A 115,343-nucleotide genomic window follows, 5' to 3' on the forward strand; every position below is an offset into this window, starting at 1 on the left:
AAAGACGCCTTTTTATTTTTGATTACTACTTTTTTCGGAAGTGCCAATATGCTTGTTAATTGTTTATGCTAATAAAAATGATTGTCTATTTCTTTAGTGTAAAGATAGTCGCCAGCCTTTATTTAAGAAATATTTATATAAATTTAAGGATTAAACATCCATAAATGTTCATAAAAGTTTTAATTGTTGTTGCAATCGTATACATAGGAATACTGCTGTTTTTCTATCTGTTCCAACATTATTTCTTTTTCAGGCCTGAGATACTACCTCAGAACTTTCAATATAAATACCCATTTCCTTTCGAAGAAGTTCATTATGAGATGGAAGATGGTGGGGCAATTAATGGAATCCACTTTAAGATTCCGAATGCACTGGGCGTAGTTTTCTTTCTAAAGGGTAATTCGAAAAGTGTGAAAGGATGGGGGAAATTTGCTAAGGATTATGTAGGAAAAGGCTATGACTTTTTTATGGTTGATTACCGTGGATTTGGGAAAAGTCATGGGCGCCGGAATGAGGCTATTCTTTATAGTGATGCTCAATTTTTGTACAAGAAATTATTGGAAGAGTATGAAGAAAAGAATGTGGTCATTCTTGGGAGGTCATTTGGGAGTGGAGTAGCGGCTCGGATTGCATCTTGGAACAATCCGAAGATGTTGATTCTAGATTCGCCATATTATAGTTTTAATTTCAATATGAAGCGGTGGGGATTCTGGATTCCTATTGACTTGTTATCGAGGTATAAGATTCCTACGAACCAATTTTTGAAAAATGTGAATTGTCCCATACATATCATCCATGGAGATAAAGACCGATTGATCAGTTATAAGCAAGGAAAGAAACTTTACGAAGAAAATCAGGATCGGGCAAAATTATATACAATCGAAGGCGGATCTCACAATGATCTTCCCGAGTTTCCAGAATTCCATGAATACTTATATGATATCCTTGTAGAGCAAGTTATGGTAGAGGCATAAGGTGCATACTCTTGATGACAGCACAAATCTTGATAACAGCACATACTCTTGATGACAGCACTCCAAGTGATGTCATCAATGTTTCTAAAGTTGTATTACCTATTTTTTTGGCTCAAGACCCCCTTTAATTTAAAACATCAATAAGATCAAGAATGAATAAAGCTAGAAGAATGGAGCTTATATCTTAAGGATATTGTTTTCGAGCTTAGAGGTCAAAAAATGTGTTCTTGTTGATAGCACAATCTCTTGATGACAGCATTTACTCTTGATGACAGCACTCCAAGTGATGTCATCAATGTTCTTAGAAAGTTAATGTTAAATTTTTTGGCTCAATAGTCCCTTCAGTCTGAAACGGTAATAAAGCCAAGAATGAATGCAACTAAATGTATGAGCTGATATCGCAAGACAAACTCTATTCGGGCTTAGTGGTCCAAAAATTAGTAAGAAAAAGAAGCTCCAGCGGAGCGACACCTAAATCCTATCTTGCCATTCTCATTCTTTCCAGCTGATAATATTCTTTAAAAGAAAGCATTTTCTCTAATTCTTCATCCCAAAGCTTGCTTTTTAAAATCTTAAAAGTATCCTTGATTCTAACCACCGTTACGTATTCACTTAGGATCTTATGTTCCTTTAAAGCCTTAGGCAAGTTGTAATTCGGAATCGAAGCACTTAAGTGATGAATATGATGAATACCAATATTTCCTGTCAACCATTGAAGCGGCTTAGGTAATTTGTAGTAGGTACTTCCTCTTATCGCAGAAACTAAGAAATCCCAATTCTTCTTCCAATGCTTGTAAGAAAATTCATGTTGGTGTTGAATGTAGAAAAACCAGAAAGCGATTACAGCAAAAACAAAGATGAGCATGAATTGGATTAGGAAAAACTCTTTCCATCCGATTAACCAAGCAAGACCGATATAAACTGCAGCAATTAAAAAGTTGTTTTTAAAAAGCATTTTAAGACTGACTCTTTTCACAGCTTTCCACTCCACACCTAGTCTATTAGAGATTGCGAAGTAGTAAATAGGAGAAATAACGAAAAGAACTAAAGGAGTTCTTAATAATCTATATTTAAACTTGCCCCATTTGGACATGCTTCTGAATTCATTTGTGGTTTTAAAAGGCACATCTCCGATGTCTCGTGTTTCCAATTGTCCAGAATGAGCGTGGTGAAAATTATGCACTTTTGCCCAATATTTAAATGGAAGTGAACTGAAAATACTGCACGTCCAACCCACAATTTCGTTCCAACGCTTCGAAGTTAGGAAAGATTGGTGCCCACAATCGTGTTGAATAATAAAAATTCTTACCAGAAAAAAACCATTAATAACGCCAAGGCCGAGCGTGATCCAGATGGACCAACTTAAACTATAGTACATTAAAACCCAAAGCGCAATAAATGGAATAAATGAAGTGATGATTTGCATCACAGCCTTAGTATTATCGGGGATCTTGTAGTTTTCGATAATCTCTTTCCAGTTTTTTAATCTGGATTTTATTTCGTCATCTATTTTGTTTGGGCTAGTTATTTTTTTCATAAAATGTATTCTTTCTAATAAGGTAAAGGTAATTAAAACGAATATGTTCTACGAAGAGATATAAAAAAATTTGAATAAAGGAATACGAAAATTCAAAATAATGTTTTAAATTTGCACTCCGTTAACGGAAAATGACCCATGGTGTAATGGTAACACTACGGTTTTTGGTACCGTCATTCAAGGTTCGAGTCCTTGTGGGTCAACAAATCAAGTCCTATTGAATTTAGTTTCAGTAGGGCTTTTTTGTATTTAATACTATTCAGTTGAAAATCCCACTCGGACTCGAACGCCACCCATCCTGCTGATTTGCAGCAGGTTCTCTCCTTATTCCGCTTACAGCGAAATTGCTATGCAACACTCGTTCTGCTTGTGGGTCAACAAAGCAAGTCCTATTGAATTTAGTTTCAGTAGGGCTTTTTTGTTTTATGTGATAAAGAAATTAAATTCCCACAAGGACTCGAACGCCTCCGCAGCCGCAAGATATACTTGCGGTTCCCTCGTTATTTTAACGCTGTTAAAATTAAAACACTCGTTCTGCTTGTGGGTCAACAATAAAAAACAAAAGCTCTGCATTACACAGAGCTTCTAAAATCTTAAAACCTTTTTAACCAAATAAAACTACAATATAGAGGCTGCCCTTAATAAAAATGACAGCCTCTACGTCATTGCTAAAATTAATGGAAGATCATATACGCTTGTAAAAAAAACTTCCTTAATTTTATTAAAAACTCATTTGTTAAAATGAGCTGGGAATATAAAAAGCCTAATTAAAAGCCTAATCTTAGAAATCAATTATAAAACATAATTACTTGCTATATTTCTAATCATAGCACAAATATACGGGAGCTTATCCGCCTGGAATATCCCCCATATGGGCCATATTTTTAGTTGTAAGATTATTTCTAAATGATTCTAAGTAACTTGGTAGAGAAAGGAGGTTGCCTTGCCTAAGAAACAACCTCCATAAAATATAACCCCAATTTGCAATGTCTAGTTTATCACTAATAACCGTTTGTTTTCTGTTTTGTCACCTTCCTTATTTTGGAATTGTAGATGATATACTCCTGGCGTCAAATTCTTTACATCTATTTGACTACCGTTACTAACATTTGAATTCTGTGAAACCAAAGTTCCATTAGCATTATAGATGCTTAGCTGGTTAGCCGAACCTTTTAACATAGTAGAAACGGTAAATCTATCTGATGTAGGATTCGGATAAATAGAAACATAACTCATTTCAAAATCAACGCTTCTTACTTCAGAATCTCTTCCTTGTCCATCATTTAAAATGCTTTTTACTTTATAGAAAGCTGTTTTTGATAATTCCTCACTTATTTGATCATCAAGGAATGAATATTGACCACCATCAAAAGGATTCTTATTCGCTTCTACCGTTGCAATGGTTTCAAAAGTTATACCATCTAATGATCGTTGAATTTCAAAATATTTTGATTCATCATATGCTTCAACTTCCCATTTAACAGCTACATTTTCATGTTCTTTATTTGCTGTTATGCCGGAATTCTGAGCACTAAATACACCACTTGAAAACCCAAATCGGGAAGTCTCATCTGTTCCTGAATTTCCGCCTTGTATGACCGATCCTGGAACTACATTGACCTGAAAGCCATTTCTAGCATCTCTATATTGATTAGCATTATTTCTTTTTACAGGAATACAAATTTGTGCCCCACCACCATCATTATCAATACTAGGAATATTGTTAATGAGCGTACCTTTTATAACATTATCAGCAAATGGATCTTGTTCCCAATAAAAGAATTCACTATTAAATCCCTCTATTCCTGCAAGGTCAAATTCTACCTTACTTAATGTTACTTCCACAGCCAATGGTTTAATAGTTACGGCTAAACCATCTTCTGCAATTAAAGTGAAACAAGCGCTACCATATGTTTTCATCATTCCTGGTCTTTCCAGTTTTGCATTTGTCAATGCTACATCTTGAGCTGAAATTGAGCCACCTGCAAGTAGTAATGCAGCCGTCATTATTTTTATATATTTTTTCATTTGAATTTTAATTTTATGGTTTGAAAATGAAGTAATTCCGACCACTTTGATGGTTTTCAATTCGGAATTACTTCTAGATCATTTTTCGTTTTGATGATTGTAATTAATCGTTGTTGTTACCTATTGAGTAATTGATCGTTTCAGAATCTCTATCATTTGAAGAATTTGTCTCAAGAGGGCTAACACATGAAGTTTTTGCCGTAATGGAAACATCTCCTTGACCACTTGCATTAAAAGTCCCCGTGAATCCAAACTTAGTAGAACCTAACTCGTCTATCTTAGCAAAACTTGTAAACTCCCAGAATAAAAAGTTTTCGCTATAAGTCCAGCTGCTATTATCAACAGCCACTCCACCGACTACCGTTAAACTTGGATCGAAATCAAATCCTAAATAATCATTTTTACTAATTCTAACTTTGATGGGACCCGAAGTTTCATTTCCTGACATCTCGATTACATCGACTAAAACCCTCATCGGAGTAGAACTTTCATTTACAACTCCAGGAACGATCGATAGCGAAGGCTTCACGTCAAATGGTGCTTTAGTAGATGGCAGAATTAATGTAAAAGTTTCATCAACATATACTCTTCCTCCACTACTGATTGGGTCTGTTGCAGTAACTGCACTTCCCAATACTACTGGGTTTTCAACAATCTTAATATTATCAATCCACCATCCGTCTCCGCCACCTGATCCAACGTCCTCCGAAAAAACAAACCTTACTTTAGTAGTACCTGCTGGTAATAAACCTGCAGATTCAGTATACTCAGCAAAGCTACCAGTAAATGCAGCTCCAGTACTTACTGGATTATAAAGTGAGCTTAATACACCATTGTATCCATTTTCTTGTAGTGCTAGTCTTGTCCACGTGATCCCGTCTGTTGTTGTTTCCAAGAATCCACCATCATAACCTGAATCCGTGTTGAATTTATGCCAGAATCTGATTTGACGCTGATTGTTAGATGAAGGAAGCTCAGGACTTTCTAATGTTGTATTTGCACCAGTTAATCCTGCGTTTGTTGTATAAAAATATGCATTTCCATCTTGGGCATCTCCATCATCTCTTCTTTCAAAGGTGTTTCCACCACCTGTCACTGCTAACCAACCTTCTTCACCAGCTTCAAATGAATACTGAACAACGATATTCGAAGTGTTTTCTGTTAAAACATACCCATTTACGGTTAATTCAACAAAGCCATCAGCAGGGATAGAAGCGATCGTAAAAGTCAACATTCTACCATTTTGGACATAAGTAGCTCCTTCTACAGAAGAGATTGAGAAATTATTTGGAATGGCATCTGTAACTACAATATTTTCACTTTCTATACCTGAAGTATTAGTTACTTTAATAGTATACGATAGGTCAGAATCGTTTTCTAAAAGTGAAGGTGCAGTAATTTCGATGTCATGAAATGCTTGGGCTGGACCACATGGTGTTGCATATCCATCTCTTTCATCTCCAATATTGTTAGTAGGATTGATTGCATCAATTCCTAATCCTCTTTTTGCAAATGCTTTCCAGATTAGACATCCATGAGCACCATCATAATGCAAGCTATCTGCAAGTAAGATCGCGTCTCTCATGTCCAAGAATGTTGGACTTGGCTTTTGCAGTCTGATCCCTTCTTGGATCAATTTAAGAGCAAGGTTATTTCCAGCATTATTAGCTGCTATTGCTGCAATGTCTCCACTCGGAGGATTATAAGTAATTGCATTGTTAAATCCATATTCATCCACAAGATTTTGGGCAACTTCCCAAAGCATCGTACACCAGATGAATCCGATACCATGAGGAATTGTTATTTCAGCTGAATTCCCAACTCCGAACCCACCATTTGTCGTTCCTGCAAAGGTGTATTCGTTGATATTTAAGTCTGTACTGTATTTACGTGGTCGTATTCCAGTTCCGTTCGGATCGGTATAAGTAACATATGTACCTATTCCTTTATTAGGCAATGTACCATTAGGATGGAGACTAGTAACTGCTCCTAAATCATCTGAAGTAGTTGTTAAGTACAATGCATAGAAATCAGACCATCCTTCACCTCCTTGCTCATCTCCAGAAAGTGTTCCGCCAGTTAATCCCTGCGGAGAAGTTCTAGAAGAAATTCCGTGGCCGTATTCATGTGCAATAATTCCATTATCAAAATCACCATCTTTTTTCGGTTGTGGTGGAGTATCTTGCTCTAAAGAACCAATTATTTCGATCCCTTGAGCTAATGTTTCTTTTATAAGTAATCCTGTATTATAACTAACCATAACTGCTGGAATGGTTATCGTATTCAGTGTTGGGTCGGTTCCTCCCATCGCTGCAACCTCATCAGGGCTACTGCTATTATTATTAACAATTATTGCTCCTGCTGCGCCACCTCTTTGTGCTCCATCTACTTTTTCAACAAAAGAACAATCTCCTCTGTCTATGATTACGATCATACCTACAACATTGTTACATGGGGCAGATCCAATTCCACTTCCTAGGCCACAACCTAAAGAACTACCACATCCATCGTTTACTAAAACAAATGGTTTGTTTAACACTGGATTCTCGTGAAGATTGTAAGGTGTTACTGGGCTATAAAGTGCACCTTGAATAGCGATAAATGCATCTCCTTCTTCTACATGTCCATCACCTGAAACTTGATTTATTTTAACCAATTCATCTTGCCCAGCTGAAGTCCATAGATACATTTGCATTTGTGGACTTACTCCATCTTGCAATGTTAGCATATTCGCATTATTAGTTCCTCCTCCATCTTGAGCTTGAGCCAATAATTCATCTCTTCCTTCTCCTCCTTTTCCAAAATTCTCAAATTGAAAATTTCTTCCTTCTTCAGTAAATCCGAAGTTGTAAAATATATCATGTATTAAATTATTCTGATAGAATAAGTTTACGATTGCTGCATTTCTGTTCGGCGTAGGATTATTTGTGCTTGTTTGGATATAATCCGGCTCTTGAGAAAGATCCCATGCGTAGTGAAAAGCTTGTGCACCTAATGGGTTGTTACTTGTAGCCATTGCTGCTGCTGCTGGATTAGGAATTCCTCCTAATGGCGTCGGGCTTGGATCATAAAATGCAAATACATTATTTCCTTTTGTATATACATTCTGTGTTACACCATCGATACTTGTCCATCCATAAGGAGATGCAATTGGATCTCCAGCTGTAGTTACAACTGTTTGGTTATTTTCAGCGGAATCATCATTAGGAGCTTCTGCTGGCAAGTCTAAAACTAAATAACTATTTGCTGGAGCTGCGACTGTACTTGGTAGTGCAGAATAATGATGGTCATGATCGGCATGTCCATATTCTTTTTCCCATTTTTCAGCACCTGCTAAATGAAGTGCTTCCTTTTGCTGGTCTAAGATAGCTTGCTCTGCTGGAGAAGCATCATATACCAATGAAGGGCCGAATGAACAATGAAGTACTTTGTCTTCTGTTTCTAAGACTTCACCTGTCGAAGCATTCACATAGCTTACATAGTAGTGTTGTCTATCTTTTGTATGAATTTGAGTTTCATAAGCGAGTATAAGCGTTTTGCTAGCATCATCTTTAAGATAGATTAATCTAGATTCAGGGTTTGAAGCAAAATTATTTCCTTTAGCATAGACCATATGCTTATCTGTACTAGACTTTCTTTCTAATTCGTTAAAATCTACGTTTCCTTTAACCTTATTAGCTTTCATAGCCTTTTTCAATGCTTCACTTCCAGATATCGAAGGACTGGCATTTTTAGATCGGTAATCAACGAAAGTATTCGTTGTAAATGTTTTTCCTTTCTTATTTAAAGCAATAGATAAAATGGCATCCTTAATATAGATCCCGTTTGATTTTTGAATAGCCTGGATTCTTCTGATTCCATCATTTTTTTCCACTAAATCTGCAGTTATATCGTAATTAATGAAGGCATCTCTTGTGACATCTTTATTTTTTTTAGTCAAATAACTTTTAACGACTTCTTCAGCCTTTTTTTCTACTTGTGCAGAAACAAAAAGCGGCAATGAAGCGAAGAACATTAAGAAGAGTAAATATTTTTTCATTTGCTTAAATTTTATTAATTAAAAAATTTGAAATATGACTTTATTATGTTTAGTAATTTCTTGTGGCTAAATTACAGGTGCATTAAGGTTCTCACAATGGCCCATATGGAGTATATTGGTTTAGATTATCAGGTTTCTTGGAAAATTCTCAAAGGATTATTTTCTCGTCTTGTCTTTATGCCAATAATTGTGTTGTTTTTCTTTGCAAATCAGGGGTTCAGCCAGAACGAGCTTTTCTTCAAACAATTAACAGAATCATTTACCAATACCATTATCAAAGATGCTGATGGCTTTATCTGGGTTGGGACCCAAGATGGGCTACTGCGCTATGATAACAATGAATTCAAAAGCTTTAGACACAAGAAGGATGAGCAGCATTCGCTACCAAATAACTATATTTGGACTATTGTAGAAGATCTTAATGAAAATCTTTGGATAGGAACTTTCGGCGGTGGCTTAGCCATGTGGGATAAGACAAAAGAAAAATTTTTCAACTTTGAAAATAAGATAGATCAGGGCGCCGCGTCTATTCATGCTTTAGAAATATACCAAGATTCTTTATTGCTAGTTGGGACAGAAACTGGATTATTCACATTTAACATTGAGGTAAAAAAATATGTTGATAGTTTAAATTGCCTGAATAGTAATGACTGCTTTATTAATGACATTTATGTTTCAGATCAAGGTGATGCATACATCGCCACAAATGGGGGTGTATTTGTAAAAGAATCGACTAGCAAGACCTATGAGAAGTTAATTCTTGATCATTCTGATTCTCCAGTTCATTGTATCGAAGGAATAGCTCATCGTATATATATAGGTACCGATAATGGGTTATTTACTTATAACCAACGGAAAAAAATCGTTAACCACCAACTGGCAGATAAAGTAGTTGTTAGTATTCTTCCGATTAATACTGAGGAATGGTATGTAGGAACGAATACGGGTTTAGGTCAATTTAGTAACAAAGATGGTTATATATGGCATCGAGAAGAACTTGCTGGTGAGAATACTCTAAAAAGTGATTTCATTCATACGCTTTATGAGATAGAAGATGAAATTGTTTGGGCAGGAACCAGAAAGGGGATACACCAATTTACAATAAAACCTCCTGTTTTTCAGAACCTAAATCGGATCTATAATAATTCAATTTGTTCGCCGACAGCCCTTGGAATGACAGAAGATAAAAATGCGAATGTCTGGATATGTAGTAGAGAGGGTCTTTTATTTTTAGACATGGAAGGGAACAAGGATTACTGGGAAGCAAAGTGCTACAATCCTCAGAATACGCCAGAAATGAGAAATGCGTATACAATTAATATAACTAAAGATAGTAAAGATGATCTTTGGCTAGCATATAGGAAGAATGGTTTTTCTCGGATAAGGCAAGTAGGTAGTGAGTTAATATGGACTGACTTTCCGAAAGTCAATTCAATTTTAAATGGAGATGGTATTAATCAGGTTTTTGAAGATTCAGATGGGACTTATTGGCTAGCAACCAGGGGTAAAGGTTTAATGCAATTTGATCCGCAAACAGAAGAAATTATTACCTATGATGTTAGCAATGGGTTATCTCATCCATATGTTTTTAGAATATTTGAGGATAGTGAGCAAAGACTTTGGTTGTCTACAGCTAATGGTGGCTTATGCCAATTTGATAAAAAGGGAAAATCGTTTAATTGTTACACAGTAGATCGAAATAATCCTTCAAGTATCGCAGCAGATATGGTCCTTTCTACATCCCAATTCAGTGATAATAGGTTATTAGTAAGCACCGTGAATGGTCTTAATATATTAGAAAAAGACGCTACTTTTAGACTGATCAACATGCTTGACGGCCTCACCAATAATATAATATATGGAGCTCTTGAAGATGATAATGGGTATTTATGGGTGAGCACAAATGAGGGAATTAGCAGGTTAGACATAAGTGGTGATGAAGTAAAGACCATTAATTATACCAAAGAAAACGGACTAGGTTCGAAGGAGTTCAATCAACATTCTTTTCTGGAACATTCGTCAGGCTTATTCTTTTTCGGAGGTGTAGAGGGAGTCACTTTTTTCGACCCTATAAAAATTGAATCAGAAAAAATAAAGGCCTCCATCGTATTTACGGATTTTCAATTATTCAACAACTCTGTTCCTGTTGATGGTACTTCAGCTAATGAATTTACACTTCAAAAGTCCATTAATGAGACCTCAGAAATAAAACTTGACTATAATGAAAATTCCATTGCATTTGAGTTTGCTGCACTAGCATATGGTAATGCAGGAACGTTGACTTATCTTCATAAAATGGAAGGATTGGAAGAAGAATGGATTGCTTCTGGAAATAGAAATTATGTTTCTTATCCGAAAGTACCTCCTGGAAACTACCAATTCAAGGTTAGATTAATGGATCAAAACGAGCAAATCCTTGATGTTGAAAAATCGATAAACATTTACATATCAAGACCTCCTTGGAAAACATGGTGGGCATATTTATTTTACTTGGGTGTATTAGTTGCTACTGTGTATGGAATCATCTACGTTCAGACAGAAAGGACGAAAGCTATAGCAGAAGCAAGAGAAAATGAGCGAAGTATCTTTAGAAAAAAAATGTCTAGAGATTTTCATGATGAAGCAGGAAATAAAATCACCATGATTTCTTTATTGACCGACCATGCAACTAGAAACACTTCTGATTCAAAGGTAATTTCAACCATGGAACAGTTACAAGATAATATTCAAGAGTTAAGAAGTGGAATGCAGGATTTTATTTGGGTTCTTGATCCAGCTAAAGATAACTTATTTGATGTGCTAGTCAGATTTAGGGACTTTGCCCATGACTCTTTTGAGTATACTGATATTGAATTTCAATTTGATTCTATAGATCCTAGTTTAGAAAAAGTGGAAATGCAAGGAAATGTTAGGCGTCATTTTTTACTCATCTTTAAAGAAGCAATTACAAATATATTAAAGTATGCTAAGGCTTCGAAGGTGAAGTTCAAGTTTAGCAAAAACGAAGATGAATGGAAGTTTCACCTAAAAGATGATGGGGTTGGCTTTGATATAGATGAATTAAAAAGGATAAATGGTCTAAATAACATGATAGCAAGAGGAGAGAAAATAAATGCGGAAGTGGAAATCGTGTCAAAATCAGGAAAAGGTACTTCAATAATCCTTAAGTGGATAAGTTAAAAATGGCCCATATGGTCCATTGACCAAGGATTTTTGGTTTTATATATTGTGAACTATAATAAAGCATGCTTATGGAAGAATTAATAAAAGTAGCAATGGTAGACGATGACCCGATGATTCGAACCTTGTACAAGACATTAATAAATGATACAGAAGGGATGATATGTGTTGCAGAATTTGAGGGCAGTAAGGAGACGGTCGATGAGTTAGCAAATTCGTCAGTAGATGTCATTTTAATGGATGTGGACATGCCCAAAATGAATGGCATTGATTGCGTCAGAAACATTAGAGAAAAAAATAAAGAAATCCCTATCGTAATGTTAACCGTAAATGAAGATAGTGAGTTGATATTTAATTCTCTCTGTAATGGAGCGAATGGTTATCTAGTGAAAGGTCTAAGGCCAGAAAAGTTAACAAATGGTATTATAGAAGTTTATAAGGGTGGAGCCCCGATGAGTGCTAGCATTGCTAGAAAGGTTGTGGATTCTTTTAAAATTACGAAAAGTGCTGTGTTAACAGGTAGAGAGCAAGAGGTGCTTCAGTTATTATGTGATGGAGATAATTACAAGCAAGCAGCAGCAAAACTATTTATTAGTGCTCATACTGTAAAGAGGCACATTCGAAATATTTATGAAAAACTTCAAGTGAATTCGAGAGCTGAATTAGTACAAAAAGCATACAGAGAAAATTTAGTTAGATGAAATATTTTTGGATTATACTTTTTTCTTCAATTAGCTTGAGTATTACCGCTCAAAGAGAAAGAATATTGTCCGATTTGAAAATAAAGTATGAAGTTAGTGAAGTTCATTTCAATGAGGAATTGAACACACCTTCGACTATCTTTCTAAGTAAAAGATCAAAACTTTTGAGTCTAGCACCGATCAAGGTAGTATCTGAGTTATATAACATTGACCTAAAAGAATTAGAACATAGTAAGACAACAAAATTAGGAGCGGACTTAGAAATTATAAGATTTAAAAGATTTATTCAAGGTATTCCTGTGGCTCATGGTGAGTACACTGTATTAACAAGTCATGGAGAAAATCAATCGATCTTCTCAGAACACTATGAAGTTAGTAGTACAGAATCTTCTGATTTAATGTCTGGAGATGAAGCATTACAGTGCGTCCTGCCGAAATTAAATAGTGGACTCTTTTCATGGGAAGCTACAGAGAGCCTATTAAAAAATAGAGATCTTAACATTAATCAAAAAAAAGCACTGGAGCAAGCTTTAATAGATGATATGCCTCATGGAGAAAAGGTTTGGGTTAAGGATTTTAATAGAAAATCTGGCCAACTTGAATTGGCATATGAATTTACAATTGAATCCGTTTCACCAGCATTTCGAGACAAGGTTTTTGTTAGTGCTAAGGATGGAAGAATTTTACTAAGAGATCCTCAATTAAAACATGGGATTGGGGACACCAGATATTCAGGTAGGAAATCGTTTCCTACGACAACGCTTTCTATAAATTCTTATGAGCTGAAAGGAACTGAATCAGTCAGTGGAATATTTTGCGAAACAAGAAGTTTAGAGGGTTTAGGTGGCTTGCCTGTTTCATCTCCAGCGATTATTGCATTATCAGAAGCGATATTAGACGGAGATGAAGACGACCCATGCCTAACCGATGATATGGGTCAGACTATTGCTGAGTTCGGAGATGATGAATGGGATCTTAATGAACATAAAAAAGTACCTTTTGATGGTACCCTTAGGACATGTTGTCCCACCTATGTTCCTACACAGTGTAGTGAAGTAAGAAATGATGACATTGCTTTAGACGCTCAGTGGGGAGCTTCGATGGTGGCAAGATATTGGAAAGACATACACAATAGAAATGGTTATGATGATGAAGGTTCTGACTTGCTTTCCTTTGTACATCATGGGGAAGCATACGAGAACGCTTCATGGAATGGGCTGTATATGAAATATGGAGATGGAAGCTATCAAAGTGGACAAAATTCAGGTGCGAATCCATTGACTTTATTTGGACCTCTAGTTTCATTAGATGCTGTTGCTCATGAAATAGGTCATGGAATTTGTACTTCTACATCTGATTTGGTGTATGTAGGAGAATCTGGAGCGATGAATGAAGGCTTTTCAGATATTTGGGCAGCAGCAATAGAACAATATACATTGGATTTTGTAGATGGAACATTAGATTTCATTCCTTGGGGAATTGCGGAGCAAGCAGATGAAAGAGACATGGGTAATTATAATAATGCATCTGCTAGAGCACTTCGTTGGATGGACCACCCACCTGCAGAAAACAATCCTGATACCTATGGTGCTGGTACTTGGTGGCAAGATCCAGATTGTGCTTCTCCGAATGTTGCCAATGATTTTTGTGGGGTACATTTTAATAGTGGAGTTCTTAATAAATGGTTCTATCTATTAACAGAAGGTTCAGGCAAAGCAATGAGCCCAGGACTAGGAAAACCAGCCTTTGACGATGAAGTTAATGATAAAGGAGATGTATATTCCGTGGATGGAATAGGTATGAGAAAGTCTGAGAAAATCACCTATGGGGCAGAATTGCTGTTACTTCCAAATGCCAGGTTTGCTGATATGAGAGTTGCTTCCATAGCAGTTGCGAGAGCGTTATATGGCCCATGTAGTAATGAAGAAGAACAAACAACAAGCGCATGGTATGCGGTTGGTGTGGGGAACGATTTCGGTAACTGCGGTCCGACGATAGAATTTAATAAATTTAATATTACTCAAGTAAGTGAATCAAGTTCGGAAGCAGGTTGTGAGGCTGAAAAATTAATTGAATTAGAAATAGCTTCTTTCATGGCAAATGCTACTATTAATTTTCAAACAGGTGGAAATGCGATTCGAGGTGAGGATTTTGATTTAGTAACGACATCACTTTCATTCGCTGGAAGTGAGAATAAAGTCTTGCAAATAAAAATTTATGATGACAAAGTAGAAGAAGGAAATGATACTATTGTTCTTAGTTTTAACGATGGTGTATTTAGTGATTCCGAAACAATTATTATTATAAATGATGATGGAATTCCAGCGGTTGGTGCAAGTGTTGTTTTGCTTTCAGAGACTTTCGATGTTGATGATTTATCATGGACTGCTGAATTAGTTAATCCTACTTCGATGTTTACAAGTTGGTATGTAGATTCTGGAGATAGTAATCAAGCCCATGTTTCAATAGATGGAGCTTCTGGTTCGCCTTCATATAACCAAGCATTTGAATCAAATGTAAGATTAAAATCCCCAGAAATTAATGCTATAGGAAGGAAAAATATAGAGATTACCTTTGATTGGGAGGCAGGAGGTGAAAGAGATTTGGTAGACCCATCAGCAATTTTTGACTATGGAACTTTTCAGATCAGTTATGATGGATTTGATTGGATAGATATTGCAGATTTTGTTGGAACGCCTGAATCTGGAGGTCAGATTAGTGCAAGCGGTACTTATTCAATGATTCATCCAGAACTGGACAATCATAATTTCTTGCTAGGTTTCGAATGGCAGAATGACGCTTTGAATGGAGGAAGTTTTAGTTTTAAAATTGACAACGTTGTTGTTACTGGTGAAGGTTTAGAAATTGAATCAGAGATAGGTGGAACGATGTCTGCTATAGTTCCTGCTAAGGAGAGAATTGGTTTTATTTCCATTGCAGATTCAGAAGTGATCGCTATTATTGAAGAAGCAAAGAATGATTTGGGATGCACTAGTTTTTCAGTTCAGTCTAATGATCTTGAAAATGGAATGGTCGAATCAGACTGTAAGAGTAGAGGAAGTAAAGTGTTTAATATGGAAACTGAAAACGCTGTTGATTCCATTTTAGTTACACTTTTCTACAAGGAGAGCGAAATTGATGGGTGGGAAAATGCTGCGGTATTAAATATTCTATTAGTGGCTAGCAATGATATCTCGAATGAAGGGTTGGGTTCTCTTATCGTGGACAATGCTGATATTCTTGTCGATGATCAACGATCAGGAGGAGAGGGTTATATTACCTATACTTTTTGGACTTCTAGCGAATACAAAACACTAGCGTTAACAGATCGACCTGCGATTCCTAGAAATTTAATGGTCATGAATGTAGATGATATCGGTAATCTATCGCTTAGAAATCAAATAGAAAATGCTTGTGAAGGAGATACCATTAGGTTCGATATTAACTTGTCGGGAGATTCTATCATTTTTACTTCAGGAGAAATACCGCTTGATCAGAGTTTGGTCATTATTGGTAATGGAATGGAGGAGACTATCCTTTCTGGTAATGCTGCGAATAGGATTTTTCAAGTCTTTGACAACATCAATGTAACCTTGAAAGATCTCAAAATTTCTAGAGGTTCTAGCTCATTAAATGGAGGTGGAATTTATAACCAAGGACGTTTGACTCTAGATAATGTTTCCTTAGAAGAAAATTATGAAGGGGTGGTAAAACATGCAATAACAAATGAAGGAGATATTATTATAAAAGGTGTAGTGCGCGTAAAGTAAATTTATAGGCAATTTTTGTAAATTGGATATGATTTTAAATTTACGTCATTAACTACTACTATGAGAATACTGCTATTTGTATTTTTTATGTGCTCTTTTCAAAGCATATCCTCGCAACAAATTTCTACAACCAAAGCGCCTGTCTCAGAACTTTACGATTTCTCAGTTAATATCAATGAAGATATTAGAAGCTTATACCGGTTTTATGTTATTTATAATTCACCGGAACGTAGAGAAAGATTTGAGAACTTTTACAACGAAAAGTTAGTTTTGCTTAATTCGTATAACTTTGATGAACTCTCTATAGGTGGAAAAGTAGATTACCTATTATTAAAAAACAAAATTGAAGATCAACTTTTCAACTTTTCTACTGAGGAAATGGAATGTCGCCAAGTAGAAGAATGGGTCAAGTTCGGAAGTCCGATATACGAAGTGGAAAAGCTTAGAAGACGTGGAATTAAGCAAGATGCACAAGCGCTTGCTAATCAACTTAATACAATAAATAAGCAAGCAAACGAAATATTAGTTAAACTTGATAAAACAGAAAAAAAATTTCCTAGAAATTTAGCTGAAAGAGCTTCAGGAATCGTATATGGTTATACAGAAGCAATTAAAAGTGTTGTTGAATTCTATTCTGGTTACGATGTAGAATTTTCTTGGTGGGTGACTAAACCAGCAGAAACCTTGCTCAAAACACTTGATGAATTACAGAAGAAATTCGAAGCTTCGATAGATGAATCTACCTTTCCTAAGGATGATGGAAGTGGAATTATAGGCAGCCCAATAGGAAGAGAAGAACTTATACGTCAGTTGCAGTTAGAAATGATTCCATATTCACCTGAAGAACTAGTGGAGATCGCGATGAAGGAATTTGCTTGGTGTGACAAGGAATTGCTTAAGGCGAGTAATGAAATGGGATTCGGTGATGACTGGAAGGCGGCACAAGAAAAAGTGAAAATGGCATTCGTTCCAGCTGGTGAGCAACCAGAAGCGATGCTCGAACTCTATAATCAATCAGTTGCTTTTTTAAAAGAGCATGACCTCTTAACCATTCCACCACTTGCAGAAGAGACTTGGAGAATGAAGATGATTTCTCCTGAAAGACAACTGATCAGCCCGTTTTTCCTTGGAGGGGAAGTACTTCAGATTTCTTACCCCACGGATGAGATGGAACATGATGATAAAATGATGAGTATGCGAGGAAATAATCCGCACTTCTCAAGAGCAACGGTGCATCATGAATTAATCGCTGGTCATCACTTACAACAATTTGTAAACAATCGAAACCATGAATACAGAAATTATAGAACACCATTCTGGACGGAAGGATGGGCGCTTTATTGGGAATTAACACTTTGGGATATGGATTTTCCTAGAGGTCCTGAAGATAAGATCGGCATGTTGTTTTGGAGAATGCATCGATGTGCACGAATCATTTTTTCTTTAAACTATCATTTAGGTGAGTGGACGCCACAGCAATGTATCGACTATTTAGTGGATCGAGTAGGCCATGAAAGAGCTAATGCCGAAGGCGAAGTGAGACGATCCTTCACTGGAAATTATGGACCTCTCTATCAGATCGCTTATATGGTCGGTGGACTTCAGTTTCGGGCATTGAAAGAAGAGTTAGTGGATTCAGGCCAAATGACATATAAGGAATTTCATGATGCAGTACTTGAAGAGAATACAATGCCAGTAGAAATGGTTAGGGCAATCCTTACGAACCAAGCATTAACAAAAGACTTTAAATCGAACTGGCGTTTTTATAAAAATTGATATATGTACTTTAGAATTAGTTTACTTGTCGTCTTCTTATGGTCCTTTTCTAACATTGACCTAAATGCACAATTTTCGCATCAAGATACACTAAGAGGAACATGGTCTGCGGAGCGATCTTGGTGGGACTTGAAATATTATCACTTAGATATCAAAGTTGACCCATCTACGAAATCATTAGATGGTTCTGTGGAAATGATGTATGAAGTATTGGAATCTAGACAAGTTTTGCAAATTGACCTTCAGGCGCCTCTGAAAATAAAGGCAGTCAATGATGATAGAGGAAATACGTTGAATGTTCGTCAAGATGGAAATGCCCACTTCGTCACCCTTAAGAACCAGCAAAAGAAAGGTGCGATAAATACCATAATAGTACACTATGCAGGAAAACCAACTGAAGCGAAAAGACCACCGTGGGATGGCGGAATTACGTGGACGAAAGACGAAAATGGAAAGCCATTTATTCATTCTACTTGTCAGGGAATAGGAGCGAGCATCTGGTGGCCCTGCAAGGATCACATGGCAGATGAGCCAGATAGTGTCTTGATGAGTATCAATGTTCCTGAAGATCTATTGGATGTTTCTAATGGGAAATTAAGAAAAGTAGAACCGAAAAATGATGGTACGAAAACATGGCACTGGTTTGTAGGAAATCCGATTAGCAATTACGTGATAAATATTAATATCGGTGATTACGTCCATTTCGCGGAAAAGTACAAAGGCGAAAAAGGTATCTTGGATTTGGATTATTACGTGTTGCCCTATAATCTAGAGAAAGCAAAGAAACAATTCAAAGACGTTCCTAGAATGATGGAAGCTTTCGAACACTGGTTCGGTCCGTATCCATTTTATGAAGATGGATTTAAATTGGTAGATGTTTCTTATCCAGGTATGGAACATCAAAGTTCTGTTACCTACGGAAATGGATACGAAAATGGTTATGGAGGAAGAGATGGTAGTGGAACAGGGCATGGTTATAAATTTGATTTTATCATTATTCATGAATCTGGTCACGAATGGTTTGCGAATAACATTACCTATAAAGATGTCGCTGATATGTGGATTCATGAAAGCTTCACGAACTATTCGGAGAGTCTTTTCTTAGACTATCATTATGGTAAGAAAGTTGGTCAGGAATATGTTCGAGGAACTAGAAAACAGATCGGAAATTACGAACCGATTATCGGTACTTATGGAGTGAATAAAAGCGGAAGTGGAGATATGTATGTGAAGGGTGGGAACATGTTGAACACCATCAGAGCCATTGTCAATGATGATGAAAAGTGGCGATCGATTCTAAGAGGATTAAATGAAGAATTCTACCATCATACGGTGACTACAGAGCAAATAGAAGGATATATCATCGAGAAATCAGGTGAAAAATTGCAATCTGTATTTGATCAATATTTAAGAGATGTAAGGGTGCCAATGTTAGAGTATTTTATCAAAGATGGTGCTTTGTTCTATCGATGGGGTAATGCAATAAGTGATTTTGAAATGCCCGTGGATGTATTTAGTGAGGACGGAATCAAAAGAATCTATCCGCAAGTTAGGAGATGGAACAGTACACCGTATAAAGGAGAATTAAAGGTTGATCCTAACTATTACATCAGTGTTTTGCAAGCCTTCTAAACTAGAATGATGGGATTAAGGTTTTTGGTATTGGTTTTGGTACTGAGTAGTTGTAGAACAACCTCGCCAGTCAGTTCTAATATTATAAGCAATGCATCTGCTACGATTCCTGCACATGCTCATAACGATTACCGAAATGAGCAGCCTTTAGTGGAAGCCCTATCACTTGGATTTAAGTCGATAGAAGTGGATATTCATCTAATCGATGATGAGTTATATGTTTCGCATAATACGCCATTCGCATTGAAGAAGGAGAAAACGCTAGAAGCGATGTACTTAGAACCGTTATCTAAGGCCGATTTCATTCAAGATCCGTTAATTCTGCTTATCGATGTGAAAACGGATGCTTTAGAGACATATGATAAATTGAAAGAGGTTTTAGGTCAATTTAAAAATGAACGAATCGAATATGTAATTTCTGGAAATCGAGCGATTGCGCAAATGTTAGATGATCCTTCTAGATTGATGTCGATCGATGGTCGGCCGGAAGATATTGGAGAGCAATTTCCTTCTGATTATATGCCATTAATCAGTCAGAATTATAATAAGTTTTTCTCGAATCGAGACCCTTCAAAAATTGACCTAAAAGAAAAAGAAGCCTTTCAAAAGCTGGTCAATGAAGTTCATCAGCAAGGGAAAATCATAAGACTGTGGGCAACACCTGATCATCCAGAAATGTGGGAGTATCTGAAAGCGCTAGGCGTGGACTTAATCAATACGGATAAAATTCAAGAGTTTGCTAATTATAATAAGAGTGATTTTTAATTGAACTCAGTCAATTTTCTTGAAGACTATTTTATAATACCTTTTCTATCTTTTATCATTAAGCACCAAAATTATTTCTTGTTTTAGTGAAATAAATTTTGTAAATTATCGGTAAGTTTTATATAACCCGCTCCAATCCAAACCAATGATAACCAACAATTTAGTATGGAGTATAGCTCTATGTGTTCTATCCACATTTAACCTGAATGGTCAACAATCAATATTGTCAAATGGCTCAAATATTATTAGTCAAGGTGGGTCTGTTTCCTCTTCTATCGGACAAATTTCTACTGAAGTAATATCATCAAATACGGACAATCTTTCTCCAGGAGTTCAGCAAGTTTATGAAATAAGTGTTCATACTGGAATCGAAACGGTTTTCAGTGAAGAAATAAAAGTTAAAACTTTTCCCAATCCAAGCAGCCATTTTATTAATTTATCCTCTGAAAGTGAACACACCCTTTCCTTTAAATTGACTGATATTAATGGTCAAAATTTAAAAATTGGCCAATTCAAGAAAATGACTACAATCAATTTAGTGGACATCCCTCCTTCTGCCTACTTTCTCATTATTTCACACCAAAACCAAAGAATAATCAGCTATAAAATTATTAAATCCTCCGAAAAATGAAAAGTTTACTAACCCTAATCAGTGCTTTACTCGTTACGATCACACTTCAAGCGCAAGTTCCTCAAATGATGAGTTATCAAGCAGTTCTAAGAGACGCATCTGAAAATTTAATTGCGAATCAAATGGTCGGTATGAAAATAGAAATCCATCAAAACGAGGAAGATGGTCTGTTAGTTTTTTCGGAAACACATTTAATTACAACTAATGCTAATGGGCTGATAACTCTTAATATAGGAGGAGGCGAATTGATAGAAGGAAATTTTGAATTAATCAATTGGGCAGCAGGTCCATATTTTATAAGAACCCTTACAGATCCAGATGGAGGCACTAATTATACCATTGATGGAGTAAGTCAATTACTAAGTGTTCCATATGCGCTTTTCGCTGCTAGAGCACCCAGTTCTGGAGGTGGTGACTCAGATTGGGTAGAAGATGTGGTTAATAATACGGTGTATACCGATAGAAATATAGCTATGGACCTTGCAGGAGTTCAGCCTTTTCGAGTTAATACTTTAGCTCCTGTAGGGATGGCAAGATTGTTTGCGACGTCCAATGATGGCACAGGAGTATTGGGAACATCGGGAACTGGATATGGGGTTATGGGAGAATCTAGCCAAAATGTGGGTGTATTGGGAGTTGCAAAAAATGTAGGTATAGGTGTCGAAGGTATGGCCGTAGGAGGGGCAGGAGTACACGGGGTTTCTCAAAATGGATCAGGAGTTTTTGGAGAATCAGACACAAATGATGGAATAGTTGGGCTTACAAATGGAACTGATTATGCTGGTGTTTTCGGGAAAGGTATGACTAAAGGCTATGGAATTTATGGAGAAACCAATGCTACGAATAGAGCAGGAGTTTATGGTAATGGATTTGATAAAAGTTATGGGGTGGTTGGTTTTTCTGAAGATCCATTATCAGCAGGAATTGCAGGTTTTGGAGATGATAAATCTACTGGAGTATATGGAACAACAGATGCAACTGACTTATATGGAGTTTTCGGACGTGGATCTGAAAATAGTTACGGAGTATTCGGATTAGCTATAGATCGAGCGGGTGTAATGGGTGAAAGTGAAAGCAAAGAAGGTGTATGGGGATTTTCAAATGGGAACGTTGGTGTAAGAGGACAAAGTGAGGAAAATTGGGGTGTAGAAGGCGAAACTTCTTATACAATGGATGCTGAAGAATTGGACCCTCTTTTAATTGGATCTGGAACTAATTATAAAGCAGGAGTTTATGGGCATAGTACAGATGCTTTTGGGGCTTATGGTTTTAGCTCTGAGTTCAGTGGAATCTTTGGGTTTTCGGGTGAGTCGAATGGCGTCTTTGGTGCTGCGAGTACCAATAATTCAAACTTAGATCGAGCGGGTGTTTATGGCGCAGCTAGAAATACAAATGGTCTTTACGGAAGATCTGTGAATGGATCTGGTATACGGGCAAGGTCTGTGACAGGAAAAGCAGGTGAATTCGAAGGCGAGGTCCATATCGAGAATGGGGGGAAAATGGCTAAACTGCTCATTGAAGTTATGGAAGATGACAATAATGCTCCATGCTTGGTGTGGTCGGGAGATAAGTATGTACGCAAAAGAGAATGTTGGACATTAGAAGAAGGTGATGGAGCTAATTACTTTGTAAGCAATAAAGGCATAAAAGTTAAAAATGGTGACAACACAGTATTTCAAGTAAATCCTGACGGAACTTCTTTGCACAAAGGATTAGAAACATTTGAAGCAGGATTGATTGTACCTTTTGCAGGAACTTCTGCAATTAGATTGCTTCCTAATGATGGAATATCTGTTTATAACAATGCGAATAGTAGTTATATGTTTCATGCAAATTTAACTGGAGATGCTTTCGCTGCAAACTCTTTTTCAACAAATATGCTGAGTGCAACTACGGTTTCTGCAAATATTAAAAATTTTAAAATTGACCACCCTCTTGACCCTGATAATAAAATTTTAGTGCATACCAGTGTGGAATCTGATGATAGATTAACATTGTATTCTGGAAACATTACTACAAATGAAAACGGAATAGCTATCGTGGAGATGCCGGACTGGTTTGAATCCTTAAATACAGATTTTAGATATCAGCTAACGATAATAGGACAGTTTGCTCAAGCAATTATTAAAGAGGAAATAAAAAGTGGGAAATTTATCATTCAAAGTGATAAACCACATGTTAAAGTTTCATGGCAAGTTAGTGGGATTAGACATGACAAATGGGCAAAGGAGCATCCGAATCAAGTCGTGATTGAGAAATCTAATTTGGCCGAAAAGAGTCAATAATCAAGAAGACTTGCATAATGACCTCAAAAAACATTGATAAGCTTCGGCTATTAATCGGACAAGAACTAGATGCGATACGCAGAAGTTTTTCAATGATAAGAAATGGATTATTCAGTCTTAAAACTAACGCTCTGATTAATTTTCAATGTTCCTTCATTTAACAGAAGTTTTACCTGATTCGGATTGTTTTGCTCGAGCAGAATTACATTTTCGAAAGTAATAGTCTTCCCATTTTCTATTTTAATTCCATAAGGCGCATTGGTCAAAAGACTGTTTGTGAAATCTAGTCTAACAACTGGTGGATTTGTTTCATTTCCTTTAATAATGATGTCATCCTGAAGGACTAAAGGCATTATAATATTCAATGTGTCAATGGTTTCTTCGATTCTTATTTCATCTAGAAAAGAGGCACAAGCTAAGCTCATTCTCAGCGAATTAGGAAAGTCATCACCACCTTCGTTAACCACATTATCTTCTATGGTTAAATCAATGGTCAACAAAGAATCACATAGGCTTGCATTGGGAATCGTATCCTTATAAATTCCAGAGGTATTCCATGTGTATTTTCCACTCGGAGAAGTGTAGGATTCGCATTCAGAAATGAAAAGGGTATTAGAAGTATGAGTGCAAAAAGTGATGGTTTGTGTACAGTTATCTCGATTCTCACACAAATCGCTTATTTCGTATGTTCTTGTTATGAATGTAGGATTATTATCATCATCGGTTATTTCTTGTTGCAGATAAAAGGAATTCTCATCTATTGCACAATTGTCATTGGCACTTCCTCCGCCTGCTGTAAATTCAGTATATGTTGTGTAAGGTTGTGAAGCTGGAGCTGGATATATTTCGTTCGGAGGGCAAGTTATTATCGGGGGTGAATAGTCATAAATATTTATATACTGCTGACAATTAAAATTATTTCCGCAATGATCATGGATAAGAAATTCTCGCAAAACAATATTATTACAAGAATACTCGAAATCAACTTCATAGGTGTAAAATGAAGCTTCATTAATTTCACAATTATCATATACTGTACCGCCAGCAGCTAAAAATTCATTAAGAGTGTTAATTTTTGGATAGTCATTTATATCACATTCTATAATATCATCAGGAGGGCAAGTTATAACAGGATCTTCATTATCATTAATTATAATCTCCTGAGAACATTGATAAGTTTCATCATTATCATCAGAAATTTGATAAATTCTTGTAACTGTTTCGGGACAATAACCACCATCTGATATTTCTGCGAGTAATACGAAACTACTAGCATTTATATTGCATGTTCCACTAATCCCACCTCCATCATTTAAAAAATCATTATAGTTACTGTATGCTGGTATTTCGCTTATATCGCAAGTTGCATCTAGACTTTCAGGGCACTCTAATATGCATTCCTGAGCATGTAAAGCATTGAACATCAGTAAAGAAAAGAAAATCAAAAAGCTGGTTTTCATTGGTATCCGTTTAGATATCGGACACGAATATTAGAATTACACCCTTCCAATTGTAGTTGATTTATCTCGACTTAGCCAGAATTTAACATTTTTCAGGACTATGATCTAATGTAATGCTATTAAAATGTTGCAATGAGTAGAGCAGAAAAATATTGTATTTCCTAACACTCCGAAATAGATCGTTGAGCTTGAAACGGAGTGAAATGATCGCCGAGCTAATTGCGCTACTTATCCCCTCAGCTCAATGATCCCCTCGTTCCTCACGGCTCAGTGATCTAAACCAAGGTAGAAATAATAGCTTAAAACATCATTTGCTTAACATCTGGATTTTTCCTTTCTGTTTCTTCGTCATCTCCTTTCAGATCTAATAAATTAGTCCAGAACTCATTTCTAATCACTAATGTTAGTCCAAACTTTTTCAGATCTATATCTGTCGAAGATTTAAAGAAAGGAGTTAGATTGAGATATCCACCCACACCGAGTCCCCAATAGGAAAGGGAAGCCTTTACGCGATGTTGAAATCGATTAATATTATAGTAATCCGCTTTATCTCTGAAACGATCTTTCACCTTAATGACTTCATTCTCTTGAACATATCTTCGTCGGAATGATCCTACTTGAATATATCGTGGCGCATAAAATAAGTCTACCTTGAATTTTCCAATGGACGATTCCAAGCCTAGTCGCGCTTCCCAAGACCATGTTCTTATTTTACTCTGATGCGTAAAAATCGATTTCTTATAAACATGAGCTGGATCACTATCTAATTCAATGGAAGTAGTTGTCCCATCTGAATCAACAACCCACTTGTCACTTAAGAATGTCTGACTGAATGTATATGCTGGCGTGAAGATGATTTTGAAATGATCATTAAACTTTTTAATGGGAATAGGAATACCAAACGGGATGTCATAATTCCATGTACCGTTAATTTCATCACTATCATCACCAACGAAATTTCCTAAGTACAACTGTGCATCTACCTGAAACGATAATGCGATGCAAAACAAAATGGCTAAAGCTTTAGACATGGATTTTTTTATTATTAAGGCAGCAAGTTAAGTAATTTTAAATCATCTCGAACTTGACCTGACACTTTTTAAGCTCGTAATGTGGTAAAACAGGAAACCGCAGGTAGTCGGACATGAGTGTAAAGTCTTTTTATGAAAATATATAACTATATCAATACTACGCATCCTTACTCTTCGCACCGCCCTACTTAAAATGAATCGAATTAAGTATTCTTCTACTTCATGGGTTCTAATTCGAAAATGGTAATCTCAGGCCACATAAATACTCGACCTGGAAACCCTAGAAATCCAAACCCACGATTCACATACAATTGCCTTTCATTTTCTTGATACATTCCCATCCATCTTTTATATCGATATTTTACGGGACTCCATTTCAGCCATTTCGTGTTAATTCCGAATTGCATGGCGTGCGTATGACCGCTTAGTGTTAAGTCGATGATCTGCTTCGTCTTGAGTACATGATGTTCCCAGTGCGACGGATCATGTGACATGAGAATCGATGGCTTTTCAGTATCCATTCCGATCATTGCCTTTGTGAGGTCACCTGTCTTTGGGAAACCGCCTGTTCCCCAATTTTCTACACCTATCAAATTAAAGTGTTGCCCATCTTTAGCGATCCTTCGGTTTTCGTTCCTCAACAGTTCGAACCCTATCAATTCATGTTTTTGATCAAATTCCTTCCAGTAACTTCCTCGTTGGTTTTCAGGGACAGCAGCCATTCCGTAATAATCGTGATTGCCGAGGATGGAAAATTTACCAAACGGCGCTTCTATTTTTGAAAATGTATCAATATATGGGTCAATTTCGTCTTTATTAAAATTGACTAAGTCCCCAGTAAATAAGAAAAGATCTGGGCTCTGAGCATTGATTAAATCGACTCCTTTTTTAACTTGCTGAACACTATCGAATGTTCCCGAATGAATATCAGAGATCTGAGCTACCTTGAAACCACGAAACACTTCTGGAAGATTCTTAATTTTCACCTTGACATTTGCAACGGTATAATTGTATTTTCCACCTGTTATTCCATAAATCATCGATAGGAAAAGCACAACCACTATTGCAAAAATTGCCACATTTGACCAGAATATAGGATGTTCGTAGATGCTTCGATCCCACATGGCCATAGCAACTGCGCCTTTGATAATATTCTGAATTAGAAGACCTATTGAATAAATCAGGACACTAATAAAAAAGGAGAAAGCAAATCCAATTAGGAAGTTTGCGCCTCTAGTCCTTGGCTTTCCTGTAAATTGATTTAGCCCTCGATATATCCCGAAAACAGCTATAATGACTAAGGATCCGAATATGGATTTTGCCAATACATGTTGGTCGAATATAAAGTCTATACTACTAAATGCGAAATAAGATAGCAGTAGAAAAAAGGCAGAAAAAATAATAAATATAGGCAGTCTGTTCATTGGCGTAAATGTATAAAAAAACTAATTTCAGTTTATACTAAAGAAATTTGTAGGTGGTTTGGTTCAAATTTCAATGGTACAATAATCTATAAACATTAAACTATGACTATATTTGCGCTCTAATTTTCGAAAATATGGATTTCAAAAGCTTAATAGGACATTGTAAAGAATATGGATTTATCTTCCAATCTAGTGAAATATATGACGGCCTCAGTGCGGTCTATGATTATGGTCCTTACGGTTCAGAATTAAAGAACAACATCAAGGAATATTGGTGGAAATCAATGGTTCAGATGCATCAGAATATCGTCGGTATCGACGCTGCTATTTTTATGCACCCGAAAACATGGAAAGCCTCAGGACACGTGGATGCTTTTAACGATCCATTAGTAGATAACAAAGATTCTAAAAAAAGATATCGTGCGGATGTTCTTATCGAAGAGTATGCGGAAAAGATAGAAGCTAAGATTACTAAAGATGTAGTTAAAGCGAAGAAGAGGTTCGGTGATGACTTTGATGAAGCACAATTTCGCGCTACGAATCAAAGGATAATCGACCGTCAAGCACAAATAGATGATGCTTTAGGTAGGTTAGCGACGGCAATGTCGGATGGTGATATGGCAGGTCTTAAATCGTTGATTGAAGAATTTGAAATTGCTTGTCCAGCAAGCGGTTCTAGAAATTGGACAGATGTTCGTCAGTTCAATCTGATGTTTAATACGCAACTAGGGAATATCGCTGGTGAAGAAGGAAAACTATATCTAAGGCCAGAAACGGCACAGGGAATATTTGTCAATTTTTTAAATGTTCAGAAGTCGACTCGTCAGAAAATACCATTTGGTATCGCACAGATCGGGAAAGCATTCAGAAATGAGATTGTTGCACGTCAGTTTATCTTTAGAATGCGGGAGTTTGAGCAGATGGAGATGCAATTTTTCATCCAGCCAGGATCGGAAATGAAGTGGTATGATTACTGGAAAGAAACCAGATTGAAATGGCATAAGGCGCTTGGTACATCTGATGATAAGCTTAGATTCCATGATCATGAAAACTTAGCACACTACGCGAATGCGGCAGTAGATATCCAATTCGAATTCCCATTCGGATTTAGAGAATTAGAAGGAATTCATTCTAGAACAGATTTTGACTTGACCCAACACCAAGAGCTTTCTGGTAAGAAGTTGCAGTATTTCGATCCAGAATTAGGCGAGAATTACGTACCTTTTGTACTAGAAACGTCTATCGGATGTGATAGAATGTTCTTATCTCAAGTGAGTAATGCACTACAAGAAGAAACAGTTCCAGATGCAGACGGCAAGGATTCTACGAGAATCGTTATGAAGTTGCACCCAGCTTTAGCACCGGTAAAATGTGCTGTGCTTCCATTGTTGAAAAACAAAGAAGAGTTGACAACTAAGGCAAGTGAAGTTTTTGATATGTTGAAGTATGAATTCAACTGTCAGTATGATGAAAAGGATGCAATCGGAAAAAGATACAGAAGACAAGACGCCATCGGAACGCCATACTGTGTAACGATAGACTTTGACACCTTAGAAGATGATACGGTGACGATAAGAGATAGGGATACACTAGAGCAGATTCGTGTTAATATTTCTGAGTTGAAATCAGTGATCGGAGAGAAGGTGAGTATGAACAGGTTGTTAGAGATGCTGTAAGGGAGTCTCAACCTGACAGTTTTAGGAGAGCCTATTCTGAAGAGCAGAAAATGTAAGGTTTTTTGGGAAGCTTTTCTTAATCTGCTACTTAAAGTGAAGCAAGATGGAAGGAGGAATCCGTTAAAAATCTGACTAGGTGCAGTATTTAATTTCCGGATGACCGGTCTTTCGCAGAGACGGAGAGGTCGCAGAGTCATGATAGCTAGTCAAAGAAAGATGTCTAAGATTAAACTCCCACAATATTCATAGCCTCACGGGAGGTGAGACCATGAATATTGATCGTAAATTCCCTAGCGTTATGATTGATCTAAATCAAACAATAAAAAATAATTTACGTTAGTAATAAAAACAAATCAACATGGCAACGAAAAGAAAAGCAAGCGCACATTGGGCGGGAACTGGAGCAGAAGGTTCTGGGACATTAAACACTTCTAATAAGTTTTTTAATGACACACCCTATAGTTTTAAAACCAGATTCAAAAATGAAGATGGAAAAGAAGGTACAAATCCAGAAGAATTGATTGCAGCAGCACATTCAGGATGCTATGCAATGGCATTAAGTTTCGCGATTGCAGAAGCAGGGCATGAAGCAGAAAGCTTAGATGTTAAAGCAGAAGTGGTATTGGATGAGGTAGAAGGAGGTTTCGGAATCACAGGAATTACATTGGATTTAAAAGGTAAAGTTCCAGGAATGAGTGAAGAAAAATTTATGGAATTAGCTGAAGGAGCAAAAAAAGGTTGTCCTATTTCTAAAGCACTTAGTAGTGTACCTATAAAACTAAATGCTTCATTTTCATAGGCGGCAATTCCAAAGCAACAAAATTTATGTAATGCTGAGCTAAACTAGATTTGGCTCATAATATAATACACGATAATCATAGTCTCTTTTGAAAAAGGACTATGATTTTTTATTTAATTCAAGCAAGTTCCGAGCTTTAATTAATTACCCGGTTCGAAAATCATCTTTCCATTCGTAAGTATTGATTTCTACTATAATCCATTACTAGACAATGATTTAATCATCTTAGATAAAATATTTTCCTGTAGTTTTTTCTTATTTTGTGTTAACAACTTTTAATATGGTTTATTAAAAGTAAAGTTTGACCCCAATCAAATAGCATTAAAATTTATTCTCAGTTAAATTAATTGAGATGAATCCATCATGCAATACGAAGATATATTAAAAACCAACGACAAATACTTACCTCATGAGCCTCAGCCTTAAACCACAACATTTGACCTTGATCATCGCACTCTGTTGTTTAATTTCTTGCGAACCGAACCTAGAAGTAAAACCTCAACCAATCCCCAAGAAAGAATCTAAAAAGAAAAAGGATCAACCAGATAAAGCCATTGAACAAGAATATCTAATGACTCATGATCCTAAACTGAAGCGGACTGCAGAAGAAAGACTGCTACCAATTAGGAAGGATATTCTTAAAGGTAAGTATCAATCAAAACATAGGAATAATAACGAAAACATCTGGGAAGAAAGAGGACCTAACAATGTGGGTGGAAGAACTAGAGCTGCATTAGTCGATATAAATGATCCAAGTGGAAATACCGTCTGGGCAGGTGGCGTAAGCGGTGGACTTTGGAAAAGCGATAACTTTCTTTCAAGTACTGTTACTTGGACACCTATAGATGATTTTTTACCATCCATTGCCATTTCAGCCATAGCTCAAGATCCATCTAATCCTGATGTTTTATATTTTGGGACTGGAGAGGGTTGGTTTAATTCAGATGCAGTAAGAGGATTAGGCATTTGGAAGAGCACTGATGGTGGGGAAAACTGGAACCAACTTAGTTCTACAAATAATTTTAATTTTCATTATATCCAACGAATTAAAATTGACCTACAAGGAAATATTTATGCCAGTTCAAGAGAGGACGGATTACAAAAATCTACGGATGGAGGCAATACTTGGGTGAAATTACTCGGTGGTGGAGTAGGAGGCGGTTTCTCTAATAGAGCTGCTGACCTTGAAATTGCATCGAACGGAGATATTTATGCAACATTTGGATTATTGTCTACGGATGGGATTTATAAATCTACTGATCAGGGAGTAACATGGTTGTCGATGAATGATGGATCTGTTGATAATGGACTTATTAAAGAAAATTTTGATAGAATAGAAATTGCTGTTGCACCTTCGGACCCACTTGTTGTGTATGCACTTTTTGAAGATTCGGATGAATCATTTTGCTCAGGGATATATAGAACGATTGATGGTGGAGCTTCTTGGAAAAGCATGACAGTGCCAGATGCATTTGGTATGGATAATTTTGCACGAAAACAAGCTTGGTATGATTTAACTGTTGCTGTAGATCCTATTAATCCTTATATTGTATACATCGGGGCTGTTGATTTATTAAAATCTACAGATGGAGGGGAAACATGGACTCAGATTTCACAGTGGTATGGCGGTGGTGGTTTCCAATACGTACATGCAGACCAACATGACATCATCTTTCATCCTAACAATAGATATTTAGGCCTTGTGCTTAATGATGGAGGAATTGCAAAATTTAAAATTGATCCAATTTTAGAAACTGAATCCACGAATGCTTATTGTACTCCTGTTCACTTTAATTGTTGTAATGACTTTATTAGCCATGTGAAATTGAACGAAATTGATCATCATTCAGGGGTAGCTCAACATACAACGATCGATGGCTATTCAGATTTTACAAGCATTTCAACAGAGTTGTTGGCTGGAAATAGCTATGATATTGATATTACCTCTAATGTTTCTTGGGAAGATTCAAAAATGGGTGTTTGGATTGATTTTAACAATAATGGTGAGTTTGAAACGTCAGAAAACATCATAAGCACATCTGGCATCAGTCCTTATTCTGCTGAATTCAAAGTGCCGAATTTATCAGCTCATGGAGAAACGAGAATGAGGGTTCGCTTACAATTCTCTCCAGATTATGTTCCAGATCCATGCGATGGAGCGTATACACTAGGTGAAACAGAAGATTACACGATATTTATTCAGAATTGTTTAGAAGGAAATGTCTGCAATGATGGAGATCCATGCACTGGAAATGACATCCTTAATTCTGATTGTGAATGCATGGGAACTTTAATCGATATTAATAGTGATGGAGATTGCGACCTAATTAATACGCCAGTTTTCGAAACACAAGTGAGTAATTATAATGTTACCCAGTTTTATTCTTGCGCACTTCACCCAGATGCGAATTCTAATATTATGCTTGCAGGGACTCAAGATAATGGGACTCAGTTTTTTAATAGCCCAGGTCTTTCAGGTACTATAGAAGTAAGTGGCGGAGATGGTGGTTACTGTTTTATAGATCAAGACGAACCCAAAATTCAGATTTCAAGTTATGTCTATAATTCCCTATACATAACTAATAACTCTTGGATTGGTTCTGAAGATTATCTTGAAATAGGAGATTCTAAAGGAAGGTTCATTAATCCTATGGATTATGATAGTGAAAACAATACCCTGTATGGTGTATATGATGATGGATTTATTTCGAGAGTAAGAAATGTAGGCAGTGAAAACAACTATGACACCATAGCCATTGCTGGAATGGAAGGGATAAAAGCATCTATCATAAAAGTAGATCCTAGTGATCCGACGACGATATGGATTGGGACACCAAAGGATGCTAAATTCTTTGGGATTTATGAGGCTAAATTATTCAAAGTTATCAATGCTAATTCGGAAACGCCGGTTGTTGAAAAAGTAGTGAAAATAGATGATGGTGAGTTTTTCGGTTATGGATATATGAGTTCGTTGGATATATCAGTTGAAAATCCTGGAACGATGAGTTTGACATTTAGCAATTATGGAATTCCGAGTGTTTGGCTCACTAAAGACGAGGGTTCAACTTGGGAAAATATAGAAGGGAACTTGCCAGATATGCCTATCAGGTGGATTATGTTTGATCCATTCGGAGATGATAAAGCCATTGTTGCAACTGAAATGGGTGTTTGGAAGAGTGAACTATTAGCGGGTGAAAATACGGTATGGGAAACGATGAATGAAGGCTTGGCTAATGTGAGATGCACAATGTTGAAGTTTAGAGATTCAGATAATACCTTATTAGTATCCACATATGGTCGGGGATTGTTTACGACATCATATTGTACGAACAGATTCAATTATGCTGATACGATTTGTCAAGGTTCTTCATTCGAATTTTTTGAGGAGGTTTATACAATGCCTGGAATTTATACGATTAATGTAGCCGATGAAAGTTCTTGCAGTGGTACTTCTGTCCATGTACTAGACCTTACTGTGGAGGACACGTTTACGGTAGAATTTAATGTGTCTATATGTTTCGAGGAGATATTTGAACTTGAAGGAGAAGAATATAGTAGTTCAGGAAGGTACGTAATTATACAAGATGCAGCAAATGCATGTGGGTCTACGAAAACTATTTTGAACTTAGAAATATATGATTTTTTTGCTGTGGAGATTGGAGATACTATATTTATAGATATTGATTCGGATTATATTATACAGACAAATGGCAATTATACAAGTTATTTATGGAGTGATGGAAGCACGAATTCGGAGCTAACAGTTTCTGGACAAACATTAGGAGAAGGGGAGCATACTTTTGAGGTAGAAGTCAAGAATGAATTTGGATGTCCTGCTAGCGATGAAGTAGTTGTTGTGGTTCAAGTTCCTTCGTCAATAGAAGATTATGATCAAGTACTATTTGATGTTTTCCCCAATCCAACTACAGCTAATTTGTTTGTAAGCGTAGAAATCGAGGAGGTGGAGAAGCTCGAAATTTATAATTTACATGGACAATTAGTTACTGCGAAAATCAATGCTCGAGGTAGTTTAGTTGAGATCGATATGCAAGATCTTGTTCCTGGAATATATGTTGTGGCCCTGAAGCAAGGTAATAGGGTATATCATAGAAAATTTATGAAGATTTAGGGTGTGGGTAATTAGGAAGGCTTCCCATACACCATTCCCACATGCGGTATACCATCTTCTAAGTATCCTTCACCTACTTGATTAAAACCTAGACCAGTATAGAACTTTAGTAAGTAGGTCTGTGCTGAGATTTTGATCTGGTGTTTTGGATATAAGGCATGGCATTGTTTAATGCTCTCCGTTACCAGCGACCTTCCATAGCCTTCTCGACGAACATCCATACTCGTGAGAATTCTGCCGATGGACGAATAGGTTGTGAAGGTTGTTCCTGGAGGAAGAATTCTCGAATAGGCGTGAATTTCCCCATTGACCATCCCAAGCAAATGATGTCCTAATTTATCTTTTCCATCTAAATCTTGGTAGACACAATCTTGTTCCACTACAAAAACCTCAGCTCTCAATTCTAAGATGCGGTATAACTCGTCTAAATTTAATGAAGCAAATGGCTTCGTTTCAAAAACAATCATCCTAATTCTTTTCTAAATATTAAAGTTGCACCATCTGTAAATGTATTTTGTAAATATATAGTTGAAATAATTGGAATGGTTTGGGTTAACTCATAACCTTGTTGTGCCATTTCATGAATAGTGCTCTGAATATCTCTTGTAAATTGGATACCATCGACAACGTACTCGTTGTTTTTCATGTATTTTTTAGGTTCCTGTCTGGGTGTTGATAAAAAAACAGAGTGATATTCGTATTTCATATGATTAAGATATTGATTTTTTATAAAGTAGAGAGGCTAAGAGTAAATATAGTGCTAACATATAGGATCTCTCTAAGGTCGCTTCTACTAAAAAGGAGACGGTTAGCATGCTCACAAGGGCTAAAATAAATGGATCTCTGAAATTTTGATTCCAGAGAAATGGACCGTAAAAAGATATTGCAAATAACAATAACCCCAATATTCCTGAAGAGGCTAAAATTTTAATGACCTGATTGTGGGGCAAAAATGCTCTACCGCCTTGAGTATATTTCTCTTCATATCGATTTCCCATTTCTCTTTTTAGATCCCCCGTTCCGATTCCAATCATCTTGTAATCTTTCCAGATGTCAATGCCTATTTTAAAGGACCGAATCCGTTCTGAATCTGAATAGTTTGCACCCTTATCCGCTTGCGATAAACTTAGATCATACCGCGTGTATTTAATTTTATTCTGAAAGCTCGGGATTGCATAATAGGCAAACACTGGACTTATAATGATAACAAGCCACAGAAATGCCATGATGTAATATTTCTTAGACTGATAAAGTAGGAGAGAACCCGCCATTAACAACCCAAGATAGCTTAATCCTATGCCACTCCGTACCGCTAAGACATGAACCGCAATAAATAAGTATACCGCAGTACCTAGAAATGCGTACTTCAAATATTTACCTATAAAATCCTTTTTCGTAATGAAAAGGATACAAGAGAAAACAAATGCAATCGAGAGAAAAATGCTATACCTCACATGATCTATAGGAGTCGGAATCGCTTTTCCCATTCCTAAGGATTGATTGATTTCGGCGAAATTCAGAAAGTATTTATAAAAGACCGGAATAGTACTCGCAATAACAATGAGAATAAACATTGTGAAAACGCTGTTTCTCTGCTTAGTGGACAGCGTGGGAAGTAAGACCACGGCTAGAGGCAAGGATAAGTAACTTAAGTTATGCTGAATGGCCCTAAGTGCTCTATCTGTTTCATCTGAATTAAAGAGTCCCATGAGATATGGAGCAAAACCCAAAGCGAGGATGATGACTGGTAACCAATTAACTTTTAAACCCTTCCAGTGAAAAACTAAGTATATAATTGCCAAGACCAACAATGCAATATTCACTATTGTAATAAGAAAAAAAGAGTAAATCAAGGCGATGATTAACAACAAATAAAGACCGATGCTGGCCTTCTGAATATTTCCGATGCTGAAAATATGGTTCAAGAGTAGGTGCTTATATTATAAACGCGAAAGGTAATGATTTAACCTGATATTGCTCTCTAATCATTTAGACAAGAAAAGGAATTTTTTTTGGTCTTGAATTTTAAAGAGCGATAATATTCAGTTCAGCATATATTTAATACCTTTGCCCCCTTATATAAATCCAAGTAAATGGCACAGGAAATTTTCGATAAAGTAAACGCAGTTCTTAGTGAGATTCAAGGTGAAAATCCAGAATCAGCGGACGCATTAGAACAATTTCGGATCACCTATCTAGGTTCTAAGAATAAAATTAAGCCTTTGTTTGGTGAAATTAGAAATGTGACACCAGAGCGGAAAAAGGAATTTGGACAGCTAGTTAATTCAGTAAAAGTAGCTGCAGAAGAAAAATTCCAGGCAGTAAAAGATAAGTTGGAGGAAGATTCACTTTCAGCTGCGGCGGGAAATGTAGATTTGACTCGACCAGGATTTCCGATAGAAAGAGGATCTAGACATCCTGTCTCCATTGTGATGAATGAAATGATCGAAATATTTAGTAGGATCGGGTTTTCAGTAGCTGAAGATAGAGAAATCGAAGATGACTGGCATAATTTCACTGCGATGAATACGCCTGAAGATCATCCGGCGAGAGATATGCAAGATACATTCTACTTGAAGAATTCAGTTACCCGATTGCTTAGAACGCACACTTCTTCGGTACAAGCGAGAACAATGATGGAACAGCAGCCTCCGATTAGGATTATTGCTCCAGGACGTGTTTATAGAAATGAAACGATTTCTGCTAGATCACACTGTCAGTTTCACCAGATCGAAGGTTTGTACATCGATAAGAATGTATCATTTGCAGACATGAAACAAACGCTTCTTTATTTTGCACGTGAGATGTATGGTGTAGAAACGGATATTAGACTAAGACCGAGTTACTTTCCATTTACAGAGCCAAGTGCAGAAATGGATGTATACTTAGGGACAGCAGATGAGCGTTCTCGAAAATTGACAAAAGGAACGGGCTGGTTAGAAGTACTCGGTTGCGGAATGGTCGATCCTCAAGTGTTCGAAAACTGTGGAATCGATAGTAGTGTCTACACTGGTTATGCATTTGGAATAGGAATCGAGAGATCTGCCATGCAACGATTTAATATCAGTGATATTAGATCCATTTTTGAAAATGATATTCGTTTTATCAGACAATTTGTATCCGCATAATGAAACCGTCATTACCTAAAGGCATCAGGGATTTTTTACCCAATGAGGTGCTGAAAAGAAAATATATTTTTGAAACTGTAGAAAAGGTTTTCAAGAAGAATGCTTACGTGGCCATAGAAACGCCAACAATGGAAAACCTAGAAACACTGACTGGAAAGTATGGTGAAGAAGGTGACCAGTTGCTGTTCAAAGTCATGAATAATGGTGACTTTCTAAAGAAGAGTGATGCTCAAGCATTCGAAGAAAGAAACAGTTCGAAGTTCGCACATTCTATTTCTAAGCGTGGACTGAGATATGATCTCACCGTGCCATTTGCAAGATATGTGGTGATGCATCAGAATGATATTTCATTTCCATTCAAGAGATATCAGATTCAGCCCGTATGGAGAGCGGATAGGCCACAGAAAGGGCGATATCAAGAATTTTACCAGTGTGATGTAGATGTAGTGGGCTCGGACTCATTAATGTATGAGGCGGAGTTGGTGAAAATTTACGATGAAGTTTTTACGGCTTTGAATCTGGAAGTAGAAATTAAGGTGAATAACCGTAAGATTCTAGCTGGGATTGCGGAAGTAAGTGGTCTTTCGGATCAATTTATGACCATGACTATTATTTTGGATAAACTGGATAAGATCGGAGAGGCTAAGGTAGTAGAACAATTAGAAGGTTTAGGTTTGTCCAATGAAAAAGCACTCTATATTATAGAACTGATAGGTTCGAGTTGTTTGGAGGATTTCGAAGTAGCCTTTCAGGATTCTGAAATGGGTCAATTAGGAATTCAAGAATTAAAAGACTTTCACCAATATCTAGATGTTGTTACAACAAACAATAAAGTGGTTTTCGATCCTTCATTAGCAAGAGGGCTTAGTTACTATACAGGTTGTATTTTCGAAGTGAAGTCTCTAGAGACCGAAATGGGATCTATCGGTGGAGGAGGAAGGTATGCAGACTTGACGAGTAATTTTGGACTCAAAAATATGCCAGGTGTAGGTGTTTCATTTGGGGCTGAGCGGATCTATGATGTGATGGAGGAGCTTGGTAAGTTTCCTGAAACGCTAAGTGTTGCGCCAGATATTTTGTTTGTAACATTCGGTGCGCAAGAGCATATTAGGGCTTTTAAGTGGTCAGGCCTGTTAAGAGAAAAGGGAATTGTCAGTGATGTGTATCCTGATTTCGGGAAGATGAAGAAGCAGATGAAGTATGCGGATCAGATTAATGTCCAATATGTAGCAATCATCGGAGAAGAGGAAATGAATAAAGATGTAGTGAGTCTGAAGAATATGAAGACTGGTGAGCAGGAAGAGGTCAATTTTGATGCACTATTGACAAAAATTGACCGCTAATAAAAAATTAATTTTCAGCAGCGTTAGTCCTAGTAATAGATAATGGTCTCGCTTCCAAATAAGAAAAACAATGATAGCATTCAATCTAAGTGAAATAAGAGAGAAGATTTCATCTGGTGAATTAACTTTAGCGGTTCTTACCCAATCTTACTTGGATCAGATCGAAAGGACTAAGGACCTTAATATATATGTCAATGTATTCGGGGAAGAAGCGCTCCAGAGAGCTGCTGATTTAGATAAGAAGTATGCTGAAAATCCAGAAAGTGTAGGTAAGTTATTTGGAATGGTTGTATCGATTAAAGATGTGATTTGTTACAAAGACCATGAAGTGACTGCTGCTTCTAAGATGCTGAAGGGTTTCAAGTCTTTATTTAGTTCGACTGCTGTTCAGCGATTAATTGATGAGGATGCAATCATCATCGGTAGTACTAACTGTGATGAATTCGCCATGGGTTCTTCTAATGAGAACAGTGCATATGGTCCTACGAAGAATGCGGATAATCCAGATTACATTCCAGGTGGATCGAGTGGCGGAGCCGCCGTTTCTGTGCAAGCAAAGACTTGTCTAGTTGCATTAGGGAGCGATACCGGTGGGTCTGTTCGTCAGCCAGCTGCTTTCTGTAATGTGATAGGAATGAAGCCAACATATGGTAGAATTTCTAGACATGGCTTAATTGCCTATGCTAGTTCATTCGATCAGATAGGCCTTGTAGGGCATACGGTGGAAGATATGGCTTTGGTGCTAGAAGTGATTTCTGGTGCAGATGATTATGATAGTACGGTAAGCCAAAAGGATGTTCCAGCTTATAGTGCAGCCATTGATTCAGAGAAAAAAATTAAAATTGGGGTAATCGAATCCTTTTTCGATCACCCAAAAATGAATCCTGAAATTAGGGAGAAGAGTAAAGAAATGCTCAAGGCTCTAGAAAATAAGGGATATGAGTTAGTTCCTATTTCATTCGAGAACATAGATTACTTAGTTCCTAGCTACTATGTTCTAACTACCGCGGAAGCGTCGACAAATCTCTCCAGATTTGACGGAGTGAAATTTGGACACCGTTCACAAAACATTTCTGATTTAGAGTCGTTATATAGGTTCTCTAGAACAGAAGGGTTCGGAATAGAAGTCAAACGCAGAATAATGCTCGGAGCTTTTGTTTTAAGTTCTGGTTATTATGACGCCTATTTTGAGAAAGCTCAAAAGATTCGAAAGATTGTAAAAGATGAAATAAACGGCTTATTTTCTAAAGTAGACGTTATTGCATTGCCGACAAGCATGGATTATCCATGGAAGATAGGTGATGCAAATCAGGATCCAGTTAGTATATACCTCAGTGATGTTTTTACTGTGATTGCTAATTTATGTGGGATCCCTGCTTTAAGTTTTCCTTTAGAGAAAGGCGCAGATAATGTGTCGTCGGGAATACAACTTTTAAGTAATTCTTTCGAAGAACAGCATCTTTTCAATTTGTCGGCTTGTTTGCAAAATATGGCATAGTTGTTGGAAATCATCTAACCAAAGATTAGAGATTTTAATAATATGTTGTGAGATTTGCAATTGTAATATAAACCAGTACCTTTGCGGTCCCAAATTCTGAAATAGAGCAAAAATGAGGCGTTATCCCGCGTTTTATTTTGTTTTAATTATTAAATGCAAATTATAATATTGATTTAATCTTTTACTAAACCGATTAAATTAACTTATTTACCTATGAGCAGAATCAAATTGCCTTTAAGGCGTTTAAATTTGGTATTAGGCCTCCTTACGTGTTTTTTTAGCGTTTTCGCTGAAGACGACAGTTTTATAGGAACCTTTACGCTAGATGAGATCGAGCAACGTCTCGAGAGTCTCGATGCGGATGTGGACTTGAAAATGACCCCCGAAGTAAAGAAATATCTTCAACAATATATTGTTTCACAACGACAAAGTAGTGAAACTCTTATTGGGAGGTCAATGGTTTATTTTCCTGACATTGAGCAAAAGCTACTACAGAAAAATCTCCCTATGGAGATTAAGTTTCTCTCGATTATTGAATCATCGCTTAAACCTGAAGCTCGTTCACGAGTAGGTGCTGTAGGATTATGGCAGTTCATGAGGGCAACGGCTAGGATGTATGGATTGAAAATCGATAAGCATGTTGATGAGCGAAAAGATGTGGATAAATCTACAGAAGCAGCATTGACCTATTTGTCGGATCTACACGAAAGGTTTGGTGATTGGACTTTAGCATTAGCAGCTTATAATTGTGGTCCTGGAAATGTAAGAAAAGCCATGAGAAGGTCTGGTGGAAAAGATTATTGGTCCATTAGGAATTACTTGCCACGTGAAACTAGGAACTATGTTCCTAAGTTTATCGCAATGACTTATCTCATGAATTATTACAATGATCATGATTTAATTCCTACTTATCCGGATGAATTATTTGTGAAGACTAGGAAGATGATCGTTGTTGAAGCGACTACATTTTCTTCTGTCAGCCAAATTACTGGATTAGACATAGAGGAAATCAAATATTATAATCCTTCTTACCTAGGAAATCATATTCCTGGAAGTAAAGATGGGAGAATTCTGGAATTGCCTTCTGATGCTATGTACGTGTATCTAGAAGAGATTCAGGGTTTTGATTTTTTGATTCCTGATGCATTGCAAGATTTGCTTGAAGAGACTAAAGTCGCTGCCCAGCTCATTGAGAAAAGGGAATTAGTGACGATCGTGCCACTAGTAGAAAGAAATATCCTTGAAAACTTCGAGCTGATTTATGCGAAAGAAAATATCGTGTTAGACGATGTGCAAGCGAAGTTGAGTAATCCGAAAATGCTTGTGAAAACGAGACAGAGAATTACAGTTGTGGATTGGAAATCAAGCAAAAAAGAGAAGAGAAAGCAGATTTCAACTCGTATCAGAAATAGCCTGAACTTAAACTAGGTTATCAGAAAAAAATAATAATTTAGGTGCATGAAGAATCGTGCACCTATTTTTTTTGCCCTCTTTCTGCTAACCCATATTGTTATGGGGCAAAGCAGTTCTTATCTAACTCAGCTAGGAGTAGAAGATAAATTGTACTCAGATGTATTCAAGAAGGATAAGACTATTTGGGTTCATATGCCTGCCGATTATGAAGAAGGTAATGGGGTGGTTTATCCAGTTGTGTTCTTGCTAGATGGTGGAGTTTTCTTGCCTCAGCTGGCAAGTATCTTACATGCAGAGTCTCCTGGATTTATGCCAGAAATGATCATGGTAGGGATTTCTAATCGAGAAAACCGAACATTGGATCTCACAACTTCTAAAGTGGACTTGCCGTATATTTCCGCTTCAGGAGGTGCTGCTGATTTTTCAGAATTTATTATTACGGAACTTATCCCTTACATTGACAAAAATTATCCGACGACACCTTATAGGACGCTAATCGGGCATTCCTATGGCGGACTTTTCACCTTGAATATGATGTTGCGGCATACTAATCAATTTAGAAATTATCTAGTAATAGATCCGTCGCTCGACTGGGATCAGCAAAAGTTTTTCAAGGAGTTAATGTCAGAGCTGGATCAGTTGCCATTTAAGAATACAAGTTTATACCTCGGAATAGCGAATGAGATTCCGAGATTTAGTGATGAATTAACGCTAGAAACGGTCGTTAATGATCGCTCTGATTTTAGTCTTAACATTAGATCGAATCTTGAGTTTGCGAATTTAGCGGAGAAGATGGAGTCAGAGGAGTTTAGATTTGGGTGGAAGTTTTATGAGGATGAATTGCACGGTACCATTCCTTTAATTTCGATGTTTGATGGTCTGAAGTGGATGTTTGATTGGTATACCATCCAGTCGCCATCTAAGTTTAATCATCCAGAAACACCTATCGATGAATTAATCACGATGATAGAAGATCGCACAAAGATGCTATCTGATCATTTTGGATATCCTGTATATGGATTTCCTGAAGACTTATTAGATATGCTGGGACATATGAATCTGGAGATGGGAATGCCTGAAAAGTCCTATAAGTTTTTCAAGATTAATCAGAAGTATTACCCAGAGCATGAAAATGTCTACAGTTCGATGGCTGATTATTACATTTCTATTAAATCGTATGAACGGGCGATATTAGAAACGGAAAAAGCATATGAAATAAGTGGAAATGAGGAATTTAAAGAAAAAATTAAGCGGATCAAGTCGATGAATAAAAAATGAGGGGCAAGACTGAAAATTCAGCTCGCCCCCATCTATTACCAAAACCCATAAAGATTCTTACTTAATTGCGATCTCTATCGCCTCTTTTTCTTTCGCCTCTTCTTTCTTGTCTAACGAAATGGTTAGGATTCCGTTATTGTATTCCGCTGAAATTTGATCTTTATTTACCGTTTTTGGTAAGAAAAATCTTCGTTTAAACGATTCGTAGTTAAATTCTCTTCTTGTAAACTTTCCGTCTTCAGATTCTACTTCATTTTTTACGTCAGCGCCTACTATTAAGTGGTTTTTATCCACTTTAATGGTAAAATTTTCCTTCTCTAATCCAGGCGTTGCGAATGAAATAATGAACTTCTCATCAAGTTCAACAATATTTGCCGCTGGTTGGTTCACAGTATAATCAGTTCCTATAAAATCTGAAATAGATCTATTGAATATTTCATCGCCGAATGGCTTAACTCTTTTTAAATACATGATATATAGTTTTTTAACTTTTTTCTAAAATGGGAGGTGCACTTGTGGCACCTCATTATTATTGATTAGCCTATGGTTATTTCCTTAGGGCCATTGTCGATATCTTCTTTTCTCTTGCCGATATGGATGGTTAAGACACCATTTTTAAGGGTCGCATCAATGGTAGAAACATCTACCGTTTCTGGTAACTTGAAAGTTCTAGAAAAAGTACCGTACTTGAATTCTGTTAGCTTATAAGTTGAATCTTGCTCCACTTCTTTTTCAGCTGACATGGTGAGTACGTTTTTTTCAACTTTTACTTTAATGTCTTCTTTCTCCATTCCTGGGACAGCTAGATAAATCTCGAATCTATCTTTGAATTCTTTTACGTTCGCTGATGGTTGAGAATATTTGTTCTTTTTCTCATCAACTGCATGATTAATTGTTGTGTTAAAAATCTCGTTTAAAACACGATCAATTTGTGGGAAGATTTCAGCTCCTGACTTGTTATTTTTTGTTGTATACATGATATTAATTTTTTTTGTTTGATTTACTAGTTAATAATCAATCGATGTACCAAAGCAGGAATTAGGTCAAAGTGGCTGAAAACGGCTGTAAAAGCATGACATAAAGGCACTTTATCTTAAATCAATATGCCAAAATGGCGGTCTAAGTTGGTGTTTCTTTGATTGGTCGGAAGGGGAGCTATGATTTTTTGAACATAAAGGAGGGTTAGTTAATGATGATAAATCAAAAATTGACCTAAATAATCACCAAGCAGAACAGCATCTATTTCAAATTTATTCTAGAGAAGGAGTGTCAATTCAGTAAGTCTATAAAAGATAATATGCTACACACCAAAAGGTGTACTTGTAACATCTATAGAAGAACAGTAATTATTTACTAATTTTGTATTTATGAAAGCAAGTAACATCATCATATATATTTCTTTAATTATTCTGGCCTTTTCATGTAGTGAAGAGTTCCAAAATAAACTAAAGTCGAACCCTAATGCTTTAGGAACAGCTAATCAAGTGGTCGTGATTGCAGACCAAGATCTTTGGGATGGCATCGTTGGAGATACTTTTAGGATGCTTTATGAAGCGGCCTATCCGATGCTTCCGAGGCCGGAATCCATATTTGACTTGAAACATTATACACCGAATGACTTAGAAGCTGGTCCATTACGTAAAGAGTTAAGAACTTATTTGTTTTTAGCTGACTTGAGCAACCCGAATTCACCTACAGTCCAGTCTGTTGCTAGGGATTTAGGGGAAGAAAAGATTATGACCATAAAAAAGGAAGGTGTTAAAAACACAACAGTGGGAAGAGATAAGTGGGCTATGGGTCAATTAATGCTTTATGTGGTAGGAGAAGATCAAGAAAAATTGATAGAGAACATTACCAAAAGTTTTCCGTCTATAAGCAAGAAGGTTTATCAGCATGATTATAAACAAATTAAAGGGTACACTTTTGCAGCAGGTTATAACAAAGCTATTTCGAGTGAGATAGAGGAGAAGCTCGGAGTCAAGGTTCAGGTTCCAGCAGATTACATTAAAGCACTTTGGGACGAAGAGGAAAAGTTGATGTGGATCAGAAAAGAGACTTCAGAATCGACCTTTGGTATGGTGTTGAAATCCTTAAGCTATGAAAGTGAAGACCAGCTTTCTAAGGAGTTTCTGAAAGAACAAGTGAATCAGTTTGGGAAAGATTATGTGAAGACTAATACTGAGGGATCTTATATGGTAGTGAATGACGAAGATCTACCTCTTTACACGAATACCATTGAAATAAATGGTCAATACGCTTATGAAATGCGTGGAATTTGGGAAACGACTAAAGATTACATGGGTGGGCCATTCTTCGCTTATGTAATTATCGATAAATCTCAGAAGAAGTTACTGTTTATCTTAGACTTCTTAATGGCACCAGGAAAAGAGAAAAGAGACTTAATGCAGCAAATGGAATTGATGACGAATACGGTCGAGTTTTTATAAGGTATAGTTAAGAAAAAGGCGATTTAATTAATGGCCACACAATAAAAAAAGAGCCTGTCTTGTATGAAGATAGGCTCTTTTATTTTTTATAAGCACGTCGATAAAGCGAGTACTTTTATGTTTAAATCTTAATTCGTCAAATACATACTTCTGTTTCGATCTAATTCTCTAAAGAAAGGATCTTTTAAGTCTTTTATAAAACGAATCGCCTCACCGGTTGATTTCATCTCAGGCCCTAATTGTTTATCTACATTCGGGAACTTATCAAATGAGAATACTGGAACCTTAATAGCGTAGCCTTCTAGTTTTTTGTCAATTTCGAAATCCTTAATTTTCTTAGTGCCCATCATAACATGTGTTGCAATTCTAAGGAAAGGAACTTGATATGCCTTCGCAATAAATGGAGTAGTTCTAGAAGCTCTAGGATTCGCTTCGATCACATATACGTGATCATCTTTTATTGCAAATTGTATATTTATTAGTCCTCTGATATTAAGCGCTTTCGCAAGTTTCTCAGTATAGATCACCATTGTTTCGATGGCCTTGTGAGAAAGACTGTATGTAGGTAGCATTGCTGAGCTATCTCCAGAGTGGATACCTGCTGGTTCGATGTGCTCCATGATTCCCATAACGTGAACTTGCTCTCCATCGTAGATGGCATCAATTTCCGCCTCTTTCGCTCTTTCTAGGAACTGATCTATTAAAACTTTATTATCTGGCATGTGCTTGAAAATAGTAAGCACTTGTTTTTCTAATTCTTCATCATTAATAACGATCTTCATTCTTTGTCCACCTAGAACATAAGAAGGTCTTACCAATACTGGATAAGTTACACGAGCAGCAATTTCTATTGCTTGATCAGCATCATCTGCAACTCCGTATTCTGGATAAGGAATGTTAAGATCTTTAAGTAAATCCGAGAAGCGTCCACGATCTTCTGCAAGATCCATATCATCGAATTGTGTTCCGATTATTTTTATGCCTCTTTCCTTGAACTTCTCTGCTAATTTTAATGCAGTCTGACCTCCCAACTGGACAATTACACCTTCTGGTTGTTCTAGTTCAATGATTTCCTCAATATGTTCCCAGAAGACAGGTTCGAAATAAAGCTTATCTGCGATATCAAAGTCAGTAGAAACTGTTTCAGGATTACAATTAATCATGATCGCTTCGTATCCAGCTTCTTTAATTGCCATTAACCCGTGAACGCAACAGTAGTCAAATTCTATTCCTTGCCCGATTCGATTTGGTCCAGAACCTAGTACGATAATTTTCTTCTTATCTGGTGTAGGAATACTTTCATTTTCCTTATCAAATGTCGAATAGAAATATGGTGTCTGTGCTTCGAATTCTGCCGCACAAGTATCTACCATTTTATAGGTTCTACGGACATTTAGTGACTTCCTGTGATTTGTTACCTGATCTTCTCCCACACGCATTAACCACGCAATTTGGGCATCTGAATAACCTAGTTCTTTGATTTCTCTCAGGAATTCTTCTGAGATATCTTCAGGAACATTTAATCGCTGAATTCTTTCTTCTATTTTAACGAGCCTTTTGATTTGCTTTAAGAACCAAGGATCTATTTTGGTCAATTTTTGGACAGTATTCAAAGGAACGCCAAGTCTTAAAGCATCTTTTACTCTGTATATTCTATCATCTCCTGCTCTTTCTAATCTAGTCAGAATATCTTCTGTTCTGATCCACTCTTTTTTATCTGCTCCTAGACCACTTCTATTGTTTTCTTGAGACTGACATGCTTTTTGCATCGCTTCTAGAAAGTTACGACCGATTGCCATTACTTCACCTACTGATTTCATCTGCAGGCCAAGAACTGGATCTGAGCCGTGAAATTTCTCGAAATTCCATCGTGGCATTTTTACGATAACATAATCTAATGTTGGTTCGAATAAGGCTGAAGTGGTTTTAGTAATTTGATTTTTGAGCTCATCTAAGTTATATCCGATGGCCAATTTTGCAGCAATCTTCGCAATAGGATACCCTGTTGCTTTAGAAGCTAGTGCCGATGATCTGGAAACTCTTGGATTTATTTCTATGCAAATTAACTTCTCCGTAACGGGATCTTGTGCGAATTGCACATTACATCCACCTGCGAAGTTCCCCATAGATCTCATCAGCTGAATTGCATCGTTACGCATTTGCTGGTAAGCCGTATCACTAAGTGTCATCGCCGGAGCAACCGTAATGGAATCTCCTGTATGGATTCCCATAGGGTCTAAGTTCTCGACGGTACAAATAATAACAACATTATCATTCGAATCTCTTAAGAGCTCTAATTCAAATTCTTTCCAACCCAATACCGCTTTTTCAACCAATACTTCGTGCGTCGGAGAAGCGTTCAGACCTCTTCTCAAAGCCTCGTCGAATTCTTCTTTATGCATTACGAATCCTCCACCAGTTCCTCCTAGAGTATAAGAAGGTCTGATTACTAATGGGTAACCAATTTTCTGAGCAGCTTCTTTCCCTTCTAAGAAAGAGTTCGCGATAAAAGAAGGAGCGACATGTTGACCAAGTTTGATCACATGTTGTTTAAAATCTTCTCTATTTTCAGCGAGTTCGATGGCTTCTAGGTCTACACCTATCATACGAACACCATACTTTTCCCAGATTCCTAACTTACCAGTTTCGATGGCCAAGTTTAGTGCAGTTTGTCCACCCATCGTAGGGAGCACGGCATCTATTTGGCGCTCTTCAAGTATCTCTTCGATACTTTCAGGTGTTAGTGGTTTTAGATATATGTGATCTGCAGTAACAGGATCGGTCATTATGGTTGCTGGATTAGAATTGATCAAGCTGACTTCAATTCCTTCTTCTCTTAAGGAGCGAGAAGCTTGGGATCCTGAATAATCAAATTCACAAGCTTGACCAATAATAATTGGTCCACTTCCAATAATTAGTACTGATTTAATCGAATTGTCTCTAGGCATTCCGGATAGGATTTATCAAGTTCGCGCAAATATATGTTGAAAAAGATAAAATGAGGAATTAGGTGGAATTAAATAACTTGAATTATTATTTTAATTTTCGTGGAAAAGGGTGGATAGCCCTGACTGTATTAACTTTGTGACTAATTATTAATCCTGCATAAAATTGATTAATCTTTTATGAAATTCATTAATAAAGGTGTGAAAAATTGAAATTTTAAATATTTGTATCAGATGATCGTACAATAGTATAAAGTTTGCCTAGTAATTTTGTCATTTTATAAATCCCTTTTTTTTAGATTTGCCGAACTATGAAAAAAGTCCTAATTACTGATGGTGTTCATCCTTCTATTATTAAAGCAATAGAGCAATTAGATTTCGAAGTTACTTATATTCCTAAAATGGCCTATGAAAAATTGGGACCGATCATAAGTGAATATGAAGGCATCATTATTAATAGCAAGATCATTATGAATAAAGCAATGATCGATAGAGCTGAAAAACTTCATTTCATAGGAAGATTAGGATCCGGATTGGATATCATTGATTTAGAATATGCAGCGGAGAAAAACATAGAAGTCATTAGTGCTCCAGAAGGGAATTGTAACGCAGTAGGAGAGCATGCGATGGGAATGTTGCTTGCACTTGCTAATAATATGCTAAGAGCTGATGCAGAAGTTAGATCGTTTAAGTGGAATAGAGAGAAGAATCGAGGATTTGAACTAGAGGGCAGAAATGTTGGAATCATTGGATATGGACATACTGGTCCAGCATTCGCAGAAAAATTGCAAGGATTTAGGTGCAATATATTTGCGTACGACAAGTATAGAAAGCATTTTGGTGATGAAAAGCGTTTAATTAAAGAAGCCAGCCTAGAAGAAATAAAGGAAAAGTGTGAAATTATAAGTATCCACTTACCACTAACACCAGAAACCAAGTATTTTGTTGATCTCAAGTTCATAGATGAATGTAAGAACAACCCCATAATTATCAATACCTCCCGTGGGAAGATTTTAAAGATTGATGATTTGATATCTGCTTTAGAAGCAGGAAAAGTAAAGGGGGCTTGCTTAGATGTATTTGAGAATGAGAAAACCCAGACATTTACTGCGGCAGAAAAGGAGATGTATGGAAGATTGTATGAGTTTGAAAATGTGATTTTGTCACCACATATAGCAGGGTGGACGAAAGAATCAAAGAAGAAGATTGCTTTGACTTTAATTCGTAAAATTCAAGCACATATGAATAAGAGGGGAGACAAATAGAGGATTTATTAAGATAAAAGATGATTAATCTCATTACTCTTTGTAGTAGTGAAAATGAAAATGCTATTTTTGTTTTTGCTTTTTTTACTAAGAAGCTATAATTAGGAATTTATGAAAAGATATTTACTTTCTACTTTATTACTTGTTTTCGGAATAATCTCTTCCTACGCACAGACGTCTCTAGAAGGGAAGATAACAGAGGAAGGTTCTTTAGAGCCAGTAATTTTTGGTACAGTAGCCCTTTATAAAGGTGGAGTTTTAATTTCTGGTACGGAATCAGATTTAGACGGAAATTACATTTTCTCTAATATTGATCCAGGAACTTATGATGTAGAAGTTAGTTTTATCGGACTTGCTACCCGTAGAGAGAATGGTGTAGTTGTGAAAAACGGAAAGTCTACAAAACTTGATTTTTCTCTGAAAGAAGAAGGTGTCGTATTAGATGGTATAGAAATCGTTGATTACAAGGTTCCGTTAATAGATTTTGATAATACCACATCACAGAAAACCGTAACATCTGAAGCAATTAGAAATATTCCTACTAGAAGTGTGAATAGAATTGCAGCAACTACAGCTGGACTGACTTCTACTGATGGTGGAGCAATCTCTATAAGAGGGTCAAGGACTAATGGTACAGATTATTATGTAGATGGAATAAGAGTTTCTGGATCTACGCTTCCATCATCTGAAATAGAACAACTTCAAGTAGTTACTGGAGGTTTAGAAGCAAAATATGGAGATGTAACAGGAGGTATAATTTCGATTACTTCTAAAGGGCCATCAAGTAAGTATTCTGGAGGACTAGAATTAGAATCATCTGAATATCTAGACGCATTTGGTTATAATCTGGCTAACTTTAACATGAGTGGTCCAATATTGAAGAACAAAGAAGGAAACTCACTAATTGGTTTTAGAGTGTCCGGTCAGTATACCTATACACAAGATAATAGCCCATCAGCAACAGGTGTATATCGCCTTTCGGAAAGTAAAATCAGAGAACTCGAAGAAAATCCTACTTATGAGTTAGATGGAGCAATGCTGCCAAGTGGTGAATTGTTGACACTTGCTGATGTAGGAAGTCCGCTTGCAACAAGTCCGAACGATGAGAATGAAGCAATAAGTCTAAATGCTAAGATCGACGCACAGTTAAGTAAAGCAATAGACATTTCGTTTTCTGGAAGTTATAATAATGGAGCGAATAGATTTACGCCAAGTAATCAATGGGCGCTTTTGAATTGGACGAATAATCCTTATAGCTATACAGATCAATACAGAGGAAATTTTAGATTTAGACATCGTCTAGGACGTCAAAGTATAGATCAGAATAAAGAAAAAAGTAGTGGAACCGTTATTAGAAATGCCTCTTATACTCTTCAGGTTGGAGTAGAAAATAGTCGAAGAAACCTAGCTGACTTGAAACATGGTGAGAATCTTTTTGACTATGGTTTTTATGGTAATCAAGAGTTTGATTCGCCAGCATTTATAGGAGTTGTAGAAGATACAAGTCAGTGGAATACTGGAACTATGCAAGAACTATTTTCTAATGTGTTTTTTGATCACATCGACTTTAATGATGAAAATGCCATCGGAGAATACATCAGAGATGAAACCATTAATCCAGTTCTTTCTAAATACCAAACCGTTAATGGAAACTTACTTGGAGGAGCTACAGATATCTGGAGTTCTACCTATTATAATAATGTAGGGAGAAATTATAATGTCGTTAATAAGTTTAATAATGATACTTATACGGTCAATGTTAATGCCCAGTTTGATCTATTGCCGAATGGTTCTATCGAAAATAGACATAATATCCAATTCGGTTTCATTTATGAACAGCGAGCGAACAGAAATTATAATATTAACCCAATGGAACTTTGGCAATTAGCAGGGCAACAGGCTAATGCACACTTTACTGGGGTGGATACAACAACATTAAGTGGGGATACAACTTTTCTTACCTTGGGAGGTATCGTTTATCCGTTTGAAACGTATGAAAGAAGATATGAGGATCGTGCAGATAATTTATTTTATAGATCTATCAGAGAGAAACTCGGACTACAATTGACCGATTATGTGAATGTCAATGGTTTAAAACCAAGTGACTTGAGTCTGGATATGTTTTCAGCTTCTGAATTAATAAATTGGGGAGGAATAGGAGTTGATTATTATGGATATGATGTTTACGGTAATCAATTGAATTCACAACCTGCGTTTAATGATTTCTTTACAGCACGTGATGAAAATGACAGACGGACATTTCCTGTTGCAGCGAATGAACCGATCTATGGAGCCGCTTATATTCAAGATAAATTTAGCTATAAAGACTTAATACTGAGAGTTGGTGTAAGGGTGGACTATTATGATGCGAATACCAAAGTCTTAGAAGATCCATATTCTATATATGGAATAGAAAATGCTGAAGAATTCTCATCAAGAACGGGAATAGAGCAACCAGCTTCTATTTCTAATGATTATAAGGTATATGTTTCAGGAGAAGAATCTAATGAAGTCGTTGCATATAGACAAGGTGATCAGTGGTATAATACAAGTGGAACAGCAACAGAGGGAAATTTACTATTCCCTGGTGGATTAGTTTTCCCTTCCTATAAGATCCCAGGTCAAAACATCAAATCACCAGATTTTGATCCAAATTCATCATTCGTAGATTATAAACCACAGGTTAACTTTATGCCAAGGGTGAGTTTTTCTTTTCCTATTTCTTCAGACGCTGGATTCTTTGCTCATTATGATGTAAAAGTTCAGAGACCACCTTCTAACAATGTATTCACACCTTTAGACTACTACTTCTTTACGGAAATAGATAGGTTAAATCCTGGAGGTAGCCCAGCGAATAATGCAAATTTGAAACCTGAAAAGACGGTGGATTTTGAGGTAGGATTTCAGCAAAAAATATCAACTTCTTCAGCGATCAAGGTAAGTGCTTACTACAGAGAGATGAGAGATATGATACAAAGAAGGTATTTTTTATTCGTACCATTTGTAACTCAATATCAATCTTATGGAAATATTGACTTTGGAACAACGAAAGGGTTCACTTTCGGATACGATTTGAGAAGAACGAATAATATTGAATTTTCTGCAAGTTATACTTTACAGTTTGCGGATGGTACTGGATCAAGTGCAAACGGAGTTAGTACGGAAAGAGGAAATATTAGAGTTTTATTACCACTATCATTCGATGAGCGACATAGATTTGTATCGAGTATCGATTATAGATATGGTTCTGGAAAGAAATATAATGGACCTAGTGTGAGAGGTGTACCACTTTTCGAAAACATGGGACTTAATGTACAAGCAGTTGCTGTTTCAGGACAACCTTACACTAGATTGCAAAATGCTTCTCCTTTCAGTGGATCGGGATATACAGGAGATATCAATGGGGCAAGACTTCCTTGGTCTCTAAACTTAGATGCTCGATTAGATAGAACTTTTGTAATTGGAGGTAAAGCGATGAAAAATCGTTTGTTTATCAATACCTATGTTAGGGTAACGAATGTATTAGATAGAAGGAATGTAATCGGTGTTTATCCAGTAACAGGATCTCCTGATGATGATGGATATATTGTTTCAAGATTTGGTCAAGATAGATTACGACAAATTGAGGAATCGGGTAAGAGTGTAGATAGCTTTTTAGCAGCTCACTCCTGGAGAATGAATGATGGAGGTAATTATACCTTGCCTAGGAATATCATTTTAGGTATTGTTTTCAATTTTTAAAATAGCGAATTCAGAATATATGAGAATTTATACATTAAGAATTAGTCTTTTTGCATTATTGGTTTTAGGTTTTGCGAGTGCTGTCCAGGCACACATTAATCCTAAGCTGCATAAGTTAAAAAAAGAACTTACGAATAATAGTCAAGTATCTTTCCGAGAGGATTGTGTGCCTGCAACAGAGCAGGTGGATATGGCGATTAATAACGTAAGAGCCAGACTAACAACCGGTGGTGATGTGTGGTGGAATTTATCAGAAGGTCGTTATGTTGTTCCTAAAGTACCAATAGGTTCAGGTTTGGATGAAGTTTCAGCCATTTTTGCTGGAGCAGTTTGGTTAGGAGGATATGACCCATCAGGGAACTTGAAAATGGCGGCAGCTACTTATAGAAGTAGTTCAGATAATGATTTTTACCCAGGTCCGATAGATCCTATATCTGGGACGACAGAATTACAAACCTGTGAAAACTGGGATAGGTTCTTTACAGTAACAGGTGAAGAAATTGACGAGCACTTAAGAAAGTTTGAGTTGTCTAAAAGAACAGGAATTCCTTATGATATTGATTCTATTCCCGATGGTGTAAAATACTGGCCAGGAAAAGGAAACCCTTATTTTTTAGAGAAGTTCCAATTTGAACTTCCGAATACAGAACAAGCACTAGGTTCATTCTGGGATGAAGACTTTTCTAATGATTATGATCCAGTTAATGGAGATTATCCAATCATTGAAATTAGAGGTTGTCCTCTTCCTCAATATCCTGATGAGATGACTTTCTGGATATATAATGATGCTGGTGGAGCACACACAGCAACTCAGGGACAAAAAATTCAAATGGAAGTTCAAGTTCAAGCATTTGCATATGCTACGAACGATGCTATAAACGATATGACTTTTCAGCGCTACAAACTTATTAATAGAGCGCAAGTGGATATCGGAGATTGTTATTTTGCAATGTGGGTGGATCCTGATTTAGGTTGTTTTACAGATGATTATGTAGGTTGCGATACAACAAGAAGTATGGCTTACGTATATAATGAAGATGAGTTAGATGGTGCGAATGGGTGTACTTGTGAAGGAGGTGTAACCACTTACTGCGATGAAATTCCGATGTTAGGAATAGATTACTTTAGAGGACCTTTATCACCAAAGAAATTCGGTCCTAATGGAACATTAATAGATCTCCCACCAGGAGATCAAAGTAGCCCAGATACACTTGTGGAACTAGGGATGTCTTCTTTTATATATTATAACAATGGAGGTATCGGCCAACCAATCGATGGAACTACGGATCCGGATATCGATGTGGAGTATTATAACTACTTAAGTGGATTCTGGAAAGATGGTCTACCTATTACATTAGGAGGTTCTGGTTACAACATAGGAAGTACAGATACTACTAAATTTGTATTATCAGGTGCACCTAATGATCCGGTAAGATGGTCTATGTGTACAGCAGGCTTGCCTTTCGGAGATAGAAGGACAATTCAAGCTTCTGGTCCTTTTACCTTGAAACCACAAGCGATTAATGAGTTAATCATCGGTGCTGTTTGGGTTCCTAATTTTGATTATCCATGTCCTGATATTACAAGATTACAAGCAGCTGATGATTTAGCGCAGAATCTATTCAACAGTTGTTTTGAAATAAAAGATGGTCCCGATGCTCCAGATATGGACATTGTAGAATTAGATAGACAATTGGTTATCATTTTAACAAATGACACTATTTCATCTAATAATGCTTTTGAGCAGTACAAAGGAGTGGATTTATTAGCAACGGATGATGTTAGTGATAGTTTATTTGTGTTCGAAGGATATAAAATTTATCAATTAGCTAATCCACAAGTAACTCCTCAAGAGTTAGATGATATAGAAAAAGCGAGGTTGATCAGACAGGTCGATTTAAAGAACGAAATTACAGAACTTTACAATTGGACCTCTACTGTTAATCCTTACCAAGGAAATTCACAATTATTATGGTCTTTCGACAGGAAAGTAGAAGGTCAAGATCAAGGAATAGAGCACGCATTTAATATAACGACGGATGAGTTTTCTACTACTGATAAGAATTTAGTAAATCATAAAGAGTATTACTTTATGGTACTAGCCTATGCTTATAATAATTGGGATGACTTCGATCCTGCTACAGGAGTTGGTCAGCAAATGCAGTACTGTGAGGGAAGGAAGAATATCAGGGTTTATACTGGAGTTCCGAGAACTCTTGCTTATGAGAATATCAATAGTTTTTACGGTGATGGTCCTATAGTTACAAGACTAAGAGGAGCTGGAACAGGAACTAACTTTTTGGATCTTGAAGAAGGGATGTATGAAAAAATCCTTAATAATGAGACGGAAGGTAGAATAACTTATAAAAGAGGCCAAGGTCCAATTAGTGTGAAAGTAATTAATCCAATTGAGTTACAAGATGGGAAGTACACATTAGAAATCATTGGCGGATCAAACAACAGTGGTGCATTAGATGATAATGCATATTGGCAGATTACGAGAGAGGAAGATGGAAGGATTATACGCTCTGAATTTCCGATCAACAGAGTAAACGAGCAAGTGGTTAATGATTTTGGTTTTTCTGTAAGTGTTAGCCAGTTAGGTGAGCCAGGAGATCAAGAAGATCCAAGGAATGGAGTGATAGGAGGAGCGATAGAATATCAAGATGCTAACGGGCAAGATTGGTTATTAATGATAAGCGATGACACACCCACATTTGCTGGAATTTATAATTTCGTTAAAAATCGTAATGGAGAAGTTGATTTTGAATTTGACTTAGAGCAGAACCTTAATAATGTAGGAAATACAGGATTTATTCCATTTTGGATAGGTGACTACAGAGCTACAGGACCTTATATAACTCCAGCCTATAAAGATGCCGCTGGACATGCGTTAGTAAGAGGAAGAACAAGTATGAAGGATATCAATAATGTTGATATTGTTTTTACTTCCAATAAAGATTTATGGAGTAGATGTATTGTTGTAGAAACAGCGCATTCAGATTTCAGAGATGCAGGATTTAGCACAATTGGAGACACTAAGCAGTTTGATTTAAGGGACTCTCCATCCGTTGGGAAATCAGATAATGATGGCGATGGACTTGCGGATCCTGATGGGACAGGAACAGGATATGGTTATTTCCCTGGATATGCTGTAGATGTAGAAACTGGTGAGCGATTAAATATATTTTTCGGTGAGAATTCAAGTTACAATGCTGATTTTGCAGCACTTTTACAAGACGAGAAAGCAATCGGAGCAGATATGATGTTCAATCCAAGTTCAGAACTTTTTGCAGAACCGCCAGCAGGAATTCCTGCTACTTTGTGGAATTTTGTAACAGGAGGACAACACACTATTTATGTTACACGTCAAGAATATGATGGATGTGAATACATTGGGACTAGACTAAATGCAGGTGCACCAACTTTGAGAAAGTTAAAAGCACTAGAAACGATTACATGGGCGGGTATACCGATGTTAAGAGAAGGTTCAGAGCTATTGTCTTATGCAGATGGAGTAATTCCGAACGATGTGACAGTGAAGCTGAGAGTTCAGGACAAGTATAGACTAGAGAATGATTATGATTACTCTGCTACTAGTTTCGAGCCAGTAGATGGAAATCCATTGTACGAATTTGAATTTAGAGGGCAAGCGGCTAGTGATCTAGTAGAAGAAGAATACAAAGGTGCGCTAGAGAATATTAATGTTGTTCCTAATCCTTATTATGCTTATTCTGCATACGAAGTTAACCAGTTTAATAATATAGTAAAGATTACAAATCTTCCTCCTAGAGCAATCGTTACGATTTATTCACTAGATGGGAAATTTATACAACAATTTAATCGAGATGAAAAGGGAGTGGCTCAGAATTCAAGGTCTAATCCTGGAATTAACGAGACACAGCCAACACCTGATTTAGAATGGAACTTACGAAATAGTAGTGGTATTCCGATTTCAAGTGGTGTTTACTTAATTCATGTAGCAGCTCCAGATTTAGGTGAAGAAAGAACCGTTAAGTTTTTTGCAATTAATAGAAAATTTGATCCTTCCGGATTATAAAATTATAAGATAAGATGAAGAAAGTTTATTTATCATTATTACTCATTTTCAGTATTAGTTTAGTTTTTGCTGGAAATCCGGATCGACAAGGAGAGGCGGGAGCAAGTGAATTGCTATTGAATCCTTGGGCGAGAAGTGCAGGACTTCATGGTCTATCTACCTCATTCATTAGTGGTGTGGAATCTATGAGATTCAACGTTGCAGGTTTAGGTAGAATAGAAGGGACGGAGTTTCTTCTAGGAAATACAAGATTGTATGAAGGTTCTGGAATCAGTTTGAACGCGATCGGATTTGCTAGCAAAGTAGGAGAACGAGGTGCATTAGGATTAAGTATTACTTCTATGGATTTCGGTGAGATTCCGATTACAACTGTTAACCAGCCAGAAGGAATAGGAGGGAATATTAATCCATCGTTTTTTCATATCGGTGCAGGTTATTCATATACCTACGCGAATAAAATTTCTGTAGGAGCTTTAGTGCGAATTATATCTGAATCTTTAACAGATGTTTCTGCTTTCGGAGCTGCTCTAGATGCAGGTGTTCAGTATGTAACTGGAGAAAAAGATAACTTTAAGTTAGGTGTTTCATTGAGGAATGTCGGTACACCAATGCGATTCGCAGGTGAAGGCCTATCATTCCAATCAGGTAATCCAGATGGTACAGCGAATTACCTTTTAACTGTTGGTCAAAGATCTCAGAAATTTGAATTGCCTTCAGTATTAAATATTGGAGCTTCCTATGATATTTATATAAGTGAGACATCTTTTGTAAGAGCAGCGGGTAATTTCACATCTAATGCTTTTTCACGAGATAATATTGGATTAGGAGCAGAAGTACACTTTAATGACTTTTTAGTCTTAAGAGGAGCATATAAGTATGATATAGGTTCTGTTCCTGGAGAATCAACAAATAATATTTACACAGGAGTTGCTGGTGGTATTTCTTTAAATATTCCTTTTAAGAAAGGTAGTTCAAGAAATATCGGAATAGATTATGCATATCGAACAACAAGTCCATTTCGGGGAACTCATAACATCGGAATAAAGTTAAATATATAATAGATTTAAAATTATTATCTTAGCAAGGTCGTTCATACGATCACTAAATTGAAATTAATTTTGCGTTCCTGCCTATCTGGTTAGGAACGCTTGCATATTAACGAAAATATAAAATACATTAGATATGAGTAATATATCTTACTTTACCCAAGAAGGGTACGATAAATTAGTAGCTGAGTTAGACCGACTCAAGTCAGAAGGAAGACAAGAAGTGGCAGCAGCAATTGCTGAAGCAAGAGAAAAAGGAGATCTTTCGGAAAATGCTGAATACGATGCAGCTAAGGATGCTCAAGGTCTTTTAGAGATGAAGATAAATGAGATGGAGAAGGTGTATGCTAATGCAAGAATTATAGATGCTAGCCAACTAGATTCTTCTCGTGTAACCGTATTATCTAAGGTTGAATTGAAAAATGTTAAAACAGGTAAAGAAATCTTTTATCAGTTAGTAGCAGAGACAGAAGCCGATATTAAACAAAAGAAAATTTCAGTGAAGTCGCCTATAGGACTAGGATTGCTAGGAAAGGCAGTTGGTGATATAGCAGTGATTGTTACGCCTGGTGGTAACTTGGAATTTGAAATTATAAGTATAACGCTGTAACCATGGCAAGCATCTTTTCTAAAATAATAAAAGGCGATATTCCCTGCTATAAAATTGCAGAGACTGAAGACTATTTTGCTTTTTTGGATATTAATCCTTTGGCTAAGGGTCATACACTTGTTATTCCGAAACGAGAGGAAGATTATATTTTCGATCTAGGTGATGAAGAATTAGCAGGATTAATGTCCTTTTCGAAGAAGATAGCCAAGGCAATAGAGCAAGTTGTTCCATGTGAGCGCATTGGGGTAACCGTAATTGGATTAGAGGTTCCACACGCGCATGTTCATTTAATTCCGATTAACACTGTTCGGGATATGGATTTCGGTAAAGAAAGAGTAAAGCTGACTGAGGCAGCATATAGTGAATTAGCTACAAGTATAAGAAGTGCACTAAAAGTAGTATAATTGGCTAGATGGATAATTACACAATACTAAGTATCGCAAGTTTTGTAGTTGTCGTATTCTCCTTGTTTTTTTCGTTCTTCCTCTTCACTGTCAAGTCTGATAACAAGCTTAGCAATAGAATTTTAGGGACGCTACTATTTCTGAATGCTATAGAAATAAGTTCATTCTTCTATCATAGATTTATAGATGTCCCTATGGTTTTAGAGATGTTCCGAATAGATCTGACCATCGCTAACCAACCATTGCTATACTTTTATGTGCTTAGTTTAATCTACGAGGACTTTAAGCTTTCACGAAAGCATTTGCTTCATTTTATTCCCTATATAATAAGCTTCGTTGTGCTCATTCCGAGGTTCTATGGTGTAGATGCCGCTGGAAAAGAAGCATACTTTAACAACTACTTATACAATCCTGAAACACAGTTTGTCATCACGATGAGCTATGTCCAGTCTATAGTATATAAAGTTTTAATTTTTTATGTTTTAGCGAAAGCTAGAAAAATTACATTGGAGAATTTCTCAAGCTTTTATGCTAATAATATCAAATGGCTTTTTCAACTTAATATATTTTCCGCCATAATTCTACTATTGGTACTCTTTAAGACCTTTTCTAAGTTCGTAGTTGAAGACGCAGAATCATTGAATTTTATTAGGATAATGGTCGTCATTCTAGTGCTAATATTCACATGTTGGCTAATCTTAAAAGCACTTTACAAGCCAGAAATTTTCAGAGGAATAAAAACCACTCAGAAACCTGTAAATGCTATCCTAGAAACTGAAAATAATCCGCCAAGAACTGAAAAAGTCGATGAAAAGATTCAAAGCCTTGAAAAATTTATGTTAGAATTGAAGCCATTTCTGAATCCAAACTTAACCATACAGTCACTCGCTAACAAAGTAGATCTTCCAGTTACAGAACTTTCTTTATTAATAAACCACTATATCGGAAAGCACTTTTTTGATTATGTTAATGAGTATAGAATCAAAGAAGCAATGAAAGAGCTCAAGGATCCGAGAAATATGAAGATGACTATTTCGGAAATCCTATATCAAGTAGGTTTTAATTCTAAATCTTCTTTCAATACCGCGTTTAAAAAATTTACCTCTATGACGCCGTCAGAGTTCCGTAAATCCGCTGATTAATAGTTGTTTACGAAATAGTACTACGTCTTTTTAATAAAGTCGAACGAATTTTATAGGTACGAATGAGTTCGACTTTCCTTAGTCGGTCGACTCGTGGTAGATATCATTGCACATTTGTAAAAAAAGAAAGAATTATGAAAAGTGTTTTATCAATCATCTTTATGTTTTCAAGTTTTGGAATTTTTGCACAATTATCTATTTCGGGAAGTGTCTATGAAGGTAGTACACCTTTAGAATTTGCTACAGTTGTATTATATGATAGTACATCATCTATCGTAGACTCAGACATTACAAATGAAAATGGTGGTTTCTATCTAGAAGCAAAGAAGGGCACTTATCATTTAGAAATTACCTATATAGGATTAAGTACTTATGGTAGTCAAATTGAATTAACTGCCGATATGGATATGGATGCAATATATATGATTACTAGTTCACTAGAACTGGATCAAGTTAATATAGTAGCAAAGAAAAGACTCATCGAGCAAAAGCCTGACAGACTGATATTTAATGTTGCTGGAAATATTGCATCGAAAGGCGGAAATGCCATGGATATAATGAAGATCGCTCCAGGTTTAATTGTCAGCACTGATGGCATTTCCATGATAGGAAGATCAAATGCTAGGATACTTCTGAATGGAAGACTTTTACAACTAGATGGTGAAGCACTTGTTGAATTTATATCTGGATTGTCTGCAGAAGATATTGAAAAGCTAGAAATAATCACTAATCCCCCTGCTCAATATGAAGCTGCTGGAAGTGGAGGTCTTATTAATATAGTTTTAAAGAAAGGGAGGAGTAATTCATGGAAGAATGGGATTAATGTATCATACAATCAAAGTTTGTATGACTTCTATACTTTTTCAGATCAGTTCAATTTGAATAGAAATAAAGTACGTCTTTCAGCTTCTGTGAGCACTGACTTAGGTCACAGGTGGGAGAGAGAAGGTATTGCTGTCCAGTTTCCAGGTCAAGAATGGGATATGGAAATGAATTCAAAAAATAGTGTTTCGAGATTTACTGGAAAACTACTTTTCGACTATGATGTAAATGAAAAGTGGACAACAGGGGTTCAATACTTTGGAAGCATAGGGAATCCTGGCTTTAATAGTTTAGCTATTACTTCTGTAGGAGGTGATGATGTAGAGGAGTCTTACCACCTAGTCAATAATAGCACACGAGCAATTAATTTACAAAATCAATCATTTAATTTTCATAACAAATGGGCTTTAGATTCAGCAGGAAGGACTATTGTTTTGGACTTGGATCTATTCGAATATAAAAACTCATTTACTCAGAATACTGATGTAGATTTAGAATCCGATAGTAATCAGTTTATAGAAAAAAACTTATTCGTTGAAAATAATGCTGATCAGATCATTAGAAATCAAAGTCTTAAATTGGATTTTGTTCAGCCATTAAGTCTTCTAGGCCTGAGTTATGGACTAAAGTACAGTCGTATTAAATCAATTAATGGAATTCTAAGTTATAATTTAATGAGTGGTGAGCCTGTTCTCGACCAATTATTGTCTAATGAGTTTGACTATACAGAACATACATCAGCAATATATGTAAGTGGTAGTAAAACTTTCAGTCCTAAGTTTTCTGCAATCATTGGATTAAGACTAGAAAGCACTAATACGACAGGCGTCTCAGAAACGTTAGGGCAAGAGAATACCAATCAATATTATAAATTATTTCCGTCTTTTTTTACTAGTTATGTAGCAACAGAAGCATCTAAGTTTTCTTTCAACTATGGACGGCGAATCAATAGACCTGGATTTAGAGATCTGAATCCATTTAGAATCTATATCAATGATCAGTCTTATTCGGAAGGAAATCCATTCCTTCAGCCATCATTCTCCGATAATTTTGATTTCAATCATACTTATAATGGGGTCTTTAATTCTAATATTTTCTTTAATTATCTTACCGATGGATTTGGGACTGTTTTTTCTGCGGATCCAATAACCCAAGAGCAAGCAACGATCAGAAGAAACTACTTTACGAATTATAATCTGGGAATTGGCGAACGAATAAGTTTAGAGCCAACCAATTGGTGGAGTACACAAAACCAAATTTATCTTATTCAGTCCAGCTCTAAGTTTGATGATACAGTAGATGGAGTAGAGCAAAATGGAATTCAATTCTATTTTTCTACAAGTAATTCTATTTCGATGGGTAAGAACAGTAAGGCTCAAGTAGATTTCTGGTATCGTCCAGCATACAGAAGTAATATCTTCGAAGTAGGTGAGACATACAGTCTAGATTTATCATATAGTCGCTCTTTTCTAGATAGTAAGTGGAACTTATCTATTTCTGCTAATGATATTTTAGACAGTGCAAGTTACGATTACCTTGCTTCAGTTGTTAATGGAGTAAAGACCGTCTATAGTCAGAATTATAGTAGTAGAAATCTTCGTGTAACATTAAGCTATAATTTTGGAAACAAAAAGATTAATGTAGGTCAGCGTGATGGGGGAAATGAGGAAGAAAAAAGACGTAGTAATTAAGATACTACTTCACTCGGTCTTGATTATTATTTACAAAACTAGACCAATCTTTATATTTTTTTCCTCCGCCTAGCGGACCCATGCTTTGATGTGAGTGGGTAACGGCGACAGCTAGAGCATCTGTAGCATCTAGATACTGGTCATGAAATTTCTTCTTAAGGAGTTGTGAAAGCATAGCAGCAACTTGTTCTTTCGAAGCATTTCCGTTACCTGTCACACTTTGCTTTATTTTTTTCGGAGAATATTCCATAATTTCAAGACCCATTGTCATTGCAGCAGCCATAGATACTCCTTGTGCACGGCCTAGCTTAAGCATACTTTGTACATTCTTTCCGAAAAAAGGAGCTTCGATTGCCATCTGATTAGGGAGGTAGGTTTCAATGATTTCCTGAATTTGAAGAAAAATTTCTTTCAATTTCGTCGTGTGGTCTGGAAAAGAAGCCAATTTGATAACGCCCATATCAAGAATCTTGTATTCTTTTTTAATGACATCAATTACAGCAAAACCCAATATATTTGTGCCTGGATCAATCCCTATAATTCTATTCTTTATCAATTCCATATAACGAATATGCGATTAAACTTTTACCTTGCCAGCAAAGATGGTTATAAAATCTAATAAAAATGTCCTATGGTGGAACTTGATCCTTAAATCTGTATTTATAGGAGTTTTGCTGTATTTTCTATATCGTCAGCTTTTTCTCAATAATGACCTTAGTGAATCGTGGTCGCATTTCAAATTGAATTTCCAGAATGGAGAACAGTATTTTGTTTTTCTCTGTATCTTACTTATGCCCCTAAACTGGGCAATCGAAAGTAGAAAGTGGCAAATTCTAGTTAATCCCTTTGAAAAAATTAGCTTTTTTAGATCTTTCAAAGCGATTCTAAGTGGAATAAGTATCGCGCTTTTGACACCGAATAGGATCGGAGAATATGGTGGACGAATGGTTATGGTGGAACCACAAAATAACTGGCGGGCAGTAATATCAACCTTGATTTCTAGCTTTGCCCAAAACATATGGAATATTGGCCTTGGATTGCTGGCTGCCATTGTCTTAATGCATCAGCAAGGCAGAATGGAGAGTTATCTATACTTTTCGGGACTTGCAGTTGGTTTGATCTTATTATCACTTCTTATTTTCCTATACTTTAACATTGACCTCGTCACAACTATTCTGAAAAGATTTAAACGCTTCAAGGTTGTGGAGAAATCATTGTTTCACTTGAAGTTATTAAAAGAGTATAAATCATCACAACTATTGAGTGTGCTGGCACTGGCATTATTGAGATATGCTGTGTACATGGTGCAGTATTTATTCATCCTCTATTTTTTCGGTTTAGAAATCAATTTGTGGAGTGGATTAATCGGAATATCTACGATTTTTTTAGTGCAAACGAGCCTTCCTTTGCCTCCAGTTCTTGGCTTTTTAGCAAGAGGAGAAATTGCACTTCTTGTATGGGAAATGTATCATTTTAATGAATTATCGATACTTGCATCCTCTTACATTTTATGGTTTTTGAACTTGATCATCCCTTCTATAGCGGGCGCTTTGATCATTCTTTCCAGTAATTTAACAAGAACTTTAGGATTAAGCAGAAATTATTTTAAATAAACTTACGTTATACCAGTAATGAAAATAAAATCAATATCCATCTTTATAACGCTAGCGCTAATGCTGGTAATGCCTTCTTTCCTCACAGAAGAGGAAGCATCCTATGAAGATATTACAAATGATGATTGCAACACTGTCAATAACAGTTTCGGGCAGGGTGAAAAGATCGTCTATAAAGTATATTATAACTGGAATTTCGTGTGGTTATCTGCGGGTGAAGTCACCTTCGAAGTAAATGAGACAGATCATGAATATAGAATATCAGCGACTGGAAGAACATACTCTTCTTACGAGTGGTTTTTCAAAGTGCGGGATTATTATTTCACTTATCTAGACAAAGAAACCCTACTTCCACATACGTTTATACGGGATGTGCAGGAAGGAAATTATACACTATATGATAAAGTCAATTTTGATCAAGTAGCGCAACAAGGAACATCTAAAAGAGGGAAAACAAAGGAAGAAGCTAAGTTGCAGACCTTCGAATTTGATAATTGCATGCATGATATGCTTTCTTTAATATACAAAATGCGGAATCTGGATTATGAGCATATTGGGGCAGGGAAGTCGATTCCAGCGAAAATGTTTCTAGATATGGAAACATACGAATTAGACATTAGGATGAAGGGTAAGGTTCCTAAGAAATGGGTGAAAGGATTAGGTTACTACAATACCTTTCAGATATCACCTGAGCTTATTGCGGGAGAAGTGTTCGATGAAGATGCGCAGATGAATATTTGGGTTTCAGATGATGAAAATAAAATACCATTGATCATAGAATCTCCGGTTTCAGTAGGTTCCGTAAAGGTAGTTTTAAAAGAGTATAGCGGCTTAAAGCATCCATTCTCCAGTAAAGTTGAGAAATAGATGACGAAATCACTAAAGTATCTATTTTTCATTTTGCTTCTAGGAGTTGTTGTATTTCTTGTATACCAATTCAGGTTTTACTTTCAGCCACCACAACCTAATATCATAAGTAGCAAAGAAGTTATTCTAGAGCGGTTAGAGAAAGTTAATAAGTTAATCACACTGGAGGCATATTATTCAGAAGTTAAAGATTATAGTGATTACTATTACTATGATATTAGTTTGCTTAGAAAGAAAGCACTCGTTCGAGTAAAGGCCAAAGTAAGCATTGGCTATGACTTCAAAGATATTAACATGGTTGCGGATGAAAGCACAAAGACTGTAACCATAAAAGGTTTCCCAGATCCTGAAATTTTGTCTATAGATCACGATATAGATTATTATGATATTACGGAGGGTACTTTTAATTCGTTCACCACATCAGATTATAACAAACTGAATGCGGATGCGAAGGATTTTATTCGAACCACTGCGGAAGAGAACGAAACAATTTTCAAAGAGGCTTCAGAAAAAAAGGATGAATTAATCGATATGTTTAGCTGGATGTTGCAAGCTGCAGGCTGGGAATTGAAAGTTTCATCTAATAATCAGGATGTTAAAAAGCTAGAAAATTCATATTAATCGAATAAATTTTATACATTGCGGTTGATTTATGTCAATAATATGGCGCAGATGAAATTGAAGCTTTTAAGTCCTCATGGTAAGCCTTAATACCCTTATCACCTGTAGAACATCCTTTTGAACGCTTTTGTATAACCTGCGCCACCTTTTATTCTGACATCGCATCATTTTAACAAACATTTCACTCCACATCCTGCTTTTCATATGTTATTTATTCTATCTTGAAATAGATTTAGGATACACGAATCATTTTTCTATTTTTGCTTAGAGGAGATTTATATCATTCTATTGTTTTTTTTGTAAGATTACGAGTCAATTTTGAATTGACCGTTAGAATTTTTGCAATTAATTATGAAGGTGATATGGCTATCATCCTCTATGAAGTGCACCTTAATTTTCAAACTAAATAAAAAATTTAATGGACTGGAATAAGAATTACCCAGATAGTGGAACAGTGTTAGGACACCCTTCACAATTGTATGTGTTGTTTTTTACCGAGATGTGGGAACGGTTTTCCTATTATGGTATGCGGGCATTATTGGTACTTTTTCTTACAGCTGCAATCCTAGGTGAAGGTGGCGGCGGTTATGGCTGGTCTGAGGAGAATGCGTTAGAACTTTACGCACTATACACAGGATTGGTATATTTCACACCGATGATAGGTGGATACTTAGCGGATAGATTTTTGGGTTATCGGAAAGCAGTAATTATTGGAGCTTTTGTAATGGCAGCTGGTCATGGATTTATGGCGTTAGAGATTCCGGTCTTTTTCTTTTTGGGTTTGACTTGTTTGATCGTAGGAAATGGACTGTTTAAGCCGAATATTTCTTCCATGGTAGGACAGTTGTACAAAGGAGAAGAAGAGAAAAAAGATGGTGCATATACCATATTTTATATGGGGATCAATGCTGGAGCTTTTCTTGGAATTCTGCTTTGTGGATATATTGGAGAAAAAATAAGTTGGTCATATGGTTTCGGACTAGCCATGATCTTTATGGTTGCAGGAGCAATTCAGTTTTGGTTATCTAAGCCAATATTTGGTGAAATAGGCGCGAAAATAACGAAGGCTAAGGAAGATGTAATTGATAAAGTAGTTGAAAAGGCAGGAAGTGATAGAATGAAAAAGTGGATCATTTCTGGGGTTGTTATATCTGCTTTGGTTTTTATACTTCAGAGGTATTTAGTAGCACCAGAGGCAATTAATGATATTGCTTTAAAAATTGTAAATAGTTATGTAATACCACCGCTTCTTTTTGGTAGTGTTATTGGAATAATAGGCTATATCGTGACAGATCCTAGTTTAACAAAAGTTGAAAAGGATAGAGTTTGGGTGATTGTAATCTTAACTTTATTTACGGTCTTCTTCTGGTGGGCTTTCGAGCAATCTGGGGGATCGATGACTATATTTTCTAGAGATTATACAGATAGGAGCTTAACTGGAATAGGTGCTACCGTATTTAACACCATTAATACTGTCTTAACAGCGGGAGCCTTGGCTGTAATTACTTGGGTTTTACTTAAGTTGTTTAAAGTTACATGGAAGAATATTTCAACTGCAAACATAGTGCTCTCGATCAGTTTTATTATTATTTGGATCATTGTAATTCTAATGTTAGGATTTGAGTGGGGGATGTTCAAAGGAGTTGCTGATGCACTCGGTTTAAAAATTGATGAAAATGTAACGGAGGTTCAAGCCTCTTGGTTCAGTATATTAAATTCCTTTTTCATTATTACGCTAGCGCCATTATTTTCTAAGTTTTGGGAAATGAAAATTATAAAATCAGGACCTGTGAAGTTTGGAATTGGATTAATACTAGTAGGCTTAGGTTTTGGAATTTTAGCATTCGGAAGTATGGGCATACCTAAAGGAGCTGAAACGGCATCTGTAAGTATGATTTTCCTAGTTCTTGCTTATTTATTCCATACGATGGGAGAGTTATGTGTTTCTCCTGTAGGACTTTCATATGTTTCTAAGTTGGCTCCAGTACGATTAGTAGGAATTATGTTTGGAGTATGGTTTATCGCTAATTTTATTGCTAACTGGTCTGCTGGTATGACAGGTAGTGCTATTGAAGCAATATCAGCGAATTATGGAATTGCAGGATTCTTCTTATTATTCACAGGTGTCTGTGGAGTCGCAGGACTTGTGCTCTTTGCGCTTAATCCGATAATGAAGAAAATGATGCATGGTGTAGATGATTAGATGATCATCGTATAAAATATATGTTACCTTCTTAAGAGAAGGACATGAATAGTCTTGTAATGTTTCCAGCAGTTTTGGAGAGATTACAGGACTATTTTTAGTTTGAGAATAATGTTGTATTAACAGACTTGAGCTAGAAAAGCATTATGTTCTATAACTTAATATCTGAAAACTAATCCTAACGCTATACCCCACTGAAATGGATAATATGTTTTCTGCCAATTATAAGCTGTCAATGCTGATTTGTAAAATATATCCGTGATAATCTGCGTCCGATCATTCATTTCTACCATTATTCCCGTGGCCAACTTAAGAGCTGCGCCCTGTTTTACACTAAAGTCTTTGATTATGTTTTGATCATATTGAAACTCAAAATCAATATATGGTCGAACATTTGTTTCACTTTTAAATTTATGTCTTATTCCAATTATGTAACTAAGAAAACGATAGTTGAATTCCGTTTTGATAATTGGATAGGAAGGTAGACCAATAACCCACACATCCTCTCTTTCTTGGAAGAACGAATAAGAGGACAGACCAATACCGATTTTAATATCTTGATTTGCTGAAATAGACTTAAGAAGAGCTAATTCATACTGACTTCTGCTTCGCGGATACTGCCTAAAGTAGTTGGTGCCTTCAATATAGGAAACAACAGCAACTGGTGCATTATAATGAAGTGAGTTAGCGTAACTGTATTTTGCTTGAATACCAATTACTTTTTTTGATGTGGTCTGTGCACAAATACTGGACATGGAAATAAGTAGGCAAAATGCAATTAAATTGGTCATTTTCATGGCATGGATGATTTTACATTTTGATCAAATCCTATACTTAGAACAAATGCAAATGCTGTATAATCCTTAAATTAATAATATTTTCAGAATAATATTTACTCTAAGACAGCTTCATCACGGAAAAGATTAACGCATAATCATCTTAAAACCCTTTCCCTCACACCCGTTTCTAATCAAAAACAACCGTCTTATTATTATAAGATAGCACTTGATGATTCAAGTGTGCCCAGCATGCATTTGCAAGAACGATCTTTTCTATATTTCGTCCCTTCCTTTTCATATCATATATGGAATCTCGATGCGAAATATGGATAACGTCTTGGGCGATGATAGGTCCTTCATCTAGATCAGTCGTAACGTAATGGGCAGTTGCACCCATAAACTTAACTCCACGGCGATGAGCTGACTCATATGGACGTGCTCCAGGAAACGCTGGAAGTGAAGAATGATGAATATTGATAATCTGGTTTGGATAATTAGAACAAAAATCGTCAGAAAGAATTTGCATATATCTAGCAAGAATGATCAACTCAACTTTATGCTCTTTGAGCAAAGCTAACTCTTTAGCCTCTAATTCAGTCTTATTAGCTTTCTTCACTGGGAAATAGTGAAAGGGAATTCCAAATTTCTCTGAAATACCTCTGAATTTTTCGTGATTACTAATGATGCATTTAATATTAACTTTCCACTCTTTAGACTCATGCCTAGAAAGTATATCCAGAAGGCAATGGCTATACTGAGAAACGAATAAAGCGATATTTATTTTCTTAGGAAGGAAATGCAGTTCATGAATAGCATTGAACTTGCTAACTATCATGGTCTCAAAGTATTCTGCTATCTTATTCTGAGGAATGATAAAGTGTTCTAGTTCCCATTCAATTCTCATATAGAAACGATTATCATCACTATCTACATGTTGATCTAGATTGATAATATTCCCTTGATTTCCCATGATGAAATCGGTAACTTCTGCTAATATTCCACGCTGATCCTCGCAATGCATTAAAAGTACTGCCGTCTGATTCTTATCCATAGTAAATTGGTATGCAAGTATCTTACCAAAATTATACAATAAGCCTAGTCCGTATGAAATAGTAGCCTAATATAATCTAATCCAAATCATCACCTTGAAGATTAAGTCGATATAAAATCACCCACTAGGGTGATTTTCAAATTCTCGGATTAATCTATTTTTGACCCATAAGTTTTTCATCCCCTGAAAAACGAATTGAACGCAAATTTTAGAGGCTGACTTTTTTCAAGAGTCAGCCTTTTTGTGTAATAATGGGATATCTATAGATTTACAGAAGTTGATTTTATTTCACCATTTCTCAGATAATGTATGATCGAACTTTCTTCAGATGATAGATTTTTTAACCGATCAGTAAGCTGGAGTGTGCTACCAATTGTTTTATCATTTATTTTGAAAATGATATCGCCTTTCTGGAGACCGGCTTTATCTGCTGCAGAATCTTTGATGACTTCCTTGATTTCTACTCCATCTACATGATTCTCTGGAAATACACCTAATCTAGGTTTTTCATTAGAAATTACTTCTACTCTAATATTACCATCAGTCGTTTCTACCACATCAATATCGACGTTGTCTTCTTCTATATATTTTTTCATTTTTTCTGGCATCTGACCGTCTCCATCCCATTCAAGCTCCTGCTCATTACCTTCATCATCTATAATTTTGACTCTAATTTGCTTAGAATTGCTCGAGTCTTCTTCATTCACCTCAACGCTCACTTCTTTTCTTATGGTCTTTGTTTTGCCATCCATTTCTACATCTACACCAAGTTCCTTTTTCTTTTGTTTGATATATTCCTTCGCTTCATCTCCAGTTTTCACAATTTTATGAGTAACTACATTGCCGTTTGCGTCTGTTGTTTTTTCAATAACTTCAATCTTAGTTTCTTCTACTTTCTGGGCATTGGAAGCGAAACAGAAAAAAAATAGGAAGACGAGTATGCTCGCAAAATTTAGTAATTTCATAACCTTATATTTGTTTCTTAAATTTAGTGAATTCTAATGGTAGTTAAACTAAAAGTATTGTTAAATAATTCCAAAACTGTTGACTAACAACATTTTATATTGTGTTTTAAACTGGGGGCTAGGACACGCTAGTCGTTCAGTTCCTATCATTCAAGGGCTTTTAGACCAAGGACATCATCTATCTATTGCTTCGGATGGAGTAGCACTGGACTTATTAAGAAAAGAATTTCCAAGTCTTCGATCATTTGAGCTCACTTCTTATGATATTGTCTATAAGTATGAATCCATTGTGGTTAATATTTTAAGTCAATGTCATAAGTTATTCAATGCTGTAGCTGGTGAGAAGCAAGAAATTGCACGGTTAGTTGAAGAATATGGTTTCGATCAGATTATTTCCGATAATAGATTCGGTTGCTATCATGATCAATGTAAAAGTGTCATTATTACGCATCAGATACGTCTTTTACACATGAATTCCTTCATTCAAGCTTCTGGAACAAGGATGAATATGTATTTACTCAACAAATTTGATGAATGTTGGGTGCCTGATTTCGAAAATGAAAAAGGGTTGTCTGGACGAATGAGTCACGAAATTGACCTAAAAATCCCTATTAAATTTATAGGAACACAATCCAGGTTTTCATCTATTCCTCTGCCGACTCATCCTAAGTTTGAGACGATTAGCATATTGTCAGGTCCAGAGCCGCAAAGAAGCAAATTCGAAGATGCTTTAGTCAAAAATTTGCAAAGACTAAGTGGAAAACATTTGATTGTAACGGGAAAACAAATCGACGACTATAGTGATGGTAACATCTTCTTTGTTGGATTAAGAGAAGTTAAAGAACTAGCATCATTAATTGCAGAAAGTAAAGTGATTATAAGCAGATCTGGTTATTCTTCATTGATGGATTTCGAAGCTATGGGTAGGAAATCAATATTGGTACCGACTCCTGGTCAGACAGAGCAGGAATATTTAGCAAAGTGGATTGCTCCTACCAGTAAACATATTGTTTTAAGTCAAGACAATCTGGACTTACGTCATGTTATTCACTAAACGATTCTAAGTGATTCTCTATGCCCTTATTAACTTGTTCTAATCCATTGCATAGCATTGCAATTCTATTATTCGTATACTTCCAGTCGATGATCAAACCATCAAAGTAGTGCCTCAAAATTTTATCCATTTTATCACAATCATTTTCGGCAAAGTAAGTACACCATTGACCTGAATCTTTTAATTTTCTCATCATTAGGCCATTATTTGCGAATTGTAAAGGACCTGATATATTCTTAAAACTCAAGTTGAAATCTTTGTTCTTAGACCACCGCATAAAGTGGATCATGTAATCATTATAAGCCTGAAACTTATTAATGAGCTCATTCGTGGATAATGAAGTAGTGGACTTAACTCGCCATTGGTTGTTTTCTGGTATAAATGGATAATCAGACGAATATTCGTTTTCGATTTTACGAAGCGTTACTAAATTTTTGCTGTCGGGAAAAATAAAGTGATTTAGGTGTTTTTCTGTTTTCAATACAAGTTTCCATTGTTGGCCATTCGATCGAGTTAAAGAAAGAGTATCGTTTGAATGTGTGTATGTTCCACTTTCGTAGTGATTAAGATACATGGAATAGGAACCATTTTCGAATAGATCGATAAAGGATTCTTGGACAAAGTGGCCTTTAAAATCTGAGTTGCTTTCATTGGCATTTTGAAAATTAGACCTAGAAGAATTAGCGGTATAGTAGTGCCCGCTTAACTTAGCATTTTCATTGTGACAGCTTATGAAAGGCAGAATGAAGAGAAAAGAAATTAGAAACTTGGTCATTCACGATTCTTTATCCAAAGCTAAAAATAAAAAACCATAGAGTTGGTATTACTCTATGGTTTACGTTTTTAATTGGTAGATTAGAATGTATGTAAATGTGTATATTTTCTAATATAGAACCGAAACTAAGGTTAATTTTCTAATAAACAAACCAAATTTATACATTTAACGTTATGCCGACTATATATCGATATTTGCGTATTTCGCATGTGATTCTATGAAAGCTCTTCTTGGCGGTACTTCATCACCCATTAATACAGAGAAAATATGATCTGCATTTATTGCATCATCGATCGTAACTTTCTTTAATATTCTTGTCTCAGGATCCATTGTTGTATCCCATAATTGGATAGCGTTCATTTCCCCAAGACCTTTATAACGCTGTACTTTTACACCTGCATTTTCCTGACCTTTAGAATACTGCTCGATTGCATCTTTTCTTTCTTCCTCAGACCAGCAATATCTAAATTGCTTACCTTTTTTTACTTGATATAACGGAGGAGAAGCGATGAATATATGACCATTTTCAATTAGTGGTCTCATGTATCTAAAGAAGAAAGTTAAGATCAAAGTAACAATGTGAGAACCATCGATGTCGGCGTCACACATGATGACTATCTTATGATATCTTAATTTCTCAATATTCAGTATTCGTTCACCTTCTTTTTCTTCTATAGAAACTCCTAGTGCGGTAAACATGTTTTTGATCTCCTCATTTTCATAGATCTTATATTCCATTGCTTTCTCAACATTAAGAATCTTACCTCTTAATGGAAGGATCGCTTGAAACATTCTATTTCTTCCCATCTTAGCTGTTCCACCTGCCGAATCTCCCTCAACAAGGAAAATTTCAGATTCTCCTGGATCCTTGGAAGTACAATCGGAAAGCTTTCCTGGCAGACCACCACCTGTTAAAATGTTCTTACGCTGAACCATTTCACGTGCCTTTCTGGCAGCGTTTCTTGCTGTAGCAGCAATAATAACTTTTTCAACTACTCTTTTTGCTTGCGAAGGATTTTCTTCAAGGTATGCTTTTAATACATCCCCGACACATCGAGAAACGATACCTGTCACCTCGGAATTTCCAAGTTCACCTTTAGTCTGTCCTTTGAATTGTGGTTCTGGAACTTTTACAGAAACAATTGCAGTTAATCCTTCTCTGAAATCCTCTCCAGAAATAGCAAATTTAAGCTTGGAAAACATATTGTTGTCTTCTCCATATTGCTTGAATACCCTTGCAAGTGCTCTTTTGAAACCAGAAACGTGCGTTCCACCTTCTCTAGTGTTAATATTATTTACAAACGAGAAAATATTCTCTGAATAGCCTGTATTGTATTGTAATGCAACTTCCACTTCTACATTCTCTTCTTTTCCGATAGCATAGATCGGCTCAGAAATAAGTGGAGTTCTACTTTCGTCTAGATATTTTACAAATTCTCTTAGTCCTCCTTCAGAATGAAAAGTTTCACTCTTGAAAGAACCATCGTCTTCTGTTTCACGCTCATCTACGATTGTTAAGGTTAATCCTCTATTCAAGAAGGCCATTTCTCTTAACCTCGTCTGAAGAGTTTCGAATTTATAAACTAAAGATTCGAAAATCGTACCATCCGGCTTAAAGTGAATGGTTGTTCCTGTTCTATCAGTTGTTCCAACTTCTTCTACTTTAGTAACGGGCTTCCCTTCAGAGTATTCTTGAGTGAAAACTTTTCCATCTCTATGAACTTCTGCTTTTAACATGATGGATAATGCATTCACACATGATACACCCACACCGTGAAGACCACCTGATACTTTATAGGTGTTTTTATCAAACTTTCCACCGGCATGTAGTACAGTCATTACAACTTCTAATGCTGATTTCTGTAATTTTTCATGCATTCCAGTAGGAATACCTCGACCATTATCTCTTACGGAAATGGAATTATCTTTATGAATGATGGTTTCTATCAGGTCGCAATGTCCAGCAAGGTGCTCATCTATAGAGTTATCGATTACCTCCCAGACTAAGTGGTGTAGCCCTTTAGAGTCGGTGCTACCAATATACATGCCCGGCCTTTTTCTAACCGCCTCTAATCCCTCTAACGCTTGAATATTATCCGCGCCGTAATTACCGTTTTCAGTACTCATATATTATAAATATTTTTTATAAGTTAACAGGCTGCAAAGATACGTATTTTAAAGGTCTTTTTATAGTTTTGTTTTTCTATAAAAGTTGATACGTTTAAGTTATTTTTAAATAGATAAATGGAGCATAAGTTTAACATTGAAACACTAGCGGATCTGGATGATCTATCCGTTAAAATTATCGCCTTATCGGAAGCTTATAAAGTTTTCATTTTCAATGGCGATTTAGGCTCCGGCAAGACTACTTTGATTAAGAAATTAATAGCGAAATTAGGTTGTGATGACCATGTAAGTAGTCCCACTTTTTCTATTGTCAATGAATATTCAGGGCCGATATATCACTTTGACTTGTATCGGATTAAGGATACAGAAGAGCTAGAAGATATTGGTTTTTTTCAATATTTAGATTCTGGAAATTACTGTTTCATCGAATGGCCAGGTATTGCGGTACCATATTTGGATATGCCTTTTGTAGAAATTAAAATGTCAATATTGGAGAATAACACACGAAATGTGCTAATTTTAGGGTCATGAGCAGTCCAGTGAAACCGGGATCATTTTCTACATTTTTCTCGAAAGGTCATTATGAGACCCAGACAGAGATGTTAGAAGTTGCCGAAAAATCAAGAAAGTTAACCATTGGGATTCCATTGGAGACCACATTACAAGAAAATAGAGTGGCCATCGTTCCACATTCTATCCGAATTTTGAAAGGCTATGGCCATGATGTGTTAGTGGAATCAGGCGCTGGTGCTAGTTCCAGCTTTACAGACAGAGATTATTCTGAAGCAGAAGCGGAAATAACAAAGAATAAGAAAAAAGTATATGAGTCTCACATCATTATCAAGACTCAACCTCCTACTTTAGAAGAAATAGACTTAATGCAAGTCGGACAGATATTGGTTTCGCCTCTACCTCTGCCGATTATTTCTAAAGAATACATCGAAAAATTACAATCTAAGAAAGTACATGCCATCGCGATGGAACACATACAGTCTGAAGATGGTAGTTATCCCATCGTAAGGATGATGAGTGAAATTGCAGGAATGGTTGCGATGCTTACAGGTGCCCAACTACTAACAAAGTCCAGTGGCGGGAGAGGTGTGTTGCTAGGCGGAATTTCCGGAGTGCCGCCTGCTAAAGTTGTTATTTTAGGAGCTGGAGTCGTAGGAGAACATGCTACTCGAACAGCACTAGGACTTGGAGCTTCTGTCAGAATATTCGATAATGATATCTATAAAATAATGCGTCTCCAGAATCAAATTGGGAGGCCATTACATACCTCTGCACTGAATCCAGTATACCTTGCTTATCAATTGCTTAGTGCGGATGTGGTGATCGGAGCCATTCATTCTAAAAACGGAAGATCTCCAGTAATTGTTACGGAAGAAATGGTGAGTAAAATGAAAGACGGTGCTGTAATTATCGATGTGAGTATCGACCAAGGTGGCTGCTTCGAAACTTCCGAAGTTTCTACCCTTAAGAACCCCACGTTTATCAAGCACGGAGTTATACATTACTGTGTGCCGAATATTGCCTCTAATGTGGGTCGAACAGCTTCTATATCTATCAGTAATATCATTACACCGATTATTCTAAAATTGAGCAACTCAAGAGACATCGCAAGGTTGCTTTTTAATGATGTGGGTATCCGAAATGGTGTTTATATCTTCCAAGGAAAATTGACGAATGCTTATTTAGCGAAGCGATATGACCTGAAGTATACAGACCTGAATTTGATATTGACGAGTGGTTTATAGGTCAATGTTGATTCACCTGCTTCTGGATTTATTTTTTGCAGGGTGAAATTTTAATTTTTGCTGGATCTAATGGAAAATAGAGTCAAGTTCCATGATTAAAAGATCAAGACTTTCGATTTCTTCTTCGTATAAATCTGAGAAATAAGTTGCCACTTCATAATGAGGAAGGTCAATATTTTCAGGACCTACAAATAAATTAGATAAAATGGATGGAATTAAATATCCGATAGTTGCTTACGATATATCTGATGAGAAAAATAATCTATTATTGGATAGCAAATCCTATCTTTAAAGTAAAAAATTAGCTCTAGTATAAAAGCCATATTAATATTTGCGGGCATTCTGCTCTTTATCGTTTTCTACTTTAGAGCAAATGTAAGTGAATGTTCTGAAAGGATTTCATACGATGATATTGACCTTAATGCTAACATTGACATAGATTCTGTTTTTACTCCAATATCAAAATTGGATAGCGCGGAGGTTAGAGCTGGCTGGAATAATATCCAATTGGAGGCCGAAAACAGTGTTGTAGAAAAAGGATACTCGCATCTAAATATCGTCTATCATGGAACGCTAGGTCAAGGACATTATACAGCTTACTTTTTACCGATGAATTATGATGAGCAAAAGAAATATCCCACTTTAGTCTGGTTAAATGGTCTGAATCAGGTTGATCCTTCTGTTTTTTTAGAGCATGATTATTTTGAAAGGATGCGGATAGAACTGAGTGATTATATTATCATTGTTCCATCATTTAGAGGACAGGCTTTGGTGTATCGAAATAAGAAATATTGTTCAGATGGATTCTTTGGAGATGCCTATGATGGTGCAGCCACAGATGGTCTAAGAGCATTGAATCTAGGAAAAAAATTGTATCCCATAGATGAGTCAAGAATTGCTGTTGCAGGTCAGTCTAGAGGGGGAACTGTTGCATTGTTAATGGCTGCTAGAGACTCCATGATTCGAACGGTTGTGGATATAACAGGGCCAGTCGACTTTTATGATAAGCGAAGTTATTATAGGTATGGCAAGCAATTTAAGTATCAATTTTTAAGTCAATCAAAAAACCTTAAAACCATCAGGCATAAAATGATTGCTTCTTCTCCTATTTATTTTTTGGAAGATTATAAGCACCCTATTTTAATTGTTTATGGAAAGTCAGATCGTGTTGTTCCTATAGAAAATGCTGAAAAGCTAATTTTAAAATTGAAAGGAAGAGATTATTTTGAAGCTAAATTATTAAATCGCGGACATGATATTAGGGCCACAAAAATTATTTTCGATTGGCTTAAAATTCATAATAATTAATGAAAATAACAGATAATGAGTAAGAAGTTAGTAATTATAGGTGGCGGTGGAAAAGGAGGACCCATAGCATCTTGTATAGAATACAATAAGATTAATTATGATGATAATGAATATGTGGTTTATGGTTTCTTGAATGATGTAGAAAGCCAAGAAATTAATGGCTATCCAGTATTGGGGAAAATTAATGAATACGAGAAACTCTTGAACGATCCAGATGTCTACTTTGTATTTGCCATTCATTTAGTTAAGAATAACATAAAGGCAGATGAGCTATTTAAGACTTTCAAGATTCCGAAGGATCGATATGCAACAATAGTTCATAGAAGTGCTGTGATTGCTCAAGGTGCAATATTAGAACCTGGTGTAGTGGTATTAGCTCAAGCTTATGTCTCGAATGCACACTTGAAATTAGGGACTTTGGTAATGGCGGGAGTAATAGTAGGTCATGATGCGGTGGTAGGCCCGCTTGCATTTCTTTCAGTAGGGTGTATAGTTGGATCACGCACTAGAATAGGAAGAAGTGCATTCATCAGCTTGGGGGCGAAGATTGTAGAGCTCAATGAAGTGGAAGATTTTGCAATAGTGGCAGCTGGAGCGGTGGTTATTTCTAATGTTCCTACGAAAACCGTTTATGGTGGTGTACCTGCAAAGTTTATGAGAGAGATATAGCAAACGCACTGGAATCTTAAATCCTATTTACTGGATCACTAATCTATATGCTTTCTGGTAGGAGCAAAAGGTGTCGTAGGAATTAGATATTGAAGGACTGACTTTTTCGATGGATCCAATAAAATAATGAGTCATGGTTTTGTACACTAGGGCTTTAATGAAAAAACAGATAATAAGTACAATTTCTAAAAATTACTGCCTTCTCGCTTACTAGCCCATATTAGTAAGAGGACAAATTTTAAATTTACAGAATAGAGATGCATTGGATAAAACTGAAAAACCTGAATATCAAATAATTCTGTATTTTTAAGAATATAAAACACTACAAATGAATAAAATACTGACCATCTTATTGTGTTTTTTGCTTTTGCCTTTCTTTGCTTTTAATCAAGGGAATCCAAAAGTTGAAAAATTAGCGAATCAAATTGAAGAAGAAGTTATTGAATTGCGAAGGCATTTTCACCAGTTTCCAGAATTGTCTAATAGAGAATTCAAAACTTCAGAAAGAATTGCAGAAGAATTGCGAAAACTAGGGCTTAAAGTAGACACTGGTATTGCCATTACAGGAGTAGTTGCAGTGCTGGAGGGTGGTAAGCCAGGACCTACCATCGGCCTACGAGCTGATATTGATGGACTGCCGGTCACTGAAAGGACGGACATTCCTTTTGTGTCTAAAGAAAAATCAGAATACCAAGGACTCGAAGTAGGTGTGATGCATGCCTGTGGTCATGATACCCATATTGCCATGCTATTAGGAACTGCAAAAATACTTACACAGATGAAAGACGAAATTGCGGGTACCATTGTTTTTGTTTTCCAACCCGCCGAAGAAGGGGCGCCTCCAGGAGAAGAAGGTGGAGCAAAGTTGATGATAAAAGAAGGTTTGATCGATAATTATGGCATCGAAGTCATGTTTGGTCAACATATAAGTTCTGATGCTCCTGTAGGAAGTATTACTTATAAACCAGCAGGTATGATGGCTGCAGCTGATCGTTTTGTTATTAAAGTCAAAGGAAAGCAAACGCATGGTTCAAGACCTTGGTCAGGTGTGGATCCAATAGTTACAGCTGCACACATAATTATTGGATTACAAACTATTGTAAGTAGACAAGTAGACCTTACTAACGAAGCTGCAGTAATAAGTGTAGGTAAAATATCTGGTGGTGTAAGAAACAATATTATTCCTGAAGAGGTTGAATTGGTCGGTACGATACGAACTTTGGATGAGGATATGCAAAAGAAAATTCATGAAAAAATAAAGCTTACTGCTGAACTGGTTGCTGAGTCACAAGGAGCGAAAGCAGAAGTAGAAATAACTATTGGTGTCCCAGTTACTTTTAATAATCTAGAACTTACTCGACAATTAGTTCCGACATTGTTCGCGGTTGCAGGTGAGGATCATGTTAGAATAATCCCGGCAATTACTGGTGCTGAGGATTTTTCATTTTATGCAAAAGAGATTCCAAGTTTTTTTTACTTTTTAGGAGGAAAATCGCTTGATACGCCTAAAGATGAGGCTTTTCCTCATCATACTCCTGACTTTTTCATTGATGAAAGTGGTCTATTGTTAGGTGTGAAAACACTTGCGAATCTAGCTTTGGATTATGGAAATAGTTTGAAATAAGGAACGTTATAATGCTGTGCGGAGTGTTCAACTTCGCTTGAGAAATCCACTTGATGGTCTCACCTCCAGCTGAGGCTATCAAAAGTGGCGGTCGGGCGGAAATTGATCAAATATAGGAAGACTGTAAGTCATGCGATCAGATCATTATATCATCCTTTATAGCTCCATATCTCACTATACCAACATGCCCAATAAATCAGGTTTGTCATTCACCGTTTCATACTGAATTCCTGCGGCATCCATTCGCTGTATTAAAGCAGGATAGTCTTCTTTTCTTTTCAGTTCTATTCCTACGATAGCTGGACCTGAAGTTCTACTCGTTTTCTTGGTATACTCGAAATAGGCAATATCGTCATTCGGTCCGAGCACTTCTAAGAATTCTCGTAATGCACCAGCACGTTGTGGAAAACGAACTATGAAGTAGTGCTTTAATCCTTCGAAAAGCAAAGACCGCTCTCTGATTTCTTCTGTTCTGGTGATGTCATTATTACCACCGCTGACAATACAAACTATATTTTTACCTTTGATTTCTGTCTTGAATTGATCCAAAACTGAAATGGAAAGCGCACCCGCTGGTTCGACGACGATGGCTTCTTCGTTATACATCTGTAGAATCGTAGAGCAAACTTTTCCTTCATTGACCAAGACCATATCATCGAGGACTTCCTGGCAAATTTTAAAATTGAGATCTCCCACTTTTTTCACTGCCGCTCCATCTACGAATGGATCTATTTTATCAAGAATAACGACCTCACCTTTTTTTAGTGATTCGTACATTGCTGGTGCGCCGATAGGTTCAACACCGATAATTTTAGTCTGAGGACTTAGTTGTTTGAAATAACTTCCGATTCCTGCTGCTAGTCCTCCGCCACCTACAGCTAGGAAGAGATAGTCTATCGGTTCTTTGAAATCATCGAGTATTTCTACACCGACGGTACCTTGTCCTTCTATCGTTCTGAGGTCATCAAATGGATGAATAAAAGACTTTTCATTTTCCTTTGAAAACTTGCTAGCTTCATGAAAAGCATCATCGAAAGTATCACCAGTTAATCGGATGGTAATGAATTCCTTCCCAAATTGCTTAACCTTTTTTATTTTTTGTTGTGGAGTGGTGTTCGGCATATACACAACACCGTGAATTCCTAAGATTCGACATGCAAGTGCTACACCTTGAGAATGATTTCCTGCACTTGCGCAAACGACACCTTTCTGAGCTTGCTCTGGTGGAATGCTAATCATTTTATGATAAGCCCCACGAATTTTATAGGATCTGACGGACTGAAGATCTTCTCTTTTTAGAAAAATATTCGATTGATATTCATCAGAAAGGGTCATATTCCTCATAAGCGGTGTATGAAGAACGACTTCTTTTAGCTTAGAAGCTGCAGTATCAAATGCTGCAAAAGGAATAATATGTGAGACTTTATTCAAATTTTGTTGATTTCAAGTAAATTAGAATTCAAGAAAACTCTAACATTGACCTAAAAAAAAGAGACCTTCGAAATAACCGAAGGCCTCTTTAGATTTATTAATCATTAGATGGTCTAAGTGATCTAACGGTTCGTCCCGTTGTCCACATTTCAGACTCTCTTAATTCTTTCAATTCTTCCTCTAATTTTACTCTATAATCTTCTTTACTATTAGAGTCGATAGATAATTGAGCTTCGTTTCCAGAAGCTACGCTATCATAAAGGTCTTCGAATACTGGTTTAGTAGCATCTCTGAATTTTTTCCACCAGTCTAGAGCACCACGTTGTGCAGTCGTAGAACAGTTCGCGTACATCCAGTCCATACCATTTTCAGCAACAAGAGGGTAAAGCGATTCCGTTGCTTCTTCCACTGTTTCATTAAATGCTTCAGAAGGAGAGTGGCCTCTTGATCTCAATAGGTCATACTGAGCTGCAAAGATTCCTTGGATTGCTCCCATAAGCGTTCCTCTTTCACCAGTAAGATCACTAAATACTTCTTTTTTGAAGTCCGTTTCGAAAAGGTAACCAGATCCAATTCCGATACCCATTGCGATCACTCTATCTCTTGCTTTTCCAGTTGCATCTTGGTGGATAGCGAAACTAGAATTAAGCCCTTTTCCAGCTAGGAATAATCTTCTTAATGAAGTACCTGAACCTTTAGGAGCAGCTAAGATTACATCGATATCATCTGGAGGAATAATGTTAGTTCTTTCTTTATAGGTTACTGCAAAACCATGTGAAAAGTATAATGCTTTTCCAGGCGTAAGATATTTCTTAAGCGTTGGCCACATTTCTATTTGCGCTGCATCAGAAAGAAGGTATTGAATGATTGTGCCTTTTTCAGCAGCTTCTTCAATAGAAAACAAAGTTTCACCTGGAACGAATCCATCTTCGATAGCTTTGTCGTATGATTTAGAAGGTGATCTTTGGCCAATAATTACATTGAAACCATTATCTCTAAGGTTTAATGCTTGCCCAGGACCTTGAACTCCATATCCAATAATTGCAATAGTCTCATCTTTAAGGACATCTCTTGCGTGTTCTAACGGGAATTCTTCCCTAGTAACGACGTTTTCTTCGACGCCACCAAAATTCATTTTTGCCATTGTATTAAGCGGTTTTTTTATGTTTCTAAAAATTGTATAATCTAATTTTGACTCATGCTTATTTCCATCTCCTCCATATATCTGTTCAGCTGTTCCATTGGTTTAGAAATAGCGACTCTTCCACTTCGGACAAATTCATAAATACCATGAGTTTTCAAATCTTTAAATAATGCCTCGGTTTCGTGTTCGTGACCTGTTTTCTCAATAACCGTATATTCCGGCTCTATTCTTAAAATTCGAGCATTGTGTCTTCTGACGATTCTTTCTATCACATCACCTCCTGAGAAAGCTTCGGTGGGAACTTTATAAAGTGCGATTTCTTGAAAAACGATTTCTTCGTTATCATAGTAAAAGGACTTTAAGACCTCGATTTGCTTATCGAGCTGGCCGATTAGTTTTATAACTTGTTCATTCGTTGTCTGAATGACAATGGTGAATCTATGGATTCCTTCCATTGATGATTGAGAAGTTGTTAAACTATCGATATTGATGTGTCTTCGCGTAAAAATAGAAACGACTCTAGAGATTAGTCCAGTTCGGTTTTCCGTAAATACGGAGATCGTAAATTCTTTCTTTTCACTCATTCTAAAATAATTTCTGATACACCAGCTCCTGTTGGAACCATTGGGAATATATTTTCTTCTTTAACAACCATACAGTGAAGAAGGAATGGACCATCATAGTCTAACATTTCTTGAAGTCCAGCTTCTAGTTCTTCGTATTTCGTTATTTTCTTTCCTTTTACGCCGAAACCATCTGCGATTTTTATGAAATCAGGATTGACTAAGGCTACAGAAGAATATCTTTTTTCGAAGAACAGCTGTTGCCATTGTCTAACCATTCCTAAGTATTCATTGTCTAGGAGGATGATTTTCACAGGGACATTCCACTGACTACACATTCCTAATTCTTGTAGCGTCATCTGAAAACCACCGTCACCGATTACTGCGATACAGACTTTGTTCTTATCGCCCAATTGTGCTCCGAAAGCAGCTGGAAGACCGAAGCCCATTGTACCTGCACCACCAGAAGAAACCCACTGATTAGTGCTATTATATTCATAGTATCTTGCTGCGACCATTTGGTGCTGGCCTACATCTGTAGCAACTGTTGCTTGACCTTCGGTCATGTCTGAAATCATTTTAATGGCTTGTGCCATTTTAATTTTTCCATCGGAATCTGGCGCTAGATCTTTAGAGATAACTTTATCATACTCTACCGCTTCACATTCGTCAAATCTTTTATTCCACTCCGGGTAGGATTTCTTCTCTACTTTTTCGATCAGTGCAGCAAGCGCTTGCTTCGCATCTGCATGAACAGGTGCATCAACAGGCACGTTCTTTCCTATTTCACACTTGTCTATTTCTATGTGGATTACTTTAGCTTGCTTCGCATACTTATCAAGATTCCCCGTTACTCGATCATCGAACCTCATCCCTATTGCGATTAATACATCGCATTCATTCGTCAGAATGTTCGGACCATAGTTACCGTGCATTCCTAGCATTCCCTTATTCAAAGGATGTTTCTTAGGGATCGATCCCCAGCCGTGAATAGTACATCCTACTGGAATCCCTGATTTCTCAACAAAAGCTTTAAATTCTTCTTGCGCGTGTGCAATTTGAATTCCATGTCCTGCTAGAATATAAGGTCTCTTCGCATTGTTGATCAATTCTGCTGCTGCATTAATTTCTTCCTCATTCAGTTTTGGAAAAGGGAAGTAACTTCTGATAACAGGTTTCTTGTTATAAGTATAGTCCAAAAATGCGTTTTGTGCATCTTTCGTGATATCGATCACAACGGGACCAGGTCTACCTGAATTAGCTATATAAAACGCCTTAGCAATAACGTCAGGAATTTCTTCCGCTTTAGTTACTTGATAATTCCACTTAGAAACAGGTGTCGTACATCCGATTACATCAGTCTCCTGGAATGCATCTGTTCCGATAACTGCACTATTAACTTGACCTGTAATACAGACTAATGGTGTTGAATCCAGCATCGCATCACCGATTCCAGTGATTAAGTTAGTCGCTCCTGGACCTGATGTTGCAATACAGACACCAGTCTGCCTAGTAACTCTTGCATAACCTTGAGCTGCATGTATAGCACCTTGCTCATGTCTTGCAAGAATATGTGTTAATCGATCTTCATAATCATAAAGGGCATTATAGAATGGCATAATCGCACCACCTGGATACCCAAATATAGTATGTACATCTTCGGCTAGAAGGCATTTTATAATGGCTTCCGCTCCTGTGATTTTGATCGCTTGACCATTCTCACTCGGAGACGTTTTTGATTGAATTGCTTTTTCACTCATAGTACAATATTTATTAATCAGTAACACATCCTTCAGAAGCAGTGGAAACGGAATTGTAATATTTCTTAAGTATTCCCTTTGTTGCTTTTGAAACTGGTTTAACCCAATTTTTTCTTCTTAATTCTAACTCTTCGTCAGAAATCTCTAATGTCAATTTATTGTTAACCGCATCGATCGTAATTACATCATCATTTTGGATAAGTGCGATGTTTCCACCTACTTCTGCTTCTGGTGTAATATGGCCTACTACAAATCCATGTGTACCACCTGAAAAACGTCCATCAGTTATCAAGGCAACCGTATTTCCAAGTCCAGCACCCATAATTGCAGAGGTTGGCTTAAGCATTTCCGGCATTCCTGGTCCTCCTTTCGGCCCAGAATATCTAATTACGATAACTTGACCTGGTTCAATTTTTCCAGCAACGATAGCATCATTAGCATCTTGTTCTGCATCGAAAACTCTAGCAATTCCTGAGAAAAGTTCTCCTTCTTTACCAGTAATTTTAGCTACAGATCCTTCTAACGCAAGGTTCCCGTATAAAATTTGCAGGTGTCCTGTTTTCTTTACAGGTGTATCTATAGATTTTATTACTTTTTGATCATCAGCAAGTCCTGGAACTTCCGCTAAGTTTTCAGCAATAGTCTTTCCAGTAACGGTCAAGCAGTCTCCATGCAGAAAGCCAAGTTCCAACATTCTTTTCATCACAGCAGGCACACCACCTACATTAAATAAGTCTTCCATTACATATTGCCCACTAGGTTTCAAGTCAGCTAAAAATGGAGTGATGTCGCTTAATCTTTGGAAGTCATCTATTGTTATTTCGATGTCTGCAGCTTTAGCCATTGCGATCATATGCATTACTGCATTGGTAGATCCTCCGAGTACAATGATGGTTCTAATAGCATTCTCGAATGCCTTTTTCGTCATGATATCGGAAGGCTTAATATCCTTATCTATAAGGTTTTGGATTGCGTTTGCAATTTTTGCAGATTCACTACTTTTTTGATCAGATGTTGCTGGAATAGAAGAATTGAAAGGAAGACTCATTCCCATTGCTTCTATTGCTGAAGACATCGTGTTCGCCGTATACATTCCACCGCAAGCTCCTGGACCAGGACATGCTTTTTCTATAACTGCTTGAAAATCCTCATCTGATATTGTTCCTGCAGTTTTTTCTCCTAGTGCCTCGAATGCTGAAACGATGTCTAATTTTTTATCTAAGTGGCATCCAGGACTAATGGTCCCTCCATAAACTAGGATAGCAGGTCGATTAAGACGAGAAATACCCATCATCGCTCCTGGCATATTTTTATCACAACCGACTACTGCAATAATGGCATCATACCACTGTGCAGAAGCAACTGTTTCTATCGAATCTGCAATAATATCTCTAGAAGGTAGAGAAAAATTCATCCCTGCTGTACCCATTGAGATACCATCACTCACACCTATCGTGTGAAAGATCAGTCCGATTAACTCATCACTATTAATATTGTTCTTAATATCCTTTGCCAGCCCATTAAGGTGGACATTACATGGATTTCCTTCCCATCCCGTACTTACGATACCTACTTGAGGTTTTTTTAAGTCTTCCGTCGTTAAACCCAAAGCGTGAAGCATTGCCTGCGCAGCAGGTTGCGTCGGGTCTTGAGTAACGTGTTTGCTATATTTATTTTTTTCCATATCTCTAAATTATACTTGAAGATCCTACACTTAATTGTTTCTTGTTTATCTGTTCTAAATCTTCAGCAATAATACTGTAAATCAAATCTCCTAACTGTGAGCAGCTATAATGAACTTCTACTTCTAAGTCCTTCGTCATGATTCCTTCTTTCATGCATAAATCAACTGCTCTTTCTACCTCTAACGCTTCTTGTTCCATTTCGAAGTGTCTAAACATCATCGCTACAGAAAGAATCGCTCCCATCGGATTCGCAATGTCCTTTCCCGCTGCTTGTGGAAAAGAACCATGCACTGGCTCGAACAAGCAGGAATTTCTCCCAATACTTGCTGATGGTAGCAGCCCTAGTGAACCTGGAATGATACTCGCTTCATCACTTAAAATATCACCGAACAAATTCGTTGTTAGGATGATATCAAACTGAGCAGGAGAATTCATCATTTGCATTGCTGCATTGTCAATATATAAAAAGCTCGTTTCCACATCTGGATACTTTTTCGCTACTTCTTTTACTACAGATCGCCATAATCTGGATGTTTCCAGTACATTAGCTTTATCGACAAGGCAAAGTTTTTTTCGCCTGTCCATCGCAGCTTCGAATGCTAAAATGGCAATTCTCTTAATCTCTGATTCAGAATATACACAGTGGTCGTAGGCGATTTTTCCATTTTCATATCGTCCTTTTTTGCCGTAGTATATTCCACCAGTTAATTCTCTATAAATGACGAAATTCACATTTTTAATCCGCTTTTCTTTAAGAGGGGATAAGTGTGTTAGATTGTCATAAACTTTTATCGGACGAATGTTCGCGTAGAGTTGTAATTGCTTACGTAAAGCCAGTAAACCTTGTTCAGGCCTCAGGTCACTCTCGAATTTTTCATCATATTTAGGATCGCCTATCGCACCCAACAAAATAGCATCCGCTTTTCTACATTTTCTCAATGTTTCTTCTGGAAATGGACTTCCTGTTTCTTCTATAGCATGAGCACCTATAAAGGCATAATCTAATGAAAAGTCATGATTGTAGCGGTAAGCTATCGCTTGAATACTTTTCTCTGCTTGAGCTATAACTTCAGGTCCGATTCCATCCCCTGGCAGAATAGTGATATTTTTAAGTTGTTTAACTGGCAATCTTATAAATCTTACTTTTCAATAATTGCTCCAAATCTTTATCCTCTACTTGCTTTAATTTGTCAGCTAAGTCTAAGAAGTGATCATAAGCAATATCGAGTTCCTCCTTTGTTAAATCATATCCTATTTGCTTTGCTCTATATGCAATAGCTGCTCTACCACTTCTGGCAGTTAAGACAATGGATGAATGATCAACTCCCACATCTAATGGGTCCATGATTTCATAAGTGGAACGCTCTTTAATAACACCATCTTGGTGAATTCCCGATGAATGTGCAAATGCATTAGCTCCGACGATTGCTTTGTTAGGCTGCACTATCATTCCCATTCTTTCAGAAACAAGACCGCTCATATAACTCAACATTTTAGTATTGATACCAGTCGTATATTGTCCTTTAAATCTTTGATTTATTATCATAACCACTTCTTCTAAAGAAGTATTTCCAGCTCTTTCTCCCACACCGTTAATCGTACATTCGATCTGTCTCGCTCCGAATTGCACACCTGCGATAGAATTTGCAGTAGCCATTCCTAAGTCGTTATGGCAGTGTGTAGATAAAATCGCCTTATGGATTCCATTAACATTATCTCTTAAGTATCCGATTTTTGCTGCATATTCTTCAGGTAAGCAATATCCTGTAGTATCAGGAATATTTAATACCGTAGCACCTGCTTTGACAACCGCCTCACAGATTCTTGCTAAAAATTCATCGCCTGTTCTTCCAGCATCTTCTGCATAGAACTCAACATCCTCTACAAAGGTCTTAGCATATTTTACTGCTGCAACTGCTCTTTCTAGCACTTTATCCTGTGTCGACTTGAATTTATGAAGGATGTGCGAATCAGAAGTACCGATTCCCGTATGAATTCTAGGTCTTACCGCATGAATAAGCGCTTCTCCAGCAACTTTAATATCATTTTCTACAGCTCGCGTTAATCCACAAACTGTTGCATTCTTTATAATTTTAGAAAGCTCGGAAACTGACTCAAAGTCACCAGGACTTGAAACAGGAAAACCGGCTTCTATGATATCTACACCCAGCTCCTCTAGTTTTAGAGCGACCTCTATTTTTTCGTTCTTATTTAATTTGCATCCGGGGACTTGTTCGCCATCCCTTAGCGTCGTATCGAATATGTGGACTTTTTCAGCAGACATCTTTTATTAATTTATTTGAATCATTGAACTGACAAATATATCTGTGTGTTTTGCTTTCACCAATTCAAAATTCTGTTATCTTACGATTTCTAATTTGTATTTGTATTTCGTAATACATTGACAATTAATAGAGTAACAAATATTTAACTACAATGCCTAGTCATCAAAACACAAGTTTGCAGCAGCTGATTAATTGCTTAACTCAGGCTGAAAAGCGACATTTTAAAATAATGTCCAGAAGAAACTCAGGTGGGGAGGACTCGCTGTTTTTGAAGTTGTTTGACTATTTAGACAAGCATTCAGACCATAATGACAAGGAAATTCTAAAAAAAATACCAAAAATTAAGAAAGCACAGATTTCTAATATCCGTGCTAATTTATACAAGCAACTCCTCGCATCCTTAAGATTATTTCATCGAAGTAATAATATTGACATTTACCTAAATGAGCAACTAGATTATGCTCATGTGCTATATGATAAAGGACTCTATAAATCAAGTCTCGACATTCTGGATAAAGCGAAAACGAAGGCCCTAGAGCAAAAGCAATATATGATGGCGCAGAATATGGTGGAATTCGAAAAACACATCGAATCACAGCATATCACAGGTAGTATGTCTGCTAAGGCAATCGAACTAGATGAATTATCGCATTTTTTAATTCATAGGAATCAGAAGTCCGCAAGCTTGTCCTCTGCTTCGCTGCAATTATATGGCTTATACCTGAGACATGGTTACGTTAGGAATCAGAAAGATTATAAGTATGTAACAGAATTCTTCGAAGAAAAACTACCCGTTTATGACTTGGAAGATCTTGACTTCTATGAAAAGTTGTATTACTTCCAATCCTATGTTTGGTATTCTAACATGTGCCATGATTTCTTGAATTATTACAGGTATGCGCAGCGCTGGGTTAATTTGTTCCATGATAATCCAGCGATGAAAGATAAGGAGCTGGCGTCCTATATTAAGGGACTACACAACTTACTCAATGCCTTATTCCTAGCTGGAAAATACAAGAAATTTAAAAAAGCCTATTTAGAACTAGAGCAATTTAATAGTGATGGAGTGCTGAGCATCAATCGGAATGAAGAATCCTTATTGGTATTGTTTAAGAATGTGCACATGATTAATTTGCATTATATGCAAGGTAGCTTTACCGAGTGCCTTGAAATGATGCCAGAGCTAGAGAAAATAATAGTATCTAATAAGTATAACTGGGATCAGCACCGTATCATGGTATTTTACTACAAGATTGCTTGCCTGTATTTCGGAGCAGTACAAAACGAGAATTGTATACACTACTTGAACCTAATAATCAATAATTTCTTTCCAAAAGTTAGAGAAGATATCCAAAGTTTTGCTCGAATTTTAAATTTGATCGCACACTTTGAGTTAGGTAATGAATTACTAATTTCTTATCAAATTAAATCTGTGTATCGATTCCTTTCCAAGATGAATGACTTGCATGAAGTTCAAAAAGAGATTTTCAAATTCCTCAGGAAAACACCGAGAATAGAACCGAAAAACTTAAACCATGAGTTTGGATTATTAAGAGATAAATTAGTAATAATTCGAGAAATGCCATTTGAAAAAAGACCATTTCTCTATCTTGATATCATTGCTTGGCTTGAAAGTAGAATAGAAGGAGTGGCTGTGGAAAAAGTTATCGAAAGAAACTTTAACCTTTTACAAAATGAGAATGCCACCCTCGGTTAATAAAAACATTTTTAAATTGCGAGAAATAATTAAGAGTAAGATGGATGATGAATTAATAAAAATCCAACAAAGGGTTAAAAAGTACCATGAAATTTTAGAAAATACGATTCAGTATAGGAAAGACTGGGATGAAGGGCTGAAAAAAATGATTATGGAAACGCTTGAAAATGTTTCGAAACATACTGGGCTGAAAGCAGAAGTCGAAGTGCAGGATCAGGTAGAAAACATGGAGATTATCGTGTACAATCTGGGACGATCTACCAGTGGAATTTCTGAGAAGTTGGACGAAAAACTGAAGCGACCTATGATTAAGAGCAATGGGGCGCTGATCTATCAGCAGTTGTTTAACGGGAAGGTTCTTGTCCTTGTATCGCTGCCACATATAGAAGGATATGGTGAACCAAGACCACCTAAGACGGTCGAGATTCTCAGACCTGATGAGCTTAAGAAGCCTTTTATTTATAGACATCTAGAAATTTTCTTGAAGGATGTAACGGACTGGGAAGATTACGATGATGACGCACCACAGGAGAGGAGCTCTTTTAATCCTATTGGATTTAATACACAGATTGTACAGGAGGATTAATAATACATTATAGGGCGTGACCCTGAGGGTCGGGCTATCCGGCACTCTTCCCGATTATTATTGAAAAGACGTGAAACATTAATTGTTATTGCTATTTGTAATGGCATCTCAGATTAGATAGAAATTGTAATCGGGATTCAGACAACACCTCCTATCCCTCACGCGAACATTCACATTCAAGAGTTTCCTTATGGTATCGGGAAGTATCTGCTGGAAGAAAGTAGGGCGAAATGGATAAAAGATCAGGCGTTTTTGATAAGAAAACAAGGTGCTAACTTTCTTACTTTTGCATCACAAATAGATTATAATGAGAACGAATACAGCAATCAACTATCAACAATATTTCGAAAAGGGAATTTCATTTGAAGAATACCTTAAAAGATTTGCAGCGGAAATTGCGCTAGGAGAAGGAAGTCCTTTTGCACAGTATCTTCCACAGAACTGGCAACGTCAGAATCGCTTGATCAGAAAAATTAAGCTTAATGAAGATCTGCAGAAAGCGATTGATGATTTGAAACAACCTGTTAATTGGTTGTTGATTACAGAACATTGGTGTGGTGACGCATCGCAGATTAATCCCGTGATCTTAAAGGCGGCTGAAGAAAGTAATGGAAAGATAGATCTTCGAATCAGTTATAGAGATGAGAATGAGGAATTAATCGATGCGCACTTAACAGATGGAAGAAGTAGGTCCATTCCGATCTTGGTACAATTAGATGAAAACTATAATTTGCTAAACACTTATGGCCCAAGACCTGCTGAGGCGCAATTATTAGTCATGGATTTGCTTTCGAAAGGGGAGGATTATAATATTCCACTTCATACTTGGTATGCGAAAGATAGACAGAAGGCTATTCAGGAGGATCTAGTGAAATTGATTGAATCTGCTGTCTAAAAGCTGGCTATGGCTTATGCTTGATAAATAGGAATTTTTAAATAGAAAAGGTCAGAAAAAGCAACTCGCTTTTTCTGACCTTTTTTTCTGATTTTATTTTTCTCTAATGCTACTCCACAACCTCTACCTCCGCTTCTGCTGGCATCTCGAATGTAGCTTGGTCGAAAGTTTCTTCGCTGAACTTAATATCCTTGAATAAATTATCATATCGCTTCGTTGTCACAACCCCATCTTCAGATAAATACCCTGACATGGTTTCGGGCACGAGTAACCCATTTACCTCTTTCCATCCATTGTAATTTAGTGCATTGTATTTCGTGCTTTTTTCTCCTGAGAAAAAGGTAACCGTATAGAATAACCACTCCATTTTATTGGTCTCAGGATCAGAATATATGATATACTCATCCTCTGGTGTGTCTCCTATGTTCTCTCCGTAAGTAATGCTAATTCTATTATAGGTTTTTCCTTTGACTTCTGCTTGATCCAGAACTTTATAATTGATACCAGGATCTGAAACGACAAATGGCATCGCATAGAAATAGAACAAAAGATTGTGATAAAATCTAGCTGATTTTCCACTATATGCTTCTAAATTTGGGCTTACCCAGATGTTCTCACCGTCATTTCCGATTACATATCCGTCTCCTTCTATTCTAACTTTTCTGGTTTTAAGATCGATCTTTTGAATTTCCGTTTTCTCTCCTCTATTGAATTCATAACTTAATGAATTCATTTTATTCCATTGGTCTAATCCACCATGTGCATCCAAGACTAATTTCAGTTCAGCGGGAATGTTGCTCGCTCGAGTTTCTGTTGTTTCGATCGTTTCAGCATCGACTTGCTTTTCATCACAAGAGAAGAGGAGTAATAAAGTAGATAATAGTAAAATACTGTAAAGTTTCATTTATAGGTTTTAAAATTGAATAATAATTTCCGTAAAACTATTCTTAACGATGAGTTCTACTTTATTATCATGAACCCTTCGATATTCTTTACTTTCTACTCCATCTATGTGAATGTTTTGTATTTCAGAGGACAAACCTATAAACTGAATTCGATAATTATGGAAACTAGGTTCATAACCTTTATTAAAAGATTGACCTAAAACAAAAGTACTTCCACTTCCTTTCGTGATAAATCGGGAATAACGATAAGCGCCTTCTTGGTATTGATAACCGTCTAGATCATCCATATAAAATCCACTCGTCGTTTCGCCTTCAGCAAAATAGGTTTTTAACGTAACGGTTTTGATCACTTTTTCACCGACATACTGCATCTTCGGAAAGGTAGGAATGACTGCTCCAGCTCTAATAAAGAATGGGATTTTAGTCAATGGAGCTCTGACAATAAACATTTTGCCGCCTTCGAAAACTTCTGTTGATTCATAGTCATACCATTTACCTTTAGGCAGATAAATCTTCTTAGATCGGATGTTTTTTTGAAAAACAGGGCTGAAAAGCAGGTGCTCCCCTAGAAATCCTTCTTCATTTATATTGACATCAGCGTCATCTGTAGAATTAAAGATGACGGGTCTAAGCATAGGTCGGCCTGTAATGGTATGCTCATAGAAACAGGTATATAAATAAGGAAGCAGCTTGTATCTTAACTCTATAGCTTTCCTGACTATCGCCGTATTTTTAGATCCGAAAGACCAAGGCTCCTGACTACCATGATCTCCTGATGAATGTGTTCTGAAAAATGGATGAAAAACTCCCAGCTGAATCCATCTGACATATAACTCGCCTTCAGGCTGATCAATAAAGCCACCGATATCAGAGCCACAGAAGGAAACGCCCGAAATACTTAATCTTAGGGTCTGGAGATGTGCAAGGTATAAGTGCTCCCATGACGCTAGATTGTCTCCTGTCCATGTACTTGAAAATCGTTGCATCCCACTGAAACCAGATCGTGTAATTATTAATGGTCTTTTATTTCCTGCAAATTTTTTAACTCCTTCTGAAGTGGCTCTAGCCATCTGCATTCCGTATACATTATGGGCTTTTCTGTGGGAACTAGGATGGCCCTCATAATGATGTCGTACATCCAAGGGGAATGTTTTCGAAGGCACATCGAATAGTGCTGGTTCATTCATATCATTCCATATTCCAGCCAAACCAATGTCTTCTATTAGCTCCTGGAAAAGGCCAGCCCACCATTCTCGTGCTTCTGGATTAGTGAAATCAGGAAAGTAGCATTCGCCTGGCCATACCTTGCCTTGCATGTAGGGACCATCCATTCTTCTGCAGAAATATCCCTTAGCTAATCCCTCTTTGAAAACGGAATAATCAAAGTCGATTTTTATCCCAGGGTCGATAATGGCTACAGTTTTAAAGCCATTCGTTTTCAAGTTAGATACCATCTGCTTAGGATCTGGAAAACGCTCTTTGTTCCATGTAAAACATCTGAAACCATCCATATAATCAATATCTAGATATATGGCATCACAGGGTATTTTTTCAGCTCTCATCCTTTCCGTAATTTCCATTACGTTAGATTCTGGGAAATAAGACCACTTGCATTGTTGGTATCCAAGGGCCCATAGTGGAGGCATTTCCGGGACACCTGTAAGCTGTGTATATTGAGCAGAAACATCAAGTAAATCATCACCATAAAAAAAGTAATAATCCATTTCTCCGCCGTTAGCCCAAAAGCTTAAAATATCCTTTCTCTCTTGACCGATATCATAAAAAGTCCTGAAACTATTATCGAAATAGAGACCGAAAGTCTTTCCTTTATAATAGCTGTATAGGAAGTTTATATTTTTATAGAGTGGATCTGTCCCTGCTTTGAATCCAAATTCGTCAGATCCCCAATTGGTAAATCGATTTCCTTTGATATTCTGAAGCGTTGTTTTATCTCCTAATCCATAAAATGCTTGCTCTGGAAAGATCGACTTACTCATTTTTACGTTTTCTCCACCATATTCATGATTTTCTTCCCAGTGAAATCCCTTTTCATCTGATGAAATAAGATTTCCTTCAGCATCATATATGTGGACAAACATTTTATGCTTTAGAATATGTATTTCTAGGTAGTCTGTTTTGATGATAACTCTTTGTTCATCAACATTGCATTCATAGTTGACATGTTCTTTTTTGAACTTAGGATCTATGGCGTAGGAAAAGTCATGTGGAAAATACGGCTTAACGGTATATCTGAATCGAACGATTTTAGAAGTCAGGAGCTCAATTCGTAAATGGCATTCATTGTCCGCTGAACAAGTAATTACCTGGTCCGTTTCGTTAAAAGAGACCATTTCACCTGGGTGCTTTTCTTGAGGACCGTAGACAACATTCATTAGTCCTTCCTCACTGATATCTATCATGTTTTAAGAATTTTAGCGCCGCAAAAATAGCATTCTCTTAGCTTGGAAGTGCTTACAAAGGTTATTTTTTCGGAGGACCGACCCATTTAAAACCTTTGATTTCGGTGAAAAAATAGAAATTGATCAAAATTAGGGCTAGAATGAATTAAAAAATATCGTAAAGTGTAAATAATAGGTTGTCAGTAGAATGTGTCGCGATGAATACATGAATTTTACTTTTTAGGCACGATTTGTGCTTCCATTTATGGTATTAACTAAAAATAAATTTTGAAATGAAAACTACGCTTTTAACAACCTTATTAATCCTAGGTTTAGGATTTTCCAACAGCATTTTTGCGCAGGACGATTGTCCTCAGAAAAATAAAATGAAAGATGGATCTTGTTTGACAATTGTTTATCCTACTGCTGAAGCTGCAGCTAAGGCAGTAAGCGCACCTGCAGAAGTTCTTGTTCTTACAGAAAGTACCGACGGAGCATCGAATGGTACTTATATAGCTCAGTTTGCATGTAGTGAAACAGAAGTCATCTTCACAAAAGGTGGACCTTGTAATTGTTCAGGATATGATGGAACAATCTTAGGAACCTTTAGATTTACCCAAGCAGATATGACTTGTAAATACGACGAAAGAGGAGTGCTTCCTGTAGAATTCTCTTTCTTTAAAGTTGCTTCAGACAGAGATATGGCAATACTTTCTTGGGCTACAGCATCTGAAACTGAAAATGATGGTTTTTATGTAGAGAAAAGTAACGATGGTAAGTTTTTCCAAGAATTCGCTTTTATCGTTGGTGAAGGAAATTCAACGGAAGAAGTGAATTATGAGACTACAGATAGAGATCCATTTTCAGGTGTTAATTACTACCGATTAAAGCAAGTAGACTATAATGGAAGTGAAAGATATTCTAAAATCGTGAAATTAGATTTGAGAGATAAGAATGGCGCACTTGTTAATTTTAATGCGAACAACAATGAACTAGTGATTCGTTCAGAGAAGAAACTAGTATCTATAGAAATCTATGATATGGGTGGAGTAAGAGTGCATAAGTCTACCTTTGACAAGAATGCGAATGAACATACAATTAGCTTGAGTAACCAGAATACGGGTCACTTTGTCGCTGTTATTACGGACGAAAATGGATCAGTAGAAACAAGCAAGTTCGTGAAAATGTAAAAATTCCATAAACTAAAGTTCTGAAAGCTGCTGGGGCGTAAGTCTCCGCAGCTTTCCATTTTCAGTATAACTGAATTCTTCTACCAGATGGATGTGCTTAGGTTTTTCATACTTACTTAGGTTCTTAAAAAGGGGGGGTGTTGCTTTGGTAATCATTACGAGTTTTTCACCCAGAATGTCATCACTAACTTTTGTTAAATAAAACTCTCCATCGAATTCTAATTTAATTTTCTCCTCGATTTCTTCTATTAATAATTTTAACCCACCAGAATTAACCACATTGTCCTTTCGTCCTTTCCAGATCATTTTTTTGGGTCCTTTTAAGTCCACGATGTCATTCGTTAGCAATGGCTGATCCAGAATTTCGGGCGCATGAATAATAAGCTGGCTTTCGACATTGACCTCAAAATCTACATTATCCAAAGCATGGAATGCTATTTCTGATTTGCTCAGATTCTTCACTGCAATATGACTAATCGTTTCCGTCATACCATAACTATGGTAGAACTGTCCGGTTTCTTCATGAATTTTTTCTAAAAGTGATGTAGGAACAGCCGAACCACCGAGTAGTATCTTATCTATTTTTCTGAGTTGATTTAGGCTGCTTGGATTTTGATAAATAGAGGCGAGCTGAGAAGGGGTAAGAGAACAGAACTGAATATTTTTTTCTAGGTCAATGTTATAAAAAGGATCTAACTTAGGTTCTATATATTCGAGTTTGAGATTTCCTATGATAGATCGAATGATCAACATGGTTCCTCCGATCTTGTCAGCAGGAATAGCTAGCAGAACACGATCATTTTCCTTGAGCCCGAAGTAGGAAAGTGAGATTCTAGCAGAAGCAGCCATTTTGCTTTTTTCAAGTAGAATTACTTTTGGTTTTCCAGTGCTCCCTGAGGTAGTAATCTCAAAGAATTCTGAGGTATCATTCCATTTGTCATAGACTGCTTCTATTTTCTCAAAGTAGCTCATCTAATTGCCATTGTCGATTTGGATTATAATGAATATGCTCTCCTTGGATTTCTAGGGGGGAATCTATGTTATTAGTGTATAAACTACCTGTTCCTAAGCCTTGATGACCATTCGGATTTTTGATATAGGTCCACTGACTAATTGCATTAAGTCCGATATTACTTTCTAATGCAGAAGTCGCCCACCAATCTATTCCTAATTTTTCTGCTTCAGATATCCATTCATCAGAAGACTCGAAACCACCTACAAGGCTTGGTTTTAGAATAATGTAAGGTGGTTTGATGGTTTCTAAAAGTTTCTTCTTATCAACTAAATTAAGCACTGGGATAAGCTCTTCGTCCAGAGCAATATCGAGTGGGCTTACTTCGCACAACCTAGCCATCTCTGCTTCTTGTCCCGCTTTAATGGGTTGTTCAATAGAATGAAGTGATAATTCACTTAATCTTTTGAGTTTTTCAAGTGCTTCAGCAGGTGAAAATGCACCATTAGCATCAACCCTAAGAATTAAGTCAGATGCTGGATACTCCTTTCTAATTCTGGCTAATATTTCTAATTCGTCTTGAAAATTGATGGCGCCGATTTTCATTTTCAGGCAGGTAAAGCCTCTTTTTAATAGATCGTTTATCTGGGATTTCATAAAATCTGGTGCGCCCATCCATATCAGCCCATTTATTGGAATTCCATCCCTTCCTTGGGAGAAAGCGGATTCATATATCATACGTTGTCCTCCATTAGCATGATCTAGCTTAGCCATTTCTAATCCAAAGCGAATGGATGGAAATGCCATCAGATCGATCTCAGGATTGTTAACTACCGTGTCTAGCTGATCTTCATAATCTGGTCGATCATCAATGCTTAATCCTGAAAGCGGACTGCATTCGCCTATTCCGATCTTTCCTTCTTCTTCCAGGATCAGATAGTAGGTAGGTTTTTGTTTCAAAACACCACGTGATGTTCCGCTCGGACGCTTAAAATTTAAGATTCTTTTCTTCCAGCGTATTCTCACACTTTCGTCCTTTTGTAGATGAAAGAAAAATAGTCCTTAAGCACTTTGTCATTTATCACTGGCGGAGTGAAAACTTCTAGAATCTTAGCTTTTTCTGAAGTGTTGTAGAAGGATTTTAAGACCTCGCTTAATTCGTTTTCATTCTCAGCGGTTAAGTATTCTAAGTCAAATTTCTCAGCATTTTTTTCACCAGTCATATCATGACTTGCTTCAAAATAGCTGGAAAGTTGAGGAGTGTCTGAAGGTCCTTTTATAATTCTGAAGATACCGCCTCCTTTGTTATTAATGATGATGATTCTTAAGTTGGGATTGATATACTTGTGCCATAATCCATTACTATCGTAAAGAAAACTTAAGTCACCCGTAACTAAAGTAGTAATGCCTAGATAATGATGTGCCGCTCCGCATGCGGTGGACGTGCAGCCTTCGATACCTGAAACACCTCGATTAGCAAAATAAGAAATGTCTTTTCGCTGATTAAAGAGTTGGACATACCGAACTGACGCGCTATTGCCCATCTGAAGCATTGAATTAAATGGTAGCTCAGGTAGTATTAAGCTAAAAGCCTTTAGATCACTGAACGCCGCATCGCGTATAAATAAGTCATGCGCTTCACAACATGCTACTTCTCGTTCATTATATGTTTTTTGAAAATCAAATGGAATATGATGCTCTATAGGAATAAAGGTGGTCAGAAAGTCAACTGGCGCCATCTTGATATGATGTGTCAAATGCTGAAAAGTATCATTCGGATCATTGATGCTGTCGACATGCCAGTGTGATTTTATGGACATTCGATGGAGCAACGCCTTCACCTTTTTAGAGATAATAGAGTGACCAAATGAAAGTAGCAAATCCGGTGTGAAATCATCTAATTTTCCTTCATCAAAACTTTCGATCAGGCGGTCTATACATTGAAAAATAATATCTCCATTAACATTGCTATGCGATTCCGAAAGCACGACGACTGAAGGATCTTCGGCAAGTTGGTTGATCTTTTTATTTATCACATCATTGTTAGGTAGCATTCCACAGATGATCATTTTCTTATCATGTGATGCCCAGATTGCCTGTAATTCCTTTAAACTAGAGTTGGTTAAGGTTCTCCTTGTTTCTACTGGTGTAATGATTTTAGGAAGGTGATCATTTGCTTCCCTATCATACAATGGTTCTTCCAGCGGAATATTGATATGAACAGGACCAGGAACTGCACTATGAGCCAGATTAATCGCTTCATTTATGATTCGATCATTATACCATTGGTCCTCTTTAGTATGGATGCTTTGAGGAAGCTGAAAACTTTTCAAAACGTAGTTGTCATAGATGTTTTGCTGACGTAAACTTTGTCCAGCACCTTGGTCTATCCATTGTACAGGGCGATCGGCAGTCAGAATAATCATCGGAATTCTTTGATAATAAGCTTCCGCAATGGCTGGGGCGTAATTCAAGGTTGCTGTTCCAGAAGTACAGCAGATTACACTGGCTATCCTGGATTGTTGAGCAAGACCTAACGCAAAAAAGCCAGCAACCCTTTCATCTGTAATTTGGAAGTGATGAAAGTTTTTATTGTTGTCAAATTCAATAGCCAGAGGAGCATTACGAGATCCTGGAGAAAGTACAATATTCTTTATATCCTTTAGTTCACAGATCTTAACAAGAGACTGTACTGATTTTTTTGTTGTCGACATGTTTTGGTAAAATATCGGTCAAGGTAGACATTTTTACATTTGTTTCTTCCCATTCCTTATCAATATCTGATTCAGGTGTAATTCCACCACCTCCGAAAAATGAAACTTGATGATTAGCAATTTTCATGCAACGTAGATTGATGAAAAGGTTAAATTGGTTGATATCATCTACATATCCTAAGAAACCACAATAATAGGATCTCTCATGCTGCTCCACTTCATAGATTAAGTCTAAAGATTGTTCTTGGGGCAGCCCAGAAATAGCTGGAGTAGGGTGGAGTTTATTTAAAAAAGGGACAATGCTTTGCGGAGGGATTTCTATCTCAAAGTCTGATTTTAAATGATATACCTTGCCCGTATTATTTGTTCTTACACTAGACTTTTCGAAAGGCAAATCCATAGATTCGCAAAGGGATATAATGTGCTTTTCTACCAATCGGTGTTCATCTATCTCTTTTCGAGTCCATTCTGGAGCGGCCTTCTTTGGATCTATTTTTAAAGTACCAGCAAGAGCAACTGTTTTTGCTTTTTGCTGATGATAGGAGAGTAATAATTCTGGACTTGCTCCCATCCATATTCCATCCCCAGGAATGTGAACTACATACACAAAAGCCTTAGGGTAATGGTCGATTAAGTTTTCAAAAAAGGATTCGATATTTAATTCGCCAGATAATTCTTCCGTTTTGATTCTGGAGTAAATAGCTTTCTTAATACCTTGACTCTTAAATGTTTCTAAATACTTGTTGAGGTCTTTGATGTACTCTTCTTGTCCTACTTCATACAGCAATTGAGGTCTGATTTCAGGTGCGTTTAATGTAGGCAAATCTAAATCTTGCTTTTCCTTTGAATGATAGTCGAAAATATAATCAGGAGAGAAAAATAAGGGAGAGGATTCCTCTCTTTTTGAAAATGGAAAGATGTAAAATCCTTTTTGAGATATTGTAAGATCATCAACCAAAGAAAGCGGTGATTTCTGGATAATAAAAGTTGTTTCTTGTCCAGGTTCTCTGAAAATTACAAAAGGAATATTTTTAGATATTAAGTCTTTGACCATAACCGCTCTTTCTTGTCGTAAAATATAACAGTAAAAATGAAAAATTGTTATTTGAAAGGACAAAAATACATCGCTAAAGATGAAAGTCAATTAAAATATGATGAATTGGAATCTACTTCAAGTGAGATGTCTCATATTCACCATAATATAAGAGCATCTTTTTATTACATTTGTAAGCTTGATATAAAATAACTGAATATGAATTATAGAATCCTGATTTTCCTTTTCACATTGACGATAACTCAAATGAGCTTCGCTCAAGTCGGTCCAATTATAGAAAATGGAGAAGCTCAAATAGTACCTGAATTTTCTGATAGAACTAAATACATCAGACACGATCTATGGGTAGAAACAGAATTTGATACAGATGGAGATGGAATACTAGATAGAATGCATGTGGATGTAACGCGACCGTGGCAGACAGATTCTATGGATTTGAAACTTCCAGTTATTTATGCAAGTAGTCCTTATTATGCAGGGACACAAGGAAATGTTCCGGGAGCATTTTGGGATGTGCGTCATGAGCTTGGAGAGAAAGCTGGACCTAGAACTCAAGCACCAGTTAAACGAAGAGGAGAAAGACCAGTCATTTCTAATGATGAAATTGACAAGTGGGTACCAAGAGGTTATATTGTTGTACACTCTTCTTCTCCAGGAACCGGACTTTCGGATGGTGTTCCAACTGTGGGTGGTGATAATGAATCATTAGGGCCTAAATCAGTTATCGAATGGTTGTCAGGAAAGGATAATGGTTATACAGAAGGAAAAGGTGGTGAGAAAGTGAAAGCTTTTTGGTCTACAGGAAAAGTAGGAATGACGGGAACGTCTTACAATGGCACTTTGCCACTTGCAGCAGCGACTACAGGAGTGGAAGGATTAAAAGCGATCATTCCGATTGCACCTAATACATCTTATTATCACTACTACCGATCGAATGGCTTGGTAAGGTCACCTGGGGGATACTTAGGGGAAGATATCGATGTACTTTTTGATTTTATTTACAGCGGTGACGAAAGCAAGCGGCCATATGGAATGGCTACTGTAAGAGATAAAGAAATGGCAGAAGGAATGGACCGGGAGACTGGAGATTATAACGATTTCTGGGCAGGAAGAGATTATGTGAATGATATGGGACCGATGAAGGCTGCATTATTAATGTCTCATGGTTTTAATGACTGGAATGTAATGCCTGAGCATAGTTATAGAATATACAAAGCTGCGAAAGAGAAAGGGATTCCACATATGGCATACTACCACCAAAATGGCCACGGAGGTCCACCGCCATTATGGTTAATGAATAAGTGGTTTACGAAGTACTTACATGGTGTAGATAATGGTGTAGAAAAACTTCCTAGAGCGTACATCGTAAGAGAAAATGATGATCGTGAGAAACCAACAGAATATGCTGATTATCCGAATCCAGATGCGAAAGATGTTGATCTTTATCTTACGCCAGGTGCTCCTGAGACAGGAAGCCTTTCGTTAAATAAAGGTGCAGGTGGAAAAGAAACGCTTGTTGATAATTTTTCATTTGATGGAGCTTCATTGGCTAAAGCGGAGATTACGAATCACCGATTGCTTTACCTCACTCCAGTGCTTGAAAAACCAGTTCATATTTCTGGGGAAGCAAAAATTAACATCAAACTTGCAGCTAATGCTAAGGCTGCAAATTTATCTGTATGGTTAGTTTCACTACCTTGGAATGATGGAAGAAGATCTAAAATCACAGATAATATCATCACAAGAGGATGGGCTGATCCACAGAATCATCGATCTATTTCAGAAAGTGATCCACTTGTACCAGGAAAGTTTTATGAGTTCTCTTTTAATTTACAACCTGATGATCAGATCATCAGAAAAGGACAACAAATAGGGCTGATGATATTTTCAAGTGATAAGGAATTTACTTTATGGCCAGATCCAGGAACAGAACTTACAGTAGATCTAGGAAGTACGGTTTTGACTTTGCCAGTAGTAGGTGGAGAAAAAGCACTTCAGGAAGCCATAGTTGAGTAAAAACCAAATCATTAGATTTGATTTTAGAAGATTTGTTATGAAAAAATCCTAGCAAAACATTCAGTAAAATTAGGCCATTGTGTGAGAACAATATATAATTTTTCTTAAACTAAGTAAGGTTATGAATTTCTTCAAAATACCATGCCATATCTTCTTCGAAACGGAGAATCTCAGCCAATGATTGAGTGTCAATTTCCACATCTAGATTATTATTAACCTTATTAATTGTATCTGAGAAATCATACTTCATTTTGCTTAAATTATTTCGTTCCATATTACACTCTAAATATTTCATCGAATTTTAGTATCAAGAGTTCAAGTTTGGAAATTAACTCTTCTTCATTAAAATTATAAACTTGAAAATTGTTCTTCAATTGAACTTTCTGAAAAAGTGCAGTATCTTTTTTGTCAACATTAAGAACATTGTTCGGTACTGTTTCTAATTTCATCATTCTAGCTTCCATTGTGGTTAATATTAAAGTGATTAATTTACAATCCCATTAACCAAGTTTGTGCCAATTTTTTAAGTAGTTGATATTTAGTGAGTTACGAAGATGTGCCAAGGGGTATATTGATTAAATATGAGAATTTGATGATATTTAATCAATAACTAAGTGTTGGATTGGATTTGAAATATTTGTTCAAAAATTAGTTTGCTGTAAGTGCTTAACTCTTCATCTGTAATGGTCATAGGGTAGTATTGAATTTCTTTTTTGAATTCATTCCATCTAGGTTGCAAGTGCGACATTTTTTCAAGAAAAATGGTTGAAGCTTCTGGTATATTTTGACTTACATATTTTAGAATCATCATGGAGCCTAAGCTACTTCCTAAAAAAGTATATAAAAGAGCGATAAGGTAATCTGGATGATAGGATTGATCAGAGATAGGTGTAATAGATGATTCTGTTTTTTCTATTTCTAAATTTAAAAAATTGAGACGAATATCTTCAGCTAATTCAGTTAATCCTAAATCAAAATCGAGAAAATGATAAAGTTGCGAATCTGAAAAATTTATCTTTTCACTAAACAACATTTGATTAGTTTGTCTAGTAACGAGGAGCCAATTTTGATAATCCTTTAAATCAAAAGTTTTATTTCTGATTTTGTTGCCGATGCCTCCATTATCAAGTTTTTGGTGAATTGGCATGGTAGCCGCTCTTAGCAGGTCTAGAATAGGACTAGATGACATTTTGGATATTGTTTTCGATAATTTTGAGGCATTCAAGTATTTGTTCTTTAGGAGCGTTTAACTCTAATTTCCTGCTAGCTTTTTGCACATTTAATCTGATGAGATTTAAGTATTCACTTTTATCAAGATCAGCTTTTATCTGAGCTTTACCTTCTTCTAAGATATTAAAAACAGTTCTGTAAAGGTCTTGAATATTGTCTTTTAGCACATAACCATTTGCTCCTTTAAGGATTGTTTGAGCAACTTTTTCCTCGTTATTAAGCGCACCAGTTACAAAGATAAAGGGAACATTCCATGATTTTCGTGATTCTATTAAAATATCTAGTCCATTACAATCTCTCATTTCATAATCGCAAAGGATGATATCCGGTTTAACCCAAGTAACTCGCTCTTTATAATCTGCAAGTCCTTCACCAAGAATGAAGGTGGCATTCGGAAAATGTTTCTTAAGCTTTGCTTTTATAAGTTCTCTATCCGAACTTGTGTCGTCTATAATTAATATGTTTATAATTTCGTCGTTCATGATCTTAATTATGAAGCAAGATATTTATTATTCTGTCTAAAATAAATAATATTTCATATAAAAAATAATGCGACACTTTTAAAAGTGTTAGTGCTCTATACTTACTTACTTACTTTCTATCTAAGAAATCCAGGGTTTTTTTATTTGTGGGAAGGGTTATGATAAATTTGCTACCATTCCCATTTTTATCAGTTATTTTGATTTCGCCCCCATGTCTTTCGACAGCTTTCTTTACAATAGAAAGTCCTATTCCACTTCCTTCATATTCATTATCACTTACTAACCTTCTAAAAAGCTCGAAGACTTTCTCTCGATATTTGACTGGGATCCCAATCCCATTGTCTGAATAATAAAATGTAGAATAATTATCATCCTTTTCACAATCAATTCGAATTAACGGTGATTCTCCTTTCGAGACATATTTTATACTGTTACTTATAAGATTAGAAAAAATTTGATGCATTAATCTAGAATCGCCATAAACTTTTGGTAATTGATCAGCAATTATTAATTGTGCATGAGGAGCGCCAATTTCAAAGTCTTTCCAGATTTCAAAAATAAAATTTTTAAGATTGATCTCATGAAAAAATAGCGCGTCATTGTTTAATTTTGAAAAACTTAAAATATCCTCTATGAATTGTTTCATTCTATCCACGCCATTGCTGATCATGCCTAAGAGTTGCAGCCCATGTTCGTCCATTTTATCTTGATAATCTTCAGCTAATATTTGAGTAAATCCTTCTATTGCTCTAAGGGGTGATTTTAGATCATGACTTACGGTATAGGTGAAACTTTCTAAACTTTTATAGGCATTATCAAGTTCTTTATTTAAGATAGTTAATTCTGTAAATTTTCTGTATAAAAGCTCTCGAATTTCGGACTTAATGAGATGTGCTAATTCAATGTCCTCATCGCTCCATGGAACAGCAGTGTTTTTAGTTTTTCCTATCCATTTTTCGAATGATTTCCGAGGTGTTAAACGACCTTTTTCTTTATCAAACGTTTTTGTTTTATTCGGATTTCCAGCCCATTTTATTTCTAATTCTTGGGCTTCCCTAAAAAATATAATGTAATCTTTAGTATTTTCTGAAAGTTGAATAACAAGAATTCCTGCCATTTTATCATCATAAATTTCCGTTGGAAGTACAGTTATACTCTTATTATAAGCTAATACATCGAAAGATTCTTTTTCATTCAACCAATTAACTAAACCATCTAATTTTTCTTGTGAAATTAAATGATTACTTCCTTTCGATGTGTCTTGACTTTTCAAATATATTCCTTTGGCATTAATTATGTCAAGTAGATTAGGTTTATTTTCAATCAAACTATGCACTAGATTTTTGGAATCTAAAAGGTTGAATAAAATCTCTTGTTGGTTTACTGTTGCGGTTAATTTTTTTGTCCTAATTTCTTCCCTATTAAGATTTTTCAAATTACTTGAAATGAAATTTGATAGAAATTTAAGCGAATTCCGTTTTTTGAAATCTATTAGATTTGCTTTGGTATGATGACAAGCTATTAATCCCCACAATTGATTCTCAAGAACTATCGCAACACTAAATGATGCAGTAACACCTATATTTTTAAGATATTCTAAATGTATCGGAGAGACACCTCTAACATGGACTTTTGATAAGTTAATTCCTTGTTCTGGGGTTTCCTTATTATTATTACGAATAATTAATTGCTCTGCATTAACATCAGCGATGGTTCTAATTGATTCCTCAAAATAAAGCGCCCTAGCTTGTTCAGGAATATCGCTTGCAGGAAATTTTAATCCTAAATATGATGGCCGATGATCTGCCCTACGTTCTCTAATAACCAGACCATTAAATTCCTGATCAAATTCATATATCATGATATGCTCATAATCAGTTATTTTATATACCTCCTCTAATACCTGATCTAGAAAAATATTTAGATCTGGGGAGTTGGAAATTGATAAGATCGAGGATTGTAGCGCCTCGTTAAATTCGTGTTCAGAGGGTTTTGCTTCAAGTTCGAATTCTAAATAGATGAGGCCACCATCTTTATGCTTAATTAACAAGTATGACTTCTTATTTAGATTAATACTTTTTGGTTTCCAAGCATTTTCACTGGTTAAATCTTGCAGTTCACTAGGACTTAGAAATTTTAGTAAAAATTGAGTTAAGGAAGTTGATTTTAATTCTTCATAAACATTTTCAGAGACATGAAACCACTTGGTCATTTCTATATCTGTGACAAGTAAAATCCCATAAGATTGAATCCTACTTATTGATCGAATAGGTTCCGCATCACAATTTTTGATGTCATATGGTTGATTATAGTAGGGTTGCTCTTGGTTACTTCGCATTGTTTACTTATTCTTACCCTTTTAAGCGAAGGGAGTAGAGTTCGTTCTTAACAAAAGTAGTTGGAAATTCTACATTTCATAATTTATTTTCTTTTTATTTAGTTTATTTATTGAATCAATTTTATAGATTATTCTAAAGTTTACAAACATATTACCACTAGTAAGGAATGCTTCCTTGTCGATTTCCCCTACTTATTGTATTTTCAATAGCAACGGTGAGGCAATCTATATTAGCGATGAACTGTATGATTTTCTGAAATTGGACAAAGCTAGTTCCTATACCATATTTGAAATAAACCCTGAATTTAGTTTCTTAAAATGGAAAGAAATACATCAAGTGAAAACTGAGGATTTTCAAATGTTAGAAACGAGCTATCTAGAAGGTGGCTTTAATGCGAAAAATTGCTTAGTTAAATATCTTAATTTTGAAAACTTTACGATCTATTATATCATTGATGATAAAGAGGTAAAGTCTAAGGAAGCAGTTACATCCTATGAAAACAATGATATTAATTATGATCGAGACTCACCTAACCCTGTAATATACTTTTGCGAAAATGGAATAGTGGGCTTTAAAAATAGAGAGGCAGAAAAGTATAATCCTAATTCGACGAATGTTACAGATCTTTTCTTAGAACCTGATTCTGGGCCTATTGCCGATTGCGTAAAAGGTTACCAAGACGACAAGGAGTATGTTATTAGAATGATAATGAGGACTAATGCTGGATTAAAAGAAGGTTATAGTAGGATATTTTTTATCTCAAGTAATTCTTTACAAAAGAGATTTAGACTTGAATTTCATTTTTCTGAAAAAGGCACACATTTTGATGAACCGTTGAAAGAGGCAATGGTAGAATTAAATAGATTGGAAGAAGTTATTTCTAGCAATAAAGAAATAATGATAGAGGATAGTATTGCTCAGTTTTCTTTAGATGATATTGTAACTCAGTCTCCTAAATATAAAGAAGTTCTAAGGCAAGTTGCCACTGTAGCAGATACGAGTTCAACTGTTTTAATTACGGGTGAAACAGGAACTGGGAAAGAAATGTTATGCAATACATTATATAAACTAAGTGATAGAGCAGAGGAGATAATTATTAAAGTTAATTGTGCCACAATTCCTGAAAATTTAATAGAAAGTATCCTTTTTGGACACGAGAAAGGTTCCTTCACAGATGCTAAAGAAACTAGAATAGGCAAATTCGAATTAGCACATAAGGGGACGATATTTTTAGACGAAATCGGAGAAATGCCTTATGAAATGCAAGCTAAGTTATTACGTGTTTTGCAGGAAGGTGAAATAGAAAGATTAGGCAATCCGAATCCAATTAAAGTTGATGTAAGAATCATCGCCGCAACAAACAGGAATTTGAAAAAATTAATTAAGGAAAAGAAGTTTAGAGAAGATCTTTATTATCGATTAAATGTTTTCCCCATTTTTAATTTACCTTTAAGGGAAAGAAAAGAAGACATTCCTTTATTAACAAATCATTTTATTATAAAGGCGAACAAAAAGACAGGAAGGGAAGTAAAAAGAATTAGAGAGCAAGATATTAAGTTACTAGAACAATACGAATTTCCAGGAAATGTGCGAGAATTAGAAAATATAATAGAAAGGTCAGTAATCTCATCTTATGGAGAAGTATTGTTATTGAACACTTTTAAAGGTAGTCCCAGTAAGAAAAAGCATGCAGAATTTGAATTTCTTACGCTTGAAGAAGCTGAAAGGAATCATATAATTAAAGCTTTAAAATATACAAATGGGAAGGTTTCTGGAACTAATTCTGCTTCAGAATTATTGAAATTAAATAGTAAGACTCTTACTTCTAGAATAAAAAAGCTTAATATTAATCCTAGAAAATTTATGAACTGAAATTTTGAATAATATTAATGAAAATATACATGCTCCTAATGAATTGATTTCATTGTATATGAAACAAGAAAACAATCCTATTTTACTTGTATTTGATGCGGAATGGTCCAGTACATCTTCTATGACTGAAATTATAACAAAAAAAATTAGAAAGGAAGCCAAAAATATTAAGTTAGTAAAAATTGATATAGACCAAGAAGAAAATTTAGCAAGAAAATATCGGATAAAAAAGGTACCGACTTGTATGTTGCTTATCAATAATGAATTAAAATATAGATACGAGGGTCTTTTTTCTAAGTCAATGGTTTTACAAGCATTGGCTAAGAATTCATAGCACAGATTTCTCATCCACTTCCGAGCCCTACATCGAACATCTCCAAAACGCATTTCCATTTTAATTCCTCGACGAAATTTGTTTGTAAAGGTTAAGTAGGAAAGGTCAAATATTAAAGCCAGTTTACTTTTCAATAAAAATTAATCAATAGGAATGCTATATGCAATCAAAAGATTAGGACATCTTACTAATCCAGGACGAACAAATCTAGTATAAATTCAATTAGATAAAAAAACAAAAATACAATGAAAAGATGGATGACTTTTTACGCTTTACTTACTACTTTTTGTGCAATGCTTTTATATTTCAATACCACATTATTTGCTAAATGCCTCTCATTTTTTCTAACACTCTCTTTTTTTATCTTTTTCATCTTATCGATACTTTCATATGTCAGAAAGAAAAGAAAATTGTGCAATTTGACAGTTGAGTTTAATTACCTAGATTCAACTAAGCGTGGCACTTTAGATAAATCCCAGTCAATGACTAATCCTTTAGCCAAGGAAGCCGCTATTTCTTCTCCATACAACAACTCAGAAAGATAAAGTGCAGCTTCGAATGATTTAGCCCCTCCAGCTGATGTAATCGCTTTTCCATCATGTACAAATAAAACATCGCTAACTACATCTAATTCTGGGAACATTTTTTCGTATTCATCGATGTCTGAAGGAAAGGTTGTAGACTTAAGACCATCTAGCAATCCAGCCTTCGCTAATACAAATGCGCCATCACAATGAGATGTTATAAATTCTGCTTTTTCGCCTACTTCTTTTACAAAATCAATCATCACCTTATTTTCTAGATCTGAATCCAAATGATGCTCTGCACTGGGCACTACTAATATATCAATGTGGGGATAGTTTTTTAGATAGTTGAAATCGGGCAGGATGTACATCCCTTCGAAAGTTTTAATCGGTTGATCCGTGTCAGCAATAGTGAAAACATTCATTGCTTTTATCCCATCTCGAAACCTAGTGTGCTGGAAGATGTCATAAGGTGCAGTCAATTCCGTATTATAAACACCGTCCATTATCAATATGCCTACATTATACCATTCATCGTTTAATTCTATGTCTGTCTTATGACTAGAAGTACATGAATTCATTAGAATAAATACGATAGTGAGTATTTTGACATAAAATAGAGGCTTCATTTTTGTAGGCTTTAATTTGTTAAGCTGAATTCGTAATGTAATTTCAAGTATTATGAATATATGTAATATTTATAATCATAGTAATTATCTTGCATGGTGAAATGATTTAACAAAGTTAATAAACCACGAATCTTTAATTAATTTTTCAATATGTATAAACTTACTTTCTTTTTTCTATTTGCATCCTTTTTTGCTTTACAAATGAATGGTCAGAAAGCCATAACACTTGAGGATTTATGGTCTTCCGGTGAATATTACGAGGCGAATATTCCAGGATTTAATTTTTTAAAAGACGGAGAGCACTACACAAGACTTGAATCGAACAAGATCAATAAGTATGATTTTTCTAGCGGTGAGTTCGTAGAAACGATATTCGAAAATGATGAAAGACTTTCAGGATATGAATTCTCAGTTTCGGAAAATTTGATTATTTATAAGGTCAATGTTGAAAGCATCTACAGAAGGTCAAGCAAAGCTGATTATTATATCTATAATCGCAAAACAAAGCAGATCAGTAGAGTGCATCCAGAATCGAAAATAGGTTATGCTACGGTTTCTCCGGATGAAACACATGTAGCCTATACTTTAGATAATAACTTATTCGTAAAAAAAATCGGAAGTAAAACAGCAATTCAGATTACGCAAGACGGTAAGTGGAATGAGATAATTAATGGTTCCGCGGACTGGGTTTATGAAGAAGAATTCAGTATGTCTCAGGCGTTCGATTGGTCGCCAGATAGTAAAAAAATTGGCTTTCTTAAGTTTGATGAAAAGGAAGTGAAGGAATTCACTATTCAGAAAGATGTTGCAGACCTTTACCCAACTTATGAAACATTCAAATATCCCAAAGTCGGAGAAAAAAATGCCTTTGTTAGTGCTCATATCTATAACATTGACCTAAAAAAAACTACAAAGGTTCAAGTGGGTGACGAAGGAGAATACTATCTTCCTAGATTCAAGTGGTTGCCTTCTAGCGAGCAAATGATCGTATTCAAGATCAATAGACTTCAGAATCACTTAGAATTATTAGCAGCTGATCCACAGACTGGAAAAGCATCTGTTCTGCTAGCGGAAAAAAACAAGTATTATATCAGAATTCATGATGACTTAACTTTCCTGAAGAATGGAAAAGAATTTATATGGTCCAGTGAGAAAAATGGATATTCCCAGTTATTTATTTATGATTTAAAAGGAAAGGAGAAAGTTAATCTCACGCCGGGAGAATATGATGTATCTAGATTTTATGGTGTAGATGAGCATCGAAAAGAAGTTTACTACCAAGCCGCGAAAAAGAATCCATTAGAAAGTGAGGTGTATGCAGTGAGTTTGGATGGAAAGAAAAGCCGCTTAATCGCAGGGGAGAAAGGAACAAGTTCTGTTCAATTCAGTAGCAATTTTGACCATTATGTATTGAGACATTCTACGATTAACTCCCCTACAACAATCAGGATCTTCAATCAGGCAGGAGAAAAAGTAAGAACTTTAGAAGAGAATGAAGCATTAGTTCAGAAGATGAAAAGAACTGGCGTAGTTAATGTTGAGTTTTTTAATTTCAAAACAAGTGAGGATGTGAGCTTGAATGGCTGGATTATCAAGCCAGCAAATTTCAATCCTAAGAAAAAGTATCCAGTATTTATGACTCTCTATGGTGGTCCTGGATCGCAGACAGTTACAGATTCATGGAAAGGCCAGAATTACTGGTGGTTCCAATTACTTGCTCAGCAAGGATATGTGGTCGCAAGTGTAGATAATCGGGGTACAGGAGCTAGAGGGGAGGAGTTTAGAAAAATGACATATCTCCAACTTGGTAAGTACGAAACGATAGATCAGATAGAAGCGGCAAAGTATTTGGGTAGTTTAGATTATACGGATGCAAAAAGAATAGGAATTTTTGGCTGGAGTTATGGAGGGTACATGTCGACTTCGTGTCTATTAAAAGGGAACGATGTTTTCAAAGCTGCGATTGCAGTTGCTCCAGTTACTTCTTGGAGATGGTACGATTCTGTTTATACAGAACGTTATATGAGGACCGAAAAGGATAATGCGAAGGGATATCTGGATAATTCTCCTGTTTATTTTGCAGATCAACTAAAAGGAAAGTATTTAATTATTCACGGAATTGCCGATGATAATGTTCATTTTCAGCAATCTTCAGAGATGGTTAATGCGTTAATAAGGGCTAATAAGCAATTTGAAAGTTTTTATTACCCGAGCAGAAATCATGGTATCTATGGAGATAATGCCCGATTACATCTGTACACAATGATGACAAATTTTTTATATAATAATTTATAAATATGATATTGAGAATAGGCCTTTTTGTTTTTTTGATGAGTCTGATGGCTTGCGGAGAAAAAACAACAGAGGCCGAAACCCCGAAAAAAACAACCAACCAAGGTACAGAGCTTTCAGAATTAGACTGGATGCTTGGAAAGTGGAAGAGAGAAGATACAGGCGAATTAGCGCTATGGTCTAAAAAAGAAAATAGTTATTTCGGTGGCATGAAAGTCACCCTAAATAATAAAGAACAGGCGGTCATACAAGGAGTATTAGCATTAGAAGGTAGAAAAGATGGAATCTTTTTTTCTACTAAAGAAAAGGGACAACGGAATGCTAATAGAGTGGAATATAAAATGTCTAATACAAATTTTGATGCCCCCAAATTTACCAATCCCAACCAAAGTTATCCAAAGCACATCTCCTATATGAAAATAGGGAACGATAAGATAAAAGTGGAAGAAACAGGAGTCGGTGGTAAAGGAACTTCGTATTATTTTGTCAGAGAAATATAGTATTCTTCAAGAAATGCACCGTACGGAAAATCAATCTCTTTTTCGATAGATAGCTTGCAGGTTTCTGCCTAGTCCATTATAGTCTAGACCGTATCCAACAACGAAAACATCTTCTATTTCGAATCCAGTTTGGTGAACTGTTATATCATGTTGTAGCGCTGAAGGTTTGACAAGAAGACTAACGACTTCCACGGTTTTAGGTTCCTTCGCAAAGACCTTAGGAAGAAATTCATGCAAAGTGTTTCCAGTGTCTACGATATCTTCTATTAGAATCACAGTTCTGCCTCGGATGCTGTCATCCACACCGATCACTTCATTCAGCTTTCCAGTTGACTTGACGCCGTCATAAGAATAGTACTTTACAAAAGTGACTTCACAGTCTCCATCAAAAGCTCTGATGATATCTGCCATAAATACAAATGCTCCACTTAGCATGCCTAAGAAAATAGGATTTTCATCTTTATATTTCTTAGTTAATTCATAGCCTATTTCACCGATCCGATCATTAATGGCTTCTCTGTCGATAAATGCTTCAAACTCTAAATCTTGGATTTTAATCATATTCCGTATTGATCAATTAAGAAAATAAGAGAAGCCATTGCTGCACTTCCTAAGTTTAATTCTCTTTTATTCACGGCTTCTATATGATCATCTGGCGTATGATGATAGTCGAAGTAGCGCTGCGAGTCAGGTCTTAGCCCGAACAATAGTGGACCCTGATCTTTTAATGGAGAGATATCTGCACCTGATCCACCTTTCGAAAGCGAAACACCGTATGGTTCAAGTAGATTAAACCAATCAGAAACCTTCTTGAATTTCGCATCAAAGAAAGAACTTAACCCATCTGCACTAAATCCTCTAGGAGAAAATCCACCTGCGTCAGACTCTATTGCAGCGATATGATTTTCACCATTTTCTTTTGCGAGTTTAGCGTACTCTTGGCCACCTACTAGTCCATTTTCTTCATTTGCAAATAGAACAACTCGGATCGTGTGTTTTGGCTGATAATTCATTTTCTTAAATATTTCGACTACTGCCATCGATTGAACACAACCCGCACCATCATCATGCGCTCCTCCCGCAAGATCCCACGAATCTAAGTGACCGCCGACAACTATGATTTGATCAGGAAACTCAGAACCCTTCCATTCACCGATAATGTTATAATTCTTCTGATTAGGCACTGTTTCATTATCATTCGAAAGGCCAACCATTATATCAGGGCTTGAAACCAAAGTTTCGCTGAGCAGGTTTGCTGCCATTGTGCTAATGGCAATGGAAGGAATTTTGTTAATTCCATCTTCATATATACTAGTCCCAGTATGAGGTACATCGTCTAATTTATTAGTCATAGAACGCACAAGCACAGCAACTGCACCGAATTCCGCCGCTCTTGCAGCACCGAACACACGCTGATCTACAGCACCACCATAAGCATTAAAGCTATTTACTAATTTGGCATCCATCGGTCGATTAAAGAATACGATTTTTCCAGCTATTTCGTCTTCTCCAAGTTTCTTCAGTTCGTTTAATCCGTGAACTTCGATGACATTAGCTTTGATTTCTTTATTATTCGTGCCGATCGTATTCCCTAGCGAAGTAGAAGTAAGTTGCACTTTCACATTAGGAGAAAGATACATATTAACCTCAGATTCCTTTTTCCTGTGCCACCAATTGGTCGTGCATTCTTGTCTAAATGAAGAATTGACACCTAGTGAATCGAGAATCCTTTGTGTGTAATCTTCAGCTTTGCTAGAATTAG

At 36.4% G+C, this 115,343-nt stretch carries 85 protein-coding genes and 1 tRNA gene (2 of these 86 cut by a window edge); 46 read left to right on the top strand and 40 right to left on the bottom strand.

The genetic code is table 11. From position 1 onward, the window contains the following. Positions 1 to 47, bottom strand: partial view of an SsrA-binding protein SmpB gene (gene smpB, locus L2586_RS18320; RefSeq protein WP_235294395.1) — the 5' portion only. The gene continues 415 nt to the left of window position 1, outside the view; only the first 47 of its 462 coding nucleotides appear in the window; its start codon is at positions 45 to 47; the stop codon falls past the left edge of the window. A 117-nt stretch (positions 48 to 164) separates the two neighbouring features. On the opposite strand from smpB, the gene L2586_RS18325 reads away from it, so the two are divergent. Beyond that, positions 165 to 974, top strand: a complete 810-nt coding sequence (locus L2586_RS18325) for an alpha/beta hydrolase (RefSeq protein WP_235294396.1) — start codon at positions 165 to 167, stop codon at positions 972 to 974. A 478-nt stretch (positions 975 to 1,452) separates the two neighbouring features. Here L2586_RS18325 and L2586_RS18330 read toward each other — a convergent pair whose 3' ends face one another. Continuing rightward, the gene (locus L2586_RS18330; protein ID WP_235294397.1) at positions 1,453 to 2,511 is read right to left on the bottom strand and encodes a fatty acid desaturase family protein; all 1,059 of its coding nucleotides are present in this window, start codon (positions 2,509 to 2,511) and stop codon (positions 1,453 to 1,455) included. A gap of 132 nt (positions 2,512 to 2,643) precedes the next feature. Here L2586_RS18330 and L2586_RS18335 point away from each other — a divergent pair. After that, positions 2,644 to 2,714 (top strand) — tRNA-Gln (locus L2586_RS18335). Between the two features lie 787 nt (positions 2,715 to 3,501). Here L2586_RS18335 and L2586_RS18340 read toward each other — a convergent pair. Both L2586_RS18340 and L2586_RS18345 read right to left on the bottom strand, forming a co-directional pair. Beyond that, the gene (locus L2586_RS18340; RefSeq protein WP_235294398.1) at positions 3,502 to 4,539 is read right to left on the bottom strand and encodes a T9SS type A sorting domain-containing protein; all 1,038 of its coding nucleotides are present in this window, start codon (positions 4,537 to 4,539) and stop codon (positions 3,502 to 3,504) included. A 103-nt stretch (positions 4,540 to 4,642) separates the two neighbouring features. Further along, positions 4,643 to 8,578 (bottom strand): M36 family metallopeptidase, encoded by a 3,936-nt coding sequence (locus L2586_RS18345; RefSeq protein ID WP_235294399.1) that lies wholly within the window; start codon positions 8,576 to 8,578, stop codon positions 4,643 to 4,645. A gap of 105 nt (positions 8,579 to 8,683) precedes the next feature. Here L2586_RS18345 and L2586_RS18350 point away from each other — a divergent pair, with 105 nt between their 5' ends. From L2586_RS18350 to L2586_RS18385, 8 genes are all read left to right on the top strand, one after another. After that, positions 8,684 to 11,758 carry a ligand-binding sensor domain-containing protein gene (locus L2586_RS18350; RefSeq protein ID WP_235294400.1) on the top strand — a complete coding sequence of 1,025 codons (3,075 nt, stop codon included), beginning with the start codon at positions 8,684 to 8,686 and terminating at the stop codon, positions 11,756 to 11,758. A gap of 71 nt (positions 11,759 to 11,829) precedes the next feature. After that, positions 11,830 to 12,459, top strand: coding sequence for a response regulator transcription factor (locus L2586_RS18355; protein ID WP_235294401.1), 630 nt, complete (start codon positions 11,830 to 11,832; stop codon positions 12,457 to 12,459). Beyond that, complete coding sequence (locus L2586_RS18360; RefSeq protein ID WP_235294402.1) at positions 12,456 to 16,229, top strand: M4 family metallopeptidase; 3,774 nt, start codon at positions 12,456 to 12,458, stop codon at positions 16,227 to 16,229. Before L2586_RS18355 ends, L2586_RS18360 begins: the two co-directional genes overlap by 4 nt. A 60-nt stretch (positions 16,230 to 16,289) precedes the next feature. Further along, positions 16,290 to 18,005: a DUF885 family protein gene (locus L2586_RS18365; RefSeq protein ID WP_235294403.1), complete on the top strand. Its 1,716-nt coding sequence runs from the start codon at positions 16,290 to 16,292 to the stop codon at positions 18,003 to 18,005. Between the two features lie 3 nt (positions 18,006 to 18,008). Further along, the gene (locus L2586_RS18370; RefSeq protein ID WP_235294404.1) at positions 18,009 to 19,637 is read left to right on the top strand and encodes a M1 family metallopeptidase; all 1,629 of its coding nucleotides are present in this window, start codon (positions 18,009 to 18,011) and stop codon (positions 19,635 to 19,637) included. 9 nt (positions 19,638 to 19,646) lie between these two features. Continuing rightward, the gene (locus L2586_RS18375; protein WP_235294405.1) at positions 19,647 to 20,402 is read left to right on the top strand and encodes a PI-PLC domain-containing protein; all 756 of its coding nucleotides are present in this window, start codon (positions 19,647 to 19,649) and stop codon (positions 20,400 to 20,402) included. 145 nt (positions 20,403 to 20,547) lie between these two features. After that, entirely contained in the window at positions 20,548 to 21,033 is a 486-nt protein-coding gene (locus L2586_RS18380; protein WP_235294406.1) for a T9SS type A sorting domain-containing protein, read from the top strand. Continuing rightward, positions 21,030 to 23,318, top strand: coding sequence for a hypothetical protein (locus L2586_RS18385; RefSeq protein ID WP_235294407.1), 2,289 nt, complete (start codon positions 21,030 to 21,032; stop codon positions 23,316 to 23,318). Before L2586_RS18380 ends, L2586_RS18385 begins: the two co-directional genes overlap by 4 nt. Positions 23,319 to 23,425: 107 nt before the next feature. Here L2586_RS18385 and L2586_RS18390 read toward each other — a convergent pair whose 3' ends face one another. The 3 genes from L2586_RS18390 to L2586_RS18400 form a co-directional block, all read right to left on the bottom strand. Further along, complete coding sequence (locus tag L2586_RS18390) at positions 23,426 to 24,778, bottom strand: hypothetical protein (RefSeq protein ID WP_235294408.1); 1,353 nt, start codon at positions 24,776 to 24,778, stop codon at positions 23,426 to 23,428. 299 nt (positions 24,779 to 25,077) lie between these two features. Next, entirely contained in the window at positions 25,078 to 25,809 is a 732-nt protein-coding gene (locus L2586_RS18395) for a hypothetical protein (RefSeq protein ID WP_235294409.1), read from the bottom strand. Positions 25,810 to 26,024: 215 nt separating this feature from the next. Further along, complete coding sequence (locus L2586_RS18400) at positions 26,025 to 27,233, bottom strand: metallophosphoesterase (protein ID WP_235294410.1); 1,209 nt, start codon at positions 27,231 to 27,233, stop codon at positions 26,025 to 26,027. Between the two features lie 134 nt (positions 27,234 to 27,367). On the opposite strand from L2586_RS18400, the gene L2586_RS18405 reads away from it, so the two are divergent. The 3 genes from L2586_RS18405 to L2586_RS18415 all read left to right on the top strand — a co-directional run bounded on the left by L2586_RS18405 (position 27,368) and on the right by L2586_RS18415 (position 33,837). After that, positions 27,368 to 28,909, top strand: coding sequence for a glycine--tRNA ligase (locus tag L2586_RS18405; protein ID WP_235294411.1), 1,542 nt, complete (start codon positions 27,368 to 27,370; stop codon positions 28,907 to 28,909). A 358-nt stretch (positions 28,910 to 29,267) separates the two neighbouring features. Further along, on the top strand, positions 29,268 to 29,708 hold the full coding sequence (locus tag L2586_RS18410; protein ID WP_235294412.1) for an OsmC family protein: 441 nt from the start codon (positions 29,268 to 29,270) through the stop codon (positions 29,706 to 29,708). A gap of 409 nt (positions 29,709 to 30,117) precedes the next feature. After that, on the top strand, positions 30,118 to 33,837 hold the full coding sequence (locus tag L2586_RS18415; protein WP_235294413.1) for a GEVED domain-containing protein: 3,720 nt from the start codon (positions 30,118 to 30,120) through the stop codon (positions 33,835 to 33,837). An 11-nt stretch (positions 33,838 to 33,848) separates the two neighbouring features. On the opposite strand, the gene L2586_RS18420 is transcribed toward L2586_RS18415, so the two are convergent. The 3 genes from L2586_RS18420 to L2586_RS18430 form a co-directional block, all read right to left on the bottom strand. Beyond that, positions 33,849 to 34,304, bottom strand: a complete 456-nt coding sequence (locus L2586_RS18420; protein ID WP_235294414.1) for a GNAT family N-acetyltransferase — start codon at positions 34,302 to 34,304, stop codon at positions 33,849 to 33,851. Beyond that, positions 34,301 to 34,483, bottom strand: a complete 183-nt coding sequence (locus L2586_RS18425; protein ID WP_235294415.1) for a hypothetical protein — start codon at positions 34,481 to 34,483, stop codon at positions 34,301 to 34,303. Before L2586_RS18425 ends, L2586_RS18420 begins: the two co-directional genes overlap by 4 nt. A gap of 64 nt (positions 34,484 to 34,547) precedes the next feature. Next, complete coding sequence (locus L2586_RS18430; protein ID WP_235294416.1) at positions 34,548 to 35,762, bottom strand: O-antigen ligase family protein; 1,215 nt, start codon at positions 35,760 to 35,762, stop codon at positions 34,548 to 34,550. Between the two features lie 168 nt (positions 35,763 to 35,930). Here L2586_RS18430 and pheS point away from each other — a divergent pair, with 168 nt between their 5' ends. The 5 genes from pheS (at position 35,931) to L2586_RS18455 (ending at position 42,497) form a co-directional block, all read left to right on the top strand. Then, the gene (gene pheS, locus L2586_RS18435) at positions 35,931 to 36,965 is read left to right on the top strand and encodes a phenylalanine--tRNA ligase subunit alpha (RefSeq protein ID WP_235294417.1); all 1,035 of its coding nucleotides are present in this window, start codon (positions 35,931 to 35,933) and stop codon (positions 36,963 to 36,965) included. After that, entirely contained in the window at positions 36,965 to 38,308 is a 1,344-nt protein-coding gene (hisS, locus tag L2586_RS18440) for a histidine--tRNA ligase (protein WP_235294418.1), read from the top strand. Before pheS ends, hisS begins: the two co-directional genes overlap by 1 nt. Positions 38,309 to 38,378: 70 nt before the next feature. Beyond that, complete coding sequence (gatA, locus tag L2586_RS18445; protein WP_235294419.1) at positions 38,379 to 39,806, top strand: Asp-tRNA(Asn)/Glu-tRNA(Gln) amidotransferase subunit GatA; 1,428 nt, start codon at positions 38,379 to 38,381, stop codon at positions 39,804 to 39,806. Positions 39,807 to 40,019: 213 nt separating this feature from the next. Next, a complete protein-coding gene (locus L2586_RS18450) occupies positions 40,020 to 41,234 on the top strand; it encodes a lytic transglycosylase domain-containing protein (RefSeq protein WP_235294420.1) in 1,215 nt (404 codons plus the stop codon). Between the two features lie 30 nt (positions 41,235 to 41,264). Further along, positions 41,265 to 42,497 (top strand): alpha/beta hydrolase, encoded by a 1,233-nt coding sequence (locus tag L2586_RS18455; RefSeq protein ID WP_235294421.1) that lies wholly within the window; start codon positions 41,265 to 41,267, stop codon positions 42,495 to 42,497. 57 nt (positions 42,498 to 42,554) lie between these two features. Here L2586_RS18455 and L2586_RS18460 read toward each other — a convergent pair whose 3' ends face one another. Continuing rightward, positions 42,555 to 42,968, bottom strand: a complete 414-nt coding sequence (locus tag L2586_RS18460; RefSeq protein WP_235294422.1) for an Hsp20/alpha crystallin family protein — start codon at positions 42,966 to 42,968, stop codon at positions 42,555 to 42,557. A 65-nt stretch (positions 42,969 to 43,033) separates the two neighbouring features. Beyond that, positions 43,034 to 43,474: an Hsp20/alpha crystallin family protein gene (locus L2586_RS18465; RefSeq protein WP_235294423.1), complete on the bottom strand. Its 441-nt coding sequence runs from the start codon at positions 43,472 to 43,474 to the stop codon at positions 43,034 to 43,036. A gap of 390 nt (positions 43,475 to 43,864) precedes the next feature. Between L2586_RS18465 and L2586_RS18470 the strand changes: the two genes are divergently transcribed. Beyond that, entirely contained in the window at positions 43,865 to 44,944 is a 1,080-nt protein-coding gene (locus L2586_RS18470) for a DUF4837 family protein (protein WP_235294424.1), read from the top strand. Between the two features lie 128 nt (positions 44,945 to 45,072). On the opposite strand, the gene carB is transcribed toward L2586_RS18470, so the two are convergent. Next, complete coding sequence (carB, locus tag L2586_RS18475; protein WP_235294425.1) at positions 45,073 to 47,892, bottom strand: carbamoyl-phosphate synthase large subunit; 2,820 nt, start codon at positions 47,890 to 47,892, stop codon at positions 45,073 to 45,075. Between the two features lie 308 nt (positions 47,893 to 48,200). Here carB and L2586_RS18480 point away from each other — a divergent pair, with 308 nt between their 5' ends. The 8 genes from L2586_RS18480 (at position 48,201) to L2586_RS18515 (ending at position 62,670) form a co-directional block, all read left to right on the top strand. Next, positions 48,201 to 49,154, top strand: coding sequence for an NAD(P)-dependent oxidoreductase (locus tag L2586_RS18480; protein WP_235294426.1), 954 nt, complete (start codon positions 48,201 to 48,203; stop codon positions 49,152 to 49,154). 111 nt (positions 49,155 to 49,265) lie between these two features. Next, complete coding sequence (locus L2586_RS18485; RefSeq protein ID WP_235294427.1) at positions 49,266 to 52,895, top strand: carboxypeptidase regulatory-like domain-containing protein; 3,630 nt, start codon at positions 49,266 to 49,268, stop codon at positions 52,893 to 52,895. Between the two features lie 19 nt (positions 52,896 to 52,914). Further along, complete coding sequence (locus L2586_RS18490) at positions 52,915 to 56,955, top strand: hypothetical protein (protein WP_235294428.1); 4,041 nt, start codon at positions 52,915 to 52,917, stop codon at positions 56,953 to 56,955. A gap of 14 nt (positions 56,956 to 56,969) precedes the next feature. After that, complete coding sequence (locus L2586_RS18495) at positions 56,970 to 58,013, top strand: PorV/PorQ family protein (RefSeq protein WP_235294429.1); 1,044 nt, start codon at positions 56,970 to 56,972, stop codon at positions 58,011 to 58,013. A 124-nt stretch (positions 58,014 to 58,137) separates the two neighbouring features. Further along, positions 58,138 to 58,611, top strand: coding sequence for a transcription elongation factor GreA (gene greA / locus L2586_RS18500; protein ID WP_235294430.1), 474 nt, complete (start codon positions 58,138 to 58,140; stop codon positions 58,609 to 58,611). A 2-nt stretch (positions 58,612 to 58,613) separates the two neighbouring features. Then, positions 58,614 to 59,015 (top strand): HIT family protein, encoded by a 402-nt coding sequence (locus L2586_RS18505; protein ID WP_235294431.1) that lies wholly within the window; start codon positions 58,614 to 58,616, stop codon positions 59,013 to 59,015. A gap of 8 nt (positions 59,016 to 59,023) precedes the next feature. Beyond that, positions 59,024 to 60,157 (top strand): helix-turn-helix domain-containing protein, encoded by a 1,134-nt coding sequence (locus tag L2586_RS18510; RefSeq protein ID WP_235294432.1) that lies wholly within the window; start codon positions 59,024 to 59,026, stop codon positions 60,155 to 60,157. A gap of 134 nt (positions 60,158 to 60,291) precedes the next feature. Next, positions 60,292 to 62,670: an outer membrane beta-barrel family protein gene (locus L2586_RS18515; protein WP_235294433.1), complete on the top strand. Its 2,379-nt coding sequence runs from the start codon at positions 60,292 to 60,294 to the stop codon at positions 62,668 to 62,670. A 4-nt stretch (positions 62,671 to 62,674) separates the two neighbouring features. On the opposite strand, the gene ruvC is transcribed toward L2586_RS18515, so the two are convergent. Beyond that, positions 62,675 to 63,232 (bottom strand): crossover junction endodeoxyribonuclease RuvC, encoded by a 558-nt coding sequence (ruvC, locus tag L2586_RS18520; RefSeq protein ID WP_235294434.1) that lies wholly within the window; start codon positions 63,230 to 63,232, stop codon positions 62,675 to 62,677. 28 nt (positions 63,233 to 63,260) lie between these two features. On the opposite strand from ruvC, the gene L2586_RS18525 reads away from it, so the two are divergent. The 4 genes from L2586_RS18525 (at position 63,261) to L2586_RS18540 (ending at position 67,974) form a co-directional block, all read left to right on the top strand. Next, entirely contained in the window at positions 63,261 to 64,283 is a 1,023-nt protein-coding gene (locus tag L2586_RS18525) for a lysylphosphatidylglycerol synthase domain-containing protein (protein WP_235294435.1), read from the top strand. A gap of 18 nt (positions 64,284 to 64,301) precedes the next feature. Then, positions 64,302 to 65,150 (top strand): DUF3108 domain-containing protein, encoded by an 849-nt coding sequence (locus L2586_RS18530; RefSeq protein ID WP_235294436.1) that lies wholly within the window; start codon positions 64,302 to 64,304, stop codon positions 65,148 to 65,150. After that, positions 65,151 to 65,771 (top strand): DUF4230 domain-containing protein, encoded by a 621-nt coding sequence (locus L2586_RS18535; protein ID WP_235294437.1) that lies wholly within the window; start codon positions 65,151 to 65,153, stop codon positions 65,769 to 65,771. A 418-nt stretch (positions 65,772 to 66,189) separates the two neighbouring features. Continuing rightward, complete coding sequence (locus L2586_RS18540) at positions 66,190 to 67,974, top strand: peptide MFS transporter (protein WP_235294438.1); 1,785 nt, start codon at positions 66,190 to 66,192, stop codon at positions 67,972 to 67,974. Between the two features lie 158 nt (positions 67,975 to 68,132). On the opposite strand, the gene L2586_RS18545 is transcribed toward L2586_RS18540, so the two are convergent. From L2586_RS18545 to L2586_RS18555, 3 genes are all read right to left on the bottom strand, one after another. Next, positions 68,133 to 68,771: a hypothetical protein gene (locus tag L2586_RS18545; RefSeq protein WP_235294439.1), complete on the bottom strand. Its 639-nt coding sequence runs from the start codon at positions 68,769 to 68,771 to the stop codon at positions 68,133 to 68,135. Between the two features lie 169 nt (positions 68,772 to 68,940). Next, positions 68,941 to 69,804, bottom strand: a complete 864-nt coding sequence (gene purU, locus L2586_RS18550; protein WP_235294440.1) for a formyltetrahydrofolate deformylase — start codon at positions 69,802 to 69,804, stop codon at positions 68,941 to 68,943. A gap of 260 nt (positions 69,805 to 70,064) precedes the next feature. After that, entirely contained in the window at positions 70,065 to 70,769 is a 705-nt protein-coding gene (locus L2586_RS18555; protein WP_235294441.1) for a PDZ domain-containing protein, read from the bottom strand. A gap of 79 nt (positions 70,770 to 70,848) precedes the next feature. Here L2586_RS18555 and L2586_RS18560 point away from each other — a divergent pair, with 79 nt between their 5' ends. Then, a complete protein-coding gene (locus L2586_RS18560; RefSeq protein ID WP_235294442.1) occupies positions 70,849 to 71,823 on the top strand; it encodes a glycosyltransferase family protein in 975 nt (324 codons plus the stop codon). On the opposite strand, the gene L2586_RS18565 is transcribed toward L2586_RS18560, so the two are convergent. Beyond that, entirely contained in the window at positions 71,813 to 72,598 is a 786-nt protein-coding gene (locus tag L2586_RS18565) for a hypothetical protein (RefSeq protein WP_235294443.1), read from the bottom strand. The genes L2586_RS18560 and L2586_RS18565 overlap by 11 nt on opposite strands. A gap of 180 nt (positions 72,599 to 72,778) precedes the next feature. Next, positions 72,779 to 74,725: a DNA topoisomerase (ATP-hydrolyzing) subunit B gene (gene gyrB, locus L2586_RS18570; protein WP_235294444.1), complete on the bottom strand. Its 1,947-nt coding sequence runs from the start codon at positions 74,723 to 74,725 to the stop codon at positions 72,779 to 72,781. 117 nt (positions 74,726 to 74,842) lie between these two features. Between gyrB and tsaE the strand changes: the two genes are divergently transcribed. The 5 genes from tsaE to L2586_RS18595 all read left to right on the top strand — a co-directional run bounded on the left by tsaE (position 74,843) and on the right by L2586_RS18595 (position 80,083). Continuing rightward, a complete protein-coding gene (gene tsaE / locus L2586_RS18575; protein WP_235294445.1) occupies positions 74,843 to 75,256 on the top strand; it encodes a tRNA (adenosine(37)-N6)-threonylcarbamoyltransferase complex ATPase subunit type 1 TsaE in 414 nt (137 codons plus the stop codon). Further along, on the top strand, positions 75,253 to 76,482 hold the full coding sequence (locus tag L2586_RS18580) for an alanine dehydrogenase (RefSeq protein ID WP_235294446.1): 1,230 nt from the start codon (positions 75,253 to 75,255) through the stop codon (positions 76,480 to 76,482). Before tsaE ends, L2586_RS18580 begins: the two co-directional genes overlap by 4 nt. Before the next feature lie 465 nt (positions 76,483 to 76,947). Beyond that, entirely contained in the window at positions 76,948 to 77,790 is an 843-nt protein-coding gene (locus L2586_RS18585) for an alpha/beta hydrolase family protein (RefSeq protein WP_235294447.1), read from the top strand. 15 nt (positions 77,791 to 77,805) lie between these two features. Then, a complete protein-coding gene (locus L2586_RS18590; protein WP_235294448.1) occupies positions 77,806 to 78,459 on the top strand; it encodes a PglD-related sugar-binding protein in 654 nt (217 codons plus the stop codon). Positions 78,460 to 78,787: 328 nt separating this feature from the next. Continuing rightward, positions 78,788 to 80,083 carry an amidohydrolase gene (locus tag L2586_RS18595; RefSeq protein WP_235294449.1) on the top strand — a complete coding sequence of 432 codons (1,296 nt, stop codon included), beginning with the start codon at positions 78,788 to 78,790 and terminating at the stop codon, positions 80,081 to 80,083. Between the two features lie 174 nt (positions 80,084 to 80,257). Here the strand turns inward: L2586_RS18595 and ilvA are convergent, their stop codons facing one another. The 7 genes from ilvA to L2586_RS18630 all read right to left on the bottom strand — a co-directional run bounded on the left by ilvA (position 80,258) and on the right by L2586_RS18630 (position 88,950). Beyond that, positions 80,258 to 81,514: a threonine ammonia-lyase gene (gene ilvA / locus L2586_RS18600; RefSeq protein WP_235294450.1), complete on the bottom strand. Its 1,257-nt coding sequence runs from the start codon at positions 81,512 to 81,514 to the stop codon at positions 80,258 to 80,260. A gap of 97 nt (positions 81,515 to 81,611) precedes the next feature. Further along, on the bottom strand, positions 81,612 to 82,658 hold the full coding sequence (gene ilvC / locus L2586_RS18605; protein WP_235294451.1) for a ketol-acid reductoisomerase: 1,047 nt from the start codon (positions 82,656 to 82,658) through the stop codon (positions 81,612 to 81,614). Between the two features lie 41 nt (positions 82,659 to 82,699). Further along, complete coding sequence (gene ilvN, locus L2586_RS18610) at positions 82,700 to 83,242, bottom strand: acetolactate synthase small subunit (protein ID WP_235294452.1); 543 nt, start codon at positions 83,240 to 83,242, stop codon at positions 82,700 to 82,702. Next, on the bottom strand, positions 83,239 to 84,981 hold the full coding sequence (gene ilvB, locus L2586_RS18615; protein ID WP_235294453.1) for a biosynthetic-type acetolactate synthase large subunit: 1,743 nt from the start codon (positions 84,979 to 84,981) through the stop codon (positions 83,239 to 83,241). Before ilvB ends, ilvN begins: the two co-directional genes overlap by 4 nt. Positions 84,982 to 84,994: 13 nt before the next feature. Continuing rightward, positions 84,995 to 86,665, bottom strand: a complete 1,671-nt coding sequence (gene ilvD, locus L2586_RS18620) for a dihydroxy-acid dehydratase (RefSeq protein WP_235294454.1) — start codon at positions 86,663 to 86,665, stop codon at positions 84,995 to 84,997. Positions 86,666 to 86,669: 4 nt separating this feature from the next. Continuing rightward, a complete protein-coding gene (leuB, locus tag L2586_RS18625; protein ID WP_235294455.1) occupies positions 86,670 to 87,794 on the bottom strand; it encodes a 3-isopropylmalate dehydrogenase in 1,125 nt (374 codons plus the stop codon). Then, a complete protein-coding gene (locus tag L2586_RS18630; protein ID WP_235294456.1) occupies positions 87,784 to 88,950 on the bottom strand; it encodes a 2-isopropylmalate synthase in 1,167 nt (388 codons plus the stop codon). The genes leuB and L2586_RS18630 overlap by 11 nt, the downstream gene beginning before the upstream one ends. A gap of 230 nt (positions 88,951 to 89,180) precedes the next feature. Between L2586_RS18630 and L2586_RS18635 the strand changes: the two genes are divergently transcribed. From L2586_RS18635 to L2586_RS18645, 3 genes are all read left to right on the top strand, one after another. Beyond that, complete coding sequence (locus L2586_RS18635; protein WP_235294457.1) at positions 89,181 to 90,668, top strand: hypothetical protein; 1,488 nt, start codon at positions 89,181 to 89,183, stop codon at positions 90,666 to 90,668. 16 nt (positions 90,669 to 90,684) lie between these two features. Next, positions 90,685 to 91,254: a hypothetical protein gene (locus L2586_RS18640; protein ID WP_235294458.1), complete on the top strand. Its 570-nt coding sequence runs from the start codon at positions 90,685 to 90,687 to the stop codon at positions 91,252 to 91,254. Between the two features lie 307 nt (positions 91,255 to 91,561). Then, entirely contained in the window at positions 91,562 to 92,149 is a 588-nt protein-coding gene (locus tag L2586_RS18645) for a thioredoxin family protein (RefSeq protein WP_235294459.1), read from the top strand. Between the two features lie 109 nt (positions 92,150 to 92,258). Here the strand turns inward: L2586_RS18645 and L2586_RS18650 are convergent, their stop codons facing one another. After that, on the bottom strand, positions 92,259 to 93,053 hold the full coding sequence (locus L2586_RS18650) for a DUF6503 family protein (protein ID WP_235294460.1): 795 nt from the start codon (positions 93,051 to 93,053) through the stop codon (positions 92,259 to 92,261). 9 nt (positions 93,054 to 93,062) lie between these two features. Beyond that, on the bottom strand, positions 93,063 to 95,474 hold the full coding sequence (locus L2586_RS18655; protein ID WP_235294461.1) for a glycoside hydrolase family 31 protein: 2,412 nt from the start codon (positions 95,472 to 95,474) through the stop codon (positions 93,063 to 93,065). 272 nt (positions 95,475 to 95,746) lie between these two features. Here L2586_RS18655 and L2586_RS18660 point away from each other — a divergent pair, with 272 nt between their 5' ends. Continuing rightward, positions 95,747 to 96,643: a T9SS type A sorting domain-containing protein gene (locus L2586_RS18660; protein WP_235294462.1), complete on the top strand. Its 897-nt coding sequence runs from the start codon at positions 95,747 to 95,749 to the stop codon at positions 96,641 to 96,643. A 12-nt stretch (positions 96,644 to 96,655) separates the two neighbouring features. Here L2586_RS18660 and L2586_RS18665 read toward each other — a convergent pair whose 3' ends face one another. The 4 genes from L2586_RS18665 to L2586_RS18680 all read right to left on the bottom strand — a co-directional run bounded on the left by L2586_RS18665 (position 96,656) and on the right by L2586_RS18680 (position 101,363). Continuing rightward, positions 96,656 to 97,615 carry an AMP-binding protein gene (locus L2586_RS18665; protein WP_235294463.1) on the bottom strand — a complete coding sequence of 320 codons (960 nt, stop codon included), beginning with the start codon at positions 97,613 to 97,615 and terminating at the stop codon, positions 96,656 to 96,658. After that, positions 97,602 to 98,555 carry an o-succinylbenzoate synthase gene (locus tag L2586_RS18670; protein ID WP_235294464.1) on the bottom strand — a complete coding sequence of 318 codons (954 nt, stop codon included), beginning with the start codon at positions 98,553 to 98,555 and terminating at the stop codon, positions 97,602 to 97,604. The genes L2586_RS18665 and L2586_RS18670 overlap by 14 nt, the downstream gene beginning before the upstream one ends. Before the next feature lie 62 nt (positions 98,556 to 98,617). Further along, positions 98,618 to 100,309 carry a 2-succinyl-5-enolpyruvyl-6-hydroxy-3-cyclohexene-1-carboxylic-acid synthase gene (menD, locus tag L2586_RS18675; protein ID WP_235294465.1) on the bottom strand — a complete coding sequence of 564 codons (1,692 nt, stop codon included), beginning with the start codon at positions 100,307 to 100,309 and terminating at the stop codon, positions 98,618 to 98,620. Continuing rightward, positions 100,272 to 101,363 (bottom strand): chorismate-binding protein, encoded by a 1,092-nt coding sequence (locus L2586_RS18680; protein WP_235294466.1) that lies wholly within the window; start codon positions 101,361 to 101,363, stop codon positions 100,272 to 100,274. The genes menD and L2586_RS18680 overlap by 38 nt, the downstream gene beginning before the upstream one ends. 198 nt (positions 101,364 to 101,561) lie before the next feature. Here L2586_RS18680 and L2586_RS18685 point away from each other — a divergent pair, with 198 nt between their 5' ends. Continuing rightward, entirely contained in the window at positions 101,562 to 103,379 is a 1,818-nt protein-coding gene (locus L2586_RS18685) for a Xaa-Pro dipeptidyl-peptidase (RefSeq protein WP_235294467.1), read from the top strand. A gap of 109 nt (positions 103,380 to 103,488) precedes the next feature. Here the strand turns inward: L2586_RS18685 and L2586_RS18690 are convergent, their stop codons facing one another. The 5 genes from L2586_RS18690 to L2586_RS18710 all read right to left on the bottom strand — a co-directional run bounded on the left by L2586_RS18690 (position 103,489) and on the right by L2586_RS18710 (position 107,429). Continuing rightward, positions 103,489 to 103,629 (bottom strand): hypothetical protein, encoded by a 141-nt coding sequence (locus L2586_RS18690; protein ID WP_235294468.1) that lies wholly within the window; start codon positions 103,627 to 103,629, stop codon positions 103,489 to 103,491. Between the two features lie 25 nt (positions 103,630 to 103,654). Beyond that, complete coding sequence (locus L2586_RS18695) at positions 103,655 to 103,843, bottom strand: hypothetical protein (protein WP_235294469.1); 189 nt, start codon at positions 103,841 to 103,843, stop codon at positions 103,655 to 103,657. A gap of 146 nt (positions 103,844 to 103,989) precedes the next feature. Then, positions 103,990 to 104,568, bottom strand: a complete 579-nt coding sequence (locus L2586_RS18700) for a heme oxygenase-like domain-containing protein (protein ID WP_235294470.1) — start codon at positions 104,566 to 104,568, stop codon at positions 103,990 to 103,992. After that, positions 104,558 to 105,091, bottom strand: coding sequence for a response regulator (locus L2586_RS18705; RefSeq protein ID WP_235294471.1), 534 nt, complete (start codon positions 105,089 to 105,091; stop codon positions 104,558 to 104,560). Before L2586_RS18705 ends, L2586_RS18700 begins: the two co-directional genes overlap by 11 nt. A gap of 109 nt (positions 105,092 to 105,200) precedes the next feature. Further along, positions 105,201 to 107,429, bottom strand: a complete 2,229-nt coding sequence (locus L2586_RS18710) for an ATP-binding protein (protein WP_235294472.1) — start codon at positions 107,427 to 107,429, stop codon at positions 105,201 to 105,203. Between the two features lie 175 nt (positions 107,430 to 107,604). On the opposite strand from L2586_RS18710, the gene L2586_RS18715 reads away from it, so the two are divergent. Beyond that, a complete protein-coding gene (locus L2586_RS18715; RefSeq protein WP_235294473.1) occupies positions 107,605 to 109,302 on the top strand; it encodes a sigma-54 interaction domain-containing protein in 1,698 nt (565 codons plus the stop codon). 4 nt (positions 109,303 to 109,306) lie between these two features. Then, positions 109,307 to 109,636 (top strand): thioredoxin family protein, encoded by a 330-nt coding sequence (locus tag L2586_RS18720; protein ID WP_235294474.1) that lies wholly within the window; start codon positions 109,307 to 109,309, stop codon positions 109,634 to 109,636. A gap of 436 nt (positions 109,637 to 110,072) precedes the next feature. Here the strand turns inward: L2586_RS18720 and L2586_RS18725 are convergent, their stop codons facing one another. Then, positions 110,073 to 110,741, bottom strand: coding sequence for a DJ-1/PfpI family protein (locus L2586_RS18725; protein WP_394804421.1), 669 nt, complete (start codon positions 110,739 to 110,741; stop codon positions 110,073 to 110,075). A 198-nt stretch (positions 110,742 to 110,939) separates the two neighbouring features. Here L2586_RS18725 and L2586_RS18730 point away from each other — a divergent pair, with 198 nt between their 5' ends. After that, positions 110,940 to 113,084: a S9 family peptidase gene (locus L2586_RS18730; protein ID WP_235294476.1), complete on the top strand. Its 2,145-nt coding sequence runs from the start codon at positions 110,940 to 110,942 to the stop codon at positions 113,082 to 113,084. A 2-nt stretch (positions 113,085 to 113,086) separates the two neighbouring features. Further along, positions 113,087 to 113,581 carry a hypothetical protein gene (locus tag L2586_RS18735; RefSeq protein WP_235294477.1) on the top strand — a complete coding sequence of 165 codons (495 nt, stop codon included), beginning with the start codon at positions 113,087 to 113,089 and terminating at the stop codon, positions 113,579 to 113,581. 30 nt (positions 113,582 to 113,611) lie between these two features. Here L2586_RS18735 and hpt read toward each other — a convergent pair whose 3' ends face one another. Both hpt and L2586_RS18745 read right to left on the bottom strand, forming a co-directional pair. Then, positions 113,612 to 114,142: a hypoxanthine phosphoribosyltransferase gene (hpt, locus tag L2586_RS18740; RefSeq protein ID WP_235294478.1), complete on the bottom strand. Its 531-nt coding sequence runs from the start codon at positions 114,140 to 114,142 to the stop codon at positions 113,612 to 113,614. Continuing rightward, positions 114,139 to 115,343: the 3' portion of a M28 family peptidase gene (locus L2586_RS18745; protein ID WP_235294479.1), read on the bottom strand. 181 nt of this gene lie beyond the right edge of the window; the window shows 1,205 of its 1,386 coding nt (coding positions 182-1,386); the start codon falls outside the window, past its right edge — the gene reads right to left on this strand; it ends in the stop codon at positions 114,139 to 114,141. The genes hpt and L2586_RS18745 overlap by 4 nt, the downstream gene beginning before the upstream one ends.

The organism is Portibacter lacus (assembly GCF_021533215.1).
Classification (GTDB): Bacteria; Bacteroidota; Bacteroidia; order Chitinophagales; family Saprospiraceae; genus Portibacter; species Portibacter lacus.

Excerpts from the sequence above, each read along its gene's own strand:
- L2586_RS18325 (WP_235294396.1), top strand. The coding sequence starts at position 165 with ATGTTCATAAAAGTTTTAATTGTTGTTGCAATCGTATACATAGGAATA.
- L2586_RS18330 (WP_235294397.1), bottom strand. The coding sequence starts at position 2,511 with ATGAAAAAAATAACTAGCCCAAACAAAATAGATGACGAAATAAAATCC.
- L2586_RS18340 (WP_235294398.1), bottom strand. The coding sequence starts at position 4,539 with ATGAAAAAATATATAAAAATAATGACGGCTGCATTACTACTTGCAGGT.
- L2586_RS18345 (WP_235294399.1), bottom strand. The coding sequence starts at position 8,578 with ATGAAAAAATATTTACTCTTCTTAATGTTCTTCGCTTCATTGCCGCTT.
- L2586_RS18350 (WP_235294400.1), top strand. The coding sequence starts at position 8,684 with ATGGAGTATATTGGTTTAGATTATCAGGTTTCTTGGAAAATTCTCAAA.
- L2586_RS18355 (WP_235294401.1), top strand. The coding sequence starts at position 11,830 with ATGGAAGAATTAATAAAAGTAGCAATGGTAGACGATGACCCGATGATT.
- L2586_RS18360 (WP_235294402.1), top strand. The coding sequence starts at position 12,456 with ATGAAATATTTTTGGATTATACTTTTTTCTTCAATTAGCTTGAGTATT.
- L2586_RS18365 (WP_235294403.1), top strand. The coding sequence starts at position 16,290 with ATGAGAATACTGCTATTTGTATTTTTTATGTGCTCTTTTCAAAGCATA.
- L2586_RS18370 (WP_235294404.1), top strand. The coding sequence starts at position 18,009 with ATGTACTTTAGAATTAGTTTACTTGTCGTCTTCTTATGGTCCTTTTCT.
- L2586_RS18375 (WP_235294405.1), top strand. The coding sequence starts at position 19,647 with ATGGGATTAAGGTTTTTGGTATTGGTTTTGGTACTGAGTAGTTGTAGA.
- L2586_RS18380 (WP_235294406.1), top strand. The coding sequence starts at position 20,548 with ATGATAACCAACAATTTAGTATGGAGTATAGCTCTATGTGTTCTATCC.
- L2586_RS18385 (WP_235294407.1), top strand. The coding sequence starts at position 21,030 with ATGAAAAGTTTACTAACCCTAATCAGTGCTTTACTCGTTACGATCACA.
- L2586_RS18390 (WP_235294408.1), bottom strand. The coding sequence starts at position 24,778 with ATGAAAACCAGCTTTTTGATTTTCTTTTCTTTACTGATGTTCAATGCT.
- L2586_RS18395 (WP_235294409.1), bottom strand. The coding sequence starts at position 25,809 with ATGTCTAAAGCTTTAGCCATTTTGTTTTGCATCGCATTATCGTTTCAG.
- L2586_RS18400 (WP_235294410.1), bottom strand. The coding sequence starts at position 27,233 with ATGAACAGACTGCCTATATTTATTATTTTTTCTGCCTTTTTTCTACTG.
- L2586_RS18405 (WP_235294411.1), top strand. The coding sequence starts at position 27,368 with ATGGATTTCAAAAGCTTAATAGGACATTGTAAAGAATATGGATTTATC.
- L2586_RS18410 (WP_235294412.1), top strand. The coding sequence starts at position 29,268 with ATGGCAACGAAAAGAAAAGCAAGCGCACATTGGGCGGGAACTGGAGCA.
- L2586_RS18415 (WP_235294413.1), top strand. The coding sequence starts at position 30,118 with ATGAGCCTCAGCCTTAAACCACAACATTTGACCTTGATCATCGCACTC.
- L2586_RS18420 (WP_235294414.1), bottom strand. The coding sequence starts at position 34,304 with ATGATTGTTTTTGAAACGAAGCCATTTGCTTCATTAAATTTAGACGAG.
- L2586_RS18425 (WP_235294415.1), bottom strand. The coding sequence starts at position 34,483 with ATGAAAAACAACGAGTACGTTGTCGATGGTATCCAATTTACAAGAGAT.
- pheS (WP_235294417.1), top strand. The coding sequence starts at position 35,931 with ATGGCACAGGAAATTTTCGATAAAGTAAACGCAGTTCTTAGTGAGATT.
- hisS (WP_235294418.1), top strand. The coding sequence starts at position 36,965 with ATGAAACCGTCATTACCTAAAGGCATCAGGGATTTTTTACCCAATGAG.
- gatA (WP_235294419.1), top strand. The coding sequence starts at position 38,379 with ATGATAGCATTCAATCTAAGTGAAATAAGAGAGAAGATTTCATCTGGT.
- L2586_RS18450 (WP_235294420.1), top strand. The coding sequence starts at position 40,020 with ATGAGCAGAATCAAATTGCCTTTAAGGCGTTTAAATTTGGTATTAGGC.
- L2586_RS18455 (WP_235294421.1), top strand. The coding sequence starts at position 41,265 with ATGAAGAATCGTGCACCTATTTTTTTTGCCCTCTTTCTGCTAACCCAT.
- L2586_RS18460 (WP_235294422.1), bottom strand. The coding sequence starts at position 42,968 with ATGTATTTAAAAAGAGTTAAGCCATTCGGCGATGAAATATTCAATAGA.
- L2586_RS18465 (WP_235294423.1), bottom strand. The coding sequence starts at position 43,474 with ATGTATACAACAAAAAATAACAAGTCAGGAGCTGAAATCTTCCCACAA.
- L2586_RS18470 (WP_235294424.1), top strand. The coding sequence starts at position 43,865 with ATGAAAGCAAGTAACATCATCATATATATTTCTTTAATTATTCTGGCC.
- carB (WP_235294425.1), bottom strand. The coding sequence starts at position 47,892 with ATGCCTAGAGACAATTCGATTAAATCAGTACTAATTATTGGAAGTGGA.
- L2586_RS18480 (WP_235294426.1), top strand. The coding sequence starts at position 48,201 with ATGAAAAAAGTCCTAATTACTGATGGTGTTCATCCTTCTATTATTAAA.
- L2586_RS18485 (WP_235294427.1), top strand. The coding sequence starts at position 49,266 with ATGAAAAGATATTTACTTTCTACTTTATTACTTGTTTTCGGAATAATC.
- L2586_RS18490 (WP_235294428.1), top strand. The coding sequence starts at position 52,915 with ATGAGAATTTATACATTAAGAATTAGTCTTTTTGCATTATTGGTTTTA.
- L2586_RS18495 (WP_235294429.1), top strand. The coding sequence starts at position 56,970 with ATGAAGAAAGTTTATTTATCATTATTACTCATTTTCAGTATTAGTTTA.
- greA (WP_235294430.1), top strand. The coding sequence starts at position 58,138 with ATGAGTAATATATCTTACTTTACCCAAGAAGGGTACGATAAATTAGTA.
- L2586_RS18505 (WP_235294431.1), top strand. The coding sequence starts at position 58,614 with ATGGCAAGCATCTTTTCTAAAATAATAAAAGGCGATATTCCCTGCTAT.
- L2586_RS18510 (WP_235294432.1), top strand. The coding sequence starts at position 59,024 with ATGGATAATTACACAATACTAAGTATCGCAAGTTTTGTAGTTGTCGTA.
- L2586_RS18515 (WP_235294433.1), top strand. The coding sequence starts at position 60,292 with ATGAAAAGTGTTTTATCAATCATCTTTATGTTTTCAAGTTTTGGAATT.
- ruvC (WP_235294434.1), bottom strand. The coding sequence starts at position 63,232 with ATGGAATTGATAAAGAATAGAATTATAGGGATTGATCCAGGCACAAAT.
- L2586_RS18530 (WP_235294436.1), top strand. The coding sequence starts at position 64,302 with ATGAAAATAAAATCAATATCCATCTTTATAACGCTAGCGCTAATGCTG.
- L2586_RS18535 (WP_235294437.1), top strand. The coding sequence starts at position 65,151 with ATGACGAAATCACTAAAGTATCTATTTTTCATTTTGCTTCTAGGAGTT.
- L2586_RS18540 (WP_235294438.1), top strand. The coding sequence starts at position 66,190 with ATGGACTGGAATAAGAATTACCCAGATAGTGGAACAGTGTTAGGACAC.
- L2586_RS18545 (WP_235294439.1), bottom strand. The coding sequence starts at position 68,771 with ATGAAAATGACCAATTTAATTGCATTTTGCCTACTTATTTCCATGTCC.
- purU (WP_235294440.1), bottom strand. The coding sequence starts at position 69,804 with ATGGATAAGAATCAGACGGCAGTACTTTTAATGCATTGCGAGGATCAG.
- L2586_RS18555 (WP_235294441.1), bottom strand. The coding sequence starts at position 70,769 with ATGAAATTACTAAATTTTGCGAGCATACTCGTCTTCCTATTTTTTTTC.
- L2586_RS18565 (WP_235294443.1), bottom strand. The coding sequence starts at position 72,598 with ATGACCAAGTTTCTAATTTCTTTTCTCTTCATTCTGCCTTTCATAAGC.
- gyrB (WP_235294444.1), bottom strand. The coding sequence starts at position 74,725 with ATGAGTACTGAAAACGGTAATTACGGCGCGGATAATATTCAAGCGTTA.
- tsaE (WP_235294445.1), top strand. The coding sequence starts at position 74,843 with ATGGAGCATAAGTTTAACATTGAAACACTAGCGGATCTGGATGATCTA.
- L2586_RS18580 (WP_235294446.1), top strand. The coding sequence starts at position 75,253 with ATGAGCAGTCCAGTGAAACCGGGATCATTTTCTACATTTTTCTCGAAA.
- L2586_RS18590 (WP_235294448.1), top strand. The coding sequence starts at position 77,806 with ATGAGTAAGAAGTTAGTAATTATAGGTGGCGGTGGAAAAGGAGGACCC.
- L2586_RS18595 (WP_235294449.1), top strand. The coding sequence starts at position 78,788 with ATGAATAAAATACTGACCATCTTATTGTGTTTTTTGCTTTTGCCTTTC.
- ilvC (WP_235294451.1), bottom strand. The coding sequence starts at position 82,658 with ATGGCAAAAATGAATTTTGGTGGCGTCGAAGAAAACGTCGTTACTAGG.
- ilvN (WP_235294452.1), bottom strand. The coding sequence starts at position 83,242 with ATGAGTGAAAAGAAAGAATTTACGATCTCCGTATTTACGGAAAACCGA.
- ilvB (WP_235294453.1), bottom strand. The coding sequence starts at position 84,981 with ATGAGTGAAAAAGCAATTCAATCAAAAACGTCTCCGAGTGAGAATGGT.
- ilvD (WP_235294454.1), bottom strand. The coding sequence starts at position 86,665 with ATGGAAAAAAATAAATATAGCAAACACGTTACTCAAGACCCGACGCAA.
- L2586_RS18630 (WP_235294456.1), bottom strand. The coding sequence starts at position 88,950 with ATGTCTGCTGAAAAAGTCCACATATTCGATACGACGCTAAGGGATGGC.
- L2586_RS18635 (WP_235294457.1), top strand. The coding sequence starts at position 89,181 with ATGTCCAGAAGAAACTCAGGTGGGGAGGACTCGCTGTTTTTGAAGTTG.
- L2586_RS18645 (WP_235294459.1), top strand. The coding sequence starts at position 91,562 with ATGAGAACGAATACAGCAATCAACTATCAACAATATTTCGAAAAGGGA.
- L2586_RS18650 (WP_235294460.1), bottom strand. The coding sequence starts at position 93,053 with ATGAAACTTTACAGTATTTTACTATTATCTACTTTATTACTCCTCTTC.
- L2586_RS18655 (WP_235294461.1), bottom strand. The coding sequence starts at position 95,474 with ATGATAGATATCAGTGAGGAAGGACTAATGAATGTTGTCTACGGTCCT.
- L2586_RS18660 (WP_235294462.1), top strand. The coding sequence starts at position 95,747 with ATGAAAACTACGCTTTTAACAACCTTATTAATCCTAGGTTTAGGATTT.
- L2586_RS18665 (WP_235294463.1), bottom strand. The coding sequence starts at position 97,615 with ATGAGCTACTTTGAGAAAATAGAAGCAGTCTATGACAAATGGAATGAT.
- menD (WP_235294465.1), bottom strand. The coding sequence starts at position 100,309 with ATGTCGACAACAAAAAAATCAGTACAGTCTCTTGTTAAGATCTGTGAA.
- L2586_RS18680 (WP_235294466.1), bottom strand. The coding sequence starts at position 101,363 with ATGGTCAAAGACTTAATATCTAAAAATATTCCTTTTGTAATTTTCAGA.
- L2586_RS18685 (WP_235294467.1), top strand. The coding sequence starts at position 101,562 with ATGAATTATAGAATCCTGATTTTCCTTTTCACATTGACGATAACTCAA.
- L2586_RS18690 (WP_235294468.1), bottom strand. The coding sequence starts at position 103,629 with ATGAAGTATGATTTCTCAGATACAATTAATAAGGTTAATAATAATCTA.
- L2586_RS18695 (WP_235294469.1), bottom strand. The coding sequence starts at position 103,843 with ATGGAAGCTAGAATGATGAAATTAGAAACAGTACCGAACAATGTTCTT.
- L2586_RS18700 (WP_235294470.1), bottom strand. The coding sequence starts at position 104,568 with ATGTCATCTAGTCCTATTCTAGACCTGCTAAGAGCGGCTACCATGCCA.
- L2586_RS18705 (WP_235294471.1), bottom strand. The coding sequence starts at position 105,091 with ATGAACGACGAAATTATAAACATATTAATTATAGACGACACAAGTTCG.
- L2586_RS18710 (WP_235294472.1), bottom strand. The coding sequence starts at position 107,429 with ATGCGAAGTAACCAAGAGCAACCCTACTATAATCAACCATATGACATC.
- L2586_RS18725 (WP_394804421.1), bottom strand. The coding sequence starts at position 110,741 with ATGAATTCATGTACTTCTAGTCATAAGACAGACATAGAATTAAACGAT.
- L2586_RS18730 (WP_235294476.1), top strand. The coding sequence starts at position 110,940 with ATGTATAAACTTACTTTCTTTTTTCTATTTGCATCCTTTTTTGCTTTA.
- L2586_RS18735 (WP_235294477.1), top strand. The coding sequence starts at position 113,087 with ATGATATTGAGAATAGGCCTTTTTGTTTTTTTGATGAGTCTGATGGCT.
- hpt (WP_235294478.1), bottom strand. The coding sequence starts at position 114,142 with ATGATTAAAATCCAAGATTTAGAGTTTGAAGCATTTATCGACAGAGAA.